Source organism: Streptococcus parasanguinis (assembly GCF_901875555.1).
GTDB lineage: Bacteria > Bacillota > Bacilli > Lactobacillales > Streptococcaceae > Streptococcus > Streptococcus parasanguinis_H.
Genome location: NZ_CABFMD010000036.1, coordinates 1 through 115,343, shown reverse-complemented (window position 1 = coordinate 115,343; position 115,343 = coordinate 1). Strand labels below are relative to the sequence as shown.

Sequence of the window (115,343 nt, the reverse complement as noted above, 5' to 3'; positions counted from 1 at the left end):
TCCAACATAACCCCTTGGGCTCCTTCAAAGAGCACGCGCTTGCCGTTATCCAAAGCATCGTTCAAGATGACAGAAGTATCGGTTACATATTGCTTGATTTGTTGACCATATTCATAGTATTCTTCGAAGATATCATCAAAGGAAAGAGCTGGAGCATTGTAGAGTTTGGTGAACAGACGGTTCTTTTCTTCCAAGTTGATGCGCAGGCGTTCTGCAAAGACGTCGCGGTCCAACAGATCCGCAATCCGGATTCCCACACGAGCTGCTTTATCCATGTAGGCTGGGCCAATCCCTTTAATCGTCGTTCCAATCTTGTTATCCCCTTTGGCTTCTTCTTGGAGACGGTCCAATTCGATATGGTAAGGAAGGATGACATGGGCACGGTCTGAAATGCGCAAACTATCTGTGGTCACCCCTTCTTCATGAAGGTAGGCCAATTCTTTGACCAATGACTTAGGATTGATCACAACCCCATTTCCAATGACAGAGATTTTTTCAGGGAAGAAGATTCCTGAAGGAATCAAGTGAAGCTTGAATTTTTTGCCATCAATTACGATGGTATGTCCCGCATTATCCCCACCTTGGTAGCGCGCGATGACTTCGGCGTTCGCAGAAAGGAAATCTGTAATCTTTCCTTTTCCTTCATCTCCCCATTGGGTTCCTACTACTACAACTGATGTCATAATCTATTTCATATTTCCTAGATAGAAGCTATCTAGGCCTTTCTTCAAACTCAGGGCAGGAGTCTCACCTGCAAGTTTGTCTTACACTTTATTATAAGCAATTTTTAGCATTTTTTCAAGATTCACTCGCATCTCCTAGATTTTCTCTGCCTCTTTCAACCTTCCTGATTTTCAGAATTCTCCTTGTCCCCACTTTGCTTGATTTGTGCTAAAATAGTAGGTATGGACAAAATTATTAAAACTATCTCAGAAAGTGGTGCTTTTCGTGCCTATGTACTTGATAGTACGGAAACAGTACGAACTGCCCAAGAAAAACATCAAACGCAAGCAAGTTCCACGGTCGCACTCGGCCGTACTCTCATCGCTAGTCAAATTTTGGCAGCAAATGAAAAAGGAGATACCAAAATTACGGTCAAGGTCCTTGGAACAAGCTCACTTGGAGCCATCATTACCGTTGCGGATACCTCTGGAAATGTCAAAGGCTATGTGCAAAATCCTGGAGTGGATATCAAGAAGACTGCGACCGGTGAAGTCTTAGTTGGGCCATTTGTCGGAAACGGTGAATTTCTAGTCATCACTGACTATGGCACTGGAAATCCTTATAACTCTATGACACCTCTTGTCACCGGTGAAATCGGTGAAGACCTAGCCTTTTATCTGACGGAAAGCCAACAAACCCCTTCAGCAGTTGGACTTAATGTTCTGTTGGATGACCAAGACAAGGTCAAGGTGGCTGGTGGTTTCTTGCTTCAGGTCTTGCCAAATGCCAAGGAAGAAGAAATCGCCCGCTTTGAAAAACGGATCCAGGAAATGCCTGCCATCTCAACACTTCTGGAATCGGAAGACCATATTGAAGCCCTTCTCAAGGCAATCTATGGTGATGAACCATACAAACGCCTGTCAGAAGAAGAACTGCGCTTCCAGTGCGACTGTAGCCGTGAACGTTTCTTGAATGCTCTATCAAGCCTTCCGACCTCTGATCTAGAAGAGATGAAAGACGAAGATCACGGCGCAGAGATTACCTGCCAATTTTGCCAAACCCACTACCACTTTGACGAAAATGACTTGGAGGAACTCATTCGTGACAAATCTTAATACGCCATTTATGATCGGGGATGTCGAAATCCCTAACCGTACTGTCCTAGCCCCAATGGCCGGAGTGACCAATTCAGCCTTCCGGACCATTGCCAAAGAACTGGGAGCAGGGCTCGTTGTCATGGAAATGGTCTCTGACAAGGGCATCCAGTACAACAACGAAAAGACCCTGCATATGCTTCACATCGATGAAGGAGAAAATCCTGTATCAATCCAACTTTTCGGAAGCGATGAAGACAGTCTCGCACGCGCAGCAGAATTCATCCAAGAACATACCAAAACCGATATTGTCGATATCAACATGGGCTGCCCAGTGAATAAAATCGTGAAAAACGAAGCAGGTGCTATGTGGCTAAAGGATCCAGATAAGATCTACTCTATTATTAATAAAGTTCAATCCGTCCTTGATATCCCTCTCACTGTCAAAATGCGGACAGGTTGGTCAGATCCTTCTCTAGCAGTGGAGAACGCCCTCGCTGCCGAAGCTGCGGGTGTCTCTGCCCTTGCTATGCACGGACGAACTCGGGAGCAAATGTATACAGGTCATGCAGACCTTGAGACCCTTCACAAGGTTGCCCAAGCTCTAACCAAGATTCCTTTCATCGCAAATGGAGATATCCGTACGGTTCAAGACGCCAAGCAACGGATCGAAGAAGTCGGTGCCGATGCGGTCATGATCGGTCGCGCTGCTATGGGGAATCCTTATCTCTTCAACCAAATCAATCATTACTTTGAAACGGGAGAAATCCTGCCTGATTTGACCTTCGAAGACAAGATGAAGATTGCCTACGAACACTTGAAACGCTTGATTGATCTCAAGGGAGAAAAGGTTGCCGTCCGTGAATTCCGTGGCCTCGCCCCTCACTACCTCCGTGGAACATCTGGCGCTGCTAAACTACGCGGAGCCATCTCGCAAGCTAGCACTCTAGCAGAGATTGAAAAACTCTTACAATTAAACGCTTAGAAATAATAAAAGCAGGACCTCACATGAGGTCCTGTTTAGAATTATGACAAAGTCATCTTAAAAACTTTCCTTAGGTGAGTACGGATGTCAGCGAACTTCGAAGAAGTTCCATGACTTAGTTTTGAGCCTAAGGTCTCAAAACTCCCGAGTGTCTGAAACAATTGTGTTTCAGACACTTTTCTCACGGCGGAAAGTTTCAGTGTATATTTGAACAATCCTAATAGTATATATCAGTTTAATTTTTTGCATCACCTAGATTGCTTAATATTAAAAACAATTTGTCTACAATCTATATAGGACCTCATGTGAGGTCCTATTATAGATTATCTGTCTGTAAGCCGAGTTGTTTGACTCTTCCTGTATAGTAGGACATGATCAAAAAGAGGTTGGCTGTGATCAGCCAGATAGACCATTGGTGAATGAAATGCATGAGGATGGCTACGCTAATAGCTCCCGCGACAAAACTTCCAACGACAATCCCGTAATTCATGGCCTGGCGACGGTATTCTACCAGATCTCCTTCCCCTCGAGCCATACGGTACAAGGCCGTCAGCATCTTGCGGTAATTTCCTGATGTCATGAAAATCACATAGGGGTGATTTTCAATCAGGGTACCGGTAAAGGTCAGCATCATCATGCCTGTCCCAAAGGCAATAAAGGGAACCTCAAAAGGTGGCATCCAAGATACTAGAGGAATCAATAAAGTGACAACAAATAAGGGGATGAGCATCTTGGTTCGCCAAAAGGCTGTTTTGCGATATTCCTTGATATGCAAGGCCACAAGAAAGCCGATCGAGAAAAAGAAGATAGACGAAAAACGCATGATGGTATTGGTCATATTGGGATCATGCCAATCGGCAATGAGAAGCAAAAGATTCCCTGTTTGTGTTGCAACCAAACTTCGGTAGTGCATATGGCAAAAGACATCTAGACCTCCACCGATAAAACCAAGTAGAGCTCCCATCAGTCGCGTATTTTGTGGTAAGATAATTTTTTCTTCCATAGTCTTATCCCTTTTGATTTCAATTATTTTTATTATACCACTTTGCACCAAGGCTGCGTATAGAAAATGAATCATAACCACTCATCAAACAAGTGGTTTACGTCAAGACTATAATTCTAGATAATTAGAATTTTCCTATCACTGTATAGTGCTATGAAGAATCATATTAATAACCTTCGTGGTTCCTGAAAGAAAGTTCAAAATAATTCAGTTGTCCTGTTTTCTTTTTTCATGGTAGTGACCTCTTAAAAACATTGTTTGCCTTCTTTAAAGAGTTGATAGAGAGTATAGATATAAATGAGACTAAAAATAATACAGATGGTTAGAAATAGGAGATATCTCCAATCCATAGAATTCGTTATCAGTTGTGGGAGAGATACGAGAATAAAGCAGAGAGATGCGTTTAAGAGGCGTATTTTTTGGGATTTGATTTTCTGAAATCTTTGTCCTTTGTTCAAGACAGGAAGGGCTAAGAGGAAGATGATCAGAAAAGGACGCGTAATTTGGCCATAAACTAGGAAAACTGTCATAAAGATACTGACCAAAATATGGCTGAGAATTAAAGTTAATAGTGATTTCATAAGTTTCCTCCTAATCGTCGTCTTGATCTTCTCTAGCTTTTTGAATGCGAAGAGTGACGACAATTTGGACTGTTAATCCGAAAAAGAAGGTTGCAACGATGGTTGACAAAATACTTCTTGTATTCAAAAGAGCGGTAAGATAGCTTTTGCTATCATCCATTAGGATATTGAGGAGTGGCATTCCAAAGAACATAGCTATTCCATAGACTAGACCAGCTTTAAGACCAGGATTACGTAACTGTTTCTTTTCCTTCTGGCTCAACATATCAGGATCGATAGCAGTAATACCTGTTTTTTTAGTTTGACTAGTGACATAGATAGCACAAACCATGGAAATTAGAAAGATAATGATTGGATATCCAAAAGAGACTACTTGGGGATATCTAAAAGCAAGGACAAAGGGAATAAGATTGCCTAAAGTCATGAGGTAAAAGAGAATCATAAAGATTTTATTTCCGATGTGCTCAGCTTCGCGCCGTTTGTGTTCATCAAGGGGGCCTGAAATGCCATAGATGCGTTTGATCAGTTTTTCATTGAGGGGTTCTTTTTTCATTTTTCTTCTCCTTTTTAAAAATCGTCCTCCCAAAAGAGACTGTTGAGGTCAGTTTGGAGGCTTCGAGCGAGATTGAGACAAAGTTCCAGGGTAGGATTGTACTTGTCGTTCTCAATCATGTTGATAGTTTGCCTAGAGACACCGATATCCTTGGCGAGCTCAAGCTGGGACATGCCCAGTTCCTTACGAAATTCTTTCACACGGTTCATGTTTCCTCCTATTAAATTAATGTCGCATATATTTGACTATAGTATAGTATTTCGAACACAAAATGTCAACTATTTTTGACATTTTTTTAAATATTTTTTGATAAAACAAAAAATCCCTCCAGCTACTAATAGTAACTGGAGAGATTTCCGGAATGAACCTCGCTCGATTTATGGCTTTAAGCGATAGGTCTTGCGTGGTTTTTTCTTAGGCACCCGTTTGACACCCACTTCTTCCACAAATTCTCCGAATTTTACGAGAAAGTTATTGCTAACGATGGGGCGCCCTGGATTGATTAGATTGACCAATTCCGTTGCTTCATAAACTGTGAAAGGCTCCTCTAACAGATAGAGGAAGGTTGGGTTCCAGTCCAAACGCCCCTGAATCCGCTTGATGGATTCTTGAATGATTTGATAGTGGTCAAAGGCAAAATCAGAAGCAGCTAGTGGATTCCCTTCCAGCAAGCACTGGGCTTTTTTGAAATCAACATCCAGAAAAACAACTTCCTTGGCATCGTCTCCTGCTTGGACCATGTTTACTGCTTCTGCTGGCAGATAGACCAGATGAGCAATGGTAATGACCCAGCCTCTGGGATCACGCCCAGGGGTGGAGACTGTCATGAGCTGCTCCACCTTATTAACTGGAAGATCGAGCCCGACTTCTTCTTTGACTTCTCGGATGCAGGCATGGGTCGCATCTTCCTCCTTGTTCACAAAGCCCCCAACCAAGGCGAGGCGGTGTTGATAAGGGTGGGCCTTGCGGCGAATGGCTAAGAGCTTGAGCTGGCCTTCGACAAAACAGTAGGCTACCATGTCCGCTGTGACACTTGGGGTTTCATAAGTCGGTAAGTCTTGTTCCTTGTACCACTTGAGAAAGTCTGCTTCACTAGCGACCGTCTCAAAATACTCTTTCTCTGTCATTCCTGCTGGAATCGAGAGAGTTGCCATCTAAGCCACCTCCTTCTTGAGGGCTTTGGTCCATTGGTACCAGCCCACTAAACTATTGAGCGTGTAGACCCAGTACATCCCTTGAATGTGAACACTCTGATCCCACCAGAGATAGATACTAAAGACGTTGGTCGCAATCCAGAAGATCCATTGCTCCCGGTAAAGGCGGGTCATGAGGAGCTGACCGACCCCATTGGTCGCATCAGTAATGCTATCACGGAAAGGGCGAGCGCTATGGATGCTCTGATACGCGAAGCCCATACCGATCCAAATCACAGCACACAAGGCCAAGTAGCGCATCCACTCGATTAAGTTCAATTTCTTGGCTTCAAAGTGAGATTCTTCAACCTTACCTTGATCGTTGATCCGATTGGAGAGCCAGACATAGAGACCGATCGGTTGCATGATGAAGAAATAAAGAGTTGTCAGAACTTCCCCGTAGAAGTTTTTATTGAGGGCTAAAACGAGGTAGATCGCTGAATTCACTGCTCCAAAGAGGTAGTTGCTAGCACGTCCTTCGGCAACCAGGATAACACAGACAATGCCTGTCCAAGAGGCAAACAGTCCCAGCCAATCATGCTGTCCTGCACGATTGGTCCATTCTAAGAAGAAGGGAACGCTGGAAAGAAGCAGGAGATAGATCCATTGAAAGGCTGTACGTCCTACAAAAAGGTCCTTCCATAGGAGTTTCATAATATTGACAAAGCCTTGCTTTTTCGCTTCTCGGTGAACATTTTTGAAGTCTTGGCTAAAAGTTGCAAATTTTTCAGATAGGTTTTTCATAAGCTGCTCCTTAGTCGGCTTGGTAGATAGCATCGATAACGTTTTTGGCTTCTTCGTAGTTACCGAGGTAGTCTGATGCGAGGAAAGTGGTCGGAATGTTTCCTAGGTATTGCTGGCGCAATTGGTCCAGGTAGTTGGAAAAGCTGGTTCGAATCTCTTCATCAGCCATGGTCATATCTCGAAAGCCATCGTTGACATAAGAGCCGATCGGTTGTACAAAGAGGATCAGGTCCCATTTTTCCTTGGACAAGATACTGATAAAGAGATTGTCAAAGGTATCTCTTAAGTTGGCATCCTGCCCTTCGACTTCCATATAGTAGTCATAGTAGCCTTTTGTGACCAGGGAATTGGTATCTGCAATGACAAGGCCTCGATTGGCACTACTATCAATGAGAGTAGAGGTTTGAGCATATTGGCCTAAAAGAAGATAATAATAATCTTTTGGCGTCAGCTCATCATCCCGAACATTGTTCTTGATTTGGTATTCACGCGCATACTCCAGACTAACAGGTGCATCATAGAAGCGGGCCAAGTCTTTGGCAAGCGTCGTCTTCCCGTTGCTGGCACTCCCCATAATCAAGACCTTTTTCGTGAATTGACGGCGGAAAGGTTGGGCAATGTATTTCCAGTACTTACTAGGATTTTCGCGAATCATGGTCGCAGAGATTCCAAACCGACGCTCCTCTAAGCGCGCTTCAAAACCTCGTGACTCCAGCTCTTCCTTGTAGGCTTGCTCTCCCACGTAGAAGATCAATTCCTGAGTTTCCCTCTGAAACTGGATGGTCGCAAGTGCTGTCTCCAGCCAAGGTTCCCAGCCAAGAGGATAGCGAGGGAGCTCAGTTTCATCTAATTTGTAGACGCTGGTCAATTCATCGTCGGAGAAAGCTTCACGGATGTACCGAAAGCGTTTCTGCAATGAAAGACCAACTTTGCCTCCACGGTCATCTCGGTAGCCTGACACAATCACGCAGACACGATCACACTGGCGTTTCGCTCTCTGGATCAAGTCAATGTGCCCCTGATGTAAGGGGGCAAAAGTCCCAAATACCAGGGCAATTCTTTCTTTTTTCATACAAACTCCTTTTTATATTTTTTTATAAATAGGTTTTCTTTATGTTTTTATTATAAACTATATTTTCCATCTGTCAATAGTTTTTTATAAAAAATTATATTTTTCTTCAAATTAAAAAAAAAGATCTGAAAAGAGAAACTTATCCTTTCAAATCTTTCGACTTTTATTCACGAGTGAGGGAGTGGCTGACACCGTCTTTAAGAACCGTCACACTAGATACTGAGCCATCTTTTCCAACTACGATATCTAGAGTCGCTGCAGACCCATCGCCTGCTGAGAGATTAGCATGGTAATGACCATCATCCAAGGTATAGTTATAAGCACTGATGCCATAGGCTACGGGTTGACCCCCAGGGAGTTGGATGGTTACTTGACCACCTTGGCCAATAGTGACCCCAGTGTCACGTTTGTCAGACCAATTCCCAGCTGCTGCGGAGAAATCTCCTGCTGCCACAGAATAGACTCCCTTGTATTGAGCATTCTCAGTAGCAGAAGCTTGCTTCTTAGCATGGGCATGACCGTCTTCTAGACTTGGCAATTTTGCTTTCGCTGGTGTTGCTGGAGTGACTACTTCTTTTGTTACGGGTGCTCCTGGTGTCGCTTCTTTAGCTGGAGCAGGTGTTTGACTAGCTGCAGCTTGGGTATTTTTGCTACCAACGGTATGACTTTCTTCTGTTTTGCTATCAGAGGATGAAGAAGCAATCGGATCTTTACTAGTGATCACTTTTTTCTTAGAAGAAGAGCTGGTTTGTTTGACTTGACTGGTCTTTGAACTGCTTGCTTCTGAAGTTTTTTCTTCTTTATTTCCGCCACAAGCTCCTAGGAAAAGACTAGCTGTAAGAGCTAGGGCTGCCAGGGAAATGATTTTTTTGTTTTTCATAACAGAACCTCTTTTGTAACATTTGTAATATTTTGTAACATTATTGTAACACTGTTATATGAGGCTGTCAATAGTTTCTCAAATATTTTTCTAATTTGAAAGAAGTTTTAGGTAAATTCCTAAGGCATGGAGAAAAAAGCCGGACAAACTAGCCGGCTACTCATTATTTGTATACTTCTTGATAGAATTCGATCTTGTCCCCTTTTTTAACGGTGGTTTCAGCAGAACCTTTTGGAGCCATCTCGCCATTGATCTTATACATCCAGTAAAGGCCTTTGGCTTCGTCTTGGCTGTGGCCGTCAATCGAGGTGATCAGGCCATTTTTTTCTTCAATCTTGTAGTTGGCTTTGAGCACTTTCATGAGGTTGCTTTCTTCTGCTACTTTCAAGGTTTTCGATTGCGCTTTTTGACCTTCTGGCGTCACACTTACTGTAATCGAAATTTCGTTTTTCTTGGCAACTTCTGTGCTAGAAGCAGTTGTTTGATTGTTTGTGCTATGAGACGGAGCGCAACTCGCTAAAAGAAGAACTGCAAGTAAGGTCATCAAGCTAGAAATATTTTTTTTCAACATAAAATCTCCTAAAGATATGATAAATAATGGGATAAAAAGCGATCGTTGATAAAGCATGGGCCAGGTTAAAACTAAAACCATTGACCAAAGCATAGGTCCACCAAGGAATATGGAACATCAAGGCATAAACACTATCGATCAAGACCCCATAAGCAAAGGACAGTAGGCCCACAAAAAGGATCTGAAGGACAAAGGGCAACCACTTGTAACTGATGCGCCAAATGAGCATCAAACAGCCAAAGGCAACAATCTGAAAGAACACAATCAGGCTCATCCCCAGGAAAAAGGCGGAGACAAACATGGTGATCATCATCACAAGAAAGGCAAAGCTATACCCTTCAAATATCACCAAGAGAAAAAAGATGGCAGAGATAGGTTGGACATTTGGAAAAGGGGCAAAAGCCTGACGGAGGGCGACACAAAGGGCCGCCAAAAGCGAAATACGGGTTAATCGCTGAAGCGTCATGACGTCCTCCTAGACAATCTCGAACTTGATCGTTCCGGCTGTCGTTCCAACCTTGATGGTTTGCCCTTCTTGAACTTCTCCCTTGAGAAGAAGCTCAGCCAACTGATCTTCCACTTCAGTCTGCAATACACGGCGAAGAGGACGTGCTCCCATTTCTGGATCGTATCCTTTGGTTGCTAGTAATTTGAGCGCTGAAGGCTGGAATTTGAGGGTCATGCCTTGTTCTGCCAAGGTCGCAACCAGCGGTTTGACCATGACTTTCACCACCTGCTGCATATCCTCGCTGGATAGGCTATGGAAGACCACCTTTTCATCAATCCGGTTGATAAACTCTGGACGATAGGTCTTCTTCAACTCTTCAAACATGCGTTTTTCCATATTGGCCTGGTCAAAGCGAATATCTTTGGCACCAAAACCAACAGTCTTATCATCTCGAAGGGCTGTTGCCCCAAGGTTTGAAGTCATAATGATAATGGTATTGGAGAAGTCGATCTTCCGGCCTTTGCTATCGGTTAAAACTCCGTCATCCAAGACCTGCAAAAGGACATTGAAAATGTCTGGGTGGGCTTTTTCCACCTCATCAAATAAGAGAACAGAATACGGTTTGTTACGGACTTTCTCGGTCAACTCGCCTCCTTCTTCGTAGCCCACATAGCCTGGAGGGGCACCGTTGAGGCGGCTAGCCGCGAATTTTTCCATGTACTCACTCATATCAAAACGGATGAGGGCCGATTCATCATCAAACAGGACTTCTGCCAAGGCTTTGGCAAGCTCCGTTTTTCCGACTCCAGTAGGTCCTAGGAACATGAAAGAACCGATCGGACGTTTATTGCTACGGATACCTGATTGATTCCGTCGAATGGCCCGACTGATGCTCGAAACGGCTTGGTCTTGACCAATCACGCGCTTGTGCAATTCTGCTTCTAAGTTGAGATACTTCTTGGCATCGGTTTGGGTCAGTTTTTGAGTTGGAATACCAGATAATTGGCTCAAGGTCACCAAAACATCTTGGTCAGTGACTTCTTTTTTGTAGACAATGGGAGCAGCCTCTACTTGTAAGAGCTGGGCTGCTTTCTTCCACTTGCCATCCATCAAGGCCCGATCCAAGGCAGTCAACTCTTCTTTTACGTGACCGTTGGAATCGCGGTTTTGTACGGTAGCTGCTGCTTCATCCAAGAGATCAATGGCTGAATCTGGTAATTGACGGCTGGTTAAATAGCGGTGGGCATATTTGACAGCTGTTTCGATCGCTTCATCGGTAATGGTCACATGATGGTGGTCCTGGTAGGTCTCTTTCAAGCCTTGGAGAATTTGGATGCTATCTGCAACACTTGGCTCTTCAATGGTGACTTTTGCAAAACGACGAGAGAGGGCTGCATCTTTTTCGATATGCTTTTGGTACTCATCTTGAGTCGTCGCTCCAACTGTACGCAAGGTTCCTCGTGCCAAGGCTGGTTTTAGAATATTAGCTGCGTCTAAGGTCGAATCAATGCCAGATCCTGACCCCATAATGGTATGCAGCTCATCGATAAAGAGGATGACGTGACCGTCTTCTTCGATGTCCTGGATGATATTGTTCATCCGTTCTTCAAAGTCCCCACGGAAGCGTGTCCCTGCCACTACATTCATGAGATCCAATTCCAGAACACGCATTTGCGCGATTTCAGCTGGAACATTGCCACTAGCGACACGCTGGGCCAGCCCTAATGCAAGAGCAGTCTTTCCGACCCCTGCTTCTCCCACCAATACAGGATTGTTCTTCGTCTTGCGGCTGAGGATTTGGATCATGCGTGAAATCTCTGCATCCCGGCCGATCACAGGCTCGAGTTGGCCTGCACGCGCCATTTCTGTCAAATCGCGGGTGTAGTCCTCAAGGCCTCCACTTGTACTTGGGGGCATGCCCATCATATTCCCCATAGTTTGGCGGTTAGGATTTTGGGCCCGATAGAGGCTCCGGATGGCTTTGAGATCATTTTTGTCCCAGCCCGCCTTGTCTTCAAGATTCTTTCGAAGGGAAGCAACGGGAACACCCTTGTCTTGCTCTGTAAAGGCAAAGCCGGCAAACTCCATAACCTGGCTCGCCAAGGTCCCACGGTCCGCTAGAAGAGAGAGGAGCACATGCTCTGTTCCCAAGGTCTTGGCATGAAGGACCTGGGCTATCTCCCTTGCGTGTTTCATAATCGCTTCCGTCCGATAAGAAAATGGGAAGATTTCATACCGATTGTCGCTTTGAAAAGCTTGGCCTGTAATATGCTCCGCTGCATCCTGAAATTCGTCAATCTGCATGGGATAATCGTTGAGTACAGAACCTGCCACGCTATAGGGATTATTGGCCATAGCCGTCAAGAGATGCCAAGTATCTAAGGTATGCCCCTGATAGTGGCCTGCTAGTATTTGGGCCGCTTCTATACTTTCTAACAGTGCTGTTGAATAGTTCATCTAGTCGGTATTTCCTTTTCTATCTACTTGTTGAATGATTTTTTTCAGCATAGTTGTTCGTAGGATGAGAGCATCTCGACCTAGAACCTCATCGGAGGTTGTCGCAAGTAATAGCTGAGTCTCACGTTTTGTCAATAATTTTTCTTCATAGAGCATCTGGAGGATATCATGGAAGACCTGCTGGCTGATAGTCTCTCCAATATTGGCTGCCAAGTCTTGAAGCATCTGATGGTGATCTGAAAACTGAACCTTGCCAATGCGGATATAGCCACCTCCACCGCGCTTGCTCTCTACAATATAGCCTCGACTCTCGGTAAAGCGGGTCTTGATAACATAGTTAATCTGACTGGGTACGACCTGAAAGACATCGGCTAACTCACTTCTTTTGAGCTCTGCCATGCCAGCTTGAGCCAGCAAGGCCTTAATATAAGCTTCAATACTATCAGATGTGTTCTTATTTGCCATGATGCTCCTTTCTGGCTTGTTTTTTTCTAGATGGATGCTCTGCTCTTTGGCCTATAAAAATGGCCTTGGAGTGTGTATTCTCATCATTGACCTTATTTGACTATTATACAATTTTTACGGCTGTAAATAAAGCAAAGACTCTATGGAAATAGGAATCTCTTAAGGAAGGGAGAAAAATAAAAGAGAGTGGGACAGAAATCGGTCATTCGTTAGAATTCGATTTCGTTGTCCCACCTCCGCACAGTTGAGCAGGGCTGTAAAAGCTGATGAAATCAGCGTAGTAGAGCCTACTCAACCACTGCGTCTTGCTCGACAATCCAAATACAATTGAGAGGCTAGGACTTTTGTCCCAGCCTCTTATGCGAAGAATGAACTACTCTTTACGACAAGCGAATTTTGCGCCTGCGCCTCAGCAGCCTAAAGTAAGAATTTTTCACCACATTCACAAAACCTTTCTTTGAATATCGGTTTAAGCTTCTTTCCATTTCGACTGTTGAACCACTTCTTCCATCACCTGAACTGTCAACTCTGGAATAAAGCCAACCAAGCTTCCTTGATCCGGATGCAACAATTTGACCTTAAAGTCATAGACATCTGTCGCTTTTCCTGCAAAATCAAGGGTTGGAATTTGGACGTTTTTTTCTGTTTCGCCATCTGCGAACTCAAGGGTGACATTGGTATCTTTGTAAACCTTGCCATGAACCCCTGTTCCTGGTTCTGTGATTAACTTAAGACTAACACTTCCTTTAGAGCCACCTTTTCTCTTGACGACAATTTGCGCTGGGTCTCCTTTTTTAACAGCTAGGGTTGGCTGAGCAAACTCAAAAAGACCCTTTTCTTGGTTATTGAGGGCATAAATCCCTTCCGTTGCGATCGCATCTCCCTTGCTATTGACCAAGGTCAAAGTGTGGGATCCTGCTGCCAAGTCTGGTGTTTCATAGACCTTTTGGCTGCGTTTGCGCCTTGGGCTTTGGGTACTGACGGTCACTAGCTTTTGGCCATCGACAGAGACATCCATTTCCCCATGACCCGGATCGACAGTTGCGACCACATAGGCCTTGGTGCCTTCAAACTCATAGGTCACCGAAGCTCCCTTTTCCTTGGTCCACATAGAGGTGCCTCGAACCCCTTCTCCCTCTTCATTCCATTGGCTATTGGCCCGGTCAGCAGTCCGGTCAGAATGATAGGCCAAACCAAGCGGATAGCCATCCGTTTCTTCAATGCTAGCTGGGGTCTTATAGACAGAGACACCGTTTAAGATTGGAGTAGCTTGGGCATCGGTGATGGACACCCGGATATAGCGACTATCAACTGGTTGCCCTTTGATCAATCGGCGGTATCCTACGGTTGAACCAGCCCCAAAAGGAACCCATTGCCCATTCACTGACACATCAATAGTGAAGCCAGAAATCCGTTGGCCTTTCTCGATGGTTTCTTTGAGCTCTACCACATCAAAGTGTTGCTCTTTTCCAAGATCCAAGACAAAAGAGCCGGTCTTGGCATCATCAGCAGGGGCCCAATTGGTCTTTTCATCACCATCTGTCAAATGACTGGCCTTGTAGAGAGAATTGCGTCGTGTCGAGTCAGCTTCTACCAAGGCGCCCACCGCATAGTCCACGCTGTAGAGTTGGTCCAAGGTCTGGCGGAATTCTTTCAAACGGACCACATCCGCATCCGCAAATTTTCCGTCTTGGTTGGGTGGAATATTGAGCAAGAGTGGCGTCCCACGACCGACGGATTTGAAGTAAATGTCCATCAATTCACGCAGGGACTTAGGCTCTTGATTGTCATGGTAGAACCAGCCAGAGCGAATGGAAACATCGACTTCTCCCACTGAGTATTGCTTCCCTTCCGGATCTCCATGATTGAGATAGCTATTGGATGGATTGTTGCGAATCTTATCGGGATTGACCTTATGCCAAACTGGATCTCCAGCGATCCCCTTTTCATTTCCGATCCAACGAACATTGGTGGGCTCAGCTGAGAAGATAGCAATATCTCCTTGGGCCTTACGGATGGCGTCAAACCACTTATCGAAGGTATAGGTTACTTTTTGAGCCCCATCGCCACGCGCTCCATCCATCCAGACTTCAACGAATTTTCCTTTGTTTCCATATTTTGGATCTTCAAGGATTTCTTTGAGCTGGTTGAGATAGTATTGGTTGTATTGGTCCTCTGTATCCACATGGTAGAGCGGGCTGTGAGCATCCCAAGGTGAGAGGTAGACCCCCATATCCATGTCATACTTGCTGGCAGAAACTGAAACCTCGGCTAGAACATCGCCTTTACCATCTTTCCAACCACTTTTGGCAATGGTATGGTCAGTGTATTTGGATGGGTACAAGAGGAAGCCATCGTGGTGCTTGACGACCATGATGGTCCGTTTGAAGCCAGCATCTTTCAGGGTTTTGATCCACTGGTCGGTATCCAGATGCTCTGGATAGAAATCATAAGGGTCTTCTTGCCCATCTCCCCACTCCCGATCGTAGTAGGTGTTCATCCCAAAGTGGATGAAGGCTGCCAGTTCTTCGCGGTGGTATTGCATTTGGGCCTTGCTAGGAAGCGGTCCGTAATCTGCAATTTCAGGCTCCTCATCTAGAGAAGTGGCTGGTTGGGTTGCTTCTGTCCCTTGGCTGACTGCTCGATTTTTTTTATCACTCCTTACGGGTGAGAAATGTTCTGATTCTTCTTGGTGCTCTTTCACAGCTGTTTCCTCCTCTCTTTGCTGTTTGACACATCTCATTTTGATCGCCGGTGACTCTCACTATTTTGAGCTTGCTCATATTTAGTTATTTGAACAAAAAAACCAAAGATAAGCTAGTGATTGTCTTTATCTTCAAGTATCCTAGACTGTTTCAACTGTTCGGCATCATTGGTTAAGTGTATGCGATATTCTTGTAAGATGGCGCCATCTTCCGCTTTATGGATGACACGAATTGGCTCACCCTCATGGACGCTTGGCACAACCGTTGCAAGGCCGTGATGGCTGGCAGTCGCTTCCACTTGTGGATAAGCCCGATCACGTGCATCGATGTAGTAATCTGTCACACTTGGATTGACACCTGACAAGACATCGCCATTAACACGAATAGTCAGCTGGCTCTTTGCTTCTGGCGCAACCTTATTGGCAAAGATCTGAATCTCTGAAATAGAGCTTCCACGCTTGCCTTCTGGCGTCTTCATACGGATCCGAACGGCATAGGTGTCAACTTTATCAAAACTAAAATGATTCATCTTGCCAGCTGCTACTCGTTCTTCAACGGTTAGGTGGCTGACCTCTTTCCAGTTAGCTGGATTGTTAAATGGATGGTCTGTTTCGTCTTTGACCCGATTTGGATTGCTTGGAACCGTTGGGATCTGTTCTCCTGTATAGTACTCAATCACATATTCACTTGGAGCCCCAACGTCGTGGTCTTCATAGAAACCGACATGGAGGTTGTCCACTGCGCGTTTGGTCAAGATACCAGAGTCCCCAAACAAGATACCGACAGAATCTTCCGCATTATCACGGCCCCAGTTGGTCCAACGGTTAGCTGGAGCATCGGTAAAGGAGATGACCTTATCATTGACCTTAGCAACTGGAGCTGCATCGTTAGAATCACTTGCAAAGGCAAGTGGCAAGACTGATCCTGTCCATTGTTCTGCTACGTTGGCTCCCTTGACTGTGTTTGCGGAAACACGGATATGAAGACGCGTTGGAAGGTTGGTTCCTTCTACACGGCCGGAGAGAACAACTTCTCCTTCTTGGGCCAAGAGTCGCGGATCTACCGCATCCCAGGCTACCTTGGCAGCATAGGTCTTGCCATTGGAGTGATAGGTCCGCACGCTTTCTGGAAGGGCCGGTTTTTCACCGACTGGCATTGTCGTGCTGACTTCTTCTACAGCGATAATGCCTTCAACGGTGACTTGAGCTTGGGCTTCTTTCTCTACCCCCTCTACACGACCTGTGACTGTAAAGCTATGGTAATCCTTGACTTGATCTGCTGTCACATCATCCCAGGTCACACGTTTTTCTTTCGGGAATCCCTTATCATACTCGACCAAGACTGTCTCTGGAAGAGCTGGCAAAACGTTTTGATCGGTACTGATTCGTACAGGACGCACCTTCACAACCGTCTTTTCTTCAGGATTTGGTGTGATGGTAAAGCTGACTTCTCCTGTTTGTCCTTGGAAGTTGGCTTCTAAATGAACCAATCCTGCTTCCCGCAGTTCCAAACCTTTCTTAGTCGTAACTGCTTTTCCTTGACTACCAGCTCTTGTCTTCACATCGATTTGATCTGCTTGGAGGCTAGCTACACTGCCATCTTGGTAATGGGCAATGACTTCAAGTAATACCGTTTGGTCTTCCTTGAGTTCCTGTCCTTCTGGCAGACGCAATTCTAGGCGCTGAATCTGTGGACTTTCTTCTTGGAATTGGACCACATAGGTCTGTACAGCTCCCGTATCCTTAGCAGTGACAAAGATTTGGGCTTTCAAACCATTTTCACGGTTAGCTTGGAGGACCGTCACTTGGGCATTTTCTGCACTTGCTGTGACTTGACCAGGCTCTTGACCATAAGCCAGCGGACGGAAAATAGTATGGTTACCACTACCAAATTTTGGAAGAGCTACTCCATCTAGCTGAACCGTTGGTTTCTTAGCCTTGGCTACATCTCCTCCTGCAACCACTAGTGTTGCTTGAACCGTTTCCCCATTGCCTAATAGTCCTGTCGCTTTCAAGCGAGCACCTGGTGTGGACAACTGATCTTCTTGACCAGCTTCCAAGGTCCATTGATCGACTTCATAGCGAGCACTGGTCCCATCGGTAAAGACTAATTGCACAGCCTTATCCACCGTTGCTAAATCCGCTCCCTGTGGGATTTGTTTGATAACTGGAAGGAATTGTTCCACGCCAATCACATCGACCAGAGCTTCGACTGTGCGTCCTTGAACATGACCTGTCATACGAACTTGGCCGGCACGACTATAGTCTGCTTTGTCCCATTCAACGGCTTCTTCTTGGGCATTGCCATCGCTATAGACCACATTGACCTTACTTGGTAAAGCTGGCTCTTCTCCCAAATAAGCTCTTTGTCGAACGGGTTCCACACCCAATACGGTGCGTTCTGCTTGGTCCTTCTTACCTGTAAAGAGGCTAACTTGGTCTGATTGCAAGCGGTCTGAGTCTGAATACAGAGTAAAGGCACCCGCCTGCTCAGTTGATTTGACAATGACCACCCCTTTGCCGTTAAAGGCTTTGCGTTGCCATGAGCCATCTGCCTGCGCTTTGTAGCGCTCACGGCTGGCTTGTTCCCCGTTGTCGACACCAACAATTTGGCCCTGCCCATGCAAATGGAAATGCACCAGATTATTAGCAGTTGGCACGACACGGCCTGCTTCATCGACAATTTCATAGGCAATATAGGTCAAATCCTTACCGTCTGCTGCGATCGCGTGTTCCTCTTTCGACAAGCAAACACCTGCAGCCTTGCCGGCTGTTTCGACCTGATCTTTCGCAGTCACTTCCCCTGCTTCGTTGCGCGCAATAGCTTCCACCTTGCCTGGTACATAAGGAACCAACCACTCTAGATAGAGTTCATCCGGATTTGCCCCTTCCTGATAGGTCCGGCCATCAGCTGTGGTCTTCTTGGTAAAGGTCTTCACCCCTTGTGATTCCCCATTGACAATCAATTCCACACTGTGGGCATTGGAGAAGGTCCGAACAGGAATCCGACCTGCTTCATCCATGACACGATTGGCCAATTCTGGATTTTCCCAGTTCCAATGTGGTAAGAGATGGACCATTGGATGTTTCTCAGCTGACAACCATTGACTTTGGTAGAGGTAAAAATCATTCTTTGGAAGACCTGCCGTATCGACAATACCGAAGTAAGAACTTTTCACAGGTGTGTCATTTTGGTTGTGCCATGGTGTTGGCTCACCGATATAGTCCGTACCGGTCCAGATAAATTGTCCTGCATAGCCGGCATGATCGCGGTCAAAGGTCCAAGAGGCTGTCGCTGTCCGACCCCAACCAACCCGGTCATTGCCGTAGTCTGATTGTTCATAGTGGCGGTCTTCTTGGTTGCTACCGACCCACTCTCTTTCAGGATGATAGTAAGAGCCCCGTGTCCGCGTCGCAGAAGAGGTTTCAGAACCATAAATGAGCCAGTTTGGGTGTTTAGCTCGTAGGCTTTCATAGTTGGCCTCTGAATAGTTAAATCCAACTGCATCGAGCTCTGCCGCTACCTTTTCATGCCCTCCTGATCCATCACCAAAGCGGAATTTATCAGCTCCCATGGTGACATAGCGAGTTGCATCCACTTCCTTGATGGTCTTGACGAGACGACGAACGGTTGCGACAGACTTATCAGATCCATCTGCTTCACCGACTTCGTTACCGATTGACCACATCACAATAGAAGGATTGTTCTTTCCTCGCTCTACCATGGTCCGAAGATCATAGTCAGACCACTTATCCCCTTTTCGAGCTTCCGGATGTGTTGCATCCTTTTCAAAGAATCGACCGTAATCGTATTGCTTCTTACCACTATACCAGGTATCAAAGGCTTCTTCTTGGACCATCAAGCCCAACTCAGCCGCAATTTGCAGGGTTTGTTCACTGGCTGGGTTGTGGGTCGTCCGGATGGCATTGACCCCCATGTCCTTCATCTGTTTGAGACGACGGTATTCAGCCTTATAATTTTCCTCAGCACCAAGAGCCCCATGGTCATGGTGAAGGGAAACACCTTGGAATTTCGTAGCCACCCCATTGAGGAAGAAGCCACCTTCTGGCGTCCAGTTCAAATAACGATAGCCAAAACGTTCCTTTTGCACATCGACCAACTGTGAATCCCGATAAACCCGCGTATACAAAGTATAAAGAGCTGGATGATCCGCTTTCACATCCCAGAGGGTCGGTTTTTCAACATGCAAGGTTTGAGATAGATTGATCTCTTGACCTGCTAGAACAGTTTGCGCTTCACTGCGCGTTTTTTTGCTCACTACTTGGCCATTTTGATCGACAATTTCATATTCCGCATAAATACTATGGGCTTGATCATCCTGGTTGACAATGCGGCTCTTCACCACAGTATCCACTTCCCCACCTTGCTGTTTTTCCAACTGAGGGGTTGTAATCGTAGTTCCATACTGCGCCAAATGAACCTTGTCTGTTACACTCAGCTTAACATCCCGGTAAATCCCACTACCAGAATACCAACGGCTACTTGGTTGTTGGTTGACCACATGAACCGCGATGGTGTTTTCACTTCCATCCGCATTCAAATAAGGGGTAATATCATAATAAAAGGCATTGTAGCCATTTGGGTAATGACCGACAAATTGTCCGTTTACATAGACTTTGGAATCCATGTAAACCCCGCCAAATTCCAAGCGGACCTTCTTATCTAAATCTTTGTCATCCAAACGGAAGGTCTTACGATACCAAGCATCCCCACCGTTTAATTGTCCTCCTTCATTTTGAGCAGGAGAGTTGTGATCGAAATCAAAGAAAATAGACCAGTCATGAGGAAGATCCAATTTTTTCCAATCCTTGACATCCACTTGACGCCCTTCTGCACCAGGAGCCGCATTCAATTTAAAATACCAATCTTTATTAAAATCACGTTCTCGATCTTGCACAATATCCTCCGCTACACGATTTTGATCTGGAGCAGCTGTTACTTCCGTTCCCGTAGCACGCTCAGATGAAGTAGAAACGGGCTGACCCTCGCCTTGAGGCGCTGGCTTTTCCTCAGCTCTGGTAGGGGTAATGACAGCTGGAGCTTCCGAAACTCTTGCAACAGCTTCAGGAACTTCCGTTTGTGAGTTTTTCGTCACAACACTTGGGGCCTCAATCGGAGTCGGTTCACTTTCGAGGGCTGGCTTTTTCTTCCGCATGGACTCTTGAAAGCCCAAAGGCAGAAAGCCCAATCACAACAGAACAAGCTCCAACAGAGAGTTTCCGAATACTAAACACAGGACGCTTTTCAAAAAAAGACTTTCCCATAAAAAACTCCTCTTAGGATTAATCATTATGTCTGTAAGCGCTTTCTTATGCCTGCGAACGCTTATAGAAAATCACGTATTAACTATACCAAAAAATGAGGAGCGATTGGCCACAATTTCGCTCTAACTATAGTTAGATTAGTAACTCCTTTAATTAGTATAAACAAACTTTATTTGTTACCTGCTCGTAATAAAAATATGATAAAATGATTCAACTAGTATCATAAAACGAGGTTTACCTATGAGTGAAAATATAGAATATAAAAAGGAAAAACTTTCTTATTTCTTTTCTATCCTTCCTATAATCGTGATGATTTTAATTTTTCTATTTCAAGCAATCCAATCAAGTTCTCAAGTAAAACCAACTCCCCAAGGGAACTTCTCTAGTTCAAGGCAAGAACTCCACTACTCTTCGTCCCAAAATCAAATCACATCCGCAAGGAATACCGAATCCTCTCAGCTTTCAAGTTCAAAACATGATGATGATTTTCCTTTTCTTTTTCTTGTATTCACCGGTTTTTCTATCGCTCTCTTCTTAATTATCGCCTGCTACAATTGGATGGTCGCATGTGATCCTCCCATCCTTACTATCACTGATGATGCTATTTACACTATTGGAAATGCATATCGAAATCAGTTACAGATGAAATTCAACGACATCCATAAAATAGAATACAAAATACAAGCTAGCGCCGCTAACGACATTGCTTATACAAAACGCTTTCTTTATTTTTATGATAAAGATAACAAACTGCTCGACAAGGTGAATTTTTCAAATGCAGAAGGAGCTGATTTTAATACAATACAAAAGCAAATCAAAGATCGCGCTCCTCACATTGAATGGATTTATCCTTCCTAAATAACTTTCTACTACTAATTTTTTCTGCTAGAAAAAATAGAAGCCAACGGCTTCTATTGAGAACATAGACAAACTGTTTTTTTACAAATCTAATAAATTCTATAAAATAATAAAATTTATTCATTAGAAGGATTCAATCATCTACTAAAACTTTCCGCTGTGAGAAAAGTGCCTGAAACTTAATAGTTTCAGGCACTCGGAATTATTGAGAGTAAAACAGTTTGGGAAACTGTTTTAGCCTGAGCCCAGAAATTAAAGAGCGAAGGGGCTCAATAATTAGTCATGGAACTTCTTTGAAGTTCACTGACGTCCGTACTCACCTAAGGAAAGTTTCTAAGATGACTTTGTCTTCAATCTGAAAAATAGAAGCCAACGGCTTCTATTTTGTTTATTTTCTTATAATCCTGGTTCTTGACCAAGTTCAGCAGCCACCATCCAAATGTTCTTTTCAAGTTCTGCTTTAGCCCCAACAAAGATATCGTTAGTTACATCGTCACCTTCAGCATCAGTGACATCCAAAGCTTTTTGGTAAAGGCCATCCAAGTAATGGAAGATTTCAAGAACACGTGTCAAGCTTTCTTCTACATTTTTTGTAAATGCTCCACGGCGTTCTTCAATATTGCTGTGTTCCAAAAATTCAGTCATGCTAGAATAAGGAGCGCCACCAAGAGTGATCAAGCGTTCGCTCACTTCATCCAAGGTTGCATCCAAGCTGTCCATGTATTCATCCATTTTCGGATGCCAAACCATAAAGCCACGTCCACGCATATACCAGTGTACTTGGTGAAGGGCAATATGAGCCACGTAGAGATCTGCTACTACTTGGTTCAAGAGGGCTTTCGTTTCTGGAAGACTTTCTTTATTTGAAGATGCAAAAGTTGCTACATCAGTAGCTGCTTCATGTTTCATAGTTGTCATGTTGTTTCTCCTTTTTTATAATGATTCTAATTAACTATGTCTTTATTATATGCTTCCTCCACCAGAAAGTCAAGATAAAAGATTTAAAAAGATCATTCCAAAGCTGGAATAGTTGTCAATTACTGGAAGATACGATAGAATGAAGAGGACTAATCGAAAGGCATAACCAATGAAATATATCTTTACCTTCCTGATCTCCATGGTTCCCCTCGTTGAGTTGCGTGGGGCCATCCCTTTTGCCGTTGCAAATGGCATTCCCTTATGGACAGCGCTCCTCATTGGAGTGATCGGAAACCTTCTCCCGGCCCCTCTGATCTTCTTTTTCGCCCGCCATATTCTCACCTGGGGCGCAAAGAAACCAATTATCGGAGGCTTTTTTAGCTGGTGTCTCAGTAAGGGACATAGAGGCGGCCAGAAATTAGAGAAAGCTGCGGGCGACAAAGGAATCTTCTGGGCCCTATTGCTCTTCGTTGGAATTCCTCTTCCGGGGACTGGGGCTTGGACTGGGGCCCTTGCAGCTTCTATCCTTGACTGGGACTTCAAACGCAGTAGCCTGGCTGTCATGCTCGGAGTAATTCTAGCCGGCCTCATCATGGGGACTCTTTCCCTGCTTCTAGGAATCGATACCTTCGCACATTAACCAAAAATGATTTCATTTCAGATCATATCTTCTCTGAATCTTCGGTAACGCCTGTTATTTTTGAAAACAAAATTTGTTAATATTCTAAAACACCTTAAACAAGGATATAAGATATTTTTCATACAAAAAAGAGGTTTCCATCGAAACCTCTTATTTTTTATTCTTAGTTGTTAAGAGCTGCTGCCATTGTAGCTGCCACTTCTGCTTCAAAGTCATTTGAAGCTTTTTCGATTCCTTCACCAACTTCAAAGCGAACGAATTCTACTACTGAAGCGTTAACAGATTCAAGGTAAGCTTCCACTGTCTTGCTATCATCCATGATGTAGACTTGTGCAAGAAGAGTGTAGGCTTGGTCAACTTTGGTGTTGTCCAAGAAGAAACGGTCCATTTTACCTGGGATGATTTTATCCCAGATTTTTTCTGGTTTACCTTCAGCTGCCAATTCAGCTTTGATGTCTTCTTCAGCTTGTGCTACAACTGCATCTGTCAATTGTGCTTTTGAACCAAATTTCAAGTGTGGAAGAGCTGGTTTACCAACCATTGCACGGCTTTCGTTATCTTGGTCGATCACGTGGTTCAATTGAGCCAATTCATCTTTCACGAATTGCTCATCCAATTCTTTGTATGAAAGAACAGTTGGTTTCATTGCAGCGATATGCATTGACAATTGTTTAGCAAGAGCTTCGTCTCCACCTTCAACAACTGAGATAACACCGATACGGCCACCGTTGTGTTGGTAAGCACCGAAGTGTTGTGCATCTGTCTTTTCAAGCAAAGCAAAACGACGGAATGAGATTTTTTCACCGATTGTAGCAGTTGCAGATACGTATGCAGCTTCAAGCGTTTCACCTGAAGGCATTGTCAAAGCAAGAGCTTCTTCGTTGTTAGCTGGTTTTCCTTCAGCGATGACTTTCGCTGTTTCGTTTACCAAGTCAACGAATTGAGCGTTTTTCGCAACGAAGTCTGTTTCAGCGTTGACTTCAACAACTGCTGCAACATTACCGTTCACATAAATACCAGTCAAACCTTCAGCGGCAACACGGTCAGCTTTCTTAGCTGCTTTAGCCATACCTTTTTCGCGAAGCAATTCGATCGCTTTTTCGATATCACCCTCAACTTCAACCAATGCTTTTTTAGCGTCCATGACACCAGCACCAGATTTTTCACGCAATTCTTTTACAAGCTTAGCTGTAATTTCTGCCATTTTTGTTCTCCTATATTTTTTTAATAAAAGAAGAGGGTCGGGCTGAGCCCTGCCCTCTTAGGTTCGTTACTTATTGAATGAATTAAGCGTTGTCGCCTTCTACAACTTCAACGATTTCTTCGATTGAATCAGCTTGACCTTCAGTAGCTGCCAATTCAGCTTCTACTGTTGCAACACTGTCTTCACCCTGACGTCCTTCGATAACAGCGTCAGCCATTTTCGCAGTGATCAATTTAACAGCGCGGATAGCGTCATCGTTCGCTGGGATGATAACATCGATATCATCTGGGTCAGTGTTTGTGTCGACCATCGCTACAACTGGGATACCCAATTTCTTAGCTTCTTTAACAGCGATTTGTTCTTTGTGTGGATCCACAACGTACATTACGTCTGGGATACGAGGCATGTCTTCGATACCGCCCAAGAATTTTTCAAGACGAGCGCGTTGTTTGTTCAACAATGCAACTTCTTTCTTAGGAAGAACTTCAAAAGTTCCATCTTCTTCCATACGTTTGATTTCTTTCAAACGAGCGATACGTTTTTGGATTGTTCCCCAGTTAGTAAGAGTTCCACCCAACCAACGGTGGTTGATGAAGTATTGACCTGAACGAACTGCTTCTTCTGCAACAGCATCCGCAGCTTGTTTCTTAGTACCTACGAACAAGATGACTGCATCGTTTGCAGCTGCATCACGCATGAAGTCGTATGCTTGGTCTGCATATTTTACAGTTTGTTGCAAGTCGATCACGTGGATTCCGTTACGTTCTGTGAAGATGTACTTCGCCATCTTAGGGTTCCAGCGACGAGTTTGGTGACCAAAGTGTACACCAGCCTCAAGAAGTTGTTTCATTGAAATTACTGCCATGAGTAAGTTCTCCTTTTTTGTTTTTTTCTCCTCTCTCAGACGTCAACTTGCAGCACGACCACAAGGGCAACGGTGCCACAATGGATCCGAGATGAGTATTTGCTGTCTTAGACAACTCTATAAGTATAGCAGAAATCGCTAGACTTCGCAAGCTATTTGAGAGATTTTTTCACTATTCTCCATCTGCAATGATTTGAAACAAAAAGTTTTTCTTGACCTATCTTGTTTTTTAGGTTACAATATTATATGTTATGGCGGTATAGCCAAGTGGTAAGGCACGGCTCTGCAAAAGCTTGATCGTCGGTTCAAATCCGTCTACCGCCTTGATAATAAAATTTTTTATCATCTTTTATCTTTTAAAAATTCCCCTAGCAATAGGGGATTTTTTGTTGCCATTTGCTCCATTCCTTGATTATTGATATAATAAAGTCTCGCCTGATCGGCGAAGCACATTAGAAAGGGTTAGTATGAAAAACATTCGTTTCTTTACGATCGGCCTTCTGTCACTAGTGACACTAGCAGCTTGCTCACCTGCCAATTCTGGGCAACCAGCAAAAACAGCTTCTAGTTCCAGAAAACCGATCAAACAATCCTCTACTAAAAAATCATCCAGTAAACTGACGAGCGCTTCTTCAGACAGCAGTAGCTCAGATGATTTTTCAGATCGCTACAGTTTGGATCCAGATGACGGGGCTTCTCTCCAACATGTGCCTGGAGCTGCATCCATTCCTGAGATCGAAAAACTCAAGAAACTCCATCTGAGCACTGGTTTTGTATTAAGAACCGAAGATGGACAAGAGGTTGGTGGGCCAAAAGAAAGAAGCAGTTACGATGACGTAGTTGCAGCCTTTGGCCAGCCAGTCAGTAGTACAGACAGTGCGAATCCTGGCGATGGCGTCAATGTTTGGACAACAGACAATGGCGATATCATGGCTGTCTTCCGCAATAATGTCCTAACAGATATCACCTTCCGTTTAAAGGGGGGCAATGCCAACCACCAGTCTACCGGCAGCATTTCCAAATCCGATACACCAAAAACAGCCCTCAAACGTCTCGGAAAGCCCTATATCATTATGCGTTCCGAACGTTGGACCAGCTATGTCTATAAAGATAGCAACGGAGACGAATCTAACTTCTCTACACAGGGAGACAAGATCGTTGATGTCATGTCTGCTGCAGAAACCAAGCAGTTAAAAAAGATCACTGGCCTGGATAAAAATCAATAAGGCGCAATGAAAAGAGGCTGGGACAAAAGTCCTAGCCTCTTCTTGTCTTTGGATTGTCGAGCAAGACGCAGTGGTTGAGTGCTCAAAACACTGCTTTGAGGTGGCGGATAGAACTTGCGAAGCAAGTATCCTAAGTCTTTGTTCGCTTTTTAAGCTGCAAAGATGCCCTATGTTGACGGAAACTATGTTTCCTTTATCTGCAACCTTCAACAGTCTCCCAGACTGTTGAAGCTGTCCCACTCTCTCTTTCTTACAATTCAGCAATTTGGTTCAAATTCACTTCTGCAACTGTATCGTTACCGAACATAGAAATGACCATTTTCACTTTGTTGTTATCAATTTCAGTGATCTTACCAGTATAGTCTGTGAAGGCACCGTCAATGATACGAACCGTATCGCCCACCTTAACATCCAAATCAAACTCTTGAACGGTTTGACCCATAGAGAGCAAGATACTGCGGATTTCTTCTTCCAACAATGGCGTTGGTTTTGAACGGTTCCCGTGTGATCCGACGAAACCAGTAACGTTCGGTGTATTCCGAACGACAAACCAAGCTTCATCTGTCATGACCATTTCGACCAAGACATAACCTGGGAAACGATTTTCTTCGATTTCTTTAATCTTCCCATTTTTCTCTACTTGTACGGTTTGAGTTGGAATCTCTACGCGCAAGATGTTTTCTAACATATTATAAGTTTGCGCACGTTGCAATAGATTTTCTTTTACCTTGTTTTCATATCCTGAATAGGTTTGTAGTACAAACCAGCCTTTATCAAAACTGTCCATTTGGGCATCCTTTCTTTCTGTTTAGCCTGCTCGAGCTTTTGTGAACATACTAAAAAAAGCCTCTTGGCTTTCCTTTTCCTAGCTTCATTATATCACATTTTGCCGGAATGCAAAGAGGTTTGCTGATTTATTTTTAAGAAAAGACCATAAAAAGCAGGACCCTTGGGATCCCGCTTGGTTTCTTTTCTTAAAAGAAATTGATCATGTGCAATAGACCACGTGCAATGACTTTGTCAAACAAATAAATCAATGCAACAAAGAAAGCGGTGTACTCAATCACTGAGATAAAGTTTTTCCATCTTTCCTTGCGATTTGGCCAAGTTGTATCTTTTAGTAAGACGAAAATATCTTTAATGAATTTCACAACTCTCTCCTATCGTGTTTCTTTATGGATGGTATACTTGCTGCAATGTTTGCAGTATTTGTTGACTTCTAGACGTGTTGGCTTGGGCGTTCCACTCAATTTGATGGAGTAGTTGCGTGATCCACAAACCGTACACGCTAGACTTGCTTTTTTTAATGCCATAACGCCTCCGTTCACCCCATTATAGCAAGTTTTCCACGTTTTGACAAGAACAGAAAATCTCCTGTCAAGAAAAAAGCGAATATAAAGCGTTATCACTCTGGTTTTCGCCTCATTTTTGGTAAAATAAAACAAAAGGAGACGAATATGAAAAGTGATAACCTAAAAGAAAGTAGAAATATCGAAGACCGTCGAGGGCAAAGCTACTCCCAGTCTTCAGGCAACAGTAACCTCGGTGGGGGCATTTTACAAATTTTGCTATCGCCTGGTAGCTTCAAGAGTAAGATCGTCATCATCCTTCTCATGGTCCTTCTAGGTGGGGGAGCTAGCCTTGGGGGCCTCTTTGGAAATGGGACTTCACAACCTTACCAGTCCACCCAAGTCACGCGCACCAACAAGACCCATGTCGACGATGCAGATGCCCAGTTCGTCAGTAAGGTCCTTGGAACAACAGAAGATCATTGGCACAAGGTCTTTCAAGCCGAAGGGCGCATCTACCATGAGCCCAAACTAGTCTTCTATACCGGACGGACAAAGACAGGCTGTGGGGTTGGGCAAGCATCGGCTGGTCCTTTCTACTGTCCAACCGACAAAAAGATTTATTTGGATATGAGCTTCTATAAGGAATTGACAACCAAATACAAGGCCAGCGGGGACTTTGCCATGGCCTACGTCATCGCCCACGAAGTCGGCCACCACGTACAAAATGAGCTGGGAATCCTTGGCAAATACCATCGGATGCAACAAGGAGTTTCTGAAAAGGAACGAAATGCCATCAGTGTCCGCATTGAGCTGCAAGCAGATTACCTAGCAGGTGTCTGGGCCCGCTCCATTCAAGACCGAAACCTTTTGGATATCGGTGATATCGAAGAAGCCATGAATGCGGCCCATGCAGTCGGTGACGACACTCTCCAGGAGCAAGCATACGGTTACTCGGTGCCAGATAGCTTTACCCACGGGACTTCGGAGCAACGCATGCGCTGGTTCAAACGGGGCTACCAGTACGGGGATCTCCAACATGGCGATACCTTTAGCTTATCAGATAGTGAACTCTAAACAAGAGAGTGGGACAGAAATCGGTCATTCGTTAGAATTCGATTTCGTCGTCCCACCTCCGCACAGTTGAGTAGGGCTGTAAAAAGCTGATGAAATCAGCGTAGTAGAGCCCACTCAACCACTGCGTCTTGCTCAGCAACCCAAAGACAATTGAGAGGCTAGGACTTTTGTCCCAGCCTCTTTAGAATATAGACAAATTGCATTTTACATAAAACAATCTAAGTGACGTTGAAAAATTAAAATAATTAATACTATTAGGATCATTTCAACAGAAACTTTCCGCCGTGAGAAATGTGCTAGAGACAGGATTGTTTCTAGCACTCGGGAGTTTTGGAAGTAAAACAGTTCGGGGAACTGTTTTAGCCTAAGCCTAGAAATATAAAAGCGAATGGGTTCAAAACGAATTGAACACGGGCTGCGGATCGTGTTAAAAAGATAAGTCTTCCTAGAATCTAAAGATTCTGCGTCAAACTTCCTATTTTGACTTTATCCGCCGCGCCTTTTGTATCTTAATTTAGTCATGAAACTTCTTCGAAGTTCGCTGACGTCCGTACTCACCTAAGGAAAGTTGCTAAGATGTCTTTGTCTTCAATCTGCAAAAAACGATTCAGGAATTCTTCTGAATCGTTTTTTTGTTTAGAAACCAAGCCAGCCTTTGAAGGTATCCCAAGCGTTTTTCGCTTTTCCTGGGATATCGGCCTCGTCGATTGCTTTTTTCGCATCATCGACCATATTCGACGCCTTTTCTTTGACATCCTCAAAGAAACCTTTGTCTTCTTTGCTGTCTGTTTCTGTAGTTTCTTCTCCGACTGGCGCAATGCCATTTTCAGCATAAGAGTTCTTCACCGAATCAAACTGGGTACCGTCTGTATAAGGCAGGACACTGTTGGCAACATTGCGGAAGATCTCGGATGCCGTTCCAGCACTACTATCGGTCAGGTAATGACCTTCATCGGTCGTTGGGAAACCAAGCCACTGACTGATGACCACATCTGGCGTGTAGCCGATCACCCATTGGTCTCCAGAGAGGTCCTTATTAAAGCTGGTCTCTGTCGTACCGGTTTTCCCTGCCATGGTATAGCCGTATGGTGCAGCGTTAACCCCCGTACCATTACTAAAGGTACCTAGCATCATATTGGTCATCTTATCCGTTGTGGACCCACTGAGTACGCGTGTGGATTTCTGGCTGTGGCTCTTGACCACCTGGCCACTGGCATTTTCGATCTTGGTAATGAGGTGAGCATCATTCATGACCCCGCCATTGGCAAAGGTCCCATAAGCCTGAGCCATCTGCATCGGATTGGTTGTCACACCAGATCCCAAGGCGACAGCAAGGTTCTTATCTACCTTGTCCATATTCAGGCCGAATTTTTTCCCGTACTCAAAAACTTTGTTCAGGCCTAAATCATTAGCCGTCGCAACAGCTGGAAGGTTGAGGGATTCTGCCAAAGCCTGGTACATCGGTACTGTTGGGCTCGTCTGGATTCCCGCATAGTTGTTGACCTGATAGCTTCCATATTGGGTGGTACTATTGTCCAACTCCTTATTGGTCGACCAACCTTCGGCAACGGCTGGACTATAGACCACCAAAGGTTTGATGGTTGATCCTGGACTACGGGCAGCCTGAGTCGCATAGTTATAGCTACGGAATCCTGGGTTTTGATCGCTGCCGACACGACCTACGAGAGCCCGAACCCCACCGGTCTTAGGATCGAGGGCTACACTACCAGATTCAGCGCGCGTGCCGTCTTCCGCTACTGGGAAGAGGGCCGTATTATCATAGATTACCTGCATGCTTGCTTGGTAATTTTGATCCAGCTCGGTGTAGATCCGATAGCCATTTTTGACAATGTCCTCTTCGGTCAGTCCGTATTTATTGACTGCTTCATTGATGACCGCATCAAAGTAGGATGGGTAGCGGTAATCCTCTGATTTGCCTTGATAGGCATCGACTAGCTGGCCATGGATATCGACAGCAGCTGACTGATCAGCTGTTTTCTGGTCAATATAACCAGCTGCCACCATATTTTGGAGGACCGTATTGCGGCGATTGGTCGCATTCTCTACTGAATAGAGCGGGTTATAGATCTCTGGCCCCTTCAGCATACCTGCGAGAACCGCAGACTGATCCAGACTTAATTGACTGGCTGAAACCCCAAAATACTTCTTGGAAGCATCCTCAATGCCCCAAACCCCATTTCCAAAATAGGCATTGTTGAGATACATGGTGAGGATCTCTTTTTTGCTGTACTTCTTATTGATTTCAAGGGCTAGGAAAAATTCCTTGGCCTTGCGCTCCACCGTCTGGTCCTGAGACAGATAAGCATTCTTGGCTAGCTGCTGGGTGATGGTCGACCCACCACCTGAGCGACCTAGGGTCAAAATCGCTAAGAAGAAACGACCATAGTTGATCCCGCTATTCTTGTAAAAGCTCCGGTCCTCTGTTGCGACTACGGCATTTTGCAGATTCTCACTAATGGCATCGAGTTCGACGTAGGTTCCTTTTTGCCCGGTCAAACTTCCAGCCTGGTCCCCATTCTTATCATAGATAATGGTGGTCGCCTTCAGTGCATTTTGCAAATCCTTGACGTTGGTCGTCTTAGCAAGGTAGAAGAGATAGCCCCCTGTTAAGAGGCTAAAGCCTAGCCCAATAATCAGGAGGATCTTGGTCAAATGGAAGCGGCGCCAAAAACGACGGAAGGGGTGCTGAGAGAGAGGCTTGCTTCTGTGCTTGCTCGAGCGACTATAGGTCGGCTCTACTGTCTCTTCCGGCAGTTCCGTATCGGGCACTTCTTCTGCCACCGCTTTGGGTGGATGATCCTTTCTAAAAAAAGTGATCAGGTTTTCAAATAATTCTTTTATTCTATTCATACCTGTTATTTTAACACCTTATCCTTGTCCTAGCAAGAAAAGATCGCTCATCCCCTTCTCCCATTTAGTTTTCTTTAAGCTTAAATTTTGCTACAATAGGGTCATGAACTATCAATTTACCATTCCAGAATCTTTTCCACAGATGACTGTGAAAGAGCTGCTTGAGGACTACTTCCTCATTCCCCGTAAGATCCGGCATTTTTTACGAACCAAGAAGCATGTCTTGGTGAATGAAGAAACCATCAACTGGCAGAGCCCCGTTCAAAAAGGTGACCAGATCCAGCTGATCTTTGACGCGGATGATTACCCTGAAAAAGAGCTCCCTGCAGGCGATCCGAGTCTGGTCGAAGAACTCTATCAGGATGAGCATGTCATCATTGTCAATAAGCCTGAAAGCATGAAGACCCATGCCAATGAGCCAACAGAAATTGCTCTGCTCAACCATGTTTCCAGCTATGTCGGAGCTACCTGCCACGTCGTCCACCGACTAGACAAAGAAACCAGTGGAGCGATTTTATTTGCCAAGAATCCTTTTATCCTGCCGATTCTCAACCGAATTTTGGAAGATAAAAAAATCCAACGTGAGTATTGGGCCTTGATCCAAGGCAGCTTAGCACAAAAAACTATCATTTACAAGGATAAAATTGGACGCGATCGCCACGATCGGCGCAAGCGCTTGGTCGATCCGCGAAAAGGTCAGTACGCAGAAACCCAGGTGACACAACTGAAAAAAATCGGACGAAACAGCCTGGTCAAATGTCAGCTCAAGACGGGACGTACCCATCAGATCCGGGTTCATCTCTCCCATCATGGGCACCCGATTGTCGGAGATCCTCTCTATAACCCTGCACGAGGAAAGCGACTCATGCTCCATGCCCACCGCCTGACCTTCACCAATCCATTAACCCTTGAAACCATCCAAGTCGAAGCCCCTTCTAAGAGTTTCGAAGAAGGGTTGAGAAAATGAGAAAAGAACCGAAATAGTCTTCTCAGAGACTTTCCTTAAGTGAGTACGGACGTCAGCGAACTTCAAAGAAGTTCCATGACTTAGTTTTGAGCCCCAGGTCTCAAAACTCCCGAGTGCTTGAAATTCTAATATTTCAAGCACATTTCTCACTGCGTAAACTCTCCAGTCATAATCGAATAATTCAAAAGATAAAAATTATTTAAAACAATTGACAGAATCTCTCATTTTATTTTAAAAAAATTTATCTGCATTCTAAAAAAGAAGCCACCGGGCTTCTTTTTTGTTATTGGTATCGAGGACTTGCAAATCCACGGATATTGCCATGACCGATTCGGTAGGCTTTTCTACGAACCTGATCATTTGAGTTTCCTTCAATGGTGTGAATAACCCCATTTGAGACGCTCTCAACAATTCCGATGTGATCCGCGAAGCCATTATTTTGCTGGCTATTTTGATCCCAGTTAAAGGTGATGATATCCCCTGCTTTTGGTGTAGTGGTACCATCTTCATTCCAGATACCCAAACGTTTGAAAATCTGAATGTGCCGTTCGACTCCACATTCACGGCCAATCAAACCACTCAAGCCCTCACGCTGGAAGACCGTTGTGACAAAGATATCACACCAATCATCAGAATTTTTCACAGCGTATCCAACTGGTAGGGGACGTACGCTATTGTAATCGTTGACCAATTGATGATGGGCTGCACTTCCGCCACGAACACCGACAAGACTTGCTGCAGCTCGTAAAATACGATCTCGTTGACCATTAGAAACATGAGGATTGTAAGCTGTTTGGTCAACCGTCACGCGAGGTGAAAGAGCTGTTTGACCAAGGTTAAAGCCTTCAACGCCACCATCCACATAGTCCACATAGACGTGGGTTGTGTAGTTTCCTTTCTGGTATTGGTGATTCGCTGCAGAGACCTGCACTTCTGTATGCATACCAGAAGGTGCTGTTGAATACCAGTAGAGATTTTCTTGATGGGCTTGAGACCAAGCAGCAACACGGATATTCTTAATCTGACGACCTTGTGGTGCTTGATCCACCGTTACTGTATAGGTTCCAGCACCAGAATTGACGTTCTTAATAGAAGCTTGCGTCTTGGTCATGGCATTTCGGAACTCCACTTCTGTAGTCGTGGTACCAACACCTACACGAGAACCATCATTTTGGATATAGTAAAGGTGAATATGGTACTTACCAGTAGAATTCTTGTGATCGCTCGCTTTGACAGATACCTTGTAGTCTCCATTCGCTTGGCGAGTTGCTTCATACCAGCGAAGATCATCCTGACCATCCTTGTCCGACCAAGTTGGAACTTGAACAGTCCGCACACCTTTAGGGCTGTAGACATCTTTAATAATGACGTCAAAGGTGCCCGTATCTTTGTTGTTATTTTGAATCAAAATAGTTCCAGAAAGACGGGCTTGACGCACTTCTGTCGTAGTTTCTGTGATGTAATTTCGTTGATTATTTTGATCTACATAATAAACATGGACATTGTACTTACCATCCTCATTTTTATGATCTGAGGCTTTGATAGTAGCACGATAACTACCATCGCTTTGAAGCACTGCTTTATGCCATACCAGATCATCAGGCCCGTTTGAATCTGACCATGTTGGAACCAAGACTTCTTTCAAGCCATTTGGTGCAACAACATTACGAATAACGGCATCAAATGTGCCTGTTACAGTATTGTTGTTCTCAATTGTGACAGTGCCACTTGGTTTAACTTCACGTACTTCTGTCGTGGTCTTTGTGATGTAGGCTTTTTGATTATTTTGATCTACGTAGTAAATATGGACATTAAATTCACCTGTGTCATTCTTATGCTCAGATGCTTTAATGGTTGCACGGTAGCTACCATCACTTTGACGGACTGCCTTATGCCAAATCAAATCGTCCTGACCATTTTTGTTAGACCAAGTAGGGACTAAAACTTCTTTCAAACCAGTTGGAGCGACTACATTCCGAATAACCGCATCAAAGGTTCCTGTCTCAGTATTGTTATTTTCAATCGTTACTGTACCATTTGGTTTGACTTGTTGAACGTCAACTACTTTTTTAGTCAAATACAAATGATTATTTGAACCATCTACAATGTAGACATCGGCACGGTATTTGCCAGTTGAATCCTTATGATCCGTTGCTTTGATAGTCACACGATAAGAACCATCTGCTTGACGCGTTGCCTTGTGCCAAATGAGGTCATCTTGGCCATTTTCTAGACTCCATGATGGAACTAAAACTTCTTTCAGACCAGTTGGTGCAACAATATTGCTTACAACAGCATCAAAGGTACCTGCTACTGGGTTATTGTTTTCAATCGTCAGAACACCACTTGGTCGAACGTAATCAACCGAAACTACTCGTTCCGCAATATAGTGGGGTTTCCCAGAGTTGTCTACGATATAAGCATCGGCACGGTAATTTCCTTTATTATCCTTATGTTCGCTTGCCATAATCGTTACACGATAGCTACCATCAGTTTGCTTCGTCGCCTTATGCCAAATAAGGTCGTCTTGGCCATTTTCAAGACTCCATGATGGCACCAAAACTTCTTTCACACCTAGTGGCGCTGTGATATTACTAACAACTGCGTCAAATGCACCTGTAGTTTGGTTATTATTTTCAATTGAGAAAGTGCCACTTGGTTTCTGTACTTCTTCTGTCGGTAAACTATTATTTTCTGAATCTACCACTCGTGCGCGTGCACCGTATGGAGCGCGACTAGCTACCACGGCAGGTGCTGGATGCTCTGTTGCACCCTTCTCGCTAGTGACCTGCTCAGAAGACGGGGTATCACTAATAGTTGGTGTGATAGGTGCTGTCTCTGCTCCAACGGCATTTTCTGTCTGAATACCTTTCTCAACTCCCACTCCTTCGTTCACCGTATTCTGCGCTTCTGATGAAGTTGTTGTTTTTGCAACGACAGCTGATGTATTTTCTGGTGTTTGATCGGACGCCTGTTGCTCATCGGCTTTGACTTGTTGTGTCGAAAAAGCTAACAAAACAGCTGTCCCAGCATAAAAAATAAGATCTTTCTTTTTCATGTATCTTCCCCTACAATTTTTTTACGGATTGTACCCACATAGTAGTATTATAGCACAAACCGCCGGATCAAGAAACAATATCATTAGAAGATTTTATCCTGTTTTTAAAGAAAAAAGAAGACCGATTTGGCCTTCTGTTCAGCTTATGCAAAAATAGAGAAGAAAGGTGCTCCGAGCTTGTTATCCATCGGGTCTTTACTCTTAATGGAGTGAAGATAATTGATGGAGTACCAGCCGTTGTTGCCGCTATTATATGGATCGCGTACATAGGTTCTACCATTATCATAGCCATGCAAGACCAACTCATGGGTATAAGGATCGCTAGTAAATTGGCTATTGCCTACCGCAGCAAGCACATGTTTGCCAGCCATGAGGGCTTCTGCAATGCCACTAGCTCCATTAACCAATTGGCTATTTAAGCCCCAGTTACGAGTGGCAGCTACAATCCCATCAGAATCTGTTCCTGCTTCACCTTTGTTAAATGAATCAGTATTGTTGTAGAGATAATCAGCTACTGTTGTTGGCAAAATCGTTCTACCAAGGATATCTGTAAAGGTCATGGCAAGAGAGGTTGGCACACAACCTGACTGATCAACATTGCTCACACCATACCATTTCCCAGCCCAACGAGGATCGCGTTGAGAATAATAGGTTGTTTGTGGATTCACCTTTTGATTCCGTGGAGACAAGGCTGTTTGACCGAGGTTAAAGCCTTCAACTCCTCCATCTTTGTAGTCCACATAGACGTGTGTAGTATAGTTGCCTGCTTCATTACCGTGATAATTGGCAGAGACTGTGATCTCTGTGTGCATACCTGTTGGGGTTGCGGAATACCAGTAGAGATTTTCTTGATGAGCCTTAGACCAAGCTGCGACACGAACATTCTTAATCTGACGACCTTGAGGCGCTTGATCTACAGCTACTGTATAAGTCCCGTTCGTTGCATTGACGTTCTTAATAGAAGCTTGCGTCTTGGTCACGGCATTTCGGAACTCCACATCTGTAGTCGTAGTACCAACACCTACACGAGAACCATCATTTTGGATATAGTAAAGGTGAATATGGTACTTACCAGTAGAATTCTTGTGATCGCTCGCTTTGACAGATACCTTGTAGTCACCGTTCGCTTGGCGAGTTGCTTCGTACCAGCGGAGATCATCCTGTCCGTCCTTATCCGACCAAGTTGGGACTTGCACAGTCCGCACACCTTTAGGACTATAGACATCCTTGATGATGACGTCAAAAGTACCTGTATCCTTGTTGTTATTGACAACCGAAAGGATTCCCGTTGGTTTATCATGCTTAACGGTTACAACTGTTTCAGTAACAAAATGACGGTTGTTATCATTATCAACAATATAAAGGTCTGCACGATAGTTCCCTAGTGAGTTTTTATGATCACTCGCTTTAATCGTCACTCGATAACTACCATCAGATTGACGATTTGCCTTGTGCCATACAAGATCATCCTGTCCATTTTCAAGACTCCATGATGGAACTAAGATTTCCTTTACACCAGTCGGTGCCACCACATTACGAATAACCGCATCAAAACTACCAGTAGAAACATTATTGTTTTCGATTGTTAATGAAGCAGTTGGGCGCGATTGACGAACGTCAACTACTTTTTCGGTCAGATAAAAACGATTATTTGAATCATCTACAATGTAGGCATCAGCACGGTAATTTCCAGTTGAATCCTTATGATCTGTTGCTTTGATAGTCACACGATAAGAACCATCTGCTTGACGCGTTGCCTTGTGCCAAATGAGGTCATCTTGGCCACCCACTAAACTCCATGATGGAACTAGAACTTCTTTTAAACCAGTCGGTGCAACAATATTACTAACAACCGCATCAAAGGTACCTGCTACTGGGTTATTGTTTTCAATCGTCAGAACACCACTTGGTCGAACGTAATCAACCGAAACTACTTTTTCAGCAATATAATAACGATTGTTAGAGTTGTCGACGATATAAGCATCGGCACGATAGTTTCCTTTATTGCCCTTATGCTCACTTGCCTTAATCGTTACGCGATAGCTACCATCAGTTTGCTTAGTTGCCTTGTGCCAGATAAGATCATCTTGGCCATTTTCTAGACTCCATGATGGGACTAAAACTTCCTTGACACCTAGTGGCGCTGTGATATTAGTGATCACAGCGTCGAAAGTTCCTGATTTATCATTATTGTTTTCAATAGTAAAACTTGCTTTAGGTTTTAACTGCTCAGGTGTCTTACCAATGAATACTTGAGTCGTCGTTCCACCAACTCCTGTCAATTGTCCGTTGTTCTGTACATAGTATAGATGGACATTATATAGACCAGTTGAGTTTTTATGATCCGATGCTTTTACATTGACGGTATAGGTCCCATTTGCCTGACGATTCGCTGTATACCAAATAAGGTCATCTTGTCCATTAATTTCTGACCAAATTGGTACCGAAACAGTTTGAACTCCGTTAGGGGCTTTAACATTTGAGATGACAACGTCAAATCGTCCCGCCATGGTGTCGTTATTGACAATGTTGATCGTTCCACTTAAGTTTCCTACTGTTGGATCAGCTGCTGGTTTTGCATTTGCTGTAAAACGTCCTGTATAGTCTACACTATGGTCAAAGAGATGTTTCCCTGGAAGCAATTCTGCTTGGGAAGAGAATTGCCATGCCCCTGCTTTTCCGTTGTAACGCAAACTCTTAGCATCTTCAACAGATAATTTCGGAGCAGGATATTGGGCTACCCAAAAATTTTGAAGGCCAAATTGAGCGGTGTTGACAGGACCTTTCTTGCGAAGATTGTTTTCATCCAACCAGCTAGCACTAGTGTAAAACATCAAATTATTGTAGCCGTTTTTGCGCATTTCATCCACCCAAGCTTGGGTGTTGCGGTTAATGTTTGGCTGCATCTTGGCATCCTCAAAGTCATTGACCATGAGGGTGTTCTTTGGCAAACTCAAACGTTGTGCAGCTGCAATATAGAATCGAGCTTCCGCACGCGCTGATTCTTCAGAAGTGTAACGTGAAAAGTGATAAGTCGATACTTGAAGCCCTGCTGCTTGTGCATTACGAATTTGGTTCTCCGCATTTGGGTTATTGTACCATGTATCTTCTGTCAATTTGACAACGACACCGCCCACGCCTTTATTGGCCAGTGTACGGTATTCTGCAATACTAATATTGCCGTTGTGACTACTCACATCGACAAATGATTTTGGCTGAACGGCTACATCTGTTGAGCGACCAGCAGGAGCGTGAGTGCCTGTGTTAAAGAAGGTCGTGCTACCTGTATCAGACGGAAGAGGAGTTTCTTCTTTCTCAGTAGTCGATGCTTCTGCAGCTTTCTCTACAGATGAAGTCCCACTTTCTGAAGCCGTAGTCTTGCTTGCGGGTACCACAGCTGGTTCGGTCACATTTGCTGGTGCTGCGTAGTTGCTTGCGACTGCTGCTACAGTCTTTTGAGCAACGGCTACTTCTGGCGCTTTTTCAGCTTGAACTTGGTTGCCCTCAGTAGTAGCCTCATTTGAAGCCAGCTCATCTGCACTGACTCCCTGAGCAGATACAGCCATCAAGACTGCCGCTCCGGCATAAAAAATAAGATCTTTCTTTTTCATATAAACTTCCCTTTATACAAATTTTATACGTTAATCATTTTACCACACGATTTCAGCGATGAAAAGTTTTATAAGGCAAATTTTTAAAATTAGTGATATTTTTTGAAAAACTAAAAAAAGAAGTCCATCTGACTTCTTTTGATCTTATGCTAATTGATTTAAGGCCGTCTTTAAGTAGTGACCCTCTCGGATTTCCTGACCGACACGCTTGGCATTGTTCACCAAGTCTTGGTAATCGACATCTGAAAGATTATCGATTGCCTCCTTCAAGTCATGAAGAGACTCTACTGCAATCCCGCAACCCTTCTCAAGCACAAAATGTGACAAGGCTGACTGTTTCCACACCACAAGCGGGAAGCCTGATGCTAGATAAAGCGACGCCTTGTGGGAGTTGTTGTAACGGAGGTATTCTCCAAAAAAGCCACTACAGGTCTCAACACTATCTCCATCCCAGACCAGACCAAAACCACCCTCAAGGGCTGCAGGAAGCTCATCTGGTAGGAAGGAACCAAAGTAGGTTTCATTTGCAAGTGCTCTACTCTCATCAAAACCAACACCATAGAGGTTATAAGCCGGTGCTTCTGGAAGAGTATAAAGATAACCAGCTTTTTCCTGGGCCAAATTACCTGCCACAATGATTGGTTGGTCTTTTGTCAGTCCACTTTTTTCTTGGAAATTTGGAATCAAATAATCAAAAATTCCAAGACTCACAATCTTATCTTCCGCCACTCCTTTATCCACCAAAACTGACTTCATAATAGGATTGTGGGCGATGAGGCCAGTTACACTATAAAATGTATCACCTTCCGTTAATTTCATCCGTAACTTCATTCTAAATGGTAGAGTCTTGTCATTTACAAAACGCAAGGTTTCTAGATCGTGAATCAGAAGATAGGTGTTAACACCTCTATTTTTAAGAGATTTTAGTAGACTGTTAATAAATAAAGAATGATGTAACAAGGGAAATTGTATCACAATATCATCATTTTTCTTTAAGCGTTTGAAGGCTCTCAAAAGTGCTCTATATTTGTGAATCTGAGCATTAAGAACATTCATTTTATACCAGTCATCTACCCTAACTTTTAAGGGGGCATAACCTAGTCTATTAAAGATCACTTCAACATCATTACGTGCCTTATTCCCGGCATTTTTCACATTATGATCGTGTAAAAATTCTTCTTTTAAATAGTATTTCATCTCTTATTTCTCATTTTTCAAAAGCTGATTTTTTAGGATAGCGTTCTTGTATGATTTCTTTAAAATGAACGAGATTTTCTTCCTTAAGGTCACTATCATCATTCACACAAAGCAGTTTTTTATGTTTATCTTCAAAGATTTTATCAAGTTTATCCACTTGATTTAAACCAATTGTCTCTCCAAAATTCTTTGACATCGGATAAAACTGGTTACTTTCAATTTGCCAGAGAGAACAGATGTATTGATTGACATCTACCCCATAATTTCTAATCTTATTTCTGGAGGTTCTATCCAAAATTTCTCCCTCAATTTCCCATAAATGTGCCAAGGTACTCTTTTTCATCGGAACAGGTAAATGCTGGTTCACGTATCCCGTCGGCCCCCATGGCAAGAGTAACAAGTTTTTCAAAATCAAAGATCCATAACGGTAATTAAAGAATTTCCAAGGTGAAGATTTTAAAGCCTTCTTATTAGGAAAATGGCGATAAATCAACTCAACATTATTGTGATAAGTATTTGTAAATGGTGACCAAGGAACCAAAGCATCGTATACTGCTAAAAGTTTCGGTTGCCCATTTTTATAAAAATCCGAAGGCTGACTGTCTCTGATTAAGTACATATCATCATTAAAATAAAGAAAGTTTTCCGACAAGCCTTCAATCCGATGGAGGTTAAGCTCAATAGCCGCTGAATTATAAGTAGGTAGATACTCTTTAGGGATAAATTCCTTATGAGTGACCAACTTGAGTTGTGGATGCTCCAAGTTCAACCATTCCGGTTTTTGCCCATTGGTGACTAAATAAATATGATTTACCCAAGGAGCATGCTTTTCAATCATTCGAAACCAATAATTAAAAATGCCGTAATCACGATAACGTTGCTCACCATCGATTTCCTGGTCTATTTCTGCTATTTGACCTGTCACGGCTTGTTTCTCACGGATAAACTCCGGGTCACTTCCGTCAACCCAAAGAACCACGATATCAATTTTTTCTTCTGTCATTTATTAAATTCTTTCTCAACGACTTCTAGAGCACGCTCAATGACCACGTGCATATCGTAATATTTATAGTCTGCTAGGCGTCCACAGAAGATAACCTTGTCATTTTTAGCGGCTTCTTCTTGGTACTTTGCAAACATGGCGTTGTTCTTTTCATCATTGATGGGGTAGTATGGTTCATCGCCTCGTTTCCAGTCAGCTGGGTATTCACGTGTGATAACTGTCTTAGGTTGTGTACCATACTCGAAGTGCTTATGCTCAATGATCCGAGTATAAGGGATCTCACGCTCTGTATAGTTGACCACGGCATTTCCTTGATGATTTTCTTCATCCAAGACTTCGTGTTCAAAACGAAGACTGCGGTACTCTAACTCCCCATGTTTGTAGTCAAAGTACTGGTCAATCATCCCTGTAAAGACCACTTTTTCAGCAGAACTTTCCAGTTCTTCACGATTGGCGAAGAAATCTACCCCAAGTTCTACCTCTACATCACCCAGCATGTTTTCAATGATGACATTGTAACCACCAATTGGAATCCCTTGGTAACGGTCATTAAAGTAGTTATTATCAAAGGTCAAACGAACTGGGAGGCGCTTAATGATGAAAGGAGGCAGATCTGTTGCAGAACGTCCCCATTGCTTCTCCGTATAGCCCTTGATCAACTTTTCATAGATATCTGGACCAATCAGCTTGATGGCCTGTTCTTCAAGGTTCTTGGGCTTAACATCCTTCATGTCAGCCGTTTGCTGGGCGATCTTATCCTTGACCTCTTGTGGTGTCTTGGTCCCCCACATGGCATAAAAGGTATTCATGTTGAAGGGAAGATTGTAGAGGCTACCCTTGTAATTCGCCACTGGTGAATTGATATAGTTATTAAACTCAGCGAACTGGTTGACATAATCCCAAACCTTTTTGTTTGAGGTATGGAAAATGTGGGCACCGTACTTGTGAACATTGATTCCTTCAACTTCTTCACAATAGATATTCCCACCGATGTGATCCCGCTTGTCAATCACTTTTACTTTTTTACCACGTTTTGTAGCTTCATGTGCGAAGATTGCTCCAGACAAACCTGCACCAACGATCAGATAATCGTACATAGTTCACTCCATTATTTTTTAAATATTTGTTTTAATTCTTTCACATCTACCACTCTCAGAACTAGGATGGCGATCAGATAAATGATCCCACCAAACACCGCATACACGAGTACATTCAGGGTAGGGGTGAAATGTAGAAAGGGTTTTACAAGTAGCAACAGGCCATACATCATAGCCGATGAGCATACAATTTTTGCCATAGACCCGACAATCGGTACTTCCCTGAGGTAATGACGGGTATAGTACAATTGAATGAACCATACCAGTGACTCTGTCAGAACTGATACAATAGCTGCGCCGATGAAACCAAAGTGAGGCAAGAAAAGCACATTCAACCCAACACTAACAATAGCAGGAATGGTGGTGGATAGCATAAATTCTTTGTTCTTATCGTGCGGGATGAGAATTTGAATCCCCATGATATTGGTCCACCCGATAAAGAACATTCTAAAAATCATGATGGCAATGGCATAACGCGCATCCTGGAAGTCTTTCCCCAAGAAAAATTGAACAAAGTCATCGTTGACAATCAGCATGCCTGCAATGATTGGGAAAATGACCAAATTATAAATCAAAAAGGACATTTGGTGCATCTTGTTAACAGCCTTGTGGTCTCCAGATGACAAGAGGCTTGATACACGGGGCAACATGACACTTCCCAGAGACGTCACCAAGGTCAATAGGATATTGACCAATTTCAAGGCTTGATCATAGATCCCCACATCCTTTGTGGAGGCGAGAGCCCCCAGCATAGTCCGATCCAAGGTGACATAGAGGGAAATAGCAATCTGCGGTAAAAAGAGCAGAATAACCGGTTTTAAATGCACCCGTGCATAGGCCATATCAAAACGGGCTTTCCCAATAAATTCGCGGGCAGGTAACCACATGCTCAGCTGACCTAACAGCTCAAAGATGGTTAGTAAAAATACATAAAGATAAAGATCATTGGCAGACTTAACGAACAAGAAGATGGAGATGACTCCAACTAGCTTGACCGTGATATTCCGAACCGTAATCTTGCGGAAGTCCTCTAAGCCCTGAAAAAGCCAGGAAATATCGAGCCCTTTTGAAACCAAATTGAGTCCCAAAATATAGGCTACAGGATTTTGCATGGATGGAAGTATCAAGCAAAACAAAGCATAAAGGAGGAGAGATACAAATGTCGCACCTAACTGGAGGGTATAGATCCCCCAAAAATTCTTTCGGATATCTTTCCGGTGTCCTGAGATCTCCTTGGTTCCATAATTGGCCACTCCTAGCGTCGCCAAAAGGATAAAGTAGGTGACAATGGAGTTGAAATAGCCATAAGTCCCTAAGTCATTTGAACTAAAGACCCGCGTCACATAAGGAGTAGTAACAATCGGTAGGATAATCACCAGTAGCTGGTAGGAAAGATTATAGGCGTAATTTTTTAAAACTTTCATGTTCATTCAACTCTATCTATCATTTTATTTTGAACTGGTAAAAGGTTGGCAAAAAGTGTGAATATAAAAATATTATATCCTGGTCTTACCCAAAATGCTTCAATCATACAGTTTATTGTAATAAGTGATAATAGAGCTAGAAATAAAAACATTCCTTGTTTATAAAGTCTCTTCGATGCAAGTACATATATCAATACCAGTAATACGACAGGAACAACTCCGTAGTAAAATAACATTTGAATATAAGAGGAATCTACATAGTTATAACTGTATACTGATTCTGTTGTGCCACCATATCCTATAAACTTAACCCCGGTTGCTCCAAACAAATGTAATCCATAGGTCTCTATTGCATTTTTCCCTAAAAATAACCTCATACTGAATAAGTTGTTCAAACTCACAAATAATGAAGAAGACCAGGTAAAGAAATACGATAAGTAAAACATTAAGAAAGAAAATATAGCTGCAAAATAAGGTAGGATCCCATAAATTTTAAATTTTCTTTCTTTAGTAACATACATGACAATAAAAATGACAGTTGCTACAAGTACAGAAAGGGCATTTAACCGAGCATCACAAAATTTGATGATAAAAAATGCTAAACTAATACCTACTAAGGTTCGTAGTATGATAAACCTTTTCCGTAGTACATATCCCCAAGCAATAAATAAATAAAAACAGTGGGACGCAAAGTCAGTTGGATAAATGAAACCAAAGGAATTTCTAATCACAAAGCCAGACGAACGGACCTGAGCAAATTGTAAATTAGGAATAACTCCTAGAATTGAAAGTAAGAAAACTCCCAACACTATCGTTCCTGACACAATAACGTATGTTTTTAAGATAACATCAATATCTGCATCATATAATAACAAAATCAATAATGAATAAAGTAGGAAATTAGTCCCGCCCGTATGCATGAATACGATAGAACTTGTTAGTAGTAATAAAATAGCAGTTAAGATATAAAAGAACGTGAATTTTTTTATATACAAAAATCTAAAACATAATAATAATGATAAACAGATTAATAAAACAACCGGAAGGTTTGGGATTACTCTGTTTAACATTGTTGTCATAAGAGTATCGTACCCAACAATGAGAGTCAATACTAGAATAACCAAAAGGTTCTCAAACTTAATTTTTAACATAATACCTTTTTACTCTTAATAAAATAGCTACACCTATTTAAAAGCAATTTTACGTAAAATCGGATTCATTTTCATTTTTTCAATAAAGATGACTGTCCGAAATTTTTTTTGGGTAAGAAGATCAATACTCAATCTTCTAAGAAAAGAAGAAATATCTCGCTGTCTTAATAAGGTCTTATAAGACCCAATCGTTTGATTCCTATTTCCTGAAAAAATACTATCAAAAGCTTTATTAGTAATAATAGATTGCAGTAATTGTATCTTTTCTTTCCTTCGCACATTTAAATTAGAAATTTGAAAGGCTGCACTTACAATAATTTTTGTCTTAATTTCTTGAATTAATGAGGCATCTTCTATTTGGAACTTTTCAAGTAATTGTTGTAATGCTTGAAGTTCATCTAATTGTATTTCGATTCTTCTAGGATGAAAACTGGTCAATGCTGAACCGCTTCTACCAGCAATATAATTATAAAGAGTCGAGTCAATAAATTGAATGGTATTTAAATGTCGATAAACTTGAAAATTGAATGAAGTGTCTTCTCCTATTGGTTTACTAGGAAACTTAATATCGTGTTTTAAAATAAATGACTTGTTATAGATTCTTGACCAAACATTATACATCATATCCGTTTTGAATAACTCTATAAATTCATTTCTAAATTCATTCTTTCCAAGAAGACCACAATGCGTATACAAATGAGGGCGACAAGACAAAATAGTGTCCTTATTTTCTTTAATTTCATTGTAGCCAAAACAAAGAACATCCCATTTATCATTGAGGGTAGGAAATATTTTTTCAAAGAAATCCTCAGATACGAAGTCGTCTGGATCCATAAAAAATAAATAATTACCCCTTGACAAAGAAATACCTAGGTTCCTAGCTTCTGACACTCCGTTATTTTCAATGTGCCTAACACAAACATTAGAAAAATTATTTTGGTACTCATCGCAAATCACACCGCTATTATCACTTGAACCGTCATCAATTAACACAATTTCATAATTGATCGGTGACGATTGCATAAGTATGGAATCTAGGGCTCTTTTTAAATAACCTTCAACATTAAATACTGGAACAATAATACTCAAATCTATATTATTCATTACTCTTCATCCTTAATTTATGACGAATAAATTCTAGTGTCCATTTTTCTTTTTTAAATTTCTTTAACATTGTTGATTTAACATATTCCCAATAGAATTTATTTCTTGTCACCTCTACTAGCTCTTGCTTAGAAATTTTCTCTCCAATAACTAATTGATTTGGTATAACATAAAATGAATCGACTAGTTTAAAGTCAGGGCATTTAATCATTCTCTTTTGGAAATGTGCGTATAGAGGACGCTTAACCACTATATCACTATCGATTAAATTTATCGATTCCAAACCATTTTCCTCTGACCAAAAATAATAGCGTTTCGGTTCATTTTCGCCATATTCTCGAAATGAGAAATGACTAATATCAATATCATCAAAAAACTTATCTTGCAGTTGTTTGAAATGACATTTTTCAAAAAGCTTTTGGATACCTTCTGCCTCATCAAAAATAAAATTTTGTTCACTAGTATAGACATTGTGATAATCTAATCGATAATATGAACCTTGCCCAGACATAAAAACACGATTAACTTCTCTTAAATTCTTAAAAATTTGAAGATGACCTAAAAGACCATATCTAGCATAGTCATTCTCAAAAAAGCTATGCTCTTCAAGAAATTGATAAATATCACCTAGTAAGACATCTGTGTCACAAAAACCCCAGTAATCATAACCCTTTAATTCTTCTTCAAAGATAAGTCCATAAGCAACTTTATAGTCACATAATTTATAAGGTGTTTTAAGAGAGATTTTAAAATCAAACTTAGACTGAACTTTCTCTCTTAACTCACCAAAAGAAAGGCTTACAAATTCTATATTTTTAGCATTTAAAATGTCAAATTGGTCAACCTTTTGATCCGTATAAATTAAGAAATCAATCTTTTGATTACGTTTGGCGGTCAACAAAAAATAAGGGAAAAATTTTGGAAGTCTTCCGAAATATGGAATAATAAGTCTTATCTTTTTCATTTAGTTAGATCCTCTCCACCCTTATTCAACCAAGTTACAGCATTAAAATAGCGATGGTACGTTTTCAAATCGATGCCAACGTATCCTTGCTTTTCAGCTGACTTAAAATGAACCAAGGAAGGTAAGTCACTATAATTCTTCGAAGAGAAGATCACCTTACTCTTGTATGGAAGTTCTTCAAATTCTTTCATCAACTCATAAGTACAAGCATCATTATCATTGAATTTGAAATATAGATTATCCCAGTGAATGCGTGCCAAACGACGTTGCCATTTCTGAGTTGCTTCTTTTTCATCTGCATAATGCAAAAAATGAAGTTCAATATCATCAAGAAGGGCAAGTGGATAGGCATTATCAAAATCCTCGATATATTTTGATTCCTTAACAAATTTTAAGGGGATATCTCCACTCAAATAATATTTTAAATTCTTGAGCATTTTGATGTAATCAGGTGAAAAGATAAACATCCCTACAAATGGCGTTTGATAAGGTAGTCCCAACTCCTGATAGACTTTCCCAGCCCAACAATTATCACAAATAATCGTGAAATTCTTATTCTTGAGTCTTCGCCGAGGAATAAAGTTAATAATTGGATAGATAAACGGTTTTAATTTGTTCTTAATTGTTTCAGTATTCATCTTAGTATTTCTTATACAACTCCGAGAAATTCCCAATATAACTTTGTAATGAAAAGAGTTCTTTTTGACGTTTGACAGAGGCCATGCCATATTGTTCTCGCTTCTCGGTATTATCCGCTAATTCTTGAATTGCTTTCGACAGTTCTGCAGGCTGATTTGGAGTGGCAAGAAGGCCATTTTCACCTTCTTTCACCATTTCACAAACACCGCCATGACGGTAACCCACTACAGGCTTGCCACAAGCCATGGCTTCTAAAACAACTGTTGGCAGTGGATCTGGATTGGTACTTGGCAAGACAAAGATATCAAACATATTATAGAGTTCTGTCGTCTGGCTATAATAGTCAATTCGCTTGATTTGTCCAGCTACTGGAGAGTCTGAAATAGCTTTTTCCAACTCATCCACGCGCCACTCTTCCCCCTCAAATGCACTACCTGCTAGAAAGGCTACTGCTTTTGGATTGGCTTTTAAGATTGGCGTCACAGCTTCTAGGAAGTCACCTTGCCCTTTCCAAGCATTCACTCGACCAACCATACCGATCACCAAGGCATCCTGCGCAATTCCAAACTGATCACGAACAGCGCTAGCATCCATCACCTGATAGACGGCATTGTCGACCCCATTATAAATCACTTGAACTTGTTCATTTTTTACAAAGCGAGACTGTTTGACGTGGTTGGCTACAGCATTTGAAACTGTCACAATCGTATCCGCATAGCGCCCCATCAAAAAGTTGATAAAGTCTGAAATGGCTTTTGGTTTGACGATGATTTCATGGACATGCCAAATCAAAGGCAGTTTCAACTTACGTTTTAGGTAGATTCCTTCAAGCACCGCCGTCGTATTGTTGTGAATGAGGGTAATCCCGTTCTCTTTGGCATACTTGGCAATTTGTTTAGAATATCGGTTATAAGAGCCAAAGTACTCAAGAATTCCCTTGGGATTAAAATATTTCCGGCGTAAGATTGGATAATCGATCACTTTTACTTTAGCACCGACCTCTTCCAATGCACCAACTAAGACACCATCATTGGGTAAGATAACGTGTGCCTCAAAAGCATCTTTATCCAAACCTTTAATCAGCTCCAACAATACCTTGTCAGCGCCATACATTTCGGCACCCGCATGGAGATATAAAATTTTCTGCATGATTAACCTTTAAATACTTTCTCGTAGTCTGTAACAATCTTTTCCCAAGTGAAAGCTTGAGCAATCCGCTTACTTGATTTTTGATTGAGAACTTCGATTGCTTGATCATCCAATTGTTCAGCCTGATCAATGACATGTGCCAATTGGTCTTTCTTCCAATAAAGCGCCCCCTCTTCACCGACTTCCCGGTTAAAACCAACATCTAACAAGAGGTTGAGTTTAGTAGACTCGAGCGCCTCAAGAAGGGACGGATTAGTCCCACCTACCTCATGACCATGGAAATAAGCGAATGCATGTTCACGAATGTATTTGAGCAATTCTTGATCATAGACAGTCCCTACAAACTTCACTCTAGGATCTTGATCAAATCCAGTATCTTTACGCAACTGTTCATAGAACTTGTTTTGTTCCACATTGGTAATCAGGACAAAATCTTTTTTGGAATTGGACTGCATAAAACCACGAATCATGGCCTCATAGTTATTTTCAGGGACAAAACGTCCCACGACAAGATAGTAATCTCCTTCGGAGACTTGCTTGTCCGCATACCAGGTCCGTACCTTCTCGTCTTCTTTACTCAGGAGAGACTTGCTTGTATCCGTTCCATAGGCGATATAGGTCGTTTGCGGCTGATGCTTAGCGTAATCCTTCTGAATATAAGCTTCGATGTTCTTGCTATCACAGATTAACAGATCAGCATGTTTAACCATGAGTTGCTCAGAAAACTTCCAATACTTGCGGACTGGAAGGCTCCATTTCGCACGAAGCCATTCATGACCATCTGGATTGACCATGAGGGTCCCACCGATGGCTTTGATTTTCTTTTTAATTTTTGAGATAAAAGGACCAATCCGGCAAGCCAAGACATAAAAGATCGGAGCTTGATCTTTATTTTCTTTAGCCATTTCAATAGCCTTATTGAGAGCTGCGATATCATAAGCAATGGCACGCGCAGGACCGATATTAGGGACATCAATGTTGTAACAGATTGCGCCGTTATGCTCGAAAGTATCTGCAGTAATTCCTGATTTTGCTGAATTCTCCCGCATACAAGCTACATAATACTGGATATCTTTGTCTTGTTGGAATTCTGTCAACTTCTCAACAAAGGTCTCAAAACCACCATATTTTGCTGGAATACCTTTGGATCCAACGATATAAATTGATTGTGTCATTTTTCTCCTAACATGGAAAGGACGAAGTAGGGATTTCCCTACTTCGCTCCTTCTTTTCTAAGTACAACCTTCACGGTCTTGAGCAAGATCTGAATATCTCTCCAGATCGTCCAACCATCCATATAAGCCACATCGAGTTTGACAACCTCGTCAAAGTCCGTAATCTCACTGCGTCCACTCACCTGCCAAAGGCCCGTAATCCCCGGCTTGAAGCTGAGGCGACGTTTTTGGTCTGGCGTATACTCTTGGTATTCGTCGACCGTTGGGGGACGAGTCCCGACCAGACTCATATCACCGATCAGAACATTGTAAAATTGGGGCAATTCATCGAGACTGGTCTTACGGATAAAACGTCCAATCGGCGTTACCCGCGGATCATTTTCCATCTTGAACATGCCACCTGTCATGGTATTTTGTGACATCAAATCTTTTTTGATCTCTTCGGCATCGACACGCATGGAGCGGAATTTGTAAAAATTGAAATAGCGTCCGTTCTTACCGACTCGTTTTTGCACAAAGAAGGCAGGTCCGCCATCCTTGCGGATCAGAGGAACCAAGACAATACTTACGAGGCCACAAATCAAGAGACCAAAGAGGGCTCCTACAATGTCTAAGAGTCGTTTGGCAAAGACGTGACTCGGCTTGTAAAAATTGGTAGAGAAGGTAACGACGCTTAGTCCTCCAATTTCTTGCACTCTTTTATTCCCTAAAGGGGCAAAATTGAAGGCATTGAGATTGACCGACACATCAATCCCCATATTCTCAAACTCCGAAACCAATTCACTGATATTGTAATCTTCACTTGGAAGATTAATAAATACTTCGTCCACTACTTCCTTCGTAACGAAGGCCAACATTTGATCTGGCTGAATGACACGCACACCTGCATGATCAAATGTCGTATCATCCATGACAGTGACACCGATTAGTTCTCCATGATAGAGGTTGGGTGAATGCAGAATATCAAATACCTTTTCCATCCGACTAGTCGCTGTGATCAAAAAGATCTTTCTCGAACTTTTCCGTCGCGGTGAAACAGACTTCCGGTATTTCTTGAGCAAGAGATCCATAATATAGACAGAAAACGTATTAAAAAGAAAGAAGTAGATCATCCCCCGACGAGAGATGGAAAAGACCCCATCGAGCATAAAAGAGGTAAAGGTGATCCCAACAGCGAAAAACACATTGTATTTCAAGACCTGAAAGAGCTCATCCAGGTAACCCCTGCTATAAAAACGATAGGCAATATTGCTAATGTAAAAGGATACAAAATGTAAGAGATAGAGAATGGCGATCGTCTGAGACGTGTATTCAGCATCCTTAAAAAGACTTACAATGTAAGCCGAAAACAGGGCAGCCAAACTTTGAAAGAGAACAATATTTAATTTTTCCAGTTCGATTCTTTCTTCTCCCATTTTCCCTCAATCCTATTCTTTACTTTTTCCCGTACTCCCCGTAGGATCCGTATCCACCATACGAACCATACTCAGCAGCTTTAATGTTAAATTTATTGAGCACTACTCCCAAGAAAGGGGTGCCTGTTTGTTCTAATTGCTCCTTAGCCTTTTGGACCGCCTTGCGTCCATTGGCCCCAGATTCTGTGATCAAGACAGTTCCATCACAGCGTTGGGCGATAATCGCCGCATCGATCACGACCCCGATTGGAGGCGTATCGACAATGATGTAGTCAAAATGCTCACGCAAGGCATCCATCATCACAGTGAAGTTCTTACTTTGCAAGAGACCCGTTGGGTTTGGCGCCACCTGTCCAGACTCGATGATATCCAAGTTTGGAAAATCAGTCGCATACATGATTTGGTCCAATTGGCTACGACCAGATAAGAAGTCGGTCAAGCCTTGGATCTTAGTACGGCTACGGAAAATCCCTGTCATGACAGAGTTCCGGATATCACAGTCGACCAAAAGGGTCTTGTAACCCGCACGCGCAAAGGCAACGGCCAAGTTGGTTGAAGTGGTTGATTTCCCTTCGTTTTCTTGAACAGATGAGATGGTGATGACTTTCAAGTCCACCCCACTCAATTGGATATTCGTCGCAAGGGCATTGAAGTACTCTTCTGCCTTCCGAATTTCTTGTAATTTGTTTTTTGAAATTTCTAACGTATTCATGCGATCCCCAGTCTACAGTTTCTTAATATCTGGCACAATACCAAGTAAGGTTAGGCCCATCAACTCTTCGATATCTTCTGGTCTCTTGACACGATCGTCCAAGACCTCTACTACGACCATAAGAACCACCATCAAGCCAGCACCAGCAATAAAGCCAAGAAGGACATTGCGTCGGATATTTGGTGAAGAAGGTGATTGAGGTACTTCTGCTTCATCCAAGGTCGTAACATCTGACACCTTGGTCACAGAGATGATCTTTTCAGCTGCTACATTTCGAAGGCCATTGGCAATGCGGGCCGCTTCTTTTGGATCTCCATCCTTAGCCGTGATCGAAAGAATACGAGTATCTGTTGGAACAGACACACTGATCTTTTTCGACAACTCAGCAGGTGTCATATCAAGTTTCAATTCTTCAATGGCTTGCGTCAAAACATTTTGAGAAAGAATGATCTCACGGTAGTCCTTAACCAAGTAAGAACCCGCCTGCAAATCAGAGTTTGTCAAGGCATTGTTGTCTTGGTTTTGGCGACTGACCACGTAGATCCGGCTAGTACTTTGGTATTCTTTCTTAGCTAAAAAGGCACTGTAGCCAAATGCAGCAATGGCAAAAACCAGAGCGACCAAAATGATTGAAAACTTGCGTTTCCATAGGGTCTTTAGCATAGCGAAAACATCAATTTCCACTGCTTGATTTTCTTGATTGTTCATTTCCTAATTACTCCTTCATGTGGATCTCTCCACCTGTTTCCTGGTTAGATTAATTCATCTGCTAACAAGAGCTGTTGATGGTTGACAAAGAGGTCTTTTGCCCGTTTTTCGCCGTATTCTTCCTTGATCAAGCGATAAGCTTCTGCCATATAGGGTGGTCGTTTATCTAGATTGTGCATATCACTGGCTACAAAATGTACCAAATCTTTTTCTAAGAAATAGCGAGCCCGTTTTTTGAGGCGTTTTTGCTCATCTCCAAAGAGGCGAGGCTTGAGAACACTGGAACTATTGATCTGCATGTAGCAGCCCATGTCAATCATCTCTTGCACGCGCTCCTCATTTTTCTCCAAACAATTGTAGCGTTCAATATGGGCTACCACCGGCGTAATACCGAGATGAAGCAGGCGATCCAAGGCTGTGTGGATTTCTTTATAGGGCGTTCCCATGCTGAATTCAATCAGAGCAAAGCGCGTATCTGCCAGACTGGGAATGATCTTTTCTTCTAGTTTTTTTAAGACATCATTGGTAAAGTAGATCTCTGCCCCGTAATGAATCGTTAAATCTGGCGCTACCTCTGCCGCGATTTTTTTCACTTCTTGAAAATTTTCTGAAATTTTTTCCTCAGGGGTTTCAAACATACCCTTGCGGCGATGCGAAGTAGAGATGATGGTCCGCACCCCTTGACGATAACTTTCTGTCAAGAGAGCACGCGTATCTTCTCTGGTTTTGGGTCCATCATCCACATCGAAGACGATGTGTGAGTGGATATCAATCATTTTTCTTTTCCTTCCATAACTTTTTGGATGGTTTCCTTGGCCTTGGTCAAGCTGGCTTGATCCAACTCCATGACATAGAGGTTGTAACCAGGCATAGCATAAGACGGCAAGTCATTTCGTCCTTGACCAGTGATCGCTTGTGAAGTCACCTCATAAGAACCACCCGTTTCTAGCTGGGTATTGATCAAGTTCATCATAGTTGGCAACTGCATATTGGTTTGGACGGAATCTTGGAGGTTTCCGATAATCTCATTGTAGTTGCTTAAGACCTTGGTAGAGGTCAACTTTTTGATAATGGCCGCAATGACTTTTTCTTGGTTTTTTCCACGGTCATTGTCACCACCTTGAAGAGAATAACGTTCCCGAACAAAGCCAAGTGCTTGCTCTGAGTTTAAATGTACCTTTCCGACTGGGAAATGGAACTTGCCATGAAGACTCGTAAATTCTTGGTCGTTTTCCACATCGATTCCCCCTAGAAGGTCAATCAACTTGAGGAAAGACGTGAAATTAAGGCGAACATAGTAGTTGAGCTTGATGTCATAGAGATTCTCAAGAGTATGAATGGATGCATCCACACCGTAGATCCCTGCATGGGTCAACTTATCATTTTGGTTGTTACCACCATCTGCAATCGGTACATAGGCATCCCGCGGCGTCGTGGTCAACAAGACTTGCTTGGTCTTCCGATTAACGGTCATGATGATATTGACATCTGATCGAGAAACTGAAGTGACCGGGCCATAGGTATCAATCCCACTGACATAGATGTTAAAGACATCTGCATTGGCAGACACTTTGCTGGTTGCTGCTACTTCTTTTCGAATTTTATAAGAATAAATTTTCTTTAATTTTTTCGCATAGTCAGCATCTTCAGCAGCAATGGTATCCTCAAAGGTGCTGTTAAGCACAATCGCTGAGGCATTTCCCTCTTGCAAGCTCTTATAGGCATCGAGATAGGTTGGGGTATCTACTACAGAGATATCCTGACCCTTCGTCTTTTTGATATTGTCTAAGAGAGCCGTGAGGTTGGCTTCGTTGTTGTTGCCCTTGGGCGCCGTAACTTCTTTAATCTCTTTGATATCTTTGATGTCACTATCTTTCTTGACATAGACAGCCATCTCAAACTCTGTATAGTTAGAATGGCCATTGACATTACTCGTCAGATTTAGCAGCTGTTGACTAGCAAACAAAACTCCTGAACTAGCCAATAAGCCGACAAGAAGCAGGACCAAAGTTGTCTTTTTGGCCTGATTTTTGATCACAAACCAAGCTGACAAGAGCAAGAGAAGAGCTAGTAGTACCATCACGAGAACATTAACATAGCGAAAAGCCAGGATGTTATTGGCCAACATGGTATAGGTCGCCCAACTTGCGGTTATAAGCAAAAAAATAAGCAATACGGAATTAACGATTCGCAATTGCCCCCACTTATGTTCTGAACGACGACTCCGTCTCCTTTGTGACATAAATACCTCCAATTAGTCCTAATCATATTTATTGTAACATATTTTTAGCAAAAAATGCATTAATTATCACTTTTTTGTCCATTATGGACATTTGGAAAGTAAGCGCTTTCTGAAAGCGACAAAATCTTTTGCCTACTTATCGGAGAATTCAAAAAAACCGGGTGAAACACCCGGTTTGAGAATGTAGACAAGCTGTTTTTTACATCAAACAAGTTAATGGATGCCTAACAAATTAAAATGAGATACTTTTTAGTCTTATTCAATCATCTACTGAAACTTTCCGCCGTGAGAAAAGCGCTAGAAACACTATTGTTTCTAGCGCTTGGGAGTTTTGAAACTTTAGGTTCAAAACTAAGTCATGGAACTTCTTCGAAGTTCGCTGACGTCCGTACTCACCTAAAGGAAGTTTCTAAGATGACTTTGTCTTCAATCTGAACCGAGTGAAAAACCCGGTTTGTGAAGATCTACAAAAGATCATCTCGTTTGACCTGCTCAAAACTTTCCTTGCCATCATTGAGCTTGTCCCAGATGACGACCTTTCCTTCTTTGAGAGATTGTTGAACATCAATAATCCGCTGGTTGGATGAACCACGAAACTGCAACATCAGGTTGCGTTTGCTCTTATCATAGCGCCCATCGACCAGAATATCAATCAGCGAGAGAAGCTCTAATTTGTCTGGCGTTTCCAGCATCAGCTCTTCCCAAGTGTAACCGGTCCAAGACCAGATATCTTTGTCGGGTAGCTCTTTTCTCACACGCTTGACCAAGGGCAACAGGATGCCGGTGTTGAGAAAAGGTTCCCCACCAAGCAATGTCAGGCCCTGAACATAGGGTTGGGCCAGATCAGCCATGATTTGCCCCTCTAACTCTTTGGTGTAGGGAATGCCTGCATTGAAAGACCAGGTCGCAACATTATAACAGCCCTCGCAGTGAAACATACAACCTGCTACATAGAGAGAATTGCGCACACCTTCTCCATCCACAAAGTTAAAAGCCTTGTAGTCGATGATGCGCCCTTGACTCAGTTCTTCACTCTTCCACTCTCCTGGTTTTGGTGTATTCCATGTCATCCTTCTAGTCCACCTCTATCCAATAGCGCTCCGTTCCATTTCGAACATCCTCAAATTGACCGCCATTAGCTAAGATAACAGCTCTGCTGGCAGGATTTTCTGTGCTACAAGTTACCAAAGCTCGTTTGATATTCTTTTCCTTAGCAACTTGTAAACCTTGGCGGAGGGCCTCTTTAGCATAGCCCTTACCTCTTTCAGAAGGGCGGATGGAGTAACCGATATGGCCACCCTCCTCCAGGAGATAAGCACTCAGGCACAAGCGGAAATTGAGAAAGCCAACCGCTTGACCGTCTCTTGCAAAAGCGACTAACTGAACAGCAGGCACCCAACCTTCCGGAATTCCTAGCCCCATTTCCATGTCACGATTACTTTCCAACCACTCCTCATAAACAAAATCATCAGCATCCCAAAAGCCACCGTCGTGCGCTGATCGGGTCTCTTCGAACTCTGTCATCATATTTAGAATGGCCTCTTTATCCGCTAGAGTTGGTCTGCGTAATTTCATCTTTACCTCCCCCATAAGAGAAAAGTGAGAGCGGACTCTCACTTCACAATATAAACAATCATTTTTAATAAATACTGAATCAATGAGTCGACACTTATTTATTAAACTTTTTTAAGAATCTACTGAGAATTTCATCTTCAATATGAAGTGAGAATTCTCACTTTTATTTTTTCTTAGCCTTTTTTAAAAATTGTTCTCTCAGGCTAGCCACGCGGTCTTTTTTATTGACTCCACCTGTCGAATGCTTTTCGTGGAATCGTTGAACCTGGGCCTTGCCTTTATCGTCTAATTGGTATTTTCCCATAATGTCCTTTTCTAATCTGTTACTTGGTGTCCAGCTGATTTGATAGTAGATCCGTTCATGTGTTTGACACGCGCCGAGATTTCCTTATGACGGCCATTGACCATCGGGCGAGCTTGAGGGTTTCCTAGATAACCACAGGTCCGTTTGACCACATCGACCGTTTTTGGATCGCTATTGCCACAATTTGGACAAGCAAATCCGCGCTCAGTAGGCGTGAAATCTCCTTCAAAATCACACTTGTAACAACGGTCAATCGGCGTATTGGTTCCGAGATAACCGACCCGGTCATAGGCATAATCCCAAACCGCTTCAAGCGCTTTTGGATTTTGTTGGAGCACAGGATACTCACAATAGTGGATGAAGCCACCAGTCGCCCCAGCTTCTGGATAAACTTTTTCAAAATCCAGCTTCTCAAATGGGGTTGGGTTTTTGCGGACATCGTAGTGGAAACTATTGGTATAGTATTCCTTGTCTGTGATATCTGGAACCTTCCCAAATTTCTCCGTATCCAGGCGACAGAAGCGGTCTGTCAAGCTTTCTGACGGTGTCGAATAAATGGAGAAGTGGTAATCATACTGGTCAGACCATTCTTCCACGCGCGCTTTCATGTCCTTGATGATATCGATCGTGAATTGTTTGGCTTCTGGATTGTGTTCCCAATTTGGGCCATAAAAGACGGTTGCGACTTCGTAGAGTCCGATATAACCAAGTGAAACAGTCGCTCTGCGATGACGGAAGAGCTGATCTACCTGATCATATTTACCCAAGCGTTTCCCGAAAGCCCCATATTGGTAGAGAATCGGCGCATTGGCTGATGTCGCTTCTTTGGTGCGCTCCACCCGGTAAACCAAAGCATCTTCAGCAATGTTCATTCGTTCATTAAAGATTTGCCAGAATTTTTCTTTGTTCCCTTCTGATTCAAGAGCGATCCGAGGAAGATTGACCGTCACAACGCCAAGATTCATCCGGCCAGAATTGACTTCGACGCCATTTTCATCCTTCCATCCTTGAAGGAAAGAACGGCAGCCCATGGGTACCTTAAAAGAGCCTGTTAATTCCACAATCTTGTCATAAGAGAGGACATCGGGATACATGCGCTTAGTAGCACATTCTAAGGCCAATTGCTTGATATCATAGTTGGGTGTTCCAAGCTCTAGGTTGAGTCCCCGTTTGAGGGTAAAAATCAATTTTGGAAAGATGGCTGTTCGGTGTTCCGAACCCAGTCCCTTGATCCGGATTTTCAGAATCGCTTTTTGGATTTCCCGTTCGTAACGGCTAGTTCCAAGTCCAAAACCAAGCGAAGTGAAAGGAGTTTGCCCGTTTGACGTAAAGAGGGTATTGATCTCATATTCTAGCGATTGCATGGCATCATAGATGTCTTTTTGAGTCTTACTCCAAGCATAGTCCTCTTGCTTTTCAGGAAGTACCCACTCTTTGGCATCCGCTAAGTGTTTTTGGTAGTTCTTTTCTGCATAAGGAGCCAAGACTTGATCGATCCGGTCTGCTGAACAGCCACCATACTGACTAGAGGCCACATTGGCAATAATCTGCGAGATCTGTGCCGTTGCAGTTTGGATAGACTTAGGACTTTCTACTTCTGCATTCCCGATCTTAAAGCCATTTTTCAGCATGCCTTCAAAATCGATCAAGCAGCAGTTGGTCATCGGTGTATAAGGGCTATAGTCCAAATCATGGTAGTGGATGTCCCCTTTTTGGTGGGCATTGGCTACGTGTTTGGGCAACATTTTAAGACCAATCGACTTACCAACGATCCCTGCTGTCAAATCACGCTGGGTGTTGAAAACATCACTGTCCTTATTGGCATTTTCATTCACCACCGCTTGGTCCTTGTTGAGGAGTTTGCTAATCGTAAAGTTGATATCGGTTGCTTTTGAGCGCTCAAAATCCCTCTGGGTTCGGTAAGTGATATAGCTCTCAGCAATCGCATATTCATTGGCTTGAAGCAATTCATGTTCGACGACATTTTGAATTTCATAGATCTTCACGCCATTTGGAAAGCGCTCCAAGATTTCTGCAATAATGCGGTCAACAATGGCCTCTAGTTTGGCTTCCATCACCGGTGTGAGAGAAGTTACTTCTTTTGTGGCCTTTAACAAGGCTTTATAAATTTTTTCAACATTGAATGGAACACGACGGCCATCTCGTTTTTCAACAAAAATATCAGGAGCCATTCTCAGTTGTTCTTCTCTCAAGGTGATCATACCAAACATGCCTCTTTTCATTTATTTACATACAAGTTGTATTATACCACTCCAAAAATAAAAATCAATATCTTGTGGAAAATTTTATAAAAAACTTTCTAAAGCACAAGATATTGATTTTCTTAAGAGCGTTGATAGAGTTTGAAATAATGGTATTTCTTCTCAACTAGACGATAATTTTCTTTGAGCAAGTCTTTCATTTTGGAGGTCAACTCTACCTGATTGTTGACCACAATATACTTGGGTTCAGACCGATCGATTTGTTGGGTAACATTGGTCCGGTTTTCATTAATCCCCAGATAAGACGTCGGTGTCAATAAGGCAGAAGCTGCCAAACGATCGCTTTCTTGATAGAGAGTAGCTGTCGTATCCCAAGCATAGACGCTATCTTTGGTCTTGCTGTGGTTATGAATGTAGCTAGCGATAGCGCTCCGTTCACTGGATTGGCCAGACTGAAGCACGACATCTTGAACCACTGGATTCGCCAACAGATAGATAAGGGCTACTAGTGGTAAAAAAACTTGGCTCGTAAAGTAAGCGGCCCAAATTTCCTTGTTTTTCTTCTTCCGACCACGACGTTCGATCCCATCGTTTTCTTCCCCATCTCGTGAGAACCAGATCGCAAACAAAGGAAGAACAAATGGCAACATCGGTAACAATTGGTAAGCCCCTTGTTCCGGAAGACCAATCGACACGATAAGGACTACCAAGCTACCTGCCCATCCTATAAAGCGGAAGATTCGGCGAGCACTGCTACTTTGCTTGGTAAAGGACATCAAAAAGGCAGAGACCAGACCAAGGGCGAGCGCCAACAGGCCGTAATAAATGACATTACTGAAGGTCTGTCCATTAGTAAAATTCAAGGCATTAAAGACATAGGTCACTTGGTTAATGGCATAACCAAAAGTCTGATTCAAAACGGTGATATAGCCAATTGGATAAAAGACGAGTGAAAAACCAAGGAGAGCTGCCAGCAGTTGATAAAAACCACGTGCCCATCTCTTCTGCTTAATATTAAAGGCTGTTAATCCAAGGAAGGCCAACAAATAAAACAGGGCACTGGTCATCGGATCAATCAAGAAAGCAACAGCTGCGATCGCACCATAAAGGATAAAGCCTTCATCCTTACGATGACCAATCAGATAAGCCAAAATGAAATTCATGCTGGCAAATAGGATTGGAAGACTAAAGAAGGTCACATAAGTCCCTCCAAAACCAAGGCCTAGCACCAAGAAATAAAAGAGTAACTGGACATTCTTGGCTGTATCTTTATCAGACACCAACAGGCGCACAACCCGATAGAGATAAGTACCCGCAAAGAAGAGGGCAATCGCTTGGAGGAGCATCAAGATCCAATGTCCACCCGCCAAGCTTCCCAACCAGTTGATCGCATAATAGAGGAGACCATTGGTTCCGTAAAAATCACCAAACGGGACTTGACCTTTGGTCATTGCCCAGCCAGCATACAAGTTTTGCGATTGTTGATCGGTTGCAAAACGGGTTAAAAATGGCACACCGACATGCAGTAAACTAATCAAAAGACTCAACACAAAAGGAATCGTTAGAGGCACTGGACGCTTGGATTGACGACGGATCGGCTCAACTGCCACATCCGCTTCTAACTCTTCCGTATTCTCTTCTATGCTAGATGCTTCCGCTTTTGTCGCTTCAACTCCCGATTTACGAGAACGGCGACTCATCCGACTGAGTGGTTGCTCCGCTTTCTGTTCTGATTCTTGTGTAGGTTCTGCTACTGCTTCTGGCTTGGCATCACTAATGGACTCTGATGCCTCCATTGCAACCGGCTCCTCCAAGACTTCTACCTGTTGGCTATGAGTCGGTTCTTCTTCACGAAAGACTGATTTGTCTAGCACTTCGCGAATTTCACGTGTATCCTGAAAACTATCTCCCACGTGAAGCCCTAACTTTTTAGAAGTCATTTCTTGCTCTTTTTCGCTCATTCTTTTTCCTTTTCTTCCATGTTCCTCTGCTCTTTCCTTTTAGAAAAAAGCCCATTATCTTTTCTAGTATACCAAATTCTGCCGACCCTGTCAGCCTCTTGCCACATAGTCCTATGGAAAAAGAGTCAGGCATCTCGATTCCTGACTCTGATTCTCGTTTTAATACATTTACAGCATCGGTGCGAACAATTGCATAATTTCCTTGATTAAGCTTTGGTGCCATGTAAAGCGGAAGGTATCTTCAGTGATTTCTTGGGATACTTCAAAGATGTGATCAAAATCCGCCCGGATCTCTTTCAGAGCAGGCGTTTGATACATCCAGACCGCATTTTCATAGTGATGGACCAGACTACGGTAGTCAAAGTTAATCGATCCCACAACCGCCATTTCATCATCTGCAAGAACTTGCTTACTGTGGACAAAACCAGGTGTGTACTCATAGATTTTCACACCAGCATCCATCAGATCCAGGTAAGCCCCACGCGTAACAATTTGGATTAATTTTTTATCCGGAATATGCGGGGTCACGATGCGAACATCCACCCCACGAAGGGCTGCATTGCGGATATCCTCTGTCAAATCATAATCGATGATCAAATAAGGAGTCGTGATATAGACGTAATCTGTCGCTTGGTTGATCATATTTTGATAAACCGTCTTTCCGACCTGCGACTTGTAAATCGGCTTTGGTCCACTCCCATAGGGAATGTAGAGCCCTTCGCCTTCGACTGCCTTGTTTTCAATATGATAGCGGTCAAAATCCTCAATTTCCCCACGGTTGATGTACCAGTTCATGAGGAAGAGTCGCGTTAAGGCCTTAACAGCTCGTCCATCCAAGCGGATGGCACTGTCCTTCCAGTGACCAAACCGCTCAATGTGGTTGATATACTCGTCTGCCAAATTGACACCACCCGTATAGCCGATCTGCCCATCAATGACCAGAATCTTGCGGTGGTCCCGGTTGTTATAAGCCACTGTTAGACGGGGGATCACCTTGTTAAACTTATGGGCATCAATCCCCATCTTTCTCAATCGCTTGGTATAGTTCCCAGCCAAGGTTGCCATACAGCCGATATCGTCATAAAGGAGTTTGACTTCGACCCCCTCTTTCACTTTCTGCTCTAATATCTCTAGGATACTGTTCCACATCAAGCCTTCATCAATGATGTAAAACTCGATGAAGATAAATTTTTTCGCCGCTCTCAGATCCTCTAGTAATTGCTCATACATATCCTCCCCTAGAGGGTAAAAAGTTGACGCCGTCCCATTGTAGAGATCCGCATTGTGGTCCATGGATAAAATAGACTTGACCAAGCCGTAGACTGCCTTGCTTTCTTTCTTGAGCTCCTTACGCAATTGCTGGCTGTTATCCTCTCTAAACTTCATGGATTCCATATTTTTCAGCTGGATCATTTCCTTCTTGGACAAACGACGCTCGCCAAACATGAGATATAAGAGAGATCCAAAGACAGGAATAACCGCAATCAAGAGCCAAGTCACCTTATTTTCGGGAGGGGTATTGCGGTTAACAATAGCTAGGATCGTCGACACATATAAGAGCCCAATGACCGCAACTGATAGCCAATGAGGGAACCATTTATTGAGCCAAAAGAAGGCCGCAAAGGATACCCACAGTTCGAAGCCCATAAACAAAATACTAAATCCATACTTGGACATTAAAAGACGTAATTTTCGAAAGGTCACAGCATCCTCCTTTTTTCTTTCTACTAGTATAACAATTCTTTTTACCCGATGCAACGACCAACCAAACCCCTTCTTGACAAACAAAAAGAGGCTGGGACAAAAGTCCTAGCCTCTCAATTATCTTTGGATTGTCGAGCAAGACGTAGTGGTTGAGTGCTCAAAGCACTGCTTTGAGGTGGCGGATAGAACTTGCGAAGCAAGTATCCTAAGTCTTTGTTCGCTTTTTAAGCTTCAAAGATGCCCTATGTTGACGGAAACTATGTTTCCTTTATCTGCAACCTTCAACAGTCTCCCAGACTGTTGAAGCTGTGCGGTGGTGGGACGACGAAATCGAATTCTAACGAATGACCGATTTCTGTCCCACTCTCTCTTGTCTCGTCCCTTATTGCTTGGTCAAAACGATAATCCCTTGATCATCCTCTGCTTGCTCCAAATCTTCTAGCGATAACCGATCCCCTTCGATCCGATAGCGATAGGGCTCATCCCCTATACGCATAGATTGATTGACCGGATCAATACTGACCTCTTTAGTCTCTTCTTCGCCATCATCATCTTGCACTGTAAATGTGCCTTTTTGACCCGTCACCACCAGTAGAATTGTATTCTCCTCATCCTGTCCTCGATAGCTTCCATCTATGGAAACCCCTTGCTCTGACTTTTCACTGGTCGAAGCCACTGTCTCAGATGAATGTGAGCTAACGCTACTTGAGGCTTTTGGCGTTTGTTCTTGCTGACTACAAGCAGTCAGGAAAAGGGCTACTGCCAAGGTCAGTATAGACATGATTTTTTTCATTAAGATCGACTCCTTTCACTATAACCGTACACTATTTACCACCAGTATACGCCAAGAAAATCTTTAGGTCAATTGTTTAACCCTCTAATAAAAATGCCCTTACTTCTGCAATAAAATACAAGGATCCTGTCACAAATAAGACTTCTTCTGGACGACTCTGATCCATAAATTCTTTGATATAGGCCTTATAGTCAGCTACATAGGGCAGGTCTTGTCGATCGCCATGGGCCACCACTTCTCCGTAATGAAAGGTCGTCAACATTAATTCAGCTTCTGGTAACCCAGCTTGAAGTGTTTCCAGCATTCCACTATAATCTTTTCGTTTGAGGGCTCCAAATAAAATCTTCACGCGTTTCCCAGTTAAGCTTTTTGCAAACTCGATCAAACGCACCATGGCATGAGGATTATGGGCTCCATCCAAATACACCTTGTCACCAACTAATTCTAAGCGCCCTGGCCACCGTGTCTCTTGCAGAGCAAGCTTGATCATATCCAGATCTACTGCTTGAGGCTGACCTTCCATGTAAAGGAGGAAGGTCTCCAGAGCTACTGCAGCATTTTCCCGTTGGTAATCACCCTTCAAGCCAAGAGAGGGCAAGACAAGGTCCACGTTTTCATTCCAAAAACGATCCTGCTCTAAGCCAAAATCTTTTTGGAAGGTGTGGAGATCCACATCCAACTGCTCCGCTTTTTCTTGACAAATGACTGCAGCTTCATCAGATAAGGGGCCCACCACTGCTTTCTTACCTTGTTTAAAAATTCCTGCCTTTTGCTGGGCGATTTCCGCAATCGTCCCTCCCAGTGTTTCCTGGTGATCCAGGCCAACCGAAGTGATCACTGCGATCTCTCCTGTCACCACATTGGTGGTATCTAGAAGTCCACCGATGCCAACTTCCAATAAGACCACGTCCACAGCTTGTTCCTTAAAATACAAGAGAGCCATGAGGCAAATAATCTCAAAATAAGAGAGTTGGTCCTGAGTTTTGAGTAGGGTCTGCTCCATTTGTTGGACTTCTTGACCAATCCGAGTGAAATCTTCATCCGAAATCGGCTTGTCCCCAATACAAATCCGATCATGGATACTGATCATATGAGGAGAGGTAAAGGTCCCAACCTTCTTTCCGTGAGCCATCAACAATTGACGCAGAAAGGCGATTGTGGATCCCTTCCCATTGGTTCCCGTCACATGAAGGATCGGGTAAGCCTTATCCGGCCTCCCTAAAAGTCTTACCGCCTGTTCCATACGATCCAAGCCAGACCGAAAATTCAAACCGATCCGACTATTCATCCATTGCTCAATCTTATTCACATCTTCCTCCTAAAAGAAAAAAGCGACAAAACCTCTTCTGACGTTTGCGCTCCTTTCTTTTGTAGTTATTTCTTTCTCATTTTTACAGCAGGTCCATTGGACTTACTTGCGGGCTTTATTTCTTGCGCAAGGGTAAAAACATCCCCCGGAATTTCCTGCTTTTTCTTGTTTCTAGGAGCTGGGCTAAAAACGTCCCCCGGACGTTTCAACTCTTTCTAGTTTCTAGGAGTTGAGGTGATACAGTCTCCCAGACTGTATCACTCCTCCATAAAGCTGTTGAAGACTTCCTCGATCATATCCCATTCTGCATCTGAGTCTTCTGGGATTGGTTGAAGGTCGCCTTCTGTGCCGTCTTCGTTTTCTGTAAATGAATAAGCTTGGATTTCAACTTCACCGTTTTCATCTTCTTCTGCATTAGCAGGGATCAAAAGGACATAGTTTTTCCCAAATTCTTCTTTACCATCAATGGTCAAAAGAATTTCAAACAAGGTTTCATTTCCTTGTTCATCCACCAATGTGATTAATTCACGTTCTTCATGGTCGTGGTTATGATCATGTGCCATACTATTCTTCCTCGTTTTCTTTCTAAAAATTGCGATCTAAATAATTTTGTAAAATGAGCTGCGCCGCCAACTTATCAATGACTTTTTTGCGTTTGCTACGGCTAATATCTGCTTGCTCAATCAACATCCGCTCTGCAGCAACTGTCGTCAACCGTTCGTCTTGGTAGTCGACTGGCAAGCCAAACTTTTCAGCAATCATCGTGCCATAAGCCTGACTGGCTTCCACACGCGGTCCGCTAGTGTTGTTCATGTTTTTCGGCAAACCCACAACAAAACGGTCCACCTTGTATTGAGCTACTAATTCGGCTAAGCGCTCCAAACCGAATTCTTTTTTATCTTCATCGATTTGGATGATTTCAAGACCTTGAGCTGTAAAGCCGAGAGGATCACTCACAGCAACCCCAACGGTCTTTGAGCCAACATCCAATCCCATAATTCTCATTAGAGGTCTATTCCTTGCCCTTTCAAATAATAACGTACCAATTCCTCAACGATCTCGTCTCGTTCATATTTACGAATTTGGTTCCGTGCATTATTATAACGAGGTACATAGGCAGGATCCCCACTGAGTACGTATCCTACGATTTGATTAATTGGATTGTAGCCTTTTTCATCCAGTGACAAGTAAACATCTTTCAAGGTCTCGCTAATTTCCTTACGATTTGAATCATCAAGATTAAAACGTACTGTCTCATCTGTAAATCCCACAAGAACACCCTCTTTCCTTAGAATACTACCATTATACCATAATCAAAGGTTTTCCACAACGGTCAAGTCCTTGATTTTACGGCTTTTTCAAGCATTTTTAAGCTATTTTAGCTAAACTGTTTTTTTATTTTTGCTCACTCGCTCCAGCATGGATGAGATTGTCTGCAAATTGGCTTGGTGTCAGCTTCAACAACTCCGGCAAGTGATTGTTTTTAAAGTAAGTCATGCCTTCAGCTTTCTTCACATCCATTGCTTCAAAGTCGTAGGTGATAGTCACCTTGTATTCATTCTCATTTTCCAAGGTCAAATCAGCTGTGAAACCTGGCACTGTCAAAGCTTCCTTAAAGGCATCATCCTTGTTGAAGGATTCTCTCAATTGCTTTTGCGCTTCCTCAACTCCAACCTGTTGGATCCCTTTTTTCAATTCTTCATCGGTTGCCGTCACATTGATAGTCTGCAACTTTTTAAAGGTGTTCCCCACGTAGGTTACGATTTGCGTCTGTTGTGTTCCCTTGTCATCTTTTGGAAAGACAAAGGTTCGTGTGACTACTTGATTTTCTTCAGCCTTTTGCAAGATACTCTTATTATCTTTTTGCAACTGTTCTGCCTTCGCTTTGATCGCTTTTTGGTCACTTGAACTTGGTGTTTTCACTTGTTTTTTAGGGCCACAACCTGTCAAAAACAAGGCAAGTGCACCCAATAAGAAGATTTTTCTTTTCATTTTTCATTCCTTACTAGTTATTGTTTTCTAAAATATTGTATCACAGATTTCATAAATTGGCGCAGTAAACTACTATCCATTCCTATTTTGAACAAGAAAAAATCAGAAACAAGCTGTTCCTGATTTTTTATCGCTTTAAAGTGCTGCACGCATCCGTGCTTCTGCATTTTCTACATTTCGAACGGAGCGTGGTAAGAAAGCACGAATATCGTCTTCTTTGTAACCCACTTGGAGGCGTTTATCGTCTACCAAGATCGGACTTTTAAGGATACGAGGTGTTTCCATAATAATATCGATCACTTCATTGACACTTAAGTCTTCGATATCCACTCCTAGATTTTTAGCGTAACGATTTTTTGAAGAGACAATACTTGCCACTCCATTTTCAGTCTTTGTAAGGATATCCAATAACTCTTCTTTGGTGATCCCTTCCTTACCGAGGTTTTGTTCTTTATAAGTTAGCTGATGAGCGTTGAGCCAAGTCTTTGCTTTCTTACAGCTAGTACAACTTGACACTGTATAAATTTTAATCATGCATGCACTCCTTTCGCTACACGATATTACTATCGTATTAAATTATAACACAAAAACCATCAGTCTAGCGACCTATTTTGAAAAAAATTAATCTTCAATTTCAATCGCATCATCTAAATCTAGTGTTACTTCTTCTGCAAAAGGAGCTTCTTCTTCAGTTTTATCAAGGGGTTTCACTGTTTCGTCTTCTTCGATCAACCCAAAATGAACCCGAACCTTGTGGTCAATTTCATCAAAAATTTCTGGGTGATCTGCCAAGAATTTCTTAGCATTTTCAGATCCTTGACCAATTTTTTCGCCATTGTATGAATACCAGGCGCCGGCTTTTTGGATCAAATCGAGGTCGGTCGCAATTTTCAGCAATTCACCCGTACGTGAAATTCCTTCCCCGTACATGATTTCAACCATGGCTTCTTTGAAGGGTGGAGCCACCTTATTCTTCACAACCTTGATCTTGGTTTCCTTACCGACATTGGTATCTTTTTGGTCCCCAGTCCCCTTAATTTGGGTATTTCCACGAACATCTAAACGAACAGAAGCGTAGAATTTAAGGGCACGACCACCAGGTGTTGTTTCAGGGTTCCCAAACATGATCCCTACTTTTTCACGTAATTGGTTGATAAAGATGGCAATGGTCTTGGTTTTATTGATGGAAGCTCCAAGTTTGCGCATCGCTTGGCTCATCATCCGCGCTTGCAAACCAACGTGGCTATCTCCAATATCACCATCGATTTCCGCACGAGGTACCAAGGCTGCAACAGAGTCGACAACTACCAAATCAACGGCACCTGAGTCGATTAATTTACCAGCAATTTCAAGCCCTTGTTCCCCTGAGTCTGGTTGAGACAAGAGGAGCTCATCAATATTGACCCCAAGAGCGGCCGCATAAGACGGATCCAAGGCATGCTCAGCATCGATAAAGGCAGCAATACCTCCTTCTTTTTGTGCTTGAGCTACTGCATGGAGGGCAACGGTTGTTTTACCTGATGATTCTGGACCATAGATTTCGATGATCCGACCTTTTGGATAGCCTCCAGCACCCAAGGCAATATCAAGTGCCAATGAACCAGAGCTCATCACTTGTACTTTTTGTTCCGCGCGTTCGCCCAAACGCATGATTGATCCTTTACCAAAGTCCTTTTCGATCAACTTCAGGGCATCATTGAGCGCTTTTTCACGCTCATCTCCAAATTTCTTAGAGATCTCATCTAATTTTTTCTGTTTTTTCGCCATTCTTTTCTCCTATTTTTTACTATACAGGAAATACACTCCACTCACCAACGATTTCCGTCATTTGAAAGGCTCATTTCCTGTCCATTTGTAGAATCATTCTTCATTTGGCACAAGCTTCATTATACCAAATTTTCACCATTTAATACAGCCAGGCGCACCAAATTAAAGGCATGAAGGACTGCAATTTCGCGGACATCCGCCCGGCTACGTCCGGCGATATTGACTTGGACACTATCCACTCCACTTGGAGTCGCAAGTCCGATAAAGACGGTCCCTGCCGGATGCCCTTCTAGGCTATCTGGTCCCGCAACTCCGGTCAGGCTAACACCATAATCGGATCCTGTTAACTTACGGGCCTGTGACGCCATGGCTTGGGCTGTAAAATGAGACACGACTCCATGTTGCTCCAACTCTTGAGCTGGAATAGACAACATCTTGCTTTTTTCTTCTAGGCTATAGGTGACAAAACCACCCGCGAAGATGCTGGACGCCCCTGAAAAATCTGCCAGAGTCGCTTGGAAGAGTCCAGCTGTCAGGCTTTCTGCAGCTGTAATGGTCTTACCAGTCTGTTTCAATAGATCAAAGGCAACCTTGGCCATCGAATTGTCATCTCCATAACCGTAAAACAACTCTTGCAAGGGTTGATGATCCAGGGTGTGGCGTGATAAGATTTCCTTTTCTAAGACATCGAGCTTCGCATCTGCTTCTGCCTGATCTTTCGCCTTTGTAGACAGACGCAAGGTCACTTCTCCTGTCTTGGCATAAGGAGCCACTGTCGGATCACTCTGCTCTTCAATAATATCGGCTAGGATCGTAACCAGCTGGCTTTCCCCAATCCCAAAGAAGCGCAAAACTCTAGAAAAGAGCTGCTCTCCTGTTGTTAAATGAGGTACCAGTTGTTCATTGACCATGGGTTTTAACTCACTTGGAGGACCAGGTAGAACAACATAGGTCACTCCGTCGACTTCAATCAAACCTCCAACCGCGAGACCTGTACGGTTTTGAAGGGGGATTGAACCAGCGATCATTTGTGCTTGTCGCTCATTATTGGGTGTCCGGACATAATCAGGGCGACTGGCAAAGAAGGTGTCAAGTTTGGCAAGCACTGTCGGATCAAAAACCAGTTCTTTCCCTAAGAACTTAGCAAGGGTTTGCTTGGTCAAATCATCCTCTGTTGGACCAAGTCCACCGCATAAAATCACCAAATCGCTGCGTTTTGAAGCCGTTTCAATAGTGGCTAAAAGACGTCCTTCATTGTCTCCTACCGCCACATGATAATAGACATCAATCCCTAAACTAGCTAATTTCTCAGACAAGAATTGGGCATTGGTATTGACAATTTGTCCTGTTAGAATTTCTGTTCCAACTGCAATAATTTCCGCCTTCATGGTGCCTCCCACTTATACTATTCGTAATTTTCATTTCATTTTAACACAATTTCCTAAATTATTTAAAAAACAGATTGAAGATAAAGTCCATTTTAAGTAACTTTCTTCAATCTTTTTCTTTTAGAGTATAAAGTAAAAACTCTTAGAAATATCATTACATCAGCATTCCTAAGAGTTTTAACTATGTTGCAATCAACTTCTAAAGGGCTATTTTCTATTGTTGATAGAGCTTACCTATATTCTGAAGTAACCATATCGAGTGGTTACTTTTTTACTACTTTCTTAATCTAAAAGCTTTCTTCTGACTCTAATTCTTGTTGTTTCCCCTCATCTTTTGTGATACAATAGCATCAATTTTTTCTAGGAGGATAATATATGACTTCTACTATTGGTATTATAAGTTTATCTAGTGGGACTATGGGTGAAGACTTTGTCAAGCACGAAGTGGACTTGGGTATTCAACGTCTCAAGGACCTCGGACTCAATCCTATCTTTTTACCTCATTCGCTAAAAGGCTTAGATTTTATCAAAGAACATCCTGAAGCTCGTGCAGAGGATTTGATTCAGGCCTTTTCTGATGATAGCATCGACATGATCCTATGCGCCATTGGTGGAAACGATACATATCGCTTGCTACCTTATCTTTTTGAAAATGACCAACTACAAAAGGTTATCAAACCAAAGATTTTTCTCGGTTTCTCGGATACGACCATGAACCATCTCATGTTGCATAAACTAGGAATCAAGACTTTTTACGGGCAATCCTTTCTAGCAGACATTTGTGAGTTAGACAAAGAAATGTTGCCATATAGCCTCCACTACTTTAAAGAATTGATTGAGACGGGAAGAATCTCAGAAATTCGCCCTAGTGACGTTTGGTATGAGGAACGGACTGATTTTAGTCCCAAAGCCTTGGGAACACCTCATGTCAGCCATGCAAATACAGGTTTTGACTTGTTACAAGGCAATGCTCAGTTTGAGGGAGAAATTCTCGGTGGTTGTCTTGAGTCTCTCTATGATATTTTTGACAACTCTCTACACGCAGATAGTACAGACCTCTGCCAAAAATACAAACTTTTCCCTGACTTATCCGACTGGGAAGGAAAGATTCTATTGCTAGAAACAAGTCAAGAAAAGCCTGAACCTGATGATTTTAAAAAAATGTTGCAGGCTTTAAAAGAAACTGGGATATTTGAAGTCATTAGTGGACTCTTGGTCGGAAAACCTATGGATGAAACCTTCTATGACGACTATAAGGAAGCTTTAATGGACACCATTGATAGCAATATCCCGATTGTCTATAATCTAAACGTTGGCCATGCTACACCAAGAGCAATTGTTCCCTTTGGAGTCCACGCGTATGTAGATGCAAAGAAGCAAGTCATTCTCTTTGACTATAGCAAATAAGAGAGTGGGACAGAAATCGGTAATTCATTAGAATTCGATTTCGTCGTTCCACCTCCGCACAGTTGAGTAGGGCTGTAAAAGCTGATGAAATCAGCGTAGTAGAGCCCACTCAACCACTGCGTCTTGCTCGACAATCCAAAGACAATTGAGAGGCTAGGACTTTTGTCCCAGCCTCTTTTCTATATTCTCTGATGTTCTAGTCATCTAACGTCACTTATTTCCACTTTTCCATTCACAATCATTCTCGTGATCATTGACGAGGCCTGCTGCTTGTAGGTAGGATAGGACCGCAACGGGACCCGTAAACTTGAAACCACGCTTTTTGAGATCTTTAGCAAACTTCTCGGAAAGAGCTGTCTTCGCAGGAGCCAGCCGGTAATCCGGGACATCATTGTTGATGGTTTTCCCCTCAACAAAAGACCAGAGATAAGCATCAAAAGAGCCGAACTCTGCTTGGACTTGCAAAAAGGCTTGAGCATTGGCACGCGTTGCAAAGATCTTAGCACGATTGCGGATGATGGCTGGATTATCTAACAAAGCTTCCAGCTCCTCATCCGACATCTCTGCAACATGTTGAAGGTGATAGCCATGAAAAGCCTCACGGAAAGCCTTGCGTTTATTGAGCACCGTTTCCCAAGAAAGTCCCGCCTGGTAGGTCTCCATACAGAGCAACTCAAAAAGCGCTTGGTCATCATGGAGGGGACGTCCCCACTCCTCATCATGGTAGACTACATAGAGCGGGTTGTTCATTTTAACCCAGCCACAACGTTTTGGCATAGACTTCTCCTATTTCACCAACATCTTAAGAGCCGACTTGATATAGTTCTCTGCTGTATCGGTCGTCCCTTCAAAGAATTTCTTGATTTTCTTGAGTTCCGTTGCCTTGTAGCCCAATGCCAACATGGCTTCCATGGCTTCCTCAAGGGCTTGGTTTTCTTCTGCTGCTTTGGCTTTGGTCTGAGCCGGTGCATCTTCTAGGTCAAGATTGATCTTACCTTCCAGATCCAAGACCATCTGTTGGGCTGTTTTCTTGCCGATCTTCGGAAACTTGGTCAAGTAGGTGATGTTCTTGCTTTCGATGGCTTGGACAAGGCCTGCATTGTCATCAGCAGCAATGATGGCCAGAGCTGATACTGGGCCAATTCCAGAGACTGAGATCAAGTTCAGAAAGAGCTTTTTCTCTTCTTCTGTCGCAAAGCCATAGAGAAGGTGAGCATCTTCACGGACCACTTGGTGCAGATAGACTTGCACCTCTTGATTCATTTTGCCAGAGTAGGCATAGGGATTGGCCACATGCAAGAGATAGCCGATCCCAGCTGTTTCCACCACGATGTATTTGGCGGTGATTTTCGTTAAGATTCCTTTAATGTATTCGTACATAATCTTCCTTTATTGTTTGTTTAATACTTGCCCAATTCTCGTAGGCTAGTGTGATTTTCCTGAATGCGTCGGAACATCTTTTCCATGTCCGACTTGGTGAAGTTGACCAAGACGGGACGGCCGTGAGGACAGTTATAAGGGTTGTCGCATTGGGATAGTTGATAGATCAGATCGCGTGCAGAGTAATCGTCCAGGGTGTGGTTGGCCTTGATGGAGCGTTTGCAGGACATCATGATAGCCAACTCCGCCCGGTATTTCTTGATCGACACTTCCTTAGTCAAGAGGAGCATGTCACACATCTCATAGATGCCCGACTCGATCTCTTCTTCCTTCATCCAGATCGGATGCTCCCGCAAGATTAACTGGTTGGCTCCATATTCTTCCAGGTAGACTCCCACTTCCTCTAGGAGGGGTTTGCGCTGTTGCAGGCGGATCAGATCATCTGCAGGGAATTCAAAGATATAAGGCACCAGCAGTTGTTGTTGACTGCCGTCCACATCCCCGATACTCTCCCGGTATTCTTCGTATTTGACCCGCTCTTGGGCCGCATGTTGGTCGATGATATAGAGGCCCCCATTGCCTTGGGCAAAGAGATAGGTCCCATGCATCTGTCCAAAATATTCCAACTCTGGGAAGGTCGATGCTTCCTCTCCCTCCAGCTTGTCATAGGCCTTGTCTAGACTAGCCAGATCCAACTCTGGGTGATCCAGTTCATCATAAACCACAGCCTTTCTTTCCGCAAACTTGATCACGCTTGTCGGTTTTTCTGCCGGTTTTTCTTGGCTTGTAGAATCTGTAGCCACCTCATCTGTTAGAGGCAGTTGAGGATCTGCCACCTCTGGTCGAAGTTTGAAATCTTGACTTTCTCGGTCATAATAAAGGCGGTTTTCTTTTAAAGGCAAGGTTGTCTGTACCGGCTTTTCTGTTCGGCGAATGGTCGACTTGGCTAGATTTTCTAGAGCATCCGGAATTAGGTCCTGCTCTTTCAGAGCATTCGCAATGGCTTGCGAGATCAAGGCCATCAGTTCTCGTTCTTTGGAGATACGAACCTCTTGCTTGGTCGGGTGAACATTGACATCCGCTAAGTAAGGGTCGATCTGGATATGAATGACCGCGAGCGGGAAGCGACCCACCATGAGTTTACTACCATAGCCGTCTAAAATAGCCCGATTGAGCAAGAAATTCTTGATGTAACGGCCGTTGATAAAGAGACTGATGTAGTTGCGATTGGCACGAGTCAATTCAGGCAAAGACACAAAGCCTGTCACTTCAAAATCTAGGTCGCGATTTTCAATGGCCACCATCTTCTTGGCAGACGCCAGACCATAAACACCCGCGATCGCTTGCCGGAGATTGCCAGTCCCCGCTGTTTTAGTCATTTCTTTTCCATCATTGATTAAGGTGAAAGCAATCTCTGGATGGGCCAAGCTCAAGCGATTGAGAATATCCACGATATGGGATAGCTCTGCCTGCTGGCTTTTTAAATACTTGAGACGAGCAGGGGTATTAAAAAAGAGATCTTCCACTGTGATCTTGGTCCCGACAGGGCTTGTCGCTGGCTCCAATTCCTCAATTTCGCCACCCTTTGCGACCAATTTGGTTCCGTAGGCAGCTCCTTCTTGCGCCGTTAGAAGGGTTAGAATACTGACAGAAGCAATGGAAGGCATGGCCTCACCACGAAAACCAAGCGTTCGAATGCGAAAAAGATCCGCTTGACTCTTGATCTTGCTGGTTGCATGTCGACGGAGGGCCAGAGCGACCTCATCATGCGCTATCCCTTCCCCATTGTCTGTAATCCGAATCGACTTCAATCCTGCTTCTTCGATTTCAACGACGATCTGGCTAGCTCCAGCATCGATCGAGTTTTCAACCAATTCCTTGACCACACTAGCAGGTCGTTCAATTACTTCACCTGCCGCAATCTGGTTGGCTAGGACTTCTGGCAATTCAATAATCTGTGACATAGCTGCTCCTTTACCTTTTTTCACCGATACATGTAGCTCTATTATACCACAGATCCACAGGACTCCCTTTCTTAAAAAATGGAGGCTGGTCCCATCTTCTTCCCTAAAAACCGCATAGGCAAAGAAAATGACCACATAAACAAATCCCCTTGTCTTCCCTTTGGAAAAAGTGTTTAATAGTAATGTAAAGAAGGAGTCCGGCTAGCAGGAAAACCGACTTTACCTAAAGGAGGAAGATACGATTTTATGAAAGTTGAAGTACACATTGATTCCCATTTCCAAGAAGAAGCGGTGACGATTACAGCACCTACACTATCTACGCGTGTAGAGAAAATCCGTGACTTTGTGGAAGAATTGGATCAAAAAGGGCGCTTACGTGCCAAAAAGGATGGGGAGGCTTACCTGATCGAAAGTCAGCTATTCCAACGTTTTTACATAGAAAATCGGCAAGTGATTGGTGAGACCATGTCAGATCAGTTTATTCTAACTGGACCACTCTATCAGCTATCCGAAGACTTACCGACCTTCTTTCTCAAAATTTCCCAATCTGAAATTATCAACACAAAAGAAATCGATCACCTGCACTTCACTAGTGGAGGATCGGTTCAAATCTATCTCAAAAACGGGAATCTGACCTACTCCTCCCGTCGTTATTTAAAAGCTATTAAGGAGAAATTATCATGCTAAAACAATCATTTTCTGATGCCCTGAAAGGGATTCTCATCGGGCTCATCCTATCCATCTTCTTTTCCTACCGCTTCTCACCAGAGTTGTACCTTCCCTTAAGTCCTAATTCTGCTGTTGGCCGCTGGATGTTCTTGCATCATGTTCACGGCTCACTGGTCATGCTTTATTGCGTCCTCATCTGGGGTGCGATCGGGGTCCTCTTTAGCTTGGGAAGTCTCCTCTTTCAAAAAGACTGGAGCCTCTTGCGTGCTACTCTGAGCCACTACCTGCTCATGTTACTTGGTTTTATTCCTCTAGCTACCTTGGCTGGCTGGTTTCCAGCACGACTCGGATTTTACTTCTCACTCATTGTCGAATTCACCCTCGTCTACGTGATTATCTGGTTGGTCTCCCATCATTTTTACAAAAAACAAGTCCAAGAAATCAATCAAAGCATTACTAACCACTAAGCAAAAAGACCCCTAGTGCTACAAGGATCTGAAAGTGGATATAAGCTGTTCTTTTATACAAATCTAATAAATCCTATAAAAATGATACTTGTTATAGTTATTCAATCATCTACTGAAACTTTCCGATGTGAGAAAAGTGCCTGAAACAATTGTGTTTCAGGCACTCGGGAGTTTTGAGACCTCAGGCTCAAAACTAAGTCATGGAACTTCGTAGAAGTTCGCTGACGTCCGGACTCACCTAAGGAAAGTTTCTAAGATGACTTTGTCTTCAATCTGAGATCCTCGCCGTCACGAGGATCTTTTTTTACAATTTCTTTTTCAATTCAGCGACTGCCATCATGACTTCCATCGGAGTCATATTGTAGAGATCCAAATTCTTCAATTCTGTGATCACTGTATTTTCTGCATTTTCCTCAAAGAGGGACATTTGTTCAGCAACCTGTGAAGGTACTTCCTTTTTAGGAGTTGCATCCACCAGCGGTACTTGCTGGGCTTGTCCTTCGAGCTTGGTCAAAATTGCATCCGCCCGCTTCAACAACTCTTCTGGTAAACCAGCGATCTTTGCTACATGAATCCCATAGGACTTATCCGCTGGGCCGGGTTCAATCTTGTGCAAGAAGGTCACCTGACCATCTCGCTCTAAGGTCGCAACATGGACATTTTCCAAACGGGACAGGCTCTCTGAGAGAGCTGTCAACTCATGGTAATGGGTCGCAAACAAGGTTTTGGCTCCAGTACGATCGTGAATGTATTCGATGATGGACTGGGCAAGAGCCATTCCATCATAGGTCGCCGTTCCCCGTCCCAACTCATCAAATAAAATCAAGGACTGGGGCGTTGCCTTGCGAATAGCGTGATTGGCCTCCATCATTTCCACCATAAAGGTAGACTGACCCGATACCAGGTCATCCGCAGCTCCGATTCGGGTATAAATGGCATCAAAGATTGGCAACTCAGCCTTTTGCGCTGGAACATAGGAGCCAATTTGGGCAAGAATCACAATGATCGCCAATTGGCGCATATAGGTAGATTTCCCGCTCATATTTGGACCAGTAATCAGCTGAATGTCCCGTTCTTCATCCATAAAGATGCTATTAGGAATATAGGACTGGGCCCCCATCACTTTTTCAACAACCGGATGACGGCCTTTGTCGATCGCGATCCGTCTTTCGTCATGGAAGAGCGGACGAATCAATTGTTGCGACTCAGCAACACTGGCTAAACTTTGTAAAACATCAACCGTCGCAATCGCTTGAGCCAACTCTTGCAGGCGCTGGATATACTTGCCAACTTCTTCACGAATCCGCATAAAAATCGTATATTCAAGATTAGCAGACTTCTCACGCGCCTCAAGCATATCCCCTTCGATGCGTGCCAATTCTTCCGTACCAAAGCGTTCTGAATTTTTCAAGGTCGCCTTGCGGAAAAAATGAGCAGGAACGTGGCTCAATTGAGAATTGGTGACATGGAAATAGTAGCCATCCTTCTTGTTGTAATCGATTTTTAGGCCTGTGATACCGCTGGCTTCACGCTCCTTGGCTTCAATCTCTGCAATCCAACCAGTACCATCCCGAAGAACGACACGGTACTGGTCCAATTGCTCGTCAAAACCGGTACGGATGATATTTCCCTCTGTAATAACAGCAGACGCTTCCGGAGAAATAGCAGATGTAATCAAGCGGTGCAATTCGGGAAGTTCATCCAAGCGTGCAATCAAGACATCCAAGACCGGATCCCCAATCCCTAGTAAAATCGACTTGATCATCGGCACATGCCCCAGAGTATCTCCTAGTTGCAAGAGATCCTTAGGATTGATCTTGCCAAAGGAAACCCGACTCGCTAAGCGTTCAATATCATAGACTCCTTTGAGGCTGTCGGTCAGGTCGCTCCGTTCAAAGAAATGATCCATAAAGACCTGAATGATGTCCTGACGCTCTCGAATCCGTTTCAAATCGACCAAGGGTTTCTGAATCCAGGACCGCAACAGACGACCTCCCATGGCCGTCTTGGTTTCATCCAAATACCAATACAAGCTACCATGTTTCTTCCCAGTCCGAGCATTCTCTGTCAAGTCCAGACTAGCCTTGGTCGCAAAATCCATCTGCAAGAAATCACAAATCTCATAATGATGGGCTTTTTTGAGGTGGCTCAATTCCCGCATTTGGGTCTGGTGGACATACTGGAGAAGTTTTCCAGCCGTTTTCTTTTCGAGCTCACTCAGATGATCCCCTAAGAGTTGGACATCGTCCAGCGCTGTCTCTACATGTGACAGCAAGAGATTCATCTGGCTCACAAAAACACGCTCTTCCTGTTCTGGCAAGGCATAACCCAGGACCACCTCACGCGCACGTAAATTGCGGATTTCTCCACAAACCATGCTGAAGTCATTGAGGGTCGTCACCTGAAACTCCCCTGTCACCAGATCCATATAGGCTAGCCCATAATCATTCCCTGAACGGTCCAAAGCAACCAGAAAGTTATTCTCACTATCTGGCTTGGTCGAATCCACCACTGTACCAGGGGTAATCACCTGTACCACTTCCCGCTTGACAACTCCCTTGGCTTCTTTGGGGTCTTCCATTTGTTCGGCAATCGCGACCTTATAGCCCTGTTCGATGAGAACATCAATATACTGCTGGGCCGAGTGGTAGGGAACACCCGCCATAGGGATCGGATGCTCTGCATTTTTATTCCGTGAGGTTAAGGAAATCTCTAAAATTTGAGCTGCATTCACTGCATCTTCATAAAATAATTCGTAAAAATCTCCCATTCGAAATAGCAAAAAGGCATCTGGATAGTCTTTTTTGATATCTAGATACTGCTGCATCCCAGGGGATATTTTCTCTACTGCCATACTTCTTTATTCCTTACTGTTGCATCATTTTCTGACGCAAGCACCATAGATGAAAACAGGAGTAGATAGCTCACTATCTTCCTCCTTTTGACATCTTAACGGGGTATTCTCTTTCTCTCCAACGGGGCTTGACTACTGCATCATCCCTAAAATTTCATTTTGAATTTCAATAGCTGCTTCTTGGTCTCGACAGACAATCAAGAGGGTATTGGCCCCTGCTACTGTTCCCAAAATACGCTCATCTGACATTTCATCTACACCATTGGCCAAGAGAGCTGCTTCTCCTAGCTCTGTCCGCAAAACTAAGGTGAATTCTGCTCGCGATACAGACTTAGCATGGTTGGACAACATAATATAAATCTCTGCCACCTCAGGCTCATTGGGCAAGATATAATACAACTGGTCTTTTCGTTTCACCTTGACTAGACCAAGATCGCGCAAATCTCTTGACAGAGTTGTTTGCGTTACAGCAATTCCTTTTGCTTCTAATCGATCCTGAATCTCTTTTTGAGTCGACAATTTTTCATTTCGAATCATTTGTTGAATCAAAAGGTGACGTTCTGTCTTTTTCATTGGACCTCCACTTTTGAATAAATATACTTTAAATTATACCAAAAAAATTGAAAATTCGCTCAAAATTGTGTTAAAATAATAGTTAAAAGGACTAAGGAGCTAATATGAACAATAAAGAACTCATTGCTAGTGAATTGGCCAAAGTGATTGACTCTCTTGACCAAGATGCTATTTTAAACTTGCTTGAACAACCAAAATCATCTGATCTTGGTGACATTGCTTTTCCAGCCTTCTCACTTGCAAAAGTGGAACGCAAGGCTCCTCAAGCAATCGCTGCAGATATTGCTGAAAAGATCGACCAAAGCGCCTTCGAAAAAGTCGTTGCAACTGGACCCTACGTGAACTTCTTCTTAGACAAATCGAAGATATCTGATCAGGTAATCAAATCCGTCATTACAGCCGGTGCAGACTACGGCCAACAAGACGAAGGACATGGTCAAAACATTACCATCGACCTTTCAAGCCCAAACATTGCAAAACCATTCTCAGTTGGTCACTTGCGCTCAACCGTTATCGGGGATGCTCTTTCAAACATCTTCCGCAAAATGGGCTACAACACGATTAAAATCAACCACTTGGGCGACTGGGGTAAACAGTTTGGTCTCTTGATGGTAGCCTACAAAAAATGGGGTAGCAAGGAAGCTGTCGAAGCCAACCCAATCGATGAATTGCTAAAACTTTACGTTCGTATCAACGCTGAAATCGAAAACGATCCTGAGCTTGATGAAGAAGGACGTAAATGGTTCAAAAAATTGGAAGATGGGGATCCAGAAGCAACAGAATTGTGGCAATGGTTCCGTGACGAAAGCTTGGTAGAATTCAACCGTATCTACAAACTCCTCGGTGTTGAATTTGATAGCTTAAACGGGGAAGCTTTCTACAACGACAAGATGGATGAAGGGGTTCAAATCCTTGAAGACAAAGGCTTGTTGAAAGAATCTAAAGGGGCTAGTATTGTTGAGCTTGATGATGTGAACCTTCCACCAGCTATGATCAAAAAATCAGATGGTGCCACTCTTTATATCACTCGTGATATCGCAACAGCTATGTACCGTGCACGTACCTACAACTTTGTCAAGAACATCTACGCCGTTGGGCAAGAACAGTCTAACCACTTCCGTCAGTTGAAAGCTGTATTGAAGAAAATGGGATTTGACTGGAGCGACGATATGGTTCACGTTGACTTTGGTTTGGTGACAAAGAACCGCCAAAAACTGTCTACTCGTAAAGGAAATATCATCCTGCTTGAACCAACACTTCAAGAAGCCATCTCTCGTGCCAAAGCGCAAATCGAAGAAAAAAATCCTGAACTTGAAAACAAGGAAGAAGTGGCACATGCAGTCGGTGTTGGTGCGGTTAAATTCTACGACTTGAAGACCGACCGCCGCAATGGGTATGACTTTGACCTCGAAGCCATGGTATCCTTCGAAGGAGAAACTGGTCCTTACGTTCAATACGCTTATGCTCGTATCCAATCGATCCTTCGTAAAGCCAACTTCACACCATCTGCAGATGCAACATACAACTTGAGCGATCCTGAAAGCTGGGAAATCATCAAGCTTCTCCAAGACTTCTCTCGTGTTGTCAAACGTGCCGCTGAAAACTATGACCCATCCTTGATCGCAAAATATGCCATCAACTTGGCTCAAGCCTTCAACAAGTACTATGCTCACACTCGTATCTTGGATGAAAGCCCTGAACGCGAAAGCCGCCTTGCTCTTAGCTACTCAACAGCAGTTGTTTTGAAAGAAGCGCTTCGTTTACTTGGTGTTGAGGCACCTGAGAAAATGTAATTTCTTGTCTAATGATTGATAAATAGAACATCTCTTATGGGAGTGAGAGGAGAAACTAAATGCACTTCAATTTAGTTCTTTCTCACTCCCTTTCTCATGCCCAATGCTCATTCTCTACATTTTCAGATCCTTTATATACAGGAGAAATCTATGAATCAAACCGTTTACCTCTTAATCCTCATCAGTTTAGTGATCCTCTTTTTATTTAACAAGTACGAAAGAGAAAAACTACAACGGCTCTTACAAGAGCAACTCTTGAAAGATCAAGCTTTTAAAGATAGCATCAAGGAAAAAATCCAAGAGACCGACAATACCAACGATGTCATCCATGCCATCAACAAGGACTATCGATTAGGTCTTTTACTTGCCAAAGAAATTATAGAGAAATTAAAATAAACCGTAAAAAAGAGAGTGGGACAGAAATCGGTCATTCGTCAGAATTCGATTTCGTCGTCCCACCTCCGCACAGCTTCAACAGTCTGGGAGACTGTTGAAGGTTGCAGATAAAGGAAACATAGTTTCCGTCAACATAGGGCATCTTTGAAGCTTAAAAAGCGAACAAAGACTTAGGATACTTGCTTCGCAAGTTCTATCCGCCACCTCAAAGCAGTGCTTTGAGCACTCAACCACTGCGTCTTGCTCGAAAAACCAAAGAAAATTGAGAGGCTAGGACTTTTGTCCCAGCCTCTCTTTATTTTAAAGATGGTACAAATCTTCTACAATGGCCGCTACTTTTTTAATATCTCCCAACATCCCCCGCATTTCAAAATCGGCTAACATAGGGAAACCAAAGCGTTGGCTGTATTGCTTAGCGGTTAAACAATATTGATTGTTAAAATTCCGATTGCCTGATCCAACTACTCCTAAGCACTTGCTGGCATTGTCTCCATAAGCAATAAAATCTGCGACATCTGTCGTCAAAATTTCCACATCACCATTGTCGACACCATTTCCACCCTCTAAATAGGTTGGCAAAAAAGTGATAAAAGGATTGGTCATTTCAAAGAAGGGCTGACCCTCTTTGACCAGGTCTTTCACATGAACTTTCTCGATTTCTAGTCCGGGATGGGCTTCCAGCAAATAGTCACTTAAACGGCGGACAAAACTCTCTGTATTCCCACTCAGACTAATATAAACAAAGGATACTTTCATCTTTTTTCTCCAATCAAGAAGCTCTCTTATCCTCTAAGAGAGCTCCATTCAAACTTATCTATTATGCCCTAGCTTGAGCTTTTTTCAGACGCCAGGTTTTATATAAAATAATCCCAAAAAAGAGAAGGTTCAAAGCGGTCAAGAGTAACAAAGCAAGGAATGAAGATGCTAGATAGCGTTGACGAAGTGCTGAATTTGAAAAATTAGCTAATAGCGGACGCCCTGCAAAATAATTATAGCAAGAGAATACTTGGTTTAGCAAAATCTGCCCCAAATAAGTATAATGGGCTGTTAATAGGTCCTGCTTCATAAAGAGGAAATAGAAAGTTGCTAGCAAAGCAATAATAATTAGGGAAACAAACAAAAAGACAAATGGAGACTGATTGGCTTGTGATGATTTTTCATAATAAACCAAGTAATCAGCCTTGTCTTGAGCCGTTGTTAAACCAAGTTGTTTTGCAAAATCCTCTGTCAATTCAAAACTTTTTGAAGCTCCAAAGGTAGAAACAGCCGATGTTAGGGTTCCAACTGTTGAGAAAAATAATAGGAAATACAGATAGATGGGTTTCTTTTTCATACAAACTCCTTTTCGTTTCTTACACACTATTATATCGCGATACAGATAGAAAGGCAAGCGCCTCAAAATTGTGGAAACACTTGCCTGATCACTGATATGTTCAAATGAAATTCATTTGGAAAAATAATGTGTGCAAAAGATGAAAAAGACATCGCAACTGTATAATTGGAATGATTAGAGATATAACGGAGTCCTATAAACTTTCATTCGAACACCACCAGTATATCTCATTTCCCTTTTCTTGTGTCAAACTTTTCTATTCTGCTTTATTTCGACACGATTTGGTCTGTAAAAGCCATTTCCGTTCCTTATTCAAGAACTATTCTGTCCTTTTTCACAACTATTTGGTCATCACTCCCATCAAAAAAGCCAAAAGGATTTGCCTTCTGACTTTCTTGATTTAGATGAATAAACGAAAGAAATAAGAATTAATCTTCTTTTTTCTTGCGAGCAAGACCCAATCCAAACAATCCAGCCATCGCACCTGCAAGAACAGCTACAGTTGAGCTTTCTGTACCTGTATTTGGAAGCGCAGGTGTTTGTGGTTGCGCAGGTTGTACAGGTTGTTCCGGAACTTCAGGAGTTGGTTCGGCAGGAACCTCTGGAGTTGGTGGAACAATTGGTGTTGGTGGGTTATATGTAGTTGGTGGAGTTGGAGGAACTGGGGTTGGTGGGGTTGGAATATCTGCTTCCGTTACCACTTTATTCTTATGCCATTTCACTTCAGCTTCCGGTTGCACCGGATTCATATTTGGAACGACTTCAGGAGTCGGTGGGGTTGGCTCTGTTGGTGGAGTTGGTGATTTAGGTTCCTCCACATCGACCGTAATCACAGTGTAGTTAGGTGCTGTTGGTGGAGTTGGTGATTTAGGTTCTTCTTGTTTCGTTGGCTCAGCTGGAAGGTTTTCAACGGTAATCGTTGGTGGAGTTGGTGATTTAGGTTCTTTTGGTTTTGCCGGTTCTTTTGGTTCTTTACCTGGATTTTTAGGCAAACCTACATTTGAGTTAATTGCAAACCAGTATACCGTTGGTTGACCAGCTGCATTGGCTCCATTTGCCGTAAATACTAGGTGACCATCAGACATCCTTAAGCCTGCTCCTCCATAGTAAAGATATGGAGACGTCGGATCATCCCATCCACGAAGAGTTGGTGACGATTCCCCATTAAAGATAGAGCCATGTTCAATATATTGGTTATCTTTAAGTGATGTGACTTCCTTTGTAGTAGCATCATAGGAAACACTTGAGTTCGGAATAGCAATGTATTTATTGTTGCCAATATTCACAGACTCTTGGTGTTTAACGACTTCAAATTTCTTCTTAGGTGTGAAGAGAATCTGTCCTGAACTTGGATCAATCGTGTAAGAACCGATCACATCATCTTTTTCTTTATATACATATTCATCCGTACCGATAGAATGACCATTCCCCGAACCTGAAGCATTAACAGATATTCCATCAATTACCGTTTCTTCACTAACTGCAAATTCACTGCCATTCCATGTTGCTTTTTGAGCCACAATCTTGATCGGATTTTCAGCAGAGATAGTTACTTTCGCAAATCCAAAGTCAGGGCTTCCTGTTTTAACAACAACTGCATTGTTTTCAATGCTCATTGATGAACCATCTGCATACGGATTCCAAGTTCCACGAACGGTATTCCCATTTTTATCTTTGGCTTCGACTGTAAGCGGACGTGGTTTATCCTCACTATCGACATAAGAAGCTCCTGTCCAGTGGTTTAGAGAGTTCAAAGCCACAATAGCAGTGTGTTTAGTCAAATCAAATTGATTGCCATTTTCATCGTAAAATTCGATATCGACAGCAACTTTAACCGGTTTGGTTTGATCTGTTGAAGATCCTACCGTAAGGGTTTCGGTTGGGTCTGCACTGACTTTTGCAATTCCTTTTCCATCGTTTGATGGAAGGCTCAAGATCTCATAACGATAGATCACGCGCTTAATCGGATTCATGTATGTATTTTCACGCATGCTAGATTGATTCAAGTTGTCATAAGTCACATTAAACTTATCACCCTCTTTAATCTGAATATAACCCGTCTCATTATTAGCCCATGGACTGGTTGTTACAATATCTGCAGCTGTCAATTTATTTGAATCATACTGACCAACATTGCTTGTATTCAAACGAGCTTGAGCATCACGAGTGAGGTAAGTGCTGATGTCACCGATGGTATGAATGGCTCCACCTTCACGTTGGAAGGTCAAATCTTGAACAGTTTCTACGTCCTTCAATTCTTGAAAACCATTATCATTCATGTATTTATCATAGGCTTCCTTAGCATCTTTGTACTGTGCCAAAGCTGTTTGATATTCAGCTAGTTTGGTTTGATAGGTAGCAAAATCTTTACCATATTGCTCTAAGTCAACATTGTATTTTGCAAGCTCAACTTCATACTTAGCTTTAGCAGCATCTTCTTCTGCTTTCTTTGCTACCAATTGGTCATAAGCTTCTTTATCTTTATCGTATTGCGCTTTCTTAGTTTGGTATTCTTGTAAATCTTTATCGTATTGCGCTTTAGCTGTATTGTAAGCAGTCATCTCTGCATCATACTTGGCTTTGGCATCTGCATTTGCTTGATCGGCTGCTACTTTTTCTGCTACTTTGGCATCATAAGCTGCTTTTTCCTGATTGTATGCTGCTAAGGCCACTTCATAAGCTGCTTGTTGAGTATTGTAGTCTTCTACTTGTTTTTTGTAAGCCGCTTCTGCTTCTGCATTTCTCTTTTCAATCAATGTGATTTCTTGAGATTTTGCTTCATACTCAGCTTCTTCCTTTTTGTAGTTTTCAACTACAGTGTTAATTTCAGCTGTTTGAGCTTTATTATCTGCTTCTGCTGCAGCGATAGATGGTTGGACTTTTTCAGCTTCTTCTGTAACTGTCACACCTTCTGTAGCTGCATCAGCTTTTGCTTTTTCAAGTTCTGGCGCTTCTACATAAGTAGTCGTAACTGTTTTATTTCCTTCTGTAACAGTTGTAGATGTCAACTTAGAACTTGTTGCAATAGCTGCATCTCTTGTTGCTGTTCCTGTAGTGGTTGCTTCAGTCGTAGGCGCTGTTGCCTCATCCGCTTTCACTTCTGCTCCGTAGGTATTAGCAGTAGCAAATCCAGCGATGGCCAATGACACAACACCGACTGATAACTTCCGAATTGAAAATTTTTCTTGCTTCGAAACATGTTCACGATAGCTTTTCATTTTCAAAACTCTCCTTTTTTGTTTTAAAAAATCTCACTGTAGAGGCAAAAATTTGCTACTGCCAGTTAACACTATTGTATCATACTCAAACATTTTCAAATATTTGTCGATTTAATTTTTTATTTTACTTTAAATATATAACAACTTGAAACTCCAAACCTTCCAGATCTTCCCCATCTTTTAATTGAAAATATATGTAAAAATCTTTGAAAAAATCCTTAATTTTCAAGGATTTTCAAGCTACTTATATTTTTTATAAATTTCACCAGAAGGCTTTTTAAGGGGAAATATTTTTTTATACCAATAGATTAGATTTGAAGATTAAAACAAATAATTATGTAATATTTTCCCTTTAGGGGTTGCAAAAATTCAAAAAAACAATACTTTTTACAGAAGTACCCATTCCCTAAATTCTCTCCTTTTTCTGTTTCTAATAAGAAGAAATGAAAAAGACCAGGGTCCTAAGAACCTTGGTCTAACAACTAATGATTAGTTTAAGTGCCAGATATCTTCGTTGTACTGAGCGATCGTACGGTCAGATGAGAAGAATCCTGCTTTAGCAATGTTTACGATAACTTGATCCAACCATGCATCACGGTCTTCGTAATCAGCTAACATGCGTTCTTTGGTTACAATATAGTCTTCCAAATCAAGAAGAGTCATGAACCAGTCTTTGTTGATCAATTCATTGTGAAGTCGAGTCAAACGTTCTTCGTTCCCAACTGCAAGAGCGGCATCGCTGACGATGAAGTCTACCAATGGTTTGATGGCTTCACGTTCATAGAAGTCTGCTGATTTATATGCTGATTTGGCATATAGATCGATAACCGTTTCTGAATCTTCTCCGAAGATGTAGATATTGTCTTCACCAACCAACTCAGCGATTTCCACGTTAGCTCCATCCATGGTACCAAGTGTCAAGGCTCCGTTCAGCATGAATTTCATGTTACCAGTACCTGAAGCTTCCTTCGAAGCAAGTGAGATTTGCTCAGAAATATCGCTAGCTGGGATCAAGTAGCTTGCAGCAGTCACGTTGTAGTTTTCAACCATAACAACTTGCAAGTATGGAGCCACTTCTGGGTCATTTGCAATCACTTCTGACAAGCAAAGGATCAAGTGGATGATGTCTTGCGCAATGGTGTAGGCAGGGGCTGCTTTACCACCAAAGAGAACAGTGATTGGACGAGCAGGAATGTTCCCAGCTTTGATATCTAAGTATTTGTGGATCACATACAAAGCGTTCATTTGTTGACGTTTGTATTCGTGAAGACGTTTGATTTGGGTATCAAAGATAGAGTTAGGATTGATTTCCACACCTTGATGGTCTTTCAAGAAACGAGCCAATTTCCGTTTGTTGTGAGACTTGATGTTTTCCAATTTTGCTTTGACTGCATCTTTATCTTCATAAGAAAGAAGGTCTTCCAATTTAGATGCGTCATGGTGCCAATCACGTCCGAGGATATCATCCAAGTAATGTGACAAGGTTGGGTTAGCATGCATGAGCCAACGACGGAAGGTGATACCGTTTGTTTTGTTGTTGAATTTTTCAGGGTAAATATCATAGAAAGCTTTCAACTCAGAATTCTTCAAGATCTCAGTGTGAAGAGCAGCAACCCCATTTACGCTGTATCCATAATGGATATCCATGTGGGCCATATGTACGCGATCATTCTCATCAATGATTTGAACAGCTGGATCTTTGTATTCAGCACGAACACGGCGGTCCAATTCTTCAATGATTGGAACCAAGTGAGGAACCACTTCTTGCAAGAATTCAAGAGGCCATTTTTCAAGGGCTTCCGCAAGAATGGTGTGGTTGGTATAAGCTGTCATGCTACGAACGATAGAGACCGCTTCATCCATTCCAATACCACGTTCTGTTAATAGACGGATCAATTCAGGGATGACCATTGATGGGTGAGTATCATTGATTTGTACAACAGCATAGTCAGCAAGGTCATGCAAGTTGCTTCCTTTTTCGATGGCTTCGTCGATGATCAATTGAGCACCATTTGATACCATGAAGTATTGTTGGAAGATACGGAGCAATTCCCCTTGACGGTTACTATCATCTGGATACAAGAAGAGGGTCAAGTTGCGAGCGATATCTGTTTTGTCAAAGTTAATGCCATCTTCAATAATAGAAGAATCCACTGAATCCAAGTCAAACAAACGCAAGCGGTTCTTGGTATCAATCTTATAACCTGGAACATCGATATCGTAAAGAGTAGACGTCAATGTAAAGTGTGCAAATGGCACTTGGTAGCTACGGCTTGAACGAACGAGCCAGCTTTGATCAGTCAACCAAGCATTTGGAATGGTTTCTTGTTGGTTATTTTTTAGGACTTGTTGGAACAAACCGAAGTGGTAGTTCAATCCAACTCCATCCCCTGTCAAACCAAGACTTGAGATAGAGTCGATAAAGCAAGCTGCCAAACGTCCTAAACCACCATTACCAAGTGATGGTTCCAATTCCACTTCTTCGACTTGAATCAAGTCTTTACCAGCATCTGACAATTCTTTTTTAACATCGTCGTAAAGACCCAAGTTGATCAAGTTATTAGATAAGAGTTTACCGATCAAGAACTCAGCTGAGATGTAGTAAACTTTTTTCTTACCAGTATTTAATTTCTTTTGAGCGCTTGCTTGTTTCGTGTAATTTAGCAAGGCAATGTAGAGTTCTTCATTTGAACATTCAGCAATTGTTTTTTGATGATGATCAATCACATATTTTTGTAATGATTCCATGTTGAGAGTCTCCTTATATTTCAACAATTTTTTAATAGTGGAAAGATTGCTGGAAGTAGCAACTTTTCCAAAACGATTATTTTTCTGCTTTCTTAACTTCTTTTTTCAAATCCTTGTTTTCACGACGATAGATGGTTGTGAAATCAAGCAATTCTTGCTCGACAGCTGGAGTCAACTGATCCGCTGTCATCCGCCATGACCAGTTACCACCAAGAGTTGATGGGAAGTTCATCCGAGCAGAGCCATCTAACTCAAGCAAGTCTTGCATAGTAGCAATCGCCATGAAGCTGACGGAAGCAAAGACTGTGCGAAGCATAGCATGTGGTACAGATTCGTACTCTTTCCGGTTGGTATAACGAGCAAGGTACTCACGAGTTGGATCGTCGATTTCATTGCGGTACCATCCAAGAACTGTGTTGTTATCATGCGTTCCAGTGTACATCACAGAGTTGTTTGGTGCCAAGTGAGGGCTATCGATACTTTCATCGTCAGGATTGAAGGCAAATTGAAGAATCTTCATTCCTGGGAAGCCAGTACGTTCGCGAAGCTCAATGACTTCATCCGTCATAAAGCCAAGGTCCTCAGCGATGATGTTCAAATCACCGAGCTCTTCCTTCACGGCTGCAAAGAGTTTGTAGCCAGGACCTTTGACCCATTTACCAGGTGCTGCAGTTTCAGAACCAGCTGGGATTTCCCAGTATGATTCGAAACCACGGAAGTGGTCGATCCGAACGATGTCGTAGATCTTGAAGCTTTCACGCAAGCGTTCAATCCACCATTGGTAGCCATCTTTGTCCATGGCTTCCCAGTCGTAGATTGGGTTTCCCCAAAGTTGACCAGTTGCTGAGAACTCATCTGGCGGGCATCCTGCAATACAAGTTGCTTTCCCGTTTTCATCTGTTTTGAAGAGATGAGGATTAGCCCACATGTCGCTTGAATCTTCGGCTACATAGATTGGCATATCTCCCACAATTTCAATGTGGTGGTCGTTGGCATAAGCTTTCAATGTCAACCATTGTTGGAAGAAGAAGAATTGAGTCACACGGTGGTAAGTCAATTGATCCGCCAATTCTTCACGGTATTGAGCCAAAGCTTTTGGTTCACGTGCACGAATAGCTGCATCTGGCCATTCTGTCCATGCTTTCAAATCAAAGTGTTCTTTGATAGCCATGTATTCTGCAAATAGCTCCAACCAAGAAGTATTGGCTTCGCAAAAGGCTTGGAATTCTTTTTGATCTCCTGATTTCAAGAAGTTCGCAACAGCTTTTTCAAGTAGCGGACGACGTTGTTCGAAAACCTTTGCATAATCCACTTGAGTAGGATCTTGACCAAAGTCCACTCCTTTAAGGTCTGCTTCTGTCAACAAACCTTGCTCGATCAAAAGATCGAAATCAATAAAATGAGTGTTCCCAGCAAAAGCTGAGAAAGATTGGTATGGAGAATCTCCATAACTAGTTGTACCAAGCGGCAAGATTTGCCAGTAACGTTGCTTGGTCCGAACGAGGAAATCAACAAAATCATATGCTGATTGACCGAATGATCCGATCCCGTATTGTCCAGGAAGGGAAGAAATGTGCATCAAAACACCACTTTGACGTTTTTTCATGGGTTACCACCTCTTTTTATTTCTTTGAAGCCTGCGATTCGGTGCACGGTATGGGTATCGTTGCAGAGTCGTATCCAGCTCTCAAGCGGCTCTACTCTTTGTTAAAAATCGAACAGGCGCAACTCAGTTTACGCAATTTTTGCGAAAACGTTTGCGTACCATGTCATTATAAACTTTTTCCATATTTTCTGCAAGGGGTTTCTTAAAAACTTTTTAACTTTTTTTCAGAATATCCTCACCCTCTTAGTGTATTCTTTCCTTTAGCTAATGTCAACAAATTTAATGTACTTTATAGAAGAAAGTTCGGAATTAAAATATTTTTAAAAAAATTGTTTAAAACTACTTGCAAACGTTTTCTCCTTGTGATATACTTAATACGTTTTAGGAAAACGTTTGTCTAAAACGCTTTCTAATTATTATCTTTTTTTATTCTTTAGGAGGAATAAATCATGAAACGTACAATTTTACGTAGTGCTGCTGTACTTGGTACAGTTGGTTTTGCCGGCTTCTTACTTGCTGCTTGTAGCAAAAGCTCATCAGGTTCTTCTGAGGCAAGTAAAGAAATCAACGTCTATGTAGACAAAGGCTACAAATCTTATGTTGAAGAAGCTGCAAAAGCTTTTGAAAAAGAAAATGGCGTAAAAGTTAAAATCAAGACTGGTGATGCTCTTGGTGGATTGGATAACCTTTCTCTTGATAACCAATCTAAAAAAGCTCCAGACGTAATGATGGCTCCATACGACCGTGTAGGTGGTCTTGGTAACGATGGTCAATTGGCTGAAGTTACATTAAACAAAGATAGCCATACAGATAAAACAACTGAAGCTCTTGTAACAAACGGTGGTAAAGTTTACGGTGCACCTGCTGTCATCGAAACTTTGGTTCTCTACTATAACAAAGATCTTGTAAGCGAAGCTCCAAAAACATTTGGTGATCTTGAAAATCTTGCAAAAGATAGCAAGTACGACTTCGCTAGCGAACCTGGTAAAACAACTGGCTTCTTAGCTGACTGGACAAACTTCTACTACGCTTACGGTTTACTTTCAGGTAACGGCGGTTATGTGTTTGGTAAAGACGGTACAGATCCTAAAGATATTGGATTGAACAACCAAGGTTCTGTCGATGGTATCGAATATGCAAAAACTTGGTATGCTAAATGGCCAAAAGGTTTGCAAGATACAAAAGGTGCTGCTAACTTCATCCAAACACAATTCCAAGAAGGAAAAACAGCTGCTATCATCGATGGTCCTTGGAAAGCTGCTTCATTGAAAGAAGCTAAAGTAAACTACGGTGTCGCAACGATTCCAACTCTTCCAAACGGAAAACAATACTCTGCCTTTGGTGGTGGTAAAGCTTGGGTTATCCCTGCAGGTGCGAAAAACCTTGATGGCGCTCAAAAATTCATTGACTTCTTGACAAGTACTGACCAACAAAAAGCTTTGTTTGACAAGACAAATGAAGTTCCAGCCAACACAGAAGCTCGTAAATATGCTGTTGGTAAAAACGATGAATTGACAACTGCCGTTGTTGATCAGTTCAAGAACGCTCAACCAATGCCAAATATCTCTGAAATGAGTGCGGTTTGGGATCCAGCTGCTACCATGCTTTTCGACGCTGTAAGTGGTAAAAAATCAGCTAAGGCTGCTGCTGACGATGCAGTGAAATTGATTAAAGAAACCATCGAACAAAAATTCGGTAGCAAATAAGACAGTTTTTAGGTGTGAGTAAGAGGTTGGAGACAAGGTCCCAACCTCTTATGTTCAATTTTCAAGCACAACTTACTGTCTGACTTGTCTTCTTGCTCTCTAGCAAGGACATTATAAGGAGATTTGAATGACTACAGAACAAAACCCTAAAAAGGCTATGTGGCTCTCTTTGATCCCGGGTCTTGGGCAAATTTATAACAAACAAAAAACCAAAGGCTATATTTTTCTTGCCGTAACTGTTCTCTTTCTCGCCTATTTCCTAGGAATCGGAGCTGGTGAATTAGCGAAATTGGTTACACTTGGAACCGTCCGTGGACAAGATAATTCCCTCTTTATCTTGATTCGTGGGGCCTTCCACTTGATCATTACCCTTGTCTACTTCCTCTTTTATGCCTTAAATATTAAGGATGCAGGAACCGTTGCAAAGCGCATCAACAATGGCATTGCCGTTCCAAAAACTGGAAAAGAAATGGTTCAAGCCATCTATGAAAATGGCTTCCCATATTTATTGATCATTCCTTCATACATTGCTATGACATTTGCGATTATCTTCCCAGTTTTAGTAACTTTGATGATCGCTTTTACCAACTACGACTTCAAACATACCGCTCCAACAACCTTGCTTGATTGGATCGGGTTCCAAAACTTCACGAATATGTGGACCTTGAGTACGTTCCGCTCAGCTTTCACCTCTGTTCTTGGCTGGACCTTGATTTGGGCACTCGCAGCTTCTACTCTTCAAATCGTACTCGGTATCTTGACTGCTATTGTTGCAAACCAACCATTCGTAAAAGGAAAACGAATCTTTGGGGTTATCTTCTTGCTCCCATGGGCTGTTCCGGCCTTCATCACTATCCTAACTTTCTCAAATATGTTTAACGATAGTGTCGGTGCTATCAATGCACAAGTTATCCCATTGTTTGCGAAGATCTTCCCATTCTTAGATGGCGTTTTGATTCCTTGGAAAACAGATCCTACCTGGACAAAAATCGCTTTGATTATGATGCAAGGTTGGCTCGGCTTCCCTTACATCTACGTCTTGACTTTAGGGATTCTTCAATCGATTCCAAACGATCTTTACGAAGCTGCTTATATTGATGGTGCCAACGGTTGGCAAAAATTCCGCAACATCACTTTCCCAATGATTATGGCTGTTGCAGCTCCAACTTTGATCAGTCAGTACACCTTCAACTTTAATAACTTCTCCATCATTTACTTGTTTAACGATGGGGGACCTGGTTCTGTCGGAGGAAACGCCGGATCTACAGATATCTTGATCTCATGGATCTATAAGTTGACAACCAATACCTCTCCTCAATATTCAATGGCCGCAGCGGTAACCTTGATTATCTCTGTGATTGTGATCTCAATCTCTATGATTGCCTTCAAGAAACTACATGCATTTGATATGGAGGATGTATAAAATGAAAAATTCAGTTCAATTTAAACGCCGCCTTAATCACTTCTTGACTTACTTGTACATGGTGGTTCTTTCAATCATCATTATCTACCCACTCTTGATTACCATCTTATCAGCCTTCAAGTTAGGAAATGTCAGTGCCTTTACACTTGATTTTAGTGGCAAGCTTAGTCTAGATAACTTTTCAAAACTCTTCTCTGAAACCCCTTATGGCACTTGGTATATGAATACCTTAATCATCGCGATCGTTACCATGGTGGTGCAAACCAGCATCGTCACCTTTGCAGGTTATGCCTATAGTCGTTACAACTTCTTGGCGCGTAAGCAAAGTTTGGTCTTCTTTTTGATCATCCAAATGGTCCCAACCATGGCAGCCCTCACAGCCTTCTTCGTTATGGCTTTGATGCTGAACGCCTTGAACCAACCTTGGTTCTTGATCTTCCTTTATGTTGGTGGTGGTATTCCAATGAATGCCTGGTTGATGAAGGGATACTTCGATACTGTTCCAATTTCCCTAGATGAATCTGAGAAATTGGATGGCGCTGGACACTTCCGTCGCTTCTGGCAAATCGTCCTTCCTCTTGTTCGTCCAATGATTGCAGTTCAAGCGCTTTGGGCTTTCATGGGGCCTTTCGGAGACTTCATCTTGTCTAAATTCTTGCTTCGCGATGAAATCAATTACACGGTAGCTGTTGGTCTTCAAACTTTTATCAGTGACCAAAAAGATCAAAAGATCGCCTTCTTTGCAGCCGGTGCCATTTTGATCGCGGTTCCAATCTGTATCCTATTCTTCTTCCTACAAAAGAACTTTGTTTCAGGCTTGACAGCCGGTGGGGATAAAGGATAAAATAATATTTTGGTACATACATATTTTATTTTTAAGTTAAGGGTAGTATAGTAGATGCTTTACTACCCTTCGTTAAGAATAAAATCAATCAAAGAGATTCCTCTTTGCATCTCTGATTCTCTTATGTTTAGAAAGGTCATCTTATGCCCTATCCTTTTAATTATTTCGCAAGTATCTTCCATTTCCGCTCTTCTTTTGCAAACCGCAAAAAACTGAGCTGGTTCCAAATGATTTTTACTTCTTTCTTTCTAATCTCTATCACACTATTACCTGTGGCGCTGCAAAATGCTCAACTCAAAACCTATCCTTTGACAACCTTTGTCAGCGATGTGTTTGATCCTTTATCAACAGACGTTATGAAAGATATCCAAGAACACGTTGTGATCAAAGACCAAGAGCTCACCTATACAGGGACTAACCCTGTACACAAGACTTCAAAAGGACAGGTTGTCTTAGGCCAAGAAGCAAAGACGAGTGAGAGCAAGGAGTTAACACTCCATTTTGATCGCAAACATTTGATCATCTCAAAAGAAAATAAAGAACTCGCTACAATCTCATACCAGGCTATTAATCAAGAAAGCCTTCGGGATAAAAAAAGCTTCACTCAAGCTATCTCCAGCGATTGGTTCCGTGAAAATCGACTCCCTGTCAGTCTCTTTCTCGTGATCTTCTCTGGTTTCTTATCGACCGTCAATTATTTGATTCTCATCGTAGGTGCTTCTTTCTTCCTCTACTTGACGCGAAAATCTCGACTCTTTTCACTACAAACTTTCAAGGAATGTTTCAACTGTATTCTGAATTGCCTGGGGCTCCCTATTTTACTAAGTGTCCTCATCAGTTTACTATTCCATCAAGTATTTACTACGACGATCATGATCCAAAATGTCTTATTTGTACTCTATCTTGCCATGGTATTTTATAAGACCCACTTCCGTGATCCAGACTATCACCGCTAGGAGGTTTTCTCATGCGTGTTACCATCAAAGATGTTGCGAAACTCGCTGGCGTCGCGCCTTCTACTGTCACGCGCGTCATCCAAAACAAATCCACGATTAGTGACCAAACAAAAAAACGAGTCCGCAAGGCCATGGTCGAGTTGGACTACCATCCCAATCTTAATGCTCGTAGTCTTGTCAGCCAATCTAGTCAAGTCATTGCTTTAGTCCTTCCAGTCGATAGTGACGTCTTCTATCAGAATCCTTTCTTTCCAACTGTTTTACGAGGAATTACCCAGATTGCTTCAGACAATGATTATGCCATCCAAATCTGTACAGGACAAAATGAAGAACGACAGCTCGACAACCTCAAGCAACTGATCTACGGTAACCGTGTAGATGGTTTGATTTTCCTTTATTCCAACCCCGATGATCCGCTCGTTGACTTTGCGATCAAAGACAAGTTTCCCTTCCTCATCCTTGGAAAAGCCGCTTCACCTTTTGTGTCGTTAGTGGATAATGACAACATTAAGGCCGCATTTGATGCGACGGATTATTTCATTCAACAAAACTACCGAAAAATTGCTTTTATTGGAGGAAACAAAGAGCTGTTTGTATCTCAAGACCGATACGAAGGTTATAAAGAAGCCCTCCAAAAAGCAGGGATTCCTCTCGATGAAAAACTGGTCCATTTTTCATTTGGTTTTATGTTGGAAGACAATTCTTATCAATTAATGGAGAGTCTTCCCCTAACAGAACTAGATGCCATCATGACAACCGATATTCTCGTTGCTGAAGGGGTGCGCCAATACCTATTAGAACACCAGCTGACAATCCCGATTATTTCCTTTGATTCGATCAAACCACGACTCGATATTGAAGCCTATATTGACATCAATGCAATGGAACTCGGACGTGAATCTGTTCGGACGATTCTACAAATTATCAAGGATCACAAAGAAGGAAAAACCGTTTGCTACCGTCAATTAATTGACCATACCATTACGAAACTTTAGGAGTCTTTATGTCTACATTTACTGCTTATTTAGATGACCAAGACCTGATTCGTATCCAAAAAGGAGAGGAGCATATCCTTCCTTTTTATTTGGAAACCAACCAAGGTCGTCTTGCCTTAATCCCTGTCAAAATGTCAAGTGGAGCGACTGATACAGGAGACTATTTCTTAAGCCCTATTCCGCTTGAGCTCGGAGAAGAGTACACCATCTACGATGCTGCTGGAATTTCTTCTATACTCCACTACCGTCAAATTGTTCGCAAACCCATTTTTGATCGAACCTTCACCTATAGTGGAGAAGATCTAGGAAGTTTCTACACACCAAGTCAGACACAATTTAAATTCTGGGCACCGATTTCGCAAGATGTAAGTCTCCATATCGAAGATCAGATCTATCCGATGAATCGTACAGAAAACGGTGTCTGGGAACTCTTGCTCAAAGGAGATTGGGAAGGAGCTGCCTACCACTATGAATTTCGTGTCAATGGCCTAGAACGTCGGATTCACGATCCCTATGCTCTATCCTCTTTGGCCAACTCTGGAGATAGCTTAGTCATCGACCGGAAGAAGATTACACGTCCTATCACACGTGCTGCTCGTCAATTAGATCCGACAGAAGCAATCATCTACGAGATGAGCGTTCGGGATTTCTCTGTCCAAAAAGAAGCTGGCTTTAAACACCCTGGTAAGTTTAAAGGCTTGACAGAATCGCCCCAAATCAATGGCCAGGTCCTTGGATTTGATTACCTTCAAAAACTGGGTATTACCCATGTACAGTTACTTCCAGTCTATGATTTCGGTAGTGTCGATGAAGAGGATCAATGGAAAGCCTACAACTGGGGCTATGATCCCGTCCAATACAATGTTCCAGAAGGAAGCTATGCGAGTGATCCCAACGATCCTTATGCACGAATCCTAGAGCTCCAAGACACCATTGACACTTATCATCAGGCCAATCTGAGTGTCATCATGGATGTAGTCTACAATCACGTCTACCAGGCAGATGAGTACGCTTTTGAACAAATCGTTCCAGGTTATTTCTACCGCTATAATGCGGAGGGTGAGCGGACCAATGGAACCTTCTGTGGAAATGATGTAGCAAGTGAACGTTCCATGGTGAGGCACTATATCAAGCAATCCCTCAAACAATGGGTTTCCCTCTACGGCTTTGATGGTTTTCGTTTTGACTTGATGGGAATCCTAGACATTCAAACCATGACAGAGATTACAGAAGAGCTCCATGAAATCTATCCTAACATCTATCTCTATGGGGAAGGGTGGAAGATGGATACAGGCCTCTCTGAAGATCAGCTCGCTCACCAATATAACGCGAAACGATTACCAGCCTTTGGCTTTTTCAGTGATAACTTCCGGGATACGGTCAAGAGAACACTTGTAGCCGGTCACCGTCGTGAGAATCAACATCCTGCAAATGATTTTGCGAACATTCTAACAGCAAATGTCGGAAAGCTAGGACCTGCTCATTTCACCCAACCTCAACAAGCCATTCAATACGTCGAATGCCATGATAATGCAACTGTTTTTGATTATTTCCAACTTGAAAAGGAAGAGATTCGTCTAGAAGATCGAAAAGCTCTCTCACGCCTCGCTCTTCATTTGGTATTATTATCCCAAGGTGTACCTTTTATCCATGCCGGCCAAGAACGTTACCGCACAAAAGGGCTCGAAGACAACACCTATAACTTGCCAGATAGTCTCAACCAATTGGACTGGACATCCCTTCTAAAATGCCAAGAAGAACTTGCTTTTCTTAAAGAATTGATTGCTTATCGAAAATCGCAACCACTCCTTCGTTTGAAAAAAGGGCAGGAGATACGAGACTACTGTGATGTCAAATGGTTGTCTGATTATCACTTTATCTACACTATCGAAAAAAATCGTGAAAAAATAGCCATTCTCGTCAATATCGGTGATCAAGAACAGACCTATCGACATCCGAGCGATAGTCAACTGCTATTTGCCTATCCTTATGCCAACCTCCAAACGCCTATTCCTAAAGAAAAGGAACTTTCTATTTCCGCCCATAGTTGGCTCCTTCTCCGCGAAACTGAAAAAACAAAATAAGGTCACCACAATGTGGGACCTTATTTTTATTCTTCTGTTTCCACAAAGCGTCCAATGATATGAACGTTTTCTGAAATGGTGATAAAAGCCTGAGGATCAGCTTTTTTCATAATATATTTAAATTCATTAAACTCTGCACGCGTAATAACTGTCAGCAGAACCGCTTTTTCCTGATGGTTATAGGTTCCTTCTGCATTGTGGATAATGGTCGCTCCACGATTCAATTTTTTATGAATCTTTTCAATAATGGCATCTGGCTGGCTCGTTACGATCATTGCCTGCATCCGTTTTTGCTTGGTAAAGACAGCATCCGTTACTCGACTCGATACAAAGATAGTAATCATAGAGTAAAGAGCATACTTCCAACCAAAAGTCAGACCGGCAATCAACATGATGGTCCCATTGACCAAAAAAGAGATACTGCCGACATTCTTTCCTGTCCGTTTTCGAATCGTCAAACTGACAATATCCGTTCCACCACTGGAAATGTTGTTCCGAAGAGCAAAACCAATCCCTGTTCCCATGACAACCCCACCAAATAGGGCATTCATGATCGGATCGTTGGTCAAAGTAATCACTGGCACGAACTGAATAAAGAGGGAACTCATCGAAACCGTAATAAAGGTAAAGATGGTAAATTTATGTCCAATTTGATACCAAGCCACAATCATCAAAGGGATATTGATGGCATAAAAGGTCAAGGAAACCGGAATCGTAAAGCCGATAAAGCGTTGGCTTAAGACAGATAAAATCTGAGCTAGCCCTGTTGCACCGCTGGAGTATACATGGCCTGGTTGAAAGAAGAAGTTGACAGCAATTGCTGATAGAAAACCATACAGCAAGGAAGCCGACACTTTTTCATCGTATTTCTCACGGGAGATGCTCTTCAGCACGCGCAATAATTTAATGTTATAAGCTAGTCGCCGCACATGATAGCGAAATAGCTTATGAAAGCGAGTTTTTTTCATTTTTAATCCATCGATTAGAAGAAAAGGAAAATCTTAGAGTAACTGATTTCTAGACTGTCCTTTTTCTCTCATGTCCTATTCTTGCTCTGCTACTTCTACTTGAAGATTTAACTCATCCAATTGTTTTTCAGAAACGACAGAAGGAGCTTGTGTCATTGGATCTGTCGCCTTGTTATTCTTAGGAAAGGCAATGACTTCACGAATATTATCTTCACCTGCAAGAAGCATCACGAAGCGGTCCAAACCAATCGCCAATCCACCATGTGGTGGGAAACCATAATCCATTGCTTCTAACAAGAAACCAAATTGTTCATTAGCAGCTTCTTTTGTAAATCCAAGCGCCTTAAACATCCGTTCTTGTAAGTCTTTATGATTAATCCGTAGGCTTCCTCCACCTAATTCATACCCATTCAAGACGATATCATAGGCAATTGCTCGAACTTTTGAAAGATCGCCTTCCAATTCATGCTCTGTTTCAGCTTGTGGGAGTGTAAATGGATGGTGAGCAGACATATAACGGCCTTCTTCTTCAGACCATTCAAACATTGGCCAATCCACTACCCAAAGGAAATTGTATTGATTGTTGTCAATCAAGTCAAGCTCTTTAGCAAGACGAACACGCAAAGCACCAAGCGTTGCATTGGCTACTTCAAGAGTATCTGCTACAAAGAGGACTAGATCTTTATCTTCTAACTGTAAAGCAGTTGTCAAGTCACTTGTCAATTCTGTCAAGAACTTCGCAACAGGTCCGTTCAAAGCACCTTCAGCATATTTTACCCAAGCAAGACCTTTTGCACCGTATTGCTTAGCAACTTCTGTCAATTTATCGATATCTTTACGAGAGTAATGATCCGCTGCACTTTTGACAACAATCGCCTTAACTGCTGGAGCTTCCGAGAAGACTTTGAAGTCTACACCCTTGACAAGTTCTGTCAAGTCTTGTAGCAACATTTCAAAACGTGTATCTGGTTTATCTGAACCATACAAGGCCATGGCATCATCATAATTCATCCGTGGGAATGGGAGTATTACTTCAATTCCCTTAGTTTCTTTCATGACACGTGCGATCAAGCCTTCTGTAATATCTTGGATTTCTTGATCACTCAAGAAAGAAGTTTCCAAGTCGACCTGTGTAAACTCAGGTTGACGGTCCCCCCGTAAATCCTCATCACGGAAACACTTCACGATTTGATAATAGCGGTCAAATCCAGCATTCATCAACAATTGCTTTGTAATCTGAGGACTTTGTGGAAGGGCATAGAAATGACCCTTATTGACACGGGAAGGAACCAAGTAGTCACGTGCTCCTTCTGGAGTTGACTTAGAAAGAAACGGTGTTTCCACATCAATAAATTCTAATTCATCTAAGTAATTACGGATCGAATGAGTTACTTTTGCACGGAGTTTGAGGTTGGCCAACATCTCAGGACGACGAAGGTCTAAGTAGCGGTAACGCAGACGGGTATCATCATTGGCTTCAATTCCGTCCTTGATTTCAAATGGTGTTGTTTTGGCGGTATTGAGAACCGTAATCGCTTCTACCTTGAGTTCTACTGCTCCTGTAGGCAAGTTTGGATTCGCTTGTTCACGAGCTTCTACAATACCTGTCACTTCTACAACATATTCACTACGGATACTTTCGGCTGTAGCCATCACTTCTGAACTAACTGTTTCTGGATTGATCACCAATTGCATGATTCCTTCGCGGTCACGTAGATCGATAAAGATCAAGCCACCCAAGTCACGACGACGGCTAACCCATCCTTTCAAGGTAATACGAGTTCCAATGTGTTCTTCACGAACACGTCCAGCATACATTGAACGTTTCATTTCTTCATTATCTCCAAACTAATATTCTTCCTTCTATTTTACCATAAAGACCAGCAGAAAGTGGCCTTTAGCTCAACTTTTTCAGTTACCAACTTCTTTAGTTATCGTGGCCAACTTCTTCCTTTTTTTTGGGATCATCGTAGAGAGTGGGGGCTATCACCTTCATTATAGTCGCTGTCCCAAATCTCAAGACAGATGCTGCTAGCCCAAAAATTGGGGATAAGTAACGGAAAAAGAAATCTCCCCTAAATGCGTAGGTCATACCACCCACAATAAAAAAGATCACAATCCCCTGAACAATTGCGTAAAACCAAATTTTTTTCACACTATTTCTCCTTTTCACATGCTAGCTGACTTATCCACTGTTTTTCATCACTTATCCACAAAAATGTGGATAACTTTTACCTATTTTCCCCTAAAAAGAGGAAGGTTCATCAGCATCAGGACTTGTTTTCATCCATTTACAAGCAAGTTTCCCACAACCTGTGGATAACTATCTTGCTTACTTGTGACTTTCCGTCCCTTTCCTAACAAATCAAGGAGCCAGGATTCGATCCTGCCCCCTTTGATCAAGCATTATTTAAATTCGTCTGGTGTTCCTTTATATTGGGCCCAATCTTTACTGAAGAAGCGATCATTTAGATGGTAAGTTGGTGCTTTTTCAGCCTTTGTGACAAAGGGATTGACCGCTTTATCAAAGGCTAGCCAACCATTCCATCCCATATGAATCGTATCTTCCATAAAGTAGGGCTGATCACCATCTTTAGAAAAGTCAGCAATATTGGTGAATCCTTGACTTTCCAATTGGTAACGAATCTTTTGAACAGCCTGTTCATACTTTTCTTGGCTCAAGCCTGTGTATTTCATCCATTTGGCATTGACTGGAGGAATCACAAAGATGACATTGGTACGAGATTTAGCAAACTGGTCTAGAACCAACTGCAAGTCATTGTACTCTGGAGATTGAACATAGGATTCGTTCTTTTGGAAACCTTTTAGTTTCTTCAACTTCATTTTTAAACGAGTATTGTAAAAATGATTGCTGATCCCAAGATCGTTGTTATTGGTTTTGACTTTTGCTTCAGCCGTTGCAATTTCCTCCAATTTCTCATATGAGAATTGGTCTGGCAAATCTTGTAGACGTTTTTTGACCTTCTTATCATAATTCCCGTTTGTACGAGTAGCGAGATTACTAAATAAGGCATCTTCGCGCTGAACCAGATGGGAAACAAGTTGGTTCAATTGCTGATCAAAGCTTGAGATCTTCTCTCCTTGAGAAATTTTGGTCACAACACCTTGAAAAGCGACATTTGGGTACTGTTGTAAGAGGCGTTTTGCAGCATACTGAGATGCAGCATCTTGTTGGTGATTGGCAATAAAGCTATTCAACTGATCGCTATTAAAGAATTGTTGAAAGGCAGAGGAATCATAGCCCTTCTTGGTAAACCATTGTGGAGAAACCACATAAACAGCTGTATTGTCCTTGAGTTCTGGCAAAATCTGTTGCATTCCAAAATACTGGTTCAAAGAAGCCGCACCACGTTCTCCTAAAAAGTAGGGTCTGTAATTACGGTCATATTTTTCAGCCAAAACTGCTGGATGCACCACATCAAAACGCAACCATTCACTTGATCCGAAATAAGGAACAAAGCGATGCTGTGGATCCGAAAGTGCTTCTTGCTTCTTTGTACGACTCTTGAAGCCTTCTGCATTGAGACTGACGGCAGCCTTTTTTTCTTCCGTATAGTTGTGTTTATGATTGACCGGGTATAAAGCTAGTAAGGTCACCACCATAAGAAGGGCACAGAAAACCGGCCCTAAAATCAACCATAAACGCTTAAGCATTCTGAAGCTCCATCACACCTTCTACGATTTTGTTTGCAGTGTTCCAGTCATCGCGTCCAAATTCAGACACAGGAACACGGATTCCAAATCGACTTTCCAACTCAACAATTAATTCAACTGTTCCCATGCTATCAAGAACACCCGCATCAAAGAGATCCTCATCCATCATGTCTGAGACATCTTCCATAAACAATTCGTCAATAATTTCAATTACTTGTGATTTTACATCCATTTTTTATTCTCCTTTTATTTCACTTTTGGGAACCATTGCTGATCCAAGAATCCTGAGAAGATCAGGAAGGACAGCATCACTGTATTAAAGGTGATAAAGATCCCCAAAGCCTTGGTCCAACGATTGTCCGGTATCGGATCCAATCCTTTTGCTTTTCTTTCTTTATTAATAGATTTTTTCTTTCGAATCCAGGCATCATTGATAACCATTCCAAGCCCATGGAAGAGCCCATAAGCGATATAGTACCAAGTCACCCCGTGCCAGAATCCCATGACCAACATATTTATAATGTAGGCAACATTTGAGGTGGTAATCCGGCTCTTGAACACTTTATTACGCATCAAGACCATGACGAGACGCATAAAGACAAAATCACGGAACCAGAAAGATAAACTCATATGCCAGCGATTCCAGAATTCCTTTAAATCACGTGATTTAAAAGGACGGTCAAAGTTGATGGGACTTTTAATCCCCATCAAATTGGAAGCTGCTAAGGCAAACATGGAATACCCTGCAAAGTCAAAGAAAAGGTCAAAGCCATAAACATACATGACTCCCAGCGTTCCGATGTTGAAGAATCCACCTTGAGACAAGGCATAGGTCTGCACATGACCTAACAATAAGTGGCCAAAAATATGAGCTAGGATAAATTTATAAAGGAAGCCATACATGATATACTTAACAGCTTGCTCCAACATATCCAACAATTCATCACGCTCTGGGATTTTTTTGTAATCCTCATCAAAACGCTTGAAACGATCAATCGGCCCACTTGAGAAGGTCGGCATAAAGAGCATAAAACGCAAGAATTCCCAGAGCGTGAATTCTTTCAAGACACCATCTCGCATTTCGATGATCATTCCGACAGCTCGGAAGGTCAAATAAGAAATCCCTAAAAATCCAAACAAGGATTGATGTCCATTCTTGATCGCTGGCTCTACCTTAACAAAGATCAAGGGCAAGACAGATAAGAAGGAATGAAGATAGAAAATCCACTTATTGTCCGCTTTCTGACGATAAAATTTGTAGGAATACACAATCAAGATTTGCCAGACTACGTAAAAGAGTAAGGCATAAATTTGCTTGAGATTCGAACCTGTCAGCATCAAAATGATAAAGATCAGACTCACAAGTCCTTCATATACCGGAAATCTCTTTTTGAAAAAGAGACCCACAAAAATTGGCAAAAAAGCTAGAATGAGGTAGATAAAATATATCGGTGTTCCATAGTGTTCTAAATGAGGGAGCTGTTTCAAAAACTCGATCATCGGTTGTTAACCTCGCTAATCAACCCTTTGATGTCGATTTTTCCATTTGGTGTTAACGGCAAACTATCACGGTAAAGGAATTTCGATGGCATCATATAAGACATCATGATATCTTCCAAATCTTCCTTGATGGCTTTCGTAATATCAATTTCCCGTTCAAATTGCCCTTTGACACCATCTTTTAGGATGACATAAGCCAAGAGGTTTTGAACTTTATGATCTTTGTTGTAGCGCGGTACAGCAACAGCCGACTCAATATACTTGGATTTGTTCAAGTTTTGAGAGACATCTTCTAGCTCGATGCGGTAACCGTTAAACTTAATTTGGAAGTCCATTCGACCACCGTAGAGAAGAAGTCCTTCATCTGTCATGGTTCCAACATCTCCTGTGTGGTAGGCTGGAAGACCTTCAAACTCAAAGAAAGCTTCAGCCGTTTTTTCAGGATTGTTCATATAACCTTTGGAAACCGCAGGCCCAGACACGATGATTTCTCCCTGTTCCCCGTTTGGCAATTTATTTCCATCTTCATCGATCACGAAGGTTGGAGAATCCGCCTTTGTATAGCCAATTGGCAGACGTTTCAAAGTAGCCAACATCTCATCGGTCACAGCTACAGCTGAAAGAGCTACAGTCGCTTCCGTTGGACCATAGGCATTGATGATGCGCGCATGTGGGAACCGTTCACGCAATTTTTGAGCGGTCTTGACGGTCAACTCTTCCCCATCAAAATAGAAATGAGTGATTGCTGGCATCTTTTCAGCATTGAAATCCTCAGACAACATGGCCATATCCGCAAAAGATGGTGTTGAAGTCCAGATAGCAATTGGAAGAGAAAAAATGGTCGCAAAGAGTTGTTTAAAGTCTTGGGTGATGGCTGATGGAAGAGCATAAAGTGTGCCTCCAAGAGCTAAGGTCGGTGCCCAATACATGACAGACAAGTCAAAAGAATAGGGTGGCTGTGCTAGCATTTGCGGACGCTCTGGCGTTGCAAATTCCTTGTCCGTAATCATCCAGTTTGTAAAGCTGAGCAAATTATCATGCGAAATCTGCACCCCTTTTGGCTTCCCTGTTGTCCCTGAGGTAAAGATAATGTAGTAGTTATCATCTCCCTTAACTGGATGCTGCAAGTCATAAGCATTCTGAGCTGCATAGGCCGCACGAACCTCGTCCAGGCTCAAAATAGGAGTGGCTCCACTTTCTAGTGGAAATTCATGAATGGCAATAATCAAACTTGGTTCTGCCACTTCGACAATGGCTGACACGCGCTCCAAGGCTGAATGACTATCAATTGGAATGTAGGCATGGCCTGATTTGGTCAAAGCAACAAAGGTTGCCAACATTTCATATTCTTGTCCACCAAATACTACAACTGGAGATTTTTCAGGAAGGCCTAATTGGTCAATGTGGGCCGCTAAACTATCTGAATCAGCCTTGAGCTGACCATAAGTATGCTCTTCTCCAAGGACATTGTAGACAGGATAGTCTGGTTGCAACTGAGCATAGCGTTCAATCGTATCGATCATATCGTGAATGGGTTGGTTTGACACAGGTAGAAGTCTCCTTTTCTAAAATTCATTGTAAATAAAGCCACCTTGACCTTGACCAAGGTAACTAAAGAAATAAAGCAGGGCTAAGAAAATGGCGAAATACAAGACCGTCTGCCCGATAAATTTATAAAGTGTTTTATGTTTCATAAGGTTCACTCTTCATTTTGATTGTTATTGTCTATTTTACCATTTTTTATACCAAGTAAGCAATTTTAAACATAGCAAGTAGGTCTTGGAAAACGTTATCATTTGTCGCTTGTTATTTTTTCATTGCAAGTTGCCTAGATCCCTCCTTGATGAAGGCATTTCAAGGCCAACTCTAGGTCTACATCATTCTCCAAGTGGCGGGGCGACCATGGGACCAAAATGTCCGGTTGGACCCCTTTATCCGTCATACCCTTGCCATGATCTATCGCTAACGACCGAGAAGTTGGGAAAAAGAACTGGTAATCTCCATAATCTACCTCACAGCAATTTGAATAATCTAAAATTCCCAGTGTCGGACGCCCCAGCACTGTCACTTTCTGAAAATGCTTCATCATGCGAACGAAATTATCTCCTGATGAACCACAATAAACATCCGACAAGAGAACAATTGATTCTGGATAGGCTTTCCCTTTGATATCTGGGAAAAATTCTGAATCATCTTCACCGTAGGTCAGATAGCCTTTCCCACGATTTTTTAAAAGCTCCTCTTTCATTTCTTGAATCAATTGCTTGGTTTCTTGGCTAAGGTATTCCTGTTGCAGCAAATCCTCAAAATCCTTCAAACGTATATCTGCATTTCGATTGGTGTAAAGAATCTCCATACCCTCATCCTGCCACTCTATCGCGTCATAGCCTTGACCTTCTGACAAAGCAAGATGCAATAGTGGAAAATACAAGGAATCGGTCCCTCCGCTATTTTTTCGAACATCTATCACTAGATATTTCGTCTCTCGAAGGAGGGGAAAACACTCTTGGTATAAGTGGCTAATCGCTTGTTCTTCCATAAAATTATCCAAGCGAAGATAGACGGTCTCCTCATCCAATTGTTTCCAAAATATATGATCCTGAATCGGCTCTCGGCTGGGGATTACTTCAATGGTCTTTTCTACCCCTTCTCGAAGCAGGGTAACCTTTGTCGACTGAGAGACCAAATCCGCCCATTCTCTATAGTGTCTTTCGGGGGTCTTACTGATAAAATAGTCCTTATGAAGAGACGCTACTTGCTTCAAGTCACTTCCATCCAGACCTAGGATTTGATCTCCTACTTGAAGACCCGTATCCTCATTTGTCACTTCTACATAGAGACCATCTTCTGTCGAGCGCAACAAAAAACCTTTATTGGGGGCCTTTTTCTTTCCAAAGGAAACATGACCAATCACCCCAAAACTAGCTAGGTATGTCTTAACTTGGTAGAGAAAGGCATCATCTGTCATATCATCTGTCATTTTTTCTCGAAAACGATCTGGATCGCATCCTTTTCCATCCTTGATAGTAGATGAATCATGAGTCATAATCGAGATGATATCTTCAAAAATAGCAGTCTTTTTCATAAAGGATTCCTTCAATTTTTTAGAAACAGTATACCACTTTTTCTTAAAAAGTTCTTAAAATCCTAAAAAACTATCCTAAAGTAGGATAGCCGTTATAGATTCTTTCTTTTTTTGGCTTTCTTTGTCAGAGCAACATCACAATTTTCAATCTTGCTAATCAATAGATTGGCAAGAGCAAAATCATCGATGTTCGATTTCATATTCACCTCATAGTTCAAGGTCAATTGTTCTCCAGCTTGGGCCGTTGTGACAGAAATAAAGTCAATTTCTGAACAACTTTGGTCTAACAACTGGCTGATTTGTTCTGCAACAGCATCTTGTTTTGAGACTGTAATGGTCAAATGACGGCGCCGTTGATGATCTGCCTTACTCTGTTTGTTCTCCAATACAAGCCAAACCCCTAGTAAAGAGAGGGTTGATAAAATGGCCAATAAAAGATAGCCCGATCCTGCTGCTAGTCCTATAATCATGGCTAGAAAAATCGCAATCAACTCTCTCGAACCACTCGTAGCCGACCGGAAACGAATCAAACTAAAGGTCCCTGCCACTGCAATCGAGGTTCCCAAACTTCCATTGACCAAAAAGATCACTAAGGTCATCATACAAGGAAGCAAGGTCAAACTAATGACAAACTCTCGAGTGTAAAGTGTCCGGTATTTATAAGTCCAAGATAGGGCCATCCCTAAAAAGAGGCTGACTAAAAGGGCCAACAGTAAGCGCAAGGGATCCACCGTTGCTGTAGCATTATTAAAAATAGAATCAAATAGATTAGACATAGGCAGCACCTACCGTTTCTTCCGCTGGTCTTGGGGCATAATCCAATCCTTGTGATTTATGATAAGCACAGCTATATTTTGAAAATTTCTGCTTGACCAAACCATACTTCTCTAAAATATCCTTTAACCATTGAGGTTCTTGTCCGGGAGCCTTAATTTCCATGATCACGAAGTCATCCTCTAACAAAGGTTCTCCTTTCTTCCCATGAAAAAGACTAACAGCTTGATCACGAAAGACTAAGTTTTGATCGATTGTCACGCGAATTTTCTGATATGGATAACCCTGAATGGATTTCTTTTCTTTGAGAGACAAGCGATCATAGTAAATGAACATCCGTGGTTCCAATCGATGACCATAGCGTTTACGCAATCTCTGAATCTCTTGCACTAAGTCTGGATCTTGTATCTGATGATCTACTTTTCCATCTGTCATCAAGTTGATAATGGCTTGTGAAGTAGCGACTAGACGGAATTTATGGCCAATTCCTTCTTCATCTTTTGACTTCACCTCTAGAAATACCGGACTGTCTGCTTGAGGTGTTTCTATATAAGTCCGCATCCGAATTTTTTCACGGCGGTGTTGTTTGGCAAGAGTATCTTGAATGACCTCAAAATTTTCCGTATCAAAATAAATGTTTGAAATAGTTGAAGTTGGATAATCATCTTCTACGACGTATTCTTTTAAGTCTTTGATCAAGTCTTTTACGTCATCTTTTGCGACGATATATTTTGTTTCGATTCGTTTAAAACTTGTCTCAATTGTTTTTCTCATGTTTCTACTCCTTTAAGGGGGGATATTGCTTCTAATCTTCAGTAAGTATGGATACGACTTACGTGCTTTCTAGTTTAATGGGACTTTCTTAACTGGTCATTAAGCCAAACTTAAAGAAAACTAAAGTTAAGGTTCCTTTCAGAAAAACTTTAGGAAACTTTCAGTTAGCAACTTTAGACTAGGAGCATATCAATTGAACGAGAGGAAAAGCTCATGAAATCAAACAAATGGAAATTTTTATTAACGGGGGCCGCAACCCTCACCCTACTAACAGCGTGTGGCCAAGCATCATCTCAATCAGCTACAACAAGCGCAACAACAACTACTTCTAGTGTCTCAAAGAAAACGACTAAAACCAAGCAATCTGACTATTTTACCGAAAAAGATTCAGATACCTCATATGATGAAAGCAAAGCCTCTACTGTAAAACTGTCTGGATCTTCTGCAACTGTTTCAGGTGACGGTGTCACCGTTTCTGGATCAACCGTGACCATCTCTAAGGCCGGAACCTATGTCATCTCTGGTAAATCCGATGGGGTTCAAATCAAAGTCGAAGCAGGTGACTCAGATGATGTTCATATCGTCTTAAAAGGGGTTACCATGACCAACACCAACGCGCCAATCTCTGCTACGAAAGCAGGACATGTCTACTTGACTCTAGCAGATGGCACGACCAATACCCTATCTGACTCAAGTTCAAACAGTGATGAAGATGCCGATGCGGTCATCTTCTCTAAAGGGGATCTCACCATCAATGGTTCGGGTACGCTCAATATTGATGCCAAGAAGAACAACGGGATCAAGGCCAATGACACTCTCCACATCACGGGTGGAACCTATAAAATCACGGCTGTAGGAGATGCCTTCAACGTCAATGATGAGCTCAATATCACCGGTACGACCATGACCATCGATGCAGATGAAGATGCAGTCAAGGTGGACAATGATGAAGATACTTCGGTCGGAACTATGTACCTTTCAGATAACAAAATGACCATCACAGCAGGAGACGATGGCATCCATGCTTCTGGTGATCTGATCATCGATAGCGGAACCTATAAGGTAACCGAGTCTGTCGAAGGTCTCGAAGGAAAATCGATCACCATTAACGGTGGAGATATCACCATCTATGCAACCGATGACGGGGTCAATGCGGCTAATGCCAATGCCAACCAAGATGAAATTTTCTTCACCATGAACGGTGGAACCCTAAATGTCGAAGTCGGCCAAGGGGATACCGATCCAATCGACTCAAACGGTAATATCACTGTTACCGGAGGAACCATTAAATTAACAGGTCAATCCGGCTTTGACTTTGATGGAACAGCCACCTACACAGGAGGAGACATCTATATCAACGGTGAAAAACAAACGGAAATTGTCAACTCCATGCCTGGAGGCGGTGGCGCTCCCGGAGGTGGCGGACCTCAAGGCGGTGGACCTGGAGGCGGGCATCAATAATCAATCACAAAAGCGGGAATCCTCTTCCTGCTTTTTTTGTTGCCTTTTTTATGATAGAATAGAAATTCAATCAGCTTATCGAAAGGAACATGATGAAAAAACAGACACTACCTCTTTTCTTCACACTCTTGCTGTCTCTTCTTTTTCTCTCAGCCTGTGTGCCGGACCTTAAGATCAATTTTAAAAAAGAGCCCACTACTACCACCTCAAAAAAGAAAACCACTAAAAAAAGTAGTTCGAGCCGTTCTAGCTACCCAAATCGTTCAACTAGTTCAAACAGCTCAAGCAACTCCTTTAGCTCGTCTTCAACTACTACGCAGCCCTCTTCTGACATCGTCACAACCGAAGGACTCCCCAAAAATGCTCAAGAAGCTCCAAAAGATAAGATTTATGCAACAGGGAACCTAAAAGTGGCTTACTCTAGAAATGGCGATAACATTTTTGCCCAGACGCCGGATTATGAAGGATATACCACTGCCCTTGTCCAAAAGATTCTTGGGAATCCAGAGAAACAAATAACTGACCCTGCTTATATTGCCGAATCTTTTGAAAATACTGAATTAGAAAATATTAAAGGACTCTACCACGAGGGAAAAATCACAGGGGAACAAGCTCATGCCTTTTTAATGGGGGCCGTTGATCTCAAACAAGCTTCTAAATTCGGAGTAGACTACACCATATACACCTATAAAAACAACAGTATCCAACTGGTCTTTGAAAACGACCAACTTCTCTATATTACGCCAAATCCTGATGTTGTCTTTTTTAAATAATAAAAATTCTCGCTTAGACAAGCGAGAATTTTTGTTTCACATGAAACAAAAGACTCCCAACACATTCATTGTTGGGAGTTCCTGAAGATTAGTCCTCTTCATATTTTTTAGGATTATAGAGCCACATTCCGATGCCTGCAAAAAGAGCAATAGTCATCAGAAGAAAGGCCACTTGATTTCCAATTTCTCCTGTCATCGAAATCGTTTGACGAAGACCAGAAACGGTATAACTCATTGGCAAGAATGGATGAATGGCTTGGAAAAAGCCATTTGTCAACGCAAGAGGGTAGGTTCCTGCACTAGAAGCCAATTGCAAGAGCAAGAGGATCAAGGAAAGGAAAGCACCGACCTTTCTTTGCCATGTTGTTAAAGCGGTCACGATAGACATGAAGGCTACACTACCGATCACACAAAGGAAGAGGGTAGCCATCTCATGATTGGCAGATAAACCAATCAAGTGAACAGCACCATAAACCAAGATTCCTGCAACCACCGCAATGGTTCCATTGACCTCAAAGCGCGATTTAAACCATGCCCAACGACTTTCAGGATGACGACCGGATGGCAATTTTGCAAAGATCATATTGGTTGACAAGGCACAAACAAAGAGAGCTACAGAGATCATATACGGAGCCATTCCGACCCCATTTACAGGGACATTGTCATGGTCTGTTTTAGAGGTCGTAACAGGATTTGCTAAGGTTTTAGCGTTTTCTTTTTCAGTTGTAGCAGCATTCAATTGTCCCTTAGCATCGTTTAATCCTTGACTCAAGGTTTGGCTTCCTGTTGCTAATTCACCTAAACCATTTGTCAATGTTTGCCCACCCGCTGCTAATTTGCTGGATCCATCTGAGATTTGATTTGCACCGTCAGCTAGTTTATCAGCCCCTGTCACCAATTGACTTGATTTTTCTGTCAACTGGTTGACACCTGTGACAAGTTTATTGACACCACCTGCCAACTCCGGAGTTTTACTGTTCAATTGCCCTACACCGTCAGCTAATTTTCCAGCTCCAGCAACCAACTCACCAGACTTCCCTGTTAATTGTGTAGCTCCTGAAGCCAGTTGATTCATACCTGATGTCAAGGCAGGCATCTTACCATTTAACTCACCTAGTCCAGAAGCTAATTGACTGCTTCCTGCAAGCAATTCGGATGATTTACTATCTAGTTGACCAACACCTGCTGCTAACTGACTGGCCCCATTCGTTAAAGTATTGCTATTCGTCTGAAGTTGGGTTGCTCCATTAGCGATTTTATCGACACCTGCTGTATAAGCGTTGATCCCTTGACCGATGGTTTGACTAGCTGGCAACAATTGTCCACTAACTGCGGATTGGATCTTAGACAAACCACTTGACAAGTCTGTCAAGGTAGAAGAAGCTGTCGGCAACACTTGATTTGCTGCTGTTTGCAGTTGTGTTAAGCTATTTCCTGTGTTTAAACCACCTTGTATAGTTTGAACAGTTGTCAAGATGCCTTGAGCAGCTGTCTCTGCTGAGCTTGGGCTCGATGAGATCGCCGCATTGATTTCTGCTTGTTGATCAGCTGTCATTGCTTGATAGGCTGCTGTTCCTTGCACACTTGCAAGGGCATTTGCACGATCCGCTTGGGCTGAAGCAAGGATTGATTGAGCTGAATTTGCAATACTCATCAATCCAGCTGACAATCGACTGGTATCTACTGAAGCATTTTGAATTGCTGCATTTAATTGGTTCAAACCAGCTGCCAATTGATCAATCTGAGCTGATTGACTTGTAGAAGCTTGTAGCTGACTTGATAATGTTTGAATACCTGATTCTAATTGAGAAACCCCATTTCGAAGAGTAGTGGATTGACTACTTAATTGACCCGCTCCCTCTGATAATGACGCAACCCCATTTGTATAGGTTACTAAACCATTTGAAAAGTTAGACATGCCTGAATTCAATTGACGCACACCATTGGTATAATTCCCAAGACCATCATTGAGGGTCCCCATACCACTAGTTAACTGACCGACTCCCGAAGCCAGCTGAGGTGTTTGACTGGCCATTTGGTTAACGCCGCTTCCCAATTGAGCTACCCCTGTAGCATAAGCCATTAAACCTGTATTAAAACTTCCAAACCCATTGTTTAATTGCTGAACACCAGATACCAACGTTGGCATTTGACCAGCCATTTGATTAAGACCATTTCCCAATTGACCCACACCATCTGTATAGGCTGCTAGACCCGTACGAAGGGTGGTTGCACCATCTGAAAATGTTAAACTGGAACTAGCTAAGGTATTCAAATTAGTGGTCAGTGTTTCCCCACCGTTTTCCAACTTTGTTGCACCATCTGCTAATTTAGCACTTCCATCTGCCGCTGTCCCCATACCAGATTTAAGCGATCCCATTTTGGAAAATAAAGCTGTTGTATAAGTATTGGTCACTTTTTCAGCCACTGTCTGCTTCATTTTTGTCATTGCAGTGTCGCTCATTTTTCCTGCGATAAAACTATGACCACTGGACGTTTGGTAATTAATTGTCATCTGTTCTGGATGATTGGTTAGAATGGAGCTAGCTTTCTTTGAAAGATCCTCAGGTAGGGTTACAATCATATAATAATCCCCATTTTTGAGACCATCTTTCGCAGCTTTCTCATCTACAAAATGAAAATCAAGCGAATCATTGCCCTTCAAATTGGACACCATGTCTTTTCCGATTTCCATCTTTTGTCCATTATATGTAGCAGATTGATCCTTATTGACAACCGCTACAGGAAGATCCGAAACTTGGCCATATGGATCCCACATGGAAGATAGAAAAATAATATTATAAAGAGCTGGAATCAACGCAACTCCAATCATGACAATAATAAATGTTGGCTTTTTAAGAATAGCCTTCCATTCTTTCATCATATTTTTTGTCTCCTTTTTATACACATTGTCTAAATTTCTGATATAATAGATTATACAGTTTCTAGAAATTTTCACAAGTAGAAAATTTCATTTTTAGACACTGTGTATAATTTTGTGCAAAAAGGATTAACAGATGACTGAGAGCAATAAACGATTAAAAACAAAACGAAATATTGAGGAGGCGATGGTTCAACTACTCGAAAAGGAATCATTCGACCAAATCACAACGGTTGAGTTAGCACAAGAATCCGGTATTAGTCGCTCTAGCTTTTATACCCACTATCGAGACAAGTACGATATGATCGAGCGTTACCAACAAGCACTCTTTCACAAGCTTGAATATATCTTTGACAAACACCAAGACGACAAGCGTCAAGCGATCACAGAGGTGTTCGAATTTCTAACCAAGGAGCCACTCTTTGCGGTTCTTCTGACAGAGAATGGAACCAAAGAGATCCAAACCTTCTTACGACATAAATTACAGATTCTTCTGGTTGATAGTTTGCAAGAACGCTATAGTCATAAATCATTAACAGATATTGAAAGAGTCTACAGTTCTGTCTATCTGACCAATGCCTTCTTCGGAGTCTGTCAAATGTGGGTTTCTCGCGGAAAAAAAGAAAGCCCTCAACAAATGGCTGAATTTTTAATGAAAATGTTACAGTAACATTGAGAGTAGGACAGAAATCGGTCATTCGTTAGAATTCGATTTCGTCGTCCCACCTCCGCACAGTTGAGTAGGGCTGTAAAAACTG

Annotated in this window: 96 protein-coding genes, 1 tRNA gene and 1 pseudogene (1 of these 98 running past the window's edge); 22 read left to right on the top strand and 76 right to left on the bottom strand. The window is 42.5% G+C overall.

Features of this window, described 5'->3' with window-relative positions; genetic code table 11:
* Positions 1-683: the 5' portion of an adenylosuccinate synthase gene (locus JX304_RS10110; protein ID WP_205012452.1), read on the bottom strand. Its footprint begins 610 nt before the window's first position; 683 of the gene's 1,293 nt are visible here — the first part of the coding sequence; its start codon is at positions 681-683; its stop codon lies off the left edge, out of view.
* 222 nt (positions 684-905) lie between these two features.
* Between JX304_RS10110 and hslO the strand changes: the two genes are divergently transcribed.
* Positions 906-1,778 carry an Hsp33 family molecular chaperone HslO gene (gene hslO, locus JX304_RS10105; protein ID WP_205012451.1) on the top strand — a complete coding sequence of 291 codons (873 nt, stop codon included), beginning with the start codon at positions 906-908 and terminating at the stop codon, positions 1,776-1,778.
* Entirely contained in the window at positions 1,765-2,742 is a 978-nt protein-coding gene (gene dusB / locus JX304_RS10100) for a tRNA dihydrouridine synthase DusB (protein ID WP_205012450.1), read from the top strand. Before hslO ends, dusB begins: the two co-directional genes overlap by 14 nt.
* A 316-nt stretch (positions 2,743-3,058) precedes the next feature.
* Here the strand turns inward: dusB and JX304_RS10095 are convergent, their stop codons facing one another.
* The 14 genes and pseudogenes from JX304_RS10095 to JX304_RS10035 all read right to left on the bottom strand — a co-directional run.
* Positions 3,059-3,745 carry a YoaK family protein gene (locus JX304_RS10095; RefSeq protein WP_205012456.1) on the bottom strand — a complete coding sequence of 229 codons (687 nt, stop codon included), beginning with the start codon at positions 3,743-3,745 and terminating at the stop codon, positions 3,059-3,061.
* A gap of 245 nt (positions 3,746-3,990) precedes the next feature.
* Positions 3,991-4,326: a hypothetical protein gene (locus JX304_RS10855; RefSeq protein ID WP_239649433.1), complete on the bottom strand. Its 336-nt coding sequence runs from the start codon at positions 4,324-4,326 to the stop codon at positions 3,991-3,993.
* A 10-nt stretch (positions 4,327-4,336) separates the two neighbouring features.
* Entirely contained in the window at positions 4,337-4,879 is a 543-nt protein-coding gene (locus tag JX304_RS10090) for a DUF3278 domain-containing protein (RefSeq protein WP_205012449.1), read from the bottom strand.
* A 14-nt stretch (positions 4,880-4,893) separates the two neighbouring features.
* Positions 4,894-5,088, bottom strand: a complete 195-nt coding sequence (locus JX304_RS10085; protein ID WP_001082478.1) for a helix-turn-helix transcriptional regulator — start codon at positions 5,086-5,088, stop codon at positions 4,894-4,896.
* Positions 5,089-5,256: 168 nt separating this feature from the next.
* Positions 5,257-6,033, bottom strand: coding sequence for an NUDIX domain-containing protein (locus JX304_RS10080; RefSeq protein WP_205012448.1), 777 nt, complete (start codon positions 6,031-6,033; stop codon positions 5,257-5,259).
* Positions 6,034-6,816: a nicotinamide riboside transporter PnuC gene (gene pnuC / locus JX304_RS10075; protein ID WP_205012447.1), complete on the bottom strand. Its 783-nt coding sequence runs from the start codon at positions 6,814-6,816 to the stop codon at positions 6,034-6,036.
* Positions 6,817-6,826: 10 nt separating this feature from the next.
* Entirely contained in the window at positions 6,827-7,888 is a 1,062-nt protein-coding gene (locus JX304_RS10070; protein WP_205012446.1) for an AAA family ATPase, read from the bottom strand.
* Between the two features lie 163 nt (positions 7,889-8,051).
* A complete protein-coding gene (locus tag JX304_RS10065) occupies positions 8,052-8,768 on the bottom strand; it encodes a hypothetical protein (RefSeq protein WP_205012445.1) in 717 nt (238 codons plus the stop codon).
* Positions 8,769-8,931: 163 nt separating this feature from the next.
* Positions 8,932-9,339, bottom strand: coding sequence for a DUF4430 domain-containing protein (locus tag JX304_RS10060; RefSeq protein ID WP_205012444.1), 408 nt, complete (start codon positions 9,337-9,339; stop codon positions 8,932-8,934).
* Positions 9,317-9,805 carry an ECF transporter S component gene (locus tag JX304_RS10055; protein WP_205012443.1) on the bottom strand — a complete coding sequence of 163 codons (489 nt, stop codon included), beginning with the start codon at positions 9,803-9,805 and terminating at the stop codon, positions 9,317-9,319. The genes JX304_RS10060 and JX304_RS10055 overlap by 23 nt, the downstream gene beginning before the upstream one ends.
* A gap of 9 nt (positions 9,806-9,814) precedes the next feature.
* A complete protein-coding gene (locus JX304_RS10050; RefSeq protein ID WP_205012442.1) occupies positions 9,815-12,244 on the bottom strand; it encodes an ATP-dependent Clp protease ATP-binding subunit in 2,430 nt (809 codons plus the stop codon).
* The gene (locus tag JX304_RS10045) at positions 12,245-12,709 is read right to left on the bottom strand and encodes a CtsR family transcriptional regulator (RefSeq protein WP_205012441.1); all 465 of its coding nucleotides are present in this window, start codon (positions 12,707-12,709) and stop codon (positions 12,245-12,247) included.
* A gap of 469 nt (positions 12,710-13,178) precedes the next feature.
* A complete protein-coding gene (locus JX304_RS10040; RefSeq protein ID WP_205012440.1) occupies positions 13,179-15,413 on the bottom strand; it encodes an alpha-L-fucosidase in 2,235 nt (744 codons plus the stop codon).
* Between the two features lie 143 nt (positions 15,414-15,556).
* A pseudogene (locus tag JX304_RS10035) lies at positions 15,557-20,699 on the bottom strand (Ig-like domain-containing protein); the annotation flags it as partial.
* 240 nt (positions 20,700-20,939) lie between these two features.
* On the opposite strand from JX304_RS10035, the gene JX304_RS10030 reads away from it, so the two are divergent.
* The gene (locus JX304_RS10030; protein WP_205012439.1) at positions 20,940-21,557 is read left to right on the top strand and encodes a hypothetical protein; all 618 of its coding nucleotides are present in this window, start codon (positions 20,940-20,942) and stop codon (positions 21,555-21,557) included.
* Positions 21,558-21,953: 396 nt separating this feature from the next.
* On the opposite strand, the gene JX304_RS10025 is transcribed toward JX304_RS10030, so the two are convergent.
* Entirely contained in the window at positions 21,954-22,475 is a 522-nt protein-coding gene (locus JX304_RS10025; RefSeq protein ID WP_205012438.1) for a Dps family protein, read from the bottom strand.
* Between the two features lie 169 nt (positions 22,476-22,644).
* Here JX304_RS10025 and JX304_RS10020 point away from each other — a divergent pair, with 169 nt between their 5' ends.
* Positions 22,645-23,115 carry a COG2426 family protein gene (locus JX304_RS10020; protein ID WP_205012437.1) on the top strand — a complete coding sequence of 157 codons (471 nt, stop codon included), beginning with the start codon at positions 22,645-22,647 and terminating at the stop codon, positions 23,113-23,115.
* A 163-nt stretch (positions 23,116-23,278) separates the two neighbouring features.
* On the opposite strand, the gene tsf is transcribed toward JX304_RS10020, so the two are convergent.
* Entirely contained in the window at positions 23,279-24,319 is a 1,041-nt protein-coding gene (gene tsf, locus JX304_RS10015) for a translation elongation factor Ts (RefSeq protein WP_205012436.1), read from the bottom strand.
* An 82-nt stretch (positions 24,320-24,401) separates the two neighbouring features.
* Positions 24,402-25,184: a 30S ribosomal protein S2 gene (gene rpsB / locus JX304_RS10010; protein ID WP_003016971.1), complete on the bottom strand. Its 783-nt coding sequence runs from the start codon at positions 25,182-25,184 to the stop codon at positions 24,402-24,404.
* A 253-nt stretch (positions 25,185-25,437) separates the two neighbouring features.
* Between rpsB and JX304_RS10005 the strand changes: the two genes are divergently transcribed.
* Both JX304_RS10005 and JX304_RS10000 read left to right on the top strand, forming a co-directional pair.
* A tRNA-Cys gene (locus JX304_RS10005) sits at positions 25,438-25,508 on the top strand.
* A gap of 143 nt (positions 25,509-25,651) precedes the next feature.
* Entirely contained in the window at positions 25,652-26,410 is a 759-nt protein-coding gene (locus tag JX304_RS10000) for a hypothetical protein (RefSeq protein WP_205012435.1), read from the top strand.
* Positions 26,411-26,660: 250 nt separating this feature from the next.
* Here the strand turns inward: JX304_RS10000 and nusG are convergent, their stop codons facing one another.
* The 3 genes from nusG to rpmG all read right to left on the bottom strand — a co-directional run bounded on the left by nusG (position 26,661) and on the right by rpmG (position 27,723).
* Complete coding sequence (nusG, locus tag JX304_RS09995; protein WP_205012434.1) at positions 26,661-27,197, bottom strand: transcription termination/antitermination protein NusG; 537 nt, start codon at positions 27,195-27,197, stop codon at positions 26,661-26,663.
* Between the two features lie 187 nt (positions 27,198-27,384).
* Positions 27,385-27,561 carry a preprotein translocase subunit SecE gene (gene secE, locus JX304_RS09990; RefSeq protein ID WP_003002261.1) on the bottom strand — a complete coding sequence of 59 codons (177 nt, stop codon included), beginning with the start codon at positions 27,559-27,561 and terminating at the stop codon, positions 27,385-27,387.
* 9 nt (positions 27,562-27,570) lie between these two features.
* The gene (gene rpmG, locus JX304_RS09985) at positions 27,571-27,723 is read right to left on the bottom strand and encodes a 50S ribosomal protein L33 (RefSeq protein WP_187538360.1); all 153 of its coding nucleotides are present in this window, start codon (positions 27,721-27,723) and stop codon (positions 27,571-27,573) included.
* Between the two features lie 144 nt (positions 27,724-27,867).
* Between rpmG and ypfJ the strand changes: the two genes are divergently transcribed.
* Positions 27,868-28,776: a KPN_02809 family neutral zinc metallopeptidase gene (ypfJ, locus tag JX304_RS09980; protein WP_205012433.1), complete on the top strand. Its 909-nt coding sequence runs from the start codon at positions 27,868-27,870 to the stop codon at positions 28,774-28,776.
* A 636-nt stretch (positions 28,777-29,412) separates the two neighbouring features.
* On the opposite strand, the gene pbp2a is transcribed toward ypfJ, so the two are convergent.
* On the bottom strand, positions 29,413-31,647 hold the full coding sequence (gene pbp2a / locus JX304_RS09975) for a penicillin-binding protein PBP2A (protein ID WP_205012432.1): 2,235 nt from the start codon (positions 31,645-31,647) through the stop codon (positions 29,413-29,415).
* A 103-nt stretch (positions 31,648-31,750) separates the two neighbouring features.
* Here pbp2a and JX304_RS09970 point away from each other — a divergent pair, with 103 nt between their 5' ends.
* Entirely contained in the window at positions 31,751-32,614 is an 864-nt protein-coding gene (locus JX304_RS09970) for an RluA family pseudouridine synthase (protein WP_205012431.1), read from the top strand.
* A 283-nt stretch (positions 32,615-32,897) separates the two neighbouring features.
* On the opposite strand, the gene JX304_RS09965 is transcribed toward JX304_RS09970, so the two are convergent.
* The 32 genes from JX304_RS09965 to JX304_RS09810 all read right to left on the bottom strand — a co-directional run bounded on the left by JX304_RS09965 (position 32,898) and on the right by JX304_RS09810 (position 70,278).
* Entirely contained in the window at positions 32,898-35,672 is a 2,775-nt protein-coding gene (locus tag JX304_RS09965; protein ID WP_205012430.1) for a GBS Bsp-like repeat-containing protein, read from the bottom strand.
* Positions 35,673-35,815: 143 nt separating this feature from the next.
* A complete protein-coding gene (locus tag JX304_RS09960; RefSeq protein WP_205012429.1) occupies positions 35,816-39,283 on the bottom strand; it encodes a GBS Bsp-like repeat-containing protein in 3,468 nt (1,155 codons plus the stop codon).
* Positions 39,284-39,427: 144 nt separating this feature from the next.
* Positions 39,428-40,480: a sugar transferase gene (locus JX304_RS09955; protein WP_205012428.1), complete on the bottom strand. Its 1,053-nt coding sequence runs from the start codon at positions 40,478-40,480 to the stop codon at positions 39,428-39,430.
* Positions 40,481-40,490: 10 nt separating this feature from the next.
* Complete coding sequence (locus JX304_RS09950; protein ID WP_205012427.1) at positions 40,491-41,483, bottom strand: stealth family protein; 993 nt, start codon at positions 41,481-41,483, stop codon at positions 40,491-40,493.
* Complete coding sequence (glf, locus tag JX304_RS09945; protein ID WP_205012426.1) at positions 41,480-42,580, bottom strand: UDP-galactopyranose mutase; 1,101 nt, start codon at positions 42,578-42,580, stop codon at positions 41,480-41,482. Before glf ends, JX304_RS09950 begins: the two co-directional genes overlap by 4 nt.
* Positions 42,581-42,591: 11 nt before the next feature.
* Complete coding sequence (locus tag JX304_RS09940; RefSeq protein ID WP_205012425.1) at positions 42,592-44,004, bottom strand: flippase; 1,413 nt, start codon at positions 44,002-44,004, stop codon at positions 42,592-42,594.
* A 2-nt stretch (positions 44,005-44,006) separates the two neighbouring features.
* A complete protein-coding gene (locus JX304_RS09935) occupies positions 44,007-45,155 on the bottom strand; it encodes a polysaccharide polymerase (protein ID WP_205012424.1) in 1,149 nt (382 codons plus the stop codon).
* A 33-nt stretch (positions 45,156-45,188) separates the two neighbouring features.
* A complete protein-coding gene (locus JX304_RS09930) occupies positions 45,189-46,259 on the bottom strand; it encodes a glycosyltransferase family 2 protein (protein WP_205012423.1) in 1,071 nt (356 codons plus the stop codon).
* Complete coding sequence (locus JX304_RS09925; protein WP_205012422.1) at positions 46,252-47,223, bottom strand: DUF6625 family protein; 972 nt, start codon at positions 47,221-47,223, stop codon at positions 46,252-46,254. The genes JX304_RS09930 and JX304_RS09925 overlap by 8 nt, the downstream gene beginning before the upstream one ends.
* Positions 47,220-47,861 carry a DUF1919 domain-containing protein gene (locus JX304_RS09920; protein WP_205012421.1) on the bottom strand — a complete coding sequence of 214 codons (642 nt, stop codon included), beginning with the start codon at positions 47,859-47,861 and terminating at the stop codon, positions 47,220-47,222. The genes JX304_RS09925 and JX304_RS09920 overlap by 4 nt, the downstream gene beginning before the upstream one ends.
* A 1-nt stretch (position 47,862) precedes the next feature.
* Positions 47,863-49,011 (bottom strand): glycosyltransferase family 4 protein, encoded by a 1,149-nt coding sequence (locus JX304_RS09915; protein WP_205012420.1) that lies wholly within the window; start codon positions 49,009-49,011, stop codon positions 47,863-47,865.
* 2 nt (positions 49,012-49,013) lie between these two features.
* On the bottom strand, positions 49,014-50,186 hold the full coding sequence (gene cps2T, locus JX304_RS09910; RefSeq protein WP_205012419.1) for a beta 1-4 rhamnosyltransferase Cps2T: 1,173 nt from the start codon (positions 50,184-50,186) through the stop codon (positions 49,014-49,016).
* A 38-nt stretch (positions 50,187-50,224) separates the two neighbouring features.
* Complete coding sequence (locus JX304_RS09905; protein ID WP_205012418.1) at positions 50,225-51,601, bottom strand: sugar transferase; 1,377 nt, start codon at positions 51,599-51,601, stop codon at positions 50,225-50,227.
* Positions 51,602-51,620: 19 nt separating this feature from the next.
* Complete coding sequence (locus JX304_RS09900) at positions 51,621-52,313, bottom strand: tyrosine-protein kinase (RefSeq protein ID WP_205012417.1); 693 nt, start codon at positions 52,311-52,313, stop codon at positions 51,621-51,623.
* 12 nt (positions 52,314-52,325) lie between these two features.
* Positions 52,326-53,021 carry a Wzz/FepE/Etk N-terminal domain-containing protein gene (locus tag JX304_RS09895; RefSeq protein WP_205012416.1) on the bottom strand — a complete coding sequence of 232 codons (696 nt, stop codon included), beginning with the start codon at positions 53,019-53,021 and terminating at the stop codon, positions 52,326-52,328.
* 44 nt (positions 53,022-53,065) lie between these two features.
* Positions 53,066-53,797: a capsular polysaccharide biosynthesis protein Cps4B gene (gene cps4B, locus JX304_RS09890; protein WP_205012415.1), complete on the bottom strand. Its 732-nt coding sequence runs from the start codon at positions 53,795-53,797 to the stop codon at positions 53,066-53,068.
* Positions 53,794-55,263 (bottom strand): LCP family protein, encoded by a 1,470-nt coding sequence (locus JX304_RS09885; protein ID WP_205012414.1) that lies wholly within the window; start codon positions 55,261-55,263, stop codon positions 53,794-53,796. Before JX304_RS09885 ends, cps4B begins: the two co-directional genes overlap by 4 nt.
* A gap of 464 nt (positions 55,264-55,727) precedes the next feature.
* Entirely contained in the window at positions 55,728-56,333 is a 606-nt protein-coding gene (gene nrdG, locus JX304_RS09880) for an anaerobic ribonucleoside-triphosphate reductase activating protein (RefSeq protein ID WP_205012413.1), read from the bottom strand.
* A gap of 4 nt (positions 56,334-56,337) precedes the next feature.
* Positions 56,338-56,838: a GNAT family N-acetyltransferase gene (locus tag JX304_RS09875; RefSeq protein WP_205012412.1), complete on the bottom strand. Its 501-nt coding sequence runs from the start codon at positions 56,836-56,838 to the stop codon at positions 56,338-56,340.
* A gap of 163 nt (positions 56,839-57,001) precedes the next feature.
* Entirely contained in the window at positions 57,002-57,142 is a 141-nt protein-coding gene (locus tag JX304_RS09870) for a hypothetical protein (protein WP_009731858.1), read from the bottom strand.
* A gap of 11 nt (positions 57,143-57,153) precedes the next feature.
* Positions 57,154-59,364: an anaerobic ribonucleoside-triphosphate reductase gene (gene nrdD / locus JX304_RS09865; protein ID WP_205012455.1), complete on the bottom strand. Its 2,211-nt coding sequence runs from the start codon at positions 59,362-59,364 to the stop codon at positions 57,154-57,156.
* A 122-nt stretch (positions 59,365-59,486) separates the two neighbouring features.
* The gene (locus tag JX304_RS09860) at positions 59,487-61,325 is read right to left on the bottom strand and encodes an MFS transporter (protein ID WP_205012411.1); all 1,839 of its coding nucleotides are present in this window, start codon (positions 61,323-61,325) and stop codon (positions 59,487-59,489) included.
* Between the two features lie 168 nt (positions 61,326-61,493).
* Entirely contained in the window at positions 61,494-63,029 is a 1,536-nt protein-coding gene (gene cls / locus JX304_RS09855) for a cardiolipin synthase (protein WP_205012410.1), read from the bottom strand.
* A gap of 382 nt (positions 63,030-63,411) precedes the next feature.
* The gene (locus tag JX304_RS09850; protein WP_205012409.1) at positions 63,412-63,822 is read right to left on the bottom strand and encodes an SP_0198 family lipoprotein; all 411 of its coding nucleotides are present in this window, start codon (positions 63,820-63,822) and stop codon (positions 63,412-63,414) included.
* Positions 63,823-63,898: 76 nt separating this feature from the next.
* Positions 63,899-65,131: a bifunctional folylpolyglutamate synthase/dihydrofolate synthase gene (locus tag JX304_RS09845; RefSeq protein ID WP_205012408.1), complete on the bottom strand. Its 1,233-nt coding sequence runs from the start codon at positions 65,129-65,131 to the stop codon at positions 63,899-63,901.
* Between the two features lie 257 nt (positions 65,132-65,388).
* Positions 65,389-65,694, bottom strand: coding sequence for a DUF1292 domain-containing protein (locus JX304_RS09840; protein WP_003001941.1), 306 nt, complete (start codon positions 65,692-65,694; stop codon positions 65,389-65,391).
* A 22-nt stretch (positions 65,695-65,716) separates the two neighbouring features.
* Positions 65,717-66,136: a Holliday junction resolvase RuvX gene (gene ruvX, locus JX304_RS09835; protein WP_003014525.1), complete on the bottom strand. Its 420-nt coding sequence runs from the start codon at positions 66,134-66,136 to the stop codon at positions 65,717-65,719.
* Complete coding sequence (locus JX304_RS09830) at positions 66,136-66,402, bottom strand: IreB family regulatory phosphoprotein (RefSeq protein ID WP_003002070.1); 267 nt, start codon at positions 66,400-66,402, stop codon at positions 66,136-66,138. Before JX304_RS09830 ends, ruvX begins: the two co-directional genes overlap by 1 nt.
* A 124-nt stretch (positions 66,403-66,526) precedes the next feature.
* Positions 66,527-67,123 (bottom strand): SP0191 family lipoprotein, encoded by a 597-nt coding sequence (locus tag JX304_RS09825; protein WP_205012407.1) that lies wholly within the window; start codon positions 67,121-67,123, stop codon positions 66,527-66,529.
* Positions 67,124-67,258: 135 nt separating this feature from the next.
* Positions 67,259-67,657 carry a transcriptional regulator Spx gene (spx, locus tag JX304_RS09820; protein ID WP_003009108.1) on the bottom strand — a complete coding sequence of 133 codons (399 nt, stop codon included), beginning with the start codon at positions 67,655-67,657 and terminating at the stop codon, positions 67,259-67,261.
* 87 nt (positions 67,658-67,744) lie between these two features.
* Complete coding sequence (recA, locus tag JX304_RS09815; RefSeq protein WP_205012406.1) at positions 67,745-68,890, bottom strand: recombinase RecA; 1,146 nt, start codon at positions 68,888-68,890, stop codon at positions 67,745-67,747.
* A gap of 119 nt (positions 68,891-69,009) precedes the next feature.
* Positions 69,010-70,278, bottom strand: coding sequence for a competence/damage-inducible protein A (locus JX304_RS09810; protein ID WP_205012405.1), 1,269 nt, complete (start codon positions 70,276-70,278; stop codon positions 69,010-69,012).
* Between the two features lie 375 nt (positions 70,279-70,653).
* Between JX304_RS09810 and JX304_RS09805 the strand changes: the two genes are divergently transcribed.
* On the top strand, positions 70,654-71,685 hold the full coding sequence (locus tag JX304_RS09805; RefSeq protein ID WP_205012404.1) for a S66 family peptidase: 1,032 nt from the start codon (positions 70,654-70,656) through the stop codon (positions 71,683-71,685).
* A 210-nt stretch (positions 71,686-71,895) separates the two neighbouring features.
* Here the strand turns inward: JX304_RS09805 and JX304_RS09800 are convergent, their stop codons facing one another.
* Genes JX304_RS09800 through mutL form a run of 3 tightly spaced genes read right to left on the bottom strand, consistent with a single transcriptional unit; the run spans position 71,896 to position 75,029 of the window.
* The gene (locus JX304_RS09800) at positions 71,896-72,462 is read right to left on the bottom strand and encodes a DNA-3-methyladenine glycosylase I (RefSeq protein WP_205012403.1); all 567 of its coding nucleotides are present in this window, start codon (positions 72,460-72,462) and stop codon (positions 71,896-71,898) included.
* 9 nt (positions 72,463-72,471) lie between these two features.
* A complete protein-coding gene (gene ruvA, locus JX304_RS09795; protein WP_205012402.1) occupies positions 72,472-73,065 on the bottom strand; it encodes a Holliday junction branch migration protein RuvA in 594 nt (197 codons plus the stop codon).
* A 20-nt stretch (positions 73,066-73,085) separates the two neighbouring features.
* Positions 73,086-75,029, bottom strand: a complete 1,944-nt coding sequence (mutL, locus tag JX304_RS09790; RefSeq protein WP_205012401.1) for a DNA mismatch repair endonuclease MutL — start codon at positions 75,027-75,029, stop codon at positions 73,086-73,088.
* Between the two features lie 246 nt (positions 75,030-75,275).
* Here mutL and JX304_RS09785 point away from each other — a divergent pair, with 246 nt between their 5' ends.
* Together JX304_RS09785 and JX304_RS09780 are read left to right on the top strand one after the other, a co-directional pair.
* A complete protein-coding gene (locus tag JX304_RS09785; protein ID WP_205012400.1) occupies positions 75,276-75,716 on the top strand; it encodes a LytTR family DNA-binding domain-containing protein in 441 nt (146 codons plus the stop codon).
* A complete protein-coding gene (locus JX304_RS09780) occupies positions 75,710-76,165 on the top strand; it encodes a DUF3021 domain-containing protein (protein ID WP_205012399.1) in 456 nt (151 codons plus the stop codon). The genes JX304_RS09785 and JX304_RS09780 overlap by 7 nt, the downstream gene beginning before the upstream one ends.
* A 304-nt stretch (positions 76,166-76,469) precedes the next feature.
* Here the strand turns inward: JX304_RS09780 and mutS are convergent, their stop codons facing one another.
* A complete protein-coding gene (gene mutS, locus JX304_RS09775; protein WP_205012398.1) occupies positions 76,470-79,019 on the bottom strand; it encodes a DNA mismatch repair protein MutS in 2,550 nt (849 codons plus the stop codon).
* Between the two features lie 132 nt (positions 79,020-79,151).
* Positions 79,152-79,592, bottom strand: coding sequence for an arginine repressor (gene argR / locus JX304_RS09770; protein WP_205012397.1), 441 nt, complete (start codon positions 79,590-79,592; stop codon positions 79,152-79,154).
* 104 nt (positions 79,593-79,696) lie between these two features.
* Between argR and argS the strand changes: the two genes are divergently transcribed.
* On the top strand, positions 79,697-81,385 hold the full coding sequence (argS, locus tag JX304_RS09765) for an arginine--tRNA ligase (protein WP_205012396.1): 1,689 nt from the start codon (positions 79,697-79,699) through the stop codon (positions 81,383-81,385).
* A 150-nt stretch (positions 81,386-81,535) separates the two neighbouring features.
* Entirely contained in the window at positions 81,536-81,781 is a 246-nt protein-coding gene (locus tag JX304_RS09760) for a MarR family transcriptional regulator (RefSeq protein ID WP_205012395.1), read from the top strand.
* Positions 81,782-82,081: 300 nt separating this feature from the next.
* On the opposite strand, the gene nrdI is transcribed toward JX304_RS09760, so the two are convergent.
* The 5 genes from nrdI to malQ all read right to left on the bottom strand — a co-directional run bounded on the left by nrdI (position 82,082) and on the right by malQ (position 90,686).
* Positions 82,082-82,537: a class Ib ribonucleoside-diphosphate reductase assembly flavoprotein NrdI gene (gene nrdI, locus JX304_RS09755; protein ID WP_045760033.1), complete on the bottom strand. Its 456-nt coding sequence runs from the start codon at positions 82,535-82,537 to the stop codon at positions 82,082-82,084.
* Between the two features lie 61 nt (positions 82,538-82,598).
* A complete protein-coding gene (locus JX304_RS09750; RefSeq protein ID WP_205012394.1) occupies positions 82,599-83,114 on the bottom strand; it encodes an ABC transporter permease in 516 nt (171 codons plus the stop codon).
* Positions 83,115-83,542: 428 nt separating this feature from the next.
* Positions 83,543-86,332 (bottom strand): GbpC/Spa domain-containing protein, encoded by a 2,790-nt coding sequence (locus tag JX304_RS09740; RefSeq protein ID WP_205012393.1) that lies wholly within the window; start codon positions 86,330-86,332, stop codon positions 83,543-83,545.
* Positions 86,333-86,821: 489 nt separating this feature from the next.
* On the bottom strand, positions 86,822-89,080 hold the full coding sequence (gene glgP, locus JX304_RS09735; RefSeq protein WP_205012392.1) for a glycogen/starch/alpha-glucan family phosphorylase: 2,259 nt from the start codon (positions 89,078-89,080) through the stop codon (positions 86,822-86,824).
* 76 nt (positions 89,081-89,156) lie between these two features.
* Complete coding sequence (gene malQ, locus JX304_RS09730) at positions 89,157-90,686, bottom strand: 4-alpha-glucanotransferase (protein ID WP_205012391.1); 1,530 nt, start codon at positions 90,684-90,686, stop codon at positions 89,157-89,159.
* Positions 90,687-91,135: 449 nt separating this feature from the next.
* Here malQ and JX304_RS09725 point away from each other — a divergent pair, with 449 nt between their 5' ends.
* The 6 genes from JX304_RS09725 (at position 91,136) to pulA (ending at position 98,694) form a co-directional block, all read left to right on the top strand.
* Positions 91,136-92,392 (top strand): extracellular solute-binding protein, encoded by a 1,257-nt coding sequence (locus JX304_RS09725; RefSeq protein ID WP_205012390.1) that lies wholly within the window; start codon positions 91,136-91,138, stop codon positions 92,390-92,392.
* A 127-nt stretch (positions 92,393-92,519) separates the two neighbouring features.
* On the top strand, positions 92,520-93,815 hold the full coding sequence (locus JX304_RS09720) for a sugar ABC transporter permease (protein ID WP_205012389.1): 1,296 nt from the start codon (positions 92,520-92,522) through the stop codon (positions 93,813-93,815).
* Position 93,816: 1 nt separating this feature from the next.
* Entirely contained in the window at positions 93,817-94,659 is an 843-nt protein-coding gene (locus JX304_RS09715; RefSeq protein ID WP_205012388.1) for a sugar ABC transporter permease, read from the top strand.
* Positions 94,660-94,802: 143 nt separating this feature from the next.
* Positions 94,803-95,615, top strand: coding sequence for a DUF1189 family protein (locus JX304_RS09710; protein WP_205012387.1), 813 nt, complete (start codon positions 94,803-94,805; stop codon positions 95,613-95,615).
* An 11-nt stretch (positions 95,616-95,626) separates the two neighbouring features.
* Entirely contained in the window at positions 95,627-96,610 is a 984-nt protein-coding gene (locus tag JX304_RS09705) for a LacI family DNA-binding transcriptional regulator (RefSeq protein ID WP_205012386.1), read from the top strand.
* 8 nt (positions 96,611-96,618) lie between these two features.
* Positions 96,619-98,694, top strand: a complete 2,076-nt coding sequence (gene pulA / locus JX304_RS09700; RefSeq protein WP_205012385.1) for a type I pullulanase — start codon at positions 96,619-96,621, stop codon at positions 98,692-98,694.
* Between the two features lie 26 nt (positions 98,695-98,720).
* Here the strand turns inward: pulA and JX304_RS09695 are convergent, their stop codons facing one another.
* The 11 genes from JX304_RS09695 to JX304_RS09645 form a co-directional block, all read right to left on the bottom strand.
* On the bottom strand, positions 98,721-99,662 hold the full coding sequence (locus JX304_RS09695) for a YitT family protein (protein ID WP_205012384.1): 942 nt from the start codon (positions 99,660-99,662) through the stop codon (positions 98,721-98,723).
* Positions 99,663-99,737: 75 nt separating this feature from the next.
* Positions 99,738-101,492, bottom strand: a complete 1,755-nt coding sequence (gene aspS / locus JX304_RS09690; RefSeq protein ID WP_205012383.1) for an aspartate--tRNA ligase — start codon at positions 101,490-101,492, stop codon at positions 99,738-99,740.
* Between the two features lie 97 nt (positions 101,493-101,589).
* Positions 101,590-101,817: a hypothetical protein gene (locus tag JX304_RS09685; protein WP_205012382.1), complete on the bottom strand. Its 228-nt coding sequence runs from the start codon at positions 101,815-101,817 to the stop codon at positions 101,590-101,592.
* A 251-nt stretch (positions 101,818-102,068) separates the two neighbouring features.
* Complete coding sequence (gene dltD, locus JX304_RS09680; protein WP_205012381.1) at positions 102,069-103,337, bottom strand: D-alanyl-lipoteichoic acid biosynthesis protein DltD; 1,269 nt, start codon at positions 103,335-103,337, stop codon at positions 102,069-102,071.
* A complete protein-coding gene (gene dltC / locus JX304_RS09675; protein WP_187538465.1) occupies positions 103,330-103,569 on the bottom strand; it encodes a D-alanine--poly(phosphoribitol) ligase subunit DltC in 240 nt (79 codons plus the stop codon). The genes dltD and dltC overlap by 8 nt, the downstream gene beginning before the upstream one ends.
* 14 nt (positions 103,570-103,583) lie before the next feature.
* Positions 103,584-104,837, bottom strand: a complete 1,254-nt coding sequence (dltB, locus tag JX304_RS09670) for a D-alanyl-lipoteichoic acid biosynthesis protein DltB (protein WP_205012380.1) — start codon at positions 104,835-104,837, stop codon at positions 103,584-103,586.
* Entirely contained in the window at positions 104,834-106,384 is a 1,551-nt protein-coding gene (dltA, locus tag JX304_RS09665; protein WP_200772376.1) for a D-alanine--poly(phosphoribitol) ligase subunit DltA, read from the bottom strand. The genes dltB and dltA overlap by 4 nt, the downstream gene beginning before the upstream one ends.
* An 18-nt stretch (positions 106,385-106,402) precedes the next feature.
* Positions 106,403-106,531, bottom strand: coding sequence for a teichoic acid D-Ala incorporation-associated protein DltX (locus JX304_RS09660; protein ID WP_003002102.1), 129 nt, complete (start codon positions 106,529-106,531; stop codon positions 106,403-106,405).
* A gap of 134 nt (positions 106,532-106,665) precedes the next feature.
* Positions 106,666-107,922 carry a S41 family peptidase gene (locus tag JX304_RS09655; RefSeq protein WP_205012379.1) on the bottom strand — a complete coding sequence of 419 codons (1,257 nt, stop codon included), beginning with the start codon at positions 107,920-107,922 and terminating at the stop codon, positions 106,666-106,668.
* A gap of 92 nt (positions 107,923-108,014) precedes the next feature.
* Positions 108,015-108,698: a DUF4956 domain-containing protein gene (locus JX304_RS09650; protein ID WP_205012378.1), complete on the bottom strand. Its 684-nt coding sequence runs from the start codon at positions 108,696-108,698 to the stop codon at positions 108,015-108,017.
* Positions 108,691-109,470, bottom strand: a complete 780-nt coding sequence (locus JX304_RS09645; RefSeq protein ID WP_205012377.1) for a polyphosphate polymerase domain-containing protein — start codon at positions 109,468-109,470, stop codon at positions 108,691-108,693. The genes JX304_RS09650 and JX304_RS09645 overlap by 8 nt, the downstream gene beginning before the upstream one ends.
* A 213-nt stretch (positions 109,471-109,683) precedes the next feature.
* Between JX304_RS09645 and JX304_RS09640 the strand changes: the two genes are divergently transcribed.
* Positions 109,684-110,931 carry a carbohydrate-binding domain-containing protein gene (locus JX304_RS09640; protein WP_205012376.1) on the top strand — a complete coding sequence of 416 codons (1,248 nt, stop codon included), beginning with the start codon at positions 109,684-109,686 and terminating at the stop codon, positions 110,929-110,931.
* An 89-nt stretch (positions 110,932-111,020) separates the two neighbouring features.
* On the top strand, positions 111,021-111,704 hold the full coding sequence (locus JX304_RS09635) for a DUF4947 domain-containing protein (RefSeq protein ID WP_205012375.1): 684 nt from the start codon (positions 111,021-111,023) through the stop codon (positions 111,702-111,704).
* Positions 111,705-111,792: 88 nt separating this feature from the next.
* Here JX304_RS09635 and JX304_RS09630 read toward each other — a convergent pair whose 3' ends face one another.
* Positions 111,793-114,588, bottom strand: coding sequence for a YhgE/Pip domain-containing protein (locus tag JX304_RS09630; RefSeq protein WP_205012374.1), 2,796 nt, complete (start codon positions 114,586-114,588; stop codon positions 111,793-111,795).
* A 133-nt stretch (positions 114,589-114,721) separates the two neighbouring features.
* Between JX304_RS09630 and JX304_RS09625 the strand changes: the two genes are divergently transcribed.
* Complete coding sequence (locus tag JX304_RS09625; RefSeq protein WP_205012373.1) at positions 114,722-115,255, top strand: TetR/AcrR family transcriptional regulator; 534 nt, start codon at positions 114,722-114,724, stop codon at positions 115,253-115,255.
* Positions 115,256-115,343: the final 88 nt, after the last annotated feature.

Coding starts and splice junctions, on each gene's coding strand:
- hslO (WP_205012451.1), top strand. CDS start 906: ATGGACAAAATTATTAAAACTATCTCAGAAAGTGGTGCTTTTCGTGCC.
- JX304_RS10095 (WP_205012456.1), bottom strand. CDS start 3,745: ATGGAAGAAAAAATTATCTTACCACAAAATACGCGACTGATGGGAGCT.
- JX304_RS10855 (WP_239649433.1), bottom strand. CDS start 4,326: ATGAAATCACTATTAACTTTAATTCTCAGCCATATTTTGGTCAGTATC.
- JX304_RS10090 (WP_205012449.1), bottom strand. CDS start 4,879: ATGAAAAAAGAACCCCTCAATGAAAAACTGATCAAACGCATCTATGGC.
- JX304_RS10085 (WP_001082478.1), bottom strand. CDS start 5,088: ATGAACCGTGTGAAAGAATTTCGTAAGGAACTGGGCATGTCCCAGCTT.
- JX304_RS10080 (WP_205012448.1), bottom strand. CDS start 6,033: ATGGCAACTCTCTCGATTCCAGCAGGAATGACAGAGAAAGAGTATTTT.
- pnuC (WP_205012447.1), bottom strand. CDS start 6,816: ATGAAAAACCTATCTGAAAAATTTGCAACTTTTAGCCAAGACTTCAAA.
- JX304_RS10070 (WP_205012446.1), bottom strand. CDS start 7,888: ATGAAAAAAGAAAGAATTGCCCTGGTATTTGGGACTTTTGCCCCCTTA.
- JX304_RS10065 (WP_205012445.1), bottom strand. CDS start 8,768: ATGAAAAACAAAAAAATCATTTCCCTGGCAGCCCTAGCTCTTACAGCT.
- JX304_RS10060 (WP_205012444.1), bottom strand. CDS start 9,339: ATGTTGAAAAAAAATATTTCTAGCTTGATGACCTTACTTGCAGTTCTT.
- JX304_RS10055 (WP_205012443.1), bottom strand. CDS start 9,805: ATGACGCTTCAGCGATTAACCCGTATTTCGCTTTTGGCGGCCCTTTGT.
- JX304_RS10050 (WP_205012442.1), bottom strand. CDS start 12,244: ATGAACTATTCAACAGCACTGTTAGAAAGTATAGAAGCGGCCCAAATA.
- JX304_RS10045 (WP_205012441.1), bottom strand. CDS start 12,709: ATGGCAAATAAGAACACATCTGATAGTATTGAAGCTTATATTAAGGCC.
- JX304_RS10030 (WP_205012439.1), top strand. CDS start 20,940: ATGAGTGAAAATATAGAATATAAAAAGGAAAAACTTTCTTATTTCTTT.
- JX304_RS10025 (WP_205012438.1), bottom strand. CDS start 22,475: ATGACAACTATGAAACATGAAGCAGCTACTGATGTAGCAACTTTTGCA.
- JX304_RS10020 (WP_205012437.1), top strand. CDS start 22,645: ATGAAATATATCTTTACCTTCCTGATCTCCATGGTTCCCCTCGTTGAG.
- tsf (WP_205012436.1), bottom strand. CDS start 24,319: ATGGCAGAAATTACAGCTAAGCTTGTAAAAGAATTGCGTGAAAAATCT.
- rpsB (WP_003016971.1), bottom strand. CDS start 25,184: ATGGCAGTAATTTCAATGAAACAACTTCTTGAGGCTGGTGTACACTTT.
- JX304_RS10000 (WP_205012435.1), top strand. CDS start 25,652: ATGAAAAACATTCGTTTCTTTACGATCGGCCTTCTGTCACTAGTGACA.
- nusG (WP_205012434.1), bottom strand. CDS start 27,197: ATGGACAGTTTTGATAAAGGCTGGTTTGTACTACAAACCTATTCAGGA.
- rpmG (WP_187538360.1), bottom strand. CDS start 27,723: ATGGCATTAAAAAAAGCAAGTCTAGCGTGTACGGTTTGTGGATCACGC.
- ypfJ (WP_205012433.1), top strand. CDS start 27,868: ATGAAAAGTGATAACCTAAAAGAAAGTAGAAATATCGAAGACCGTCGA.
- pbp2a (WP_205012432.1), bottom strand. CDS start 31,647: ATGAATAGAATAAAAGAATTATTTGAAAACCTGATCACTTTTTTTAGA.
- JX304_RS09970 (WP_205012431.1), top strand. CDS start 31,751: ATGAACTATCAATTTACCATTCCAGAATCTTTTCCACAGATGACTGTG.
- JX304_RS09965 (WP_205012430.1), bottom strand. CDS start 35,672: ATGAAAAAGAAAGATCTTATTTTTTATGCTGGGACAGCTGTTTTGTTA.
- JX304_RS09960 (WP_205012429.1), bottom strand. CDS start 39,283: ATGAAAAAGAAAGATCTTATTTTTTATGCCGGAGCGGCAGTCTTGATG.
- JX304_RS09955 (WP_205012428.1), bottom strand. CDS start 40,480: ATGAAATACTATTTAAAAGAAGAATTTTTACACGATCATAATGTGAAA.
- JX304_RS09950 (WP_205012427.1), bottom strand. CDS start 41,483: ATGACAGAAGAAAAAATTGATATCGTGGTTCTTTGGGTTGACGGAAGT.
- glf (WP_205012426.1), bottom strand. CDS start 42,580: ATGTACGATTATCTGATCGTTGGTGCAGGTTTGTCTGGAGCAATCTTC.
- JX304_RS09940 (WP_205012425.1), bottom strand. CDS start 44,004: ATGAAAGTTTTAAAAAATTACGCCTATAATCTTTCCTACCAGCTACTG.
- JX304_RS09935 (WP_205012424.1), bottom strand. CDS start 45,155: ATGTTAAAAATTAAGTTTGAGAACCTTTTGGTTATTCTAGTATTGACT.
- JX304_RS09930 (WP_205012423.1), bottom strand. CDS start 46,259: ATGAATAATATAGATTTGAGTATTATTGTTCCAGTATTTAATGTTGAA.
- JX304_RS09925 (WP_205012422.1), bottom strand. CDS start 47,223: ATGAAAAAGATAAGACTTATTATTCCATATTTCGGAAGACTTCCAAAA.
- JX304_RS09920 (WP_205012421.1), bottom strand. CDS start 47,861: ATGAATACTGAAACAATTAAGAACAAATTAAAACCGTTTATCTATCCA.
- JX304_RS09915 (WP_205012420.1), bottom strand. CDS start 49,011: ATGCAGAAAATTTTATATCTCCATGCGGGTGCCGAAATGTATGGCGCT.
- cps2T (WP_205012419.1), bottom strand. CDS start 50,186: ATGACACAATCAATTTATATCGTTGGATCCAAAGGTATTCCAGCAAAA.
- JX304_RS09905 (WP_205012418.1), bottom strand. CDS start 51,601: ATGGGAGAAGAAAGAATCGAACTGGAAAAATTAAATATTGTTCTCTTT.
- JX304_RS09900 (WP_205012417.1), bottom strand. CDS start 52,313: ATGAATACGTTAGAAATTTCAAAAAACAAATTACAAGAAATTCGGAAG.
- JX304_RS09895 (WP_205012416.1), bottom strand. CDS start 53,021: ATGAACAATCAAGAAAATCAAGCAGTGGAAATTGATGTTTTCGCTATG.
- cps4B (WP_205012415.1), bottom strand. CDS start 53,797: ATGATTGATATCCACTCACACATCGTCTTCGATGTGGATGATGGACCC.
- JX304_RS09885 (WP_205012414.1), bottom strand. CDS start 55,263: ATGTCACAAAGGAGACGGAGTCGTCGTTCAGAACATAAGTGGGGGCAA.
- nrdG (WP_205012413.1), bottom strand. CDS start 56,333: ATGACATGGAATACACCAAAACCAGGAGAGTGGAAGAGTGAAGAACTG.
- JX304_RS09875 (WP_205012412.1), bottom strand. CDS start 56,838: ATGAAATTACGCAGACCAACTCTAGCGGATAAAGAGGCCATTCTAAAT.
- JX304_RS09870 (WP_009731858.1), bottom strand. CDS start 57,142: ATGGGAAAATACCAATTAGACGATAAAGGCAAGGCCCAGGTTCAACGA.
- nrdD (WP_205012455.1), bottom strand. CDS start 59,364: ATGATCACCTTGAGAGAAGAACAACTGAGAATGGCTCCTGATATTTTT.
- JX304_RS09860 (WP_205012411.1), bottom strand. CDS start 61,325: ATGAGCGAAAAAGAGCAAGAAATGACTTCTAAAAAGTTAGGGCTTCAC.
- JX304_RS09850 (WP_205012409.1), bottom strand. CDS start 63,822: ATGAAAAAAATCATGTCTATACTGACCTTGGCAGTAGCCCTTTTCCTG.
- JX304_RS09840 (WP_003001941.1), bottom strand. CDS start 65,694: ATGGCACATGATCATAACCACGACCATGAAGAACGTGAATTAATCACA.
- ruvX (WP_003014525.1), bottom strand. CDS start 66,136: ATGAGAATTATGGGATTGGATGTTGGCTCAAAGACCGTTGGGGTTGCT.
- JX304_RS09825 (WP_205012407.1), bottom strand. CDS start 67,123: ATGAAAAGAAAAATCTTCTTATTGGGTGCACTTGCCTTGTTTTTGACA.
- spx (WP_003009108.1), bottom strand. CDS start 67,657: ATGATTAAAATTTATACAGTGTCAAGTTGTACTAGCTGTAAGAAAGCA.
- recA (WP_205012406.1), bottom strand. CDS start 68,890: ATGGCGAAAAAACAGAAAAAATTAGATGAGATCTCTAAGAAATTTGGA.
- JX304_RS09810 (WP_205012405.1), bottom strand. CDS start 70,278: ATGAAGGCGGAAATTATTGCAGTTGGAACAGAAATTCTAACAGGACAA.
- JX304_RS09805 (WP_205012404.1), top strand. CDS start 70,654: ATGACTTCTACTATTGGTATTATAAGTTTATCTAGTGGGACTATGGGT.
- JX304_RS09800 (WP_205012403.1), bottom strand. CDS start 72,462: ATGCCAAAACGTTGTGGCTGGGTTAAAATGAACAACCCGCTCTATGTA.
- ruvA (WP_205012402.1), bottom strand. CDS start 73,065: ATGTACGAATACATTAAAGGAATCTTAACGAAAATCACCGCCAAATAC.
- mutL (WP_205012401.1), bottom strand. CDS start 75,029: ATGTCACAGATTATTGAATTGCCAGAAGTCCTAGCCAACCAGATTGCG.
- JX304_RS09785 (WP_205012400.1), top strand. CDS start 75,276: ATGAAAGTTGAAGTACACATTGATTCCCATTTCCAAGAAGAAGCGGTG.
- JX304_RS09780 (WP_205012399.1), top strand. CDS start 75,710: ATGCTAAAACAATCATTTTCTGATGCCCTGAAAGGGATTCTCATCGGG.
- mutS (WP_205012398.1), bottom strand. CDS start 79,019: ATGGCAGTAGAGAAAATATCCCCTGGGATGCAGCAGTATCTAGATATC.
- argR (WP_205012397.1), bottom strand. CDS start 79,592: ATGAAAAAGACAGAACGTCACCTTTTGATTCAACAAATGATTCGAAAT.
- argS (WP_205012396.1), top strand. CDS start 79,697: ATGAACAATAAAGAACTCATTGCTAGTGAATTGGCCAAAGTGATTGAC.
- JX304_RS09760 (WP_205012395.1), top strand. CDS start 81,536: ATGAATCAAACCGTTTACCTCTTAATCCTCATCAGTTTAGTGATCCTC.
- nrdI (WP_045760033.1), bottom strand. CDS start 82,537: ATGAAAGTATCCTTTGTTTATATTAGTCTGAGTGGGAATACAGAGAGT.
- JX304_RS09750 (WP_205012394.1), bottom strand. CDS start 83,114: ATGAAAAAGAAACCCATCTATCTGTATTTCCTATTATTTTTCTCAACA.
- JX304_RS09740 (WP_205012393.1), bottom strand. CDS start 86,332: ATGAAAAGCTATCGTGAACATGTTTCGAAGCAAGAAAAATTTTCAATT.
- glgP (WP_205012392.1), bottom strand. CDS start 89,080: ATGGAATCATTACAAAAATATGTGATTGATCATCATCAAAAAACAATT.
- malQ (WP_205012391.1), bottom strand. CDS start 90,686: ATGAAAAAACGTCAAAGTGGTGTTTTGATGCACATTTCTTCCCTTCCT.
- JX304_RS09725 (WP_205012390.1), top strand. CDS start 91,136: ATGAAACGTACAATTTTACGTAGTGCTGCTGTACTTGGTACAGTTGGT.
- JX304_RS09720 (WP_205012389.1), top strand. CDS start 92,520: ATGACTACAGAACAAAACCCTAAAAAGGCTATGTGGCTCTCTTTGATC.
- JX304_RS09715 (WP_205012388.1), top strand. CDS start 93,817: ATGAAAAATTCAGTTCAATTTAAACGCCGCCTTAATCACTTCTTGACT.
- JX304_RS09710 (WP_205012387.1), top strand. CDS start 94,803: ATGCCCTATCCTTTTAATTATTTCGCAAGTATCTTCCATTTCCGCTCT.
- JX304_RS09705 (WP_205012386.1), top strand. CDS start 95,627: ATGCGTGTTACCATCAAAGATGTTGCGAAACTCGCTGGCGTCGCGCCT.
- pulA (WP_205012385.1), top strand. CDS start 96,619: ATGTCTACATTTACTGCTTATTTAGATGACCAAGACCTGATTCGTATC.
- JX304_RS09695 (WP_205012384.1), bottom strand. CDS start 99,662: ATGAAAAAAACTCGCTTTCATAAGCTATTTCGCTATCATGTGCGGCGA.
- aspS (WP_205012383.1), bottom strand. CDS start 101,492: ATGAAACGTTCAATGTATGCTGGACGTGTTCGTGAAGAACACATTGGA.
- dltD (WP_205012381.1), bottom strand. CDS start 103,337: ATGCTTAAGCGTTTATGGTTGATTTTAGGGCCGGTTTTCTGTGCCCTT.
- dltC (WP_187538465.1), bottom strand. CDS start 103,569: ATGGATGTAAAATCACAAGTAATTGAAATTATTGACGAATTGTTTATG.
- dltB (WP_205012380.1), bottom strand. CDS start 104,837: ATGATCGAGTTTTTGAAACAGCTCCCTCATTTAGAACACTATGGAACA.
- JX304_RS09660 (WP_003002102.1), bottom strand. CDS start 106,531: ATGAAACATAAAACACTTTATAAATTTATCGGGCAGACGGTCTTGTAT.
- JX304_RS09655 (WP_205012379.1), bottom strand. CDS start 107,922: ATGAAAAAGACTGCTATTTTTGAAGATATCATCTCGATTATGACTCAT.
- JX304_RS09650 (WP_205012378.1), bottom strand. CDS start 108,698: ATGTCTAATCTATTTGATTCTATTTTTAATAATGCTACAGCAACGGTG.
- JX304_RS09645 (WP_205012377.1), bottom strand. CDS start 109,470: ATGAGAAAAACAATTGAGACAAGTTTTAAACGAATCGAAACAAAATAT.
- JX304_RS09640 (WP_205012376.1), top strand. CDS start 109,684: ATGAAATCAAACAAATGGAAATTTTTATTAACGGGGGCCGCAACCCTC.
- JX304_RS09635 (WP_205012375.1), top strand. CDS start 111,021: ATGATGAAAAAACAGACACTACCTCTTTTCTTCACACTCTTGCTGTCT.
- JX304_RS09630 (WP_205012374.1), bottom strand. CDS start 114,588: ATGATGAAAGAATGGAAGGCTATTCTTAAAAAGCCAACATTTATTATT.
- JX304_RS09625 (WP_205012373.1), top strand. CDS start 114,722: ATGACTGAGAGCAATAAACGATTAAAAACAAAACGAAATATTGAGGAG.